The 112665-nt window shown below is 56.9% G+C and carries 115 protein-coding genes (2 of these 115 only partly in view); 64 read left to right on the plus strand and 51 right to left on the minus strand.

Translation table 11 applies throughout. The features are described from left to right. Positions 1 to 293 carry the start of a hypothetical protein gene (locus KO498_RS13140; protein WP_215960331.1) on the minus strand. It extends 298 nt beyond the left edge of the window, so the window shows 293 of its 591 coding nt (coding positions 1–293); its start codon is at positions 291 to 293; the stop codon falls past the left edge of the window. Positions 294 to 452: 159 nt separating this feature from the next. On the opposite strand from KO498_RS13140, the gene KO498_RS13145 reads away from it, so the two are divergent. From KO498_RS13145 to KO498_RS13175, 7 genes are all read left to right on the plus strand, one after another. Then, positions 453 to 746: a DUF1330 domain-containing protein gene (locus KO498_RS13145; protein ID WP_215960332.1), complete on the plus strand. Its 294-nt coding sequence runs from the start codon at positions 453 to 455 to the stop codon at positions 744 to 746. A gap of 1 nt (position 747) precedes the next feature. Next, positions 748 to 1188, plus strand: a complete 441-nt coding sequence (locus KO498_RS13150) for a TerB family tellurite resistance protein (RefSeq protein ID WP_215960333.1) — start codon at positions 748 to 750, stop codon at positions 1186 to 1188. Continuing rightward, a complete protein-coding gene (locus KO498_RS13155) occupies positions 1185 to 1622 on the plus strand; it encodes a TerB family tellurite resistance protein (RefSeq protein WP_215960334.1) in 438 nt (145 codons plus the stop codon). Before KO498_RS13150 ends, KO498_RS13155 begins: the two co-directional genes overlap by 4 nt. Positions 1623 to 1713: 91 nt before the next feature. Continuing rightward, positions 1714 to 3024 (plus strand): glutamine synthetase family protein, encoded by a 1311-nt coding sequence (locus KO498_RS13160; RefSeq protein ID WP_215960335.1) that lies wholly within the window; start codon positions 1714 to 1716, stop codon positions 3022 to 3024. A gap of 62 nt (positions 3025 to 3086) precedes the next feature. Continuing rightward, a complete protein-coding gene (locus KO498_RS13165; protein WP_215960336.1) occupies positions 3087 to 3776 on the plus strand; it encodes a type 1 glutamine amidotransferase in 690 nt (229 codons plus the stop codon). Beyond that, entirely contained in the window at positions 3773 to 5134 is a 1362-nt protein-coding gene (locus KO498_RS13170; RefSeq protein WP_215960337.1) for a glutamine synthetase family protein, read from the plus strand. Before KO498_RS13165 ends, KO498_RS13170 begins: the two co-directional genes overlap by 4 nt. Next, entirely contained in the window at positions 5131 to 6432 is a 1302-nt protein-coding gene (locus tag KO498_RS13175; protein WP_215960338.1) for an NAD(P)/FAD-dependent oxidoreductase, read from the plus strand. The genes KO498_RS13170 and KO498_RS13175 overlap by 4 nt, the downstream gene beginning before the upstream one ends. A 209-nt stretch (positions 6433 to 6641) precedes the next feature. Here KO498_RS13175 and glyA read toward each other — a convergent pair whose 3' ends face one another. Continuing rightward, complete coding sequence (glyA, locus tag KO498_RS13180) at positions 6642 to 7961, minus strand: serine hydroxymethyltransferase (protein ID WP_215960339.1); 1320 nt, start codon at positions 7959 to 7961, stop codon at positions 6642 to 6644. Between the two features lie 103 nt (positions 7962 to 8064). On the opposite strand from glyA, the gene KO498_RS13185 reads away from it, so the two are divergent. Then, positions 8065 to 8925, plus strand: a complete 861-nt coding sequence (locus tag KO498_RS13185) for a LysR family transcriptional regulator (RefSeq protein ID WP_215960340.1) — start codon at positions 8065 to 8067, stop codon at positions 8923 to 8925. Here KO498_RS13185 and KO498_RS13190 read toward each other — a convergent pair. Continuing rightward, the gene (locus tag KO498_RS13190) at positions 8922 to 9386 is read right to left on the minus strand and encodes a DNA polymerase III subunit chi (protein ID WP_215960341.1); all 465 of its coding nucleotides are present in this window, start codon (positions 9384 to 9386) and stop codon (positions 8922 to 8924) included. The two genes, KO498_RS13185 and KO498_RS13190, sit on opposite strands and share 4 nt — an antisense overlap. Positions 9387 to 9390: 4 nt before the next feature. Then, positions 9391 to 10875, minus strand: coding sequence for a leucyl aminopeptidase (locus tag KO498_RS13195; protein WP_215960342.1), 1485 nt, complete (start codon positions 10873 to 10875; stop codon positions 9391 to 9393). A gap of 117 nt (positions 10876 to 10992) precedes the next feature. Here KO498_RS13195 and lptF point away from each other — a divergent pair, with 117 nt between their 5' ends. From lptF to rsmA, 6 genes are read left to right on the plus strand one after another with little or no spacing between them, the layout of a single operon-like run. Next, complete coding sequence (lptF, locus tag KO498_RS13200) at positions 10993 to 12135, plus strand: LPS export ABC transporter permease LptF (protein WP_436835936.1); 1143 nt, start codon at positions 10993 to 10995, stop codon at positions 12133 to 12135. Beyond that, complete coding sequence (gene lptG / locus KO498_RS13205) at positions 12132 to 13250, plus strand: LPS export ABC transporter permease LptG (RefSeq protein WP_215960344.1); 1119 nt, start codon at positions 12132 to 12134, stop codon at positions 13248 to 13250. The genes lptF and lptG overlap by 4 nt, the downstream gene beginning before the upstream one ends. Then, on the plus strand, positions 13247 to 15400 hold the full coding sequence (locus KO498_RS13210) for an LPS-assembly protein LptD (RefSeq protein WP_215960345.1): 2154 nt from the start codon (positions 13247 to 13249) through the stop codon (positions 15398 to 15400). The genes lptG and KO498_RS13210 overlap by 4 nt, the downstream gene beginning before the upstream one ends. A gap of 5 nt (positions 15401 to 15405) precedes the next feature. Continuing rightward, positions 15406 to 16635: a peptidylprolyl isomerase gene (locus KO498_RS13215; RefSeq protein WP_215960346.1), complete on the plus strand. Its 1230-nt coding sequence runs from the start codon at positions 15406 to 15408 to the stop codon at positions 16633 to 16635. A 55-nt stretch (positions 16636 to 16690) separates the two neighbouring features. Continuing rightward, positions 16691 to 17593: a 4-hydroxythreonine-4-phosphate dehydrogenase PdxA gene (gene pdxA / locus KO498_RS13220; RefSeq protein WP_436835940.1), complete on the plus strand. Its 903-nt coding sequence runs from the start codon at positions 16691 to 16693 to the stop codon at positions 17591 to 17593. Further along, positions 17590 to 18429 (plus strand): 16S rRNA (adenine(1518)-N(6)/adenine(1519)-N(6))-dimethyltransferase RsmA, encoded by an 840-nt coding sequence (gene rsmA, locus KO498_RS13225; RefSeq protein ID WP_215960348.1) that lies wholly within the window; start codon positions 17590 to 17592, stop codon positions 18427 to 18429. The genes pdxA and rsmA overlap by 4 nt, the downstream gene beginning before the upstream one ends. A 91-nt stretch (positions 18430 to 18520) precedes the next feature. Here rsmA and KO498_RS13230 read toward each other — a convergent pair whose 3' ends face one another. From KO498_RS13230 to prfA, 3 genes are all read right to left on the minus strand, one after another. After that, complete coding sequence (locus KO498_RS13230; RefSeq protein WP_215960349.1) at positions 18521 to 19084, minus strand: DUF4167 domain-containing protein; 564 nt, start codon at positions 19082 to 19084, stop codon at positions 18521 to 18523. 210 nt (positions 19085 to 19294) lie between these two features. Next, positions 19295 to 20128: a peptide chain release factor N(5)-glutamine methyltransferase gene (prmC, locus tag KO498_RS13235; RefSeq protein ID WP_354667663.1), complete on the minus strand. Its 834-nt coding sequence runs from the start codon at positions 20126 to 20128 to the stop codon at positions 19295 to 19297. Next, positions 20125 to 21177, minus strand: coding sequence for a peptide chain release factor 1 (prfA, locus tag KO498_RS13240; protein WP_215960350.1), 1053 nt, complete (start codon positions 21175 to 21177; stop codon positions 20125 to 20127). Before prfA ends, prmC begins: the two co-directional genes overlap by 4 nt. On the opposite strand from prfA, the gene KO498_RS13245 reads away from it, so the two are divergent. After that, on the plus strand, positions 21142 to 21549 hold the full coding sequence (locus tag KO498_RS13245) for a hypothetical protein (protein ID WP_354667664.1): 408 nt from the start codon (positions 21142 to 21144) through the stop codon (positions 21547 to 21549). The two genes, prfA and KO498_RS13245, sit on opposite strands and share 36 nt — an antisense overlap. On the opposite strand, the gene KO498_RS13250 is transcribed toward KO498_RS13245, so the two are convergent. Genes KO498_RS13250 through KO498_RS13265 form a run of 4 tightly spaced genes read right to left on the minus strand, consistent with a single transcriptional unit; the run spans position 21496 to position 25248 of the window. Continuing rightward, on the minus strand, positions 21496 to 21891 hold the full coding sequence (locus KO498_RS13250; RefSeq protein WP_215960352.1) for a DUF1499 domain-containing protein: 396 nt from the start codon (positions 21889 to 21891) through the stop codon (positions 21496 to 21498). The genes KO498_RS13245 and KO498_RS13250 overlap by 54 nt on opposite strands. Before the next feature lie 36 nt (positions 21892 to 21927). After that, a complete protein-coding gene (gene speB, locus KO498_RS13255; protein WP_215960353.1) occupies positions 21928 to 22896 on the minus strand; it encodes an agmatinase in 969 nt (322 codons plus the stop codon). 18 nt (positions 22897 to 22914) lie between these two features. After that, entirely contained in the window at positions 22915 to 24078 is a 1164-nt protein-coding gene (locus KO498_RS13260) for a M20 aminoacylase family protein (protein WP_215960354.1), read from the minus strand. A gap of 12 nt (positions 24079 to 24090) precedes the next feature. Next, entirely contained in the window at positions 24091 to 25248 is a 1158-nt protein-coding gene (locus KO498_RS13265) for a M20 aminoacylase family protein (RefSeq protein ID WP_215960355.1), read from the minus strand. Between the two features lie 62 nt (positions 25249 to 25310). Here KO498_RS13265 and mazG point away from each other — a divergent pair, with 62 nt between their 5' ends. Both mazG and KO498_RS13275 read left to right on the plus strand, forming a co-directional pair. Further along, positions 25311 to 26126, plus strand: a complete 816-nt coding sequence (gene mazG, locus KO498_RS13270) for a nucleoside triphosphate pyrophosphohydrolase (protein WP_215960356.1) — start codon at positions 25311 to 25313, stop codon at positions 26124 to 26126. An 86-nt stretch (positions 26127 to 26212) separates the two neighbouring features. Next, positions 26213 to 27223, plus strand: coding sequence for a Fe(3+) ABC transporter substrate-binding protein (locus KO498_RS13275; RefSeq protein ID WP_252731408.1), 1011 nt, complete (start codon positions 26213 to 26215; stop codon positions 27221 to 27223). A gap of 48 nt (positions 27224 to 27271) precedes the next feature. Here the strand turns inward: KO498_RS13275 and KO498_RS13280 are convergent, their stop codons facing one another. Then, the gene (locus tag KO498_RS13280) at positions 27272 to 28159 is read right to left on the minus strand and encodes a hypothetical protein (RefSeq protein WP_215960358.1); all 888 of its coding nucleotides are present in this window, start codon (positions 28157 to 28159) and stop codon (positions 27272 to 27274) included. Between the two features lie 131 nt (positions 28160 to 28290). On the opposite strand from KO498_RS13280, the gene KO498_RS13285 reads away from it, so the two are divergent. Both KO498_RS13285 and KO498_RS13290 read left to right on the plus strand, forming a co-directional pair. Next, positions 28291 to 29235, plus strand: a complete 945-nt coding sequence (locus KO498_RS13285; RefSeq protein ID WP_215960359.1) for a nucleoside hydrolase — start codon at positions 28291 to 28293, stop codon at positions 29233 to 29235. Then, positions 29232 to 29678: a GNAT family N-acetyltransferase gene (locus KO498_RS13290; protein ID WP_215960360.1), complete on the plus strand. Its 447-nt coding sequence runs from the start codon at positions 29232 to 29234 to the stop codon at positions 29676 to 29678. Before KO498_RS13285 ends, KO498_RS13290 begins: the two co-directional genes overlap by 4 nt. A 5-nt stretch (positions 29679 to 29683) precedes the next feature. Here the strand turns inward: KO498_RS13290 and KO498_RS13295 are convergent, their stop codons facing one another. Beyond that, entirely contained in the window at positions 29684 to 30559 is an 876-nt protein-coding gene (locus KO498_RS13295) for a DMT family transporter (RefSeq protein WP_215960361.1), read from the minus strand. A 115-nt stretch (positions 30560 to 30674) separates the two neighbouring features. On the opposite strand from KO498_RS13295, the gene KO498_RS13300 reads away from it, so the two are divergent. The 5 genes from KO498_RS13300 (at position 30675) to eno (ending at position 35554) form a co-directional block, all read left to right on the plus strand. Then, positions 30675 to 31922 carry a cation:proton antiporter gene (locus KO498_RS13300; RefSeq protein WP_215960362.1) on the plus strand — a complete coding sequence of 416 codons (1248 nt, stop codon included), beginning with the start codon at positions 30675 to 30677 and terminating at the stop codon, positions 31920 to 31922. Next, positions 31922 to 32764 carry a PhzF family phenazine biosynthesis protein gene (locus KO498_RS13305; protein ID WP_215960363.1) on the plus strand — a complete coding sequence of 281 codons (843 nt, stop codon included), beginning with the start codon at positions 31922 to 31924 and terminating at the stop codon, positions 32762 to 32764. Before KO498_RS13300 ends, KO498_RS13305 begins: the two co-directional genes overlap by 1 nt. 57 nt (positions 32765 to 32821) lie before the next feature. Next, positions 32822 to 33244 (plus strand): Fur family transcriptional regulator, encoded by a 423-nt coding sequence (locus tag KO498_RS13310; protein WP_215960364.1) that lies wholly within the window; start codon positions 32822 to 32824, stop codon positions 33242 to 33244. A gap of 67 nt (positions 33245 to 33311) precedes the next feature. Beyond that, positions 33312 to 34193, plus strand: coding sequence for a DMT family transporter (locus KO498_RS13315; RefSeq protein WP_215960365.1), 882 nt, complete (start codon positions 33312 to 33314; stop codon positions 34191 to 34193). A gap of 86 nt (positions 34194 to 34279) precedes the next feature. Then, positions 34280 to 35554 (plus strand): phosphopyruvate hydratase, encoded by a 1275-nt coding sequence (eno, locus tag KO498_RS13320; protein WP_215960366.1) that lies wholly within the window; start codon positions 34280 to 34282, stop codon positions 35552 to 35554. Between the two features lie 358 nt (positions 35555 to 35912). Here the strand turns inward: eno and KO498_RS13330 are convergent, their stop codons facing one another. Both KO498_RS13330 and dksA read right to left on the minus strand, forming a co-directional pair. Further along, on the minus strand, positions 35913 to 37079 hold the full coding sequence (locus KO498_RS13330) for an FAD-dependent monooxygenase (protein ID WP_215960368.1): 1167 nt from the start codon (positions 37077 to 37079) through the stop codon (positions 35913 to 35915). A gap of 68 nt (positions 37080 to 37147) precedes the next feature. Continuing rightward, on the minus strand, positions 37148 to 37570 hold the full coding sequence (gene dksA, locus KO498_RS13335; RefSeq protein WP_215960369.1) for an RNA polymerase-binding protein DksA: 423 nt from the start codon (positions 37568 to 37570) through the stop codon (positions 37148 to 37150). Positions 37571 to 37761: 191 nt separating this feature from the next. On the opposite strand from dksA, the gene KO498_RS13340 reads away from it, so the two are divergent. Continuing rightward, complete coding sequence (locus KO498_RS13340; RefSeq protein ID WP_215960370.1) at positions 37762 to 38601, plus strand: AAA family ATPase; 840 nt, start codon at positions 37762 to 37764, stop codon at positions 38599 to 38601. A 30-nt stretch (positions 38602 to 38631) separates the two neighbouring features. Here KO498_RS13340 and soxB read toward each other — a convergent pair whose 3' ends face one another. The 7 genes from soxB to KO498_RS13375 form a co-directional block, all read right to left on the minus strand. Then, positions 38632 to 40329, minus strand: a complete 1698-nt coding sequence (gene soxB, locus KO498_RS13345) for a thiosulfohydrolase SoxB (RefSeq protein WP_215960371.1) — start codon at positions 40327 to 40329, stop codon at positions 38632 to 38634. Positions 40330 to 40438: 109 nt separating this feature from the next. Next, the gene (gene soxA, locus KO498_RS13350; RefSeq protein WP_215960372.1) at positions 40439 to 41293 is read right to left on the minus strand and encodes a sulfur oxidation c-type cytochrome SoxA; all 855 of its coding nucleotides are present in this window, start codon (positions 41291 to 41293) and stop codon (positions 40439 to 40441) included. 78 nt (positions 41294 to 41371) lie between these two features. Beyond that, positions 41372 to 41701 (minus strand): thiosulfate oxidation carrier complex protein SoxZ, encoded by a 330-nt coding sequence (soxZ, locus tag KO498_RS13355; protein ID WP_215960373.1) that lies wholly within the window; start codon positions 41699 to 41701, stop codon positions 41372 to 41374. A 16-nt stretch (positions 41702 to 41717) separates the two neighbouring features. Then, positions 41718 to 42134 carry a thiosulfate oxidation carrier protein SoxY gene (gene soxY, locus KO498_RS13360; protein ID WP_215960374.1) on the minus strand — a complete coding sequence of 139 codons (417 nt, stop codon included), beginning with the start codon at positions 42132 to 42134 and terminating at the stop codon, positions 41718 to 41720. 46 nt (positions 42135 to 42180) lie between these two features. Continuing rightward, entirely contained in the window at positions 42181 to 42657 is a 477-nt protein-coding gene (gene soxX, locus KO498_RS13365) for a sulfur oxidation c-type cytochrome SoxX (protein WP_215960375.1), read from the minus strand. 105 nt (positions 42658 to 42762) lie between these two features. Continuing rightward, a complete protein-coding gene (locus KO498_RS13370; protein WP_215960376.1) occupies positions 42763 to 43326 on the minus strand; it encodes a thioredoxin family protein in 564 nt (187 codons plus the stop codon). Between the two features lie 11 nt (positions 43327 to 43337). Further along, positions 43338 to 44075, minus strand: a complete 738-nt coding sequence (locus KO498_RS13375) for a cytochrome c biogenesis CcdA family protein (RefSeq protein ID WP_215960518.1) — start codon at positions 44073 to 44075, stop codon at positions 43338 to 43340. A gap of 76 nt (positions 44076 to 44151) precedes the next feature. Between KO498_RS13375 and KO498_RS13380 the strand changes: the two genes are divergently transcribed. The 3 genes from KO498_RS13380 (at position 44152) to KO498_RS13390 (ending at position 46007) form a co-directional block, all read left to right on the plus strand. After that, positions 44152 to 44520 (plus strand): thioredoxin family protein, encoded by a 369-nt coding sequence (locus tag KO498_RS13380; RefSeq protein WP_215960377.1) that lies wholly within the window; start codon positions 44152 to 44154, stop codon positions 44518 to 44520. A gap of 37 nt (positions 44521 to 44557) precedes the next feature. Next, positions 44558 to 44887, plus strand: coding sequence for an ArsR/SmtB family transcription factor (locus KO498_RS13385; RefSeq protein ID WP_215960378.1), 330 nt, complete (start codon positions 44558 to 44560; stop codon positions 44885 to 44887). A gap of 67 nt (positions 44888 to 44954) precedes the next feature. Then, positions 44955 to 46007: a YeeE/YedE family protein gene (locus KO498_RS13390; RefSeq protein WP_215960379.1), complete on the plus strand. Its 1053-nt coding sequence runs from the start codon at positions 44955 to 44957 to the stop codon at positions 46005 to 46007. Positions 46008 to 46010: 3 nt separating this feature from the next. Here KO498_RS13390 and KO498_RS13395 read toward each other — a convergent pair whose 3' ends face one another. Further along, a complete protein-coding gene (locus KO498_RS13395) occupies positions 46011 to 46715 on the minus strand; it encodes a DUF1223 domain-containing protein (RefSeq protein WP_252731409.1) in 705 nt (234 codons plus the stop codon). A gap of 161 nt (positions 46716 to 46876) precedes the next feature. Further along, positions 46877 to 47305 (minus strand): FKBP-type peptidyl-prolyl cis-trans isomerase, encoded by a 429-nt coding sequence (locus KO498_RS13400; protein WP_215960380.1) that lies wholly within the window; start codon positions 47303 to 47305, stop codon positions 46877 to 46879. A gap of 172 nt (positions 47306 to 47477) precedes the next feature. On the opposite strand from KO498_RS13400, the gene KO498_RS13405 reads away from it, so the two are divergent. From KO498_RS13405 to pcaD, 5 genes are all read left to right on the plus strand, one after another. Beyond that, complete coding sequence (locus tag KO498_RS13405; protein WP_215960381.1) at positions 47478 to 48170, plus strand: haloacid dehalogenase type II; 693 nt, start codon at positions 47478 to 47480, stop codon at positions 48168 to 48170. Next, on the plus strand, positions 48163 to 48981 hold the full coding sequence (locus tag KO498_RS13410) for an alpha/beta fold hydrolase (protein WP_215960382.1): 819 nt from the start codon (positions 48163 to 48165) through the stop codon (positions 48979 to 48981). Before KO498_RS13405 ends, KO498_RS13410 begins: the two co-directional genes overlap by 8 nt. Further along, on the plus strand, positions 48978 to 49946 hold the full coding sequence (locus KO498_RS13415) for a threonine ammonia-lyase (RefSeq protein ID WP_215960383.1): 969 nt from the start codon (positions 48978 to 48980) through the stop codon (positions 49944 to 49946). The genes KO498_RS13410 and KO498_RS13415 overlap by 4 nt, the downstream gene beginning before the upstream one ends. Before the next feature lie 72 nt (positions 49947 to 50018). Further along, positions 50019 to 51242, plus strand: coding sequence for an endonuclease/exonuclease/phosphatase family protein (locus KO498_RS13420; RefSeq protein WP_215960384.1), 1224 nt, complete (start codon positions 50019 to 50021; stop codon positions 51240 to 51242). Positions 51243 to 51257: 15 nt separating this feature from the next. Then, a complete protein-coding gene (pcaD, locus tag KO498_RS13425) occupies positions 51258 to 52046 on the plus strand; it encodes a 3-oxoadipate enol-lactonase (protein WP_215960385.1) in 789 nt (262 codons plus the stop codon). Positions 52047 to 52053: 7 nt separating this feature from the next. On the opposite strand, the gene KO498_RS13430 is transcribed toward pcaD, so the two are convergent. Continuing rightward, positions 52054 to 54204 (minus strand): malate synthase G, encoded by a 2151-nt coding sequence (locus KO498_RS13430; RefSeq protein ID WP_215960386.1) that lies wholly within the window; start codon positions 54202 to 54204, stop codon positions 52054 to 52056. 199 nt (positions 54205 to 54403) lie between these two features. Here KO498_RS13430 and pepN point away from each other — a divergent pair, with 199 nt between their 5' ends. From pepN to KO498_RS13450, 4 genes are all read left to right on the plus strand, one after another. Further along, on the plus strand, positions 54404 to 56947 hold the full coding sequence (pepN, locus tag KO498_RS13435; protein WP_215960387.1) for an aminopeptidase N: 2544 nt from the start codon (positions 54404 to 54406) through the stop codon (positions 56945 to 56947). 6 nt (positions 56948 to 56953) lie between these two features. Beyond that, positions 56954 to 57484 carry a hypothetical protein gene (locus tag KO498_RS13440; protein WP_215960388.1) on the plus strand — a complete coding sequence of 177 codons (531 nt, stop codon included), beginning with the start codon at positions 56954 to 56956 and terminating at the stop codon, positions 57482 to 57484. After that, on the plus strand, positions 57481 to 57930 hold the full coding sequence (locus tag KO498_RS13445; protein WP_215960389.1) for a hypothetical protein: 450 nt from the start codon (positions 57481 to 57483) through the stop codon (positions 57928 to 57930). Before KO498_RS13440 ends, KO498_RS13445 begins: the two co-directional genes overlap by 4 nt. A gap of 203 nt (positions 57931 to 58133) precedes the next feature. After that, entirely contained in the window at positions 58134 to 59765 is a 1632-nt protein-coding gene (locus tag KO498_RS13450) for a tetratricopeptide repeat protein (protein ID WP_215960390.1), read from the plus strand. An 832-nt stretch (positions 59766 to 60597) separates the two neighbouring features. On the opposite strand, the gene KO498_RS13455 is transcribed toward KO498_RS13450, so the two are convergent. Genes KO498_RS13455 through KO498_RS13475 form a run of 5 tightly spaced genes read right to left on the minus strand, consistent with a single transcriptional unit; the run spans position 60598 to position 65000 of the window. After that, positions 60598 to 61407 carry a hypothetical protein gene (locus KO498_RS13455; RefSeq protein ID WP_215960391.1) on the minus strand — a complete coding sequence of 270 codons (810 nt, stop codon included), beginning with the start codon at positions 61405 to 61407 and terminating at the stop codon, positions 60598 to 60600. 10 nt (positions 61408 to 61417) lie between these two features. Further along, complete coding sequence (locus tag KO498_RS13460) at positions 61418 to 62701, minus strand: TRAP transporter large permease (RefSeq protein WP_215960392.1); 1284 nt, start codon at positions 62699 to 62701, stop codon at positions 61418 to 61420. Then, a complete protein-coding gene (locus tag KO498_RS13465; protein ID WP_215960393.1) occupies positions 62694 to 63161 on the minus strand; it encodes a TRAP transporter small permease in 468 nt (155 codons plus the stop codon). The genes KO498_RS13460 and KO498_RS13465 overlap by 8 nt, the downstream gene beginning before the upstream one ends. Continuing rightward, complete coding sequence (locus KO498_RS13470; protein WP_215960394.1) at positions 63161 to 64171, minus strand: TRAP transporter substrate-binding protein; 1011 nt, start codon at positions 64169 to 64171, stop codon at positions 63161 to 63163. Before KO498_RS13470 ends, KO498_RS13465 begins: the two co-directional genes overlap by 1 nt. A 46-nt stretch (positions 64172 to 64217) precedes the next feature. Beyond that, positions 64218 to 65000, minus strand: a complete 783-nt coding sequence (locus KO498_RS13475; protein ID WP_215960395.1) for a cupin domain-containing protein — start codon at positions 64998 to 65000, stop codon at positions 64218 to 64220. Between the two features lie 121 nt (positions 65001 to 65121). Here KO498_RS13475 and KO498_RS13480 point away from each other — a divergent pair, with 121 nt between their 5' ends. Next, complete coding sequence (locus KO498_RS13480; protein ID WP_215960396.1) at positions 65122 to 65592, plus strand: MarR family winged helix-turn-helix transcriptional regulator; 471 nt, start codon at positions 65122 to 65124, stop codon at positions 65590 to 65592. A 56-nt stretch (positions 65593 to 65648) separates the two neighbouring features. Here KO498_RS13480 and KO498_RS13485 read toward each other — a convergent pair whose 3' ends face one another. From KO498_RS13485 to KO498_RS13515, 7 genes are all read right to left on the minus strand, one after another. Beyond that, positions 65649 to 66662, minus strand: coding sequence for a zinc-binding alcohol dehydrogenase family protein (locus KO498_RS13485; RefSeq protein ID WP_215960397.1), 1014 nt, complete (start codon positions 66660 to 66662; stop codon positions 65649 to 65651). 155 nt (positions 66663 to 66817) lie between these two features. Further along, positions 66818 to 67435 carry a putative quinol monooxygenase gene (locus KO498_RS13490; RefSeq protein ID WP_215960398.1) on the minus strand — a complete coding sequence of 206 codons (618 nt, stop codon included), beginning with the start codon at positions 67433 to 67435 and terminating at the stop codon, positions 66818 to 66820. Between the two features lie 34 nt (positions 67436 to 67469). Continuing rightward, a complete protein-coding gene (locus KO498_RS13495) occupies positions 67470 to 68945 on the minus strand; it encodes an aldehyde dehydrogenase family protein (RefSeq protein ID WP_215960399.1) in 1476 nt (491 codons plus the stop codon). A gap of 63 nt (positions 68946 to 69008) precedes the next feature. Further along, positions 69009 to 70022, minus strand: a complete 1014-nt coding sequence (locus KO498_RS13500; RefSeq protein ID WP_215960400.1) for a zinc-binding alcohol dehydrogenase family protein — start codon at positions 70020 to 70022, stop codon at positions 69009 to 69011. A gap of 23 nt (positions 70023 to 70045) precedes the next feature. Further along, the gene (nfsB, locus tag KO498_RS13505) at positions 70046 to 70744 is read right to left on the minus strand and encodes an oxygen-insensitive NAD(P)H nitroreductase (RefSeq protein ID WP_215960401.1); all 699 of its coding nucleotides are present in this window, start codon (positions 70742 to 70744) and stop codon (positions 70046 to 70048) included. A gap of 103 nt (positions 70745 to 70847) precedes the next feature. Further along, positions 70848 to 71765 carry a LysR family transcriptional regulator gene (locus KO498_RS13510; protein ID WP_215960402.1) on the minus strand — a complete coding sequence of 306 codons (918 nt, stop codon included), beginning with the start codon at positions 71763 to 71765 and terminating at the stop codon, positions 70848 to 70850. Beyond that, a complete protein-coding gene (locus KO498_RS13515) occupies positions 71755 to 72123 on the minus strand; it encodes a winged helix-turn-helix transcriptional regulator (protein WP_215960403.1) in 369 nt (122 codons plus the stop codon). The genes KO498_RS13510 and KO498_RS13515 overlap by 11 nt, the downstream gene beginning before the upstream one ends. A gap of 92 nt (positions 72124 to 72215) precedes the next feature. Here KO498_RS13515 and KO498_RS13520 point away from each other — a divergent pair, with 92 nt between their 5' ends. The 9 genes from KO498_RS13520 to KO498_RS13560 all read left to right on the plus strand — a co-directional run bounded on the left by KO498_RS13520 (position 72216) and on the right by KO498_RS13560 (position 80293). Beyond that, positions 72216 to 72986, plus strand: a complete 771-nt coding sequence (locus tag KO498_RS13520; RefSeq protein WP_215960404.1) for a nuclear transport factor 2 family protein — start codon at positions 72216 to 72218, stop codon at positions 72984 to 72986. A gap of 78 nt (positions 72987 to 73064) precedes the next feature. After that, positions 73065 to 73451 (plus strand): nuclear transport factor 2 family protein, encoded by a 387-nt coding sequence (locus tag KO498_RS13525; RefSeq protein WP_215960405.1) that lies wholly within the window; start codon positions 73065 to 73067, stop codon positions 73449 to 73451. A gap of 262 nt (positions 73452 to 73713) precedes the next feature. After that, positions 73714 to 75198, plus strand: coding sequence for an ABC transporter substrate-binding protein (locus tag KO498_RS13530; protein ID WP_215960406.1), 1485 nt, complete (start codon positions 73714 to 73716; stop codon positions 75196 to 75198). A gap of 52 nt (positions 75199 to 75250) precedes the next feature. Continuing rightward, the gene (locus KO498_RS13535) at positions 75251 to 76195 is read left to right on the plus strand and encodes an ABC transporter permease (RefSeq protein WP_215960407.1); all 945 of its coding nucleotides are present in this window, start codon (positions 75251 to 75253) and stop codon (positions 76193 to 76195) included. Continuing rightward, positions 76192 to 77010, plus strand: a complete 819-nt coding sequence (locus tag KO498_RS13540) for an ABC transporter permease (protein WP_215960408.1) — start codon at positions 76192 to 76194, stop codon at positions 77008 to 77010. Before KO498_RS13535 ends, KO498_RS13540 begins: the two co-directional genes overlap by 4 nt. Beyond that, positions 76973 to 77974 carry an ABC transporter ATP-binding protein gene (locus KO498_RS13545; protein ID WP_354667665.1) on the plus strand — a complete coding sequence of 334 codons (1002 nt, stop codon included), beginning with the start codon at positions 76973 to 76975 and terminating at the stop codon, positions 77972 to 77974. Before KO498_RS13540 ends, KO498_RS13545 begins: the two co-directional genes overlap by 38 nt. Beyond that, positions 77971 to 78744, plus strand: a complete 774-nt coding sequence (locus KO498_RS13550; protein WP_215960409.1) for an ATP-binding cassette domain-containing protein — start codon at positions 77971 to 77973, stop codon at positions 78742 to 78744. Before KO498_RS13545 ends, KO498_RS13550 begins: the two co-directional genes overlap by 4 nt. Next, entirely contained in the window at positions 78741 to 79547 is an 807-nt protein-coding gene (locus KO498_RS13555) for a metallophosphoesterase family protein (RefSeq protein ID WP_215960410.1), read from the plus strand. The genes KO498_RS13550 and KO498_RS13555 overlap by 4 nt, the downstream gene beginning before the upstream one ends. Beyond that, positions 79544 to 80293 (plus strand): tyrosine-protein phosphatase, encoded by a 750-nt coding sequence (locus tag KO498_RS13560; RefSeq protein ID WP_215960411.1) that lies wholly within the window; start codon positions 79544 to 79546, stop codon positions 80291 to 80293. The genes KO498_RS13555 and KO498_RS13560 overlap by 4 nt, the downstream gene beginning before the upstream one ends. A gap of 94 nt (positions 80294 to 80387) precedes the next feature. Here the strand turns inward: KO498_RS13560 and KO498_RS13565 are convergent, their stop codons facing one another. Then, the gene (locus tag KO498_RS13565; protein ID WP_252731410.1) at positions 80388 to 81377 is read right to left on the minus strand and encodes a transglycosylase SLT domain-containing protein; all 990 of its coding nucleotides are present in this window, start codon (positions 81375 to 81377) and stop codon (positions 80388 to 80390) included. A gap of 188 nt (positions 81378 to 81565) precedes the next feature. Between KO498_RS13565 and KO498_RS13570 the strand changes: the two genes are divergently transcribed. The 10 genes from KO498_RS13570 to KO498_RS13615 all read left to right on the plus strand — a co-directional run bounded on the left by KO498_RS13570 (position 81566) and on the right by KO498_RS13615 (position 91639). Then, complete coding sequence (locus tag KO498_RS13570; RefSeq protein ID WP_215960412.1) at positions 81566 to 82879, plus strand: hypothetical protein; 1314 nt, start codon at positions 81566 to 81568, stop codon at positions 82877 to 82879. A gap of 77 nt (positions 82880 to 82956) precedes the next feature. Then, positions 82957 to 84471, plus strand: a complete 1515-nt coding sequence (gatB, locus tag KO498_RS13575) for an Asp-tRNA(Asn)/Glu-tRNA(Gln) amidotransferase subunit GatB (protein WP_215960413.1) — start codon at positions 82957 to 82959, stop codon at positions 84469 to 84471. 1 nt (position 84472) lies between these two features. Continuing rightward, positions 84473 to 84886, plus strand: coding sequence for a CopD family protein (locus KO498_RS13580; protein ID WP_215960414.1), 414 nt, complete (start codon positions 84473 to 84475; stop codon positions 84884 to 84886). Positions 84887 to 84894: 8 nt separating this feature from the next. Next, positions 84895 to 85368, plus strand: coding sequence for a thioesterase family protein (locus KO498_RS13585; RefSeq protein WP_215960415.1), 474 nt, complete (start codon positions 84895 to 84897; stop codon positions 85366 to 85368). Positions 85369 to 85644: 276 nt separating this feature from the next. Beyond that, entirely contained in the window at positions 85645 to 86604 is a 960-nt protein-coding gene (locus tag KO498_RS13590; RefSeq protein WP_436835937.1) for a GAF domain-containing protein, read from the plus strand. A 123-nt stretch (positions 86605 to 86727) separates the two neighbouring features. After that, on the plus strand, positions 86728 to 87240 hold the full coding sequence (locus KO498_RS13595) for a CoxG family protein (RefSeq protein ID WP_215960416.1): 513 nt from the start codon (positions 86728 to 86730) through the stop codon (positions 87238 to 87240). A gap of 38 nt (positions 87241 to 87278) precedes the next feature. After that, positions 87279 to 87764: a (2Fe-2S)-binding protein gene (locus KO498_RS13600; protein WP_215960417.1), complete on the plus strand. Its 486-nt coding sequence runs from the start codon at positions 87279 to 87281 to the stop codon at positions 87762 to 87764. Positions 87765 to 87776: 12 nt separating this feature from the next. Continuing rightward, complete coding sequence (locus tag KO498_RS13605; RefSeq protein ID WP_215960418.1) at positions 87777 to 90143, plus strand: xanthine dehydrogenase family protein molybdopterin-binding subunit; 2367 nt, start codon at positions 87777 to 87779, stop codon at positions 90141 to 90143. A 63-nt stretch (positions 90144 to 90206) separates the two neighbouring features. Then, positions 90207 to 90992, plus strand: a complete 786-nt coding sequence (locus KO498_RS13610; protein ID WP_215960419.1) for an FAD binding domain-containing protein — start codon at positions 90207 to 90209, stop codon at positions 90990 to 90992. 260 nt (positions 90993 to 91252) lie between these two features. Beyond that, a complete protein-coding gene (locus tag KO498_RS13615) occupies positions 91253 to 91639 on the plus strand; it encodes a DUF4177 domain-containing protein (RefSeq protein WP_215960420.1) in 387 nt (128 codons plus the stop codon). Here KO498_RS13615 and KO498_RS13620 read toward each other — a convergent pair. Beyond that, a complete protein-coding gene (locus KO498_RS13620) occupies positions 91612 to 91863 on the minus strand; it encodes a BolA family protein (protein ID WP_215960421.1) in 252 nt (83 codons plus the stop codon). The genes KO498_RS13615 and KO498_RS13620 overlap by 28 nt on opposite strands. Before the next feature lie 78 nt (positions 91864 to 91941). Here KO498_RS13620 and KO498_RS13625 point away from each other — a divergent pair, with 78 nt between their 5' ends. Then, positions 91942 to 92565, plus strand: a complete 624-nt coding sequence (locus KO498_RS13625) for a DnaJ domain-containing protein (protein ID WP_215960422.1) — start codon at positions 91942 to 91944, stop codon at positions 92563 to 92565. Here the strand turns inward: KO498_RS13625 and KO498_RS13630 are convergent. The 5 genes from KO498_RS13630 to KO498_RS13650 all read right to left on the minus strand — a co-directional run bounded on the left by KO498_RS13630 (position 92558) and on the right by KO498_RS13650 (position 95586). After that, positions 92558 to 92989 (minus strand): hypothetical protein, encoded by a 432-nt coding sequence (locus KO498_RS13630; protein WP_215960423.1) that lies wholly within the window; start codon positions 92987 to 92989, stop codon positions 92558 to 92560. The two genes, KO498_RS13625 and KO498_RS13630, sit on opposite strands and share 8 nt — an antisense overlap. A gap of 106 nt (positions 92990 to 93095) precedes the next feature. Then, on the minus strand, positions 93096 to 93560 hold the full coding sequence (gene msrB / locus KO498_RS13635) for a peptide-methionine (R)-S-oxide reductase MsrB (protein ID WP_215960424.1): 465 nt from the start codon (positions 93558 to 93560) through the stop codon (positions 93096 to 93098). Between the two features lie 102 nt (positions 93561 to 93662). Continuing rightward, a complete protein-coding gene (locus tag KO498_RS13640) occupies positions 93663 to 94208 on the minus strand; it encodes a fasciclin domain-containing protein (RefSeq protein ID WP_215960425.1) in 546 nt (181 codons plus the stop codon). A gap of 158 nt (positions 94209 to 94366) precedes the next feature. After that, positions 94367 to 95041 carry an anti-sigma factor gene (locus tag KO498_RS13645; protein WP_215960426.1) on the minus strand — a complete coding sequence of 225 codons (675 nt, stop codon included), beginning with the start codon at positions 95039 to 95041 and terminating at the stop codon, positions 94367 to 94369. Continuing rightward, a complete protein-coding gene (locus tag KO498_RS13650) occupies positions 95038 to 95586 on the minus strand; it encodes a sigma-70 family RNA polymerase sigma factor (RefSeq protein ID WP_215960427.1) in 549 nt (182 codons plus the stop codon). The genes KO498_RS13645 and KO498_RS13650 overlap by 4 nt, the downstream gene beginning before the upstream one ends. A gap of 130 nt (positions 95587 to 95716) precedes the next feature. Here KO498_RS13650 and cobS point away from each other — a divergent pair, with 130 nt between their 5' ends. The 4 genes from cobS (at position 95717) to KO498_RS13670 (ending at position 101182) form a co-directional block, all read left to right on the plus strand. After that, a complete protein-coding gene (gene cobS / locus KO498_RS13655) occupies positions 95717 to 96703 on the plus strand; it encodes a cobaltochelatase subunit CobS (protein ID WP_215960428.1) in 987 nt (328 codons plus the stop codon). Between the two features lie 138 nt (positions 96704 to 96841). After that, complete coding sequence (cobT, locus tag KO498_RS13660) at positions 96842 to 98719, plus strand: cobaltochelatase subunit CobT (protein WP_215960429.1); 1878 nt, start codon at positions 96842 to 96844, stop codon at positions 98717 to 98719. Positions 98720 to 98978: 259 nt separating this feature from the next. After that, positions 98979 to 100781: an aminopeptidase P family protein gene (locus KO498_RS13665; RefSeq protein ID WP_215960430.1), complete on the plus strand. Its 1803-nt coding sequence runs from the start codon at positions 98979 to 98981 to the stop codon at positions 100779 to 100781. A gap of 56 nt (positions 100782 to 100837) precedes the next feature. Further along, on the plus strand, positions 100838 to 101182 hold the full coding sequence (locus KO498_RS13670; protein WP_215960431.1) for a DUF427 domain-containing protein: 345 nt from the start codon (positions 100838 to 100840) through the stop codon (positions 101180 to 101182). Here the strand turns inward: KO498_RS13670 and KO498_RS13675 are convergent, their stop codons facing one another. Continuing rightward, on the minus strand, positions 101183 to 102862 hold the full coding sequence (locus KO498_RS13675; protein ID WP_215960432.1) for a chloride channel protein: 1680 nt from the start codon (positions 102860 to 102862) through the stop codon (positions 101183 to 101185). Positions 102863 to 103080: 218 nt separating this feature from the next. Here KO498_RS13675 and KO498_RS13680 point away from each other — a divergent pair, with 218 nt between their 5' ends. Continuing rightward, positions 103081 to 104457, plus strand: a complete 1377-nt coding sequence (locus tag KO498_RS13680; RefSeq protein ID WP_215960433.1) for an FAD-binding oxidoreductase — start codon at positions 103081 to 103083, stop codon at positions 104455 to 104457. 22 nt (positions 104458 to 104479) lie between these two features. On the opposite strand, the gene recN is transcribed toward KO498_RS13680, so the two are convergent. The 4 genes from recN to ftsZ form a co-directional block, all read right to left on the minus strand. Next, on the minus strand, positions 104480 to 106126 hold the full coding sequence (gene recN / locus KO498_RS13685) for a DNA repair protein RecN (RefSeq protein ID WP_215960434.1): 1647 nt from the start codon (positions 106124 to 106126) through the stop codon (positions 104480 to 104482). Positions 106127 to 106167: 41 nt separating this feature from the next. Further along, a complete protein-coding gene (locus tag KO498_RS13690; RefSeq protein WP_215960435.1) occupies positions 106168 to 107016 on the minus strand; it encodes an outer membrane protein assembly factor BamD in 849 nt (282 codons plus the stop codon). Positions 107017 to 107173: 157 nt separating this feature from the next. Then, a complete protein-coding gene (lpxC, locus tag KO498_RS13695) occupies positions 107174 to 108094 on the minus strand; it encodes a UDP-3-O-acyl-N-acetylglucosamine deacetylase (RefSeq protein ID WP_215960436.1) in 921 nt (306 codons plus the stop codon). Between the two features lie 197 nt (positions 108095 to 108291). After that, positions 108292 to 109926, minus strand: coding sequence for a cell division protein FtsZ (gene ftsZ / locus KO498_RS13700; protein WP_215960437.1), 1635 nt, complete (start codon positions 109924 to 109926; stop codon positions 108292 to 108294). Between the two features lie 500 nt (positions 109927 to 110426). Here ftsZ and KO498_RS13705 point away from each other — a divergent pair, with 500 nt between their 5' ends. Next, entirely contained in the window at positions 110427 to 111071 is a 645-nt protein-coding gene (locus tag KO498_RS13705; RefSeq protein WP_215960438.1) for a hypothetical protein, read from the plus strand. 6 nt (positions 111072 to 111077) lie between these two features. Here KO498_RS13705 and ftsA read toward each other — a convergent pair whose 3' ends face one another. Both ftsA and KO498_RS13715 read right to left on the minus strand, forming a co-directional pair. Further along, positions 111078 to 112406 carry a cell division protein FtsA gene (gene ftsA, locus KO498_RS13710; protein WP_215960439.1) on the minus strand — a complete coding sequence of 443 codons (1329 nt, stop codon included), beginning with the start codon at positions 112404 to 112406 and terminating at the stop codon, positions 111078 to 111080. Continuing rightward, a protein-coding gene (locus tag KO498_RS13715; RefSeq protein WP_215960440.1) for a cell division protein FtsQ/DivIB crosses the window boundary here: on the minus strand, positions 112406 to 112665 show its 3' portion. It continues 640 nt past the right edge of the window; only the last 260 of its 900 coding nucleotides appear in the window; its start codon lies beyond the right edge, outside the window; it ends in the stop codon at positions 112406 to 112408. The genes ftsA and KO498_RS13715 overlap by 1 nt, the downstream gene beginning before the upstream one ends.

Consider the following 112665-nt stretch of genomic DNA (forward strand, 5'->3'; position numbering starts at 1 on the left):
ATCCTGAGGCACAGAGCATCAAGGAGACGGCACATCGCCCGAAACTCCTGCGGAACTTCATTTTTGTGCAAGTAGTTAAAGCGCATCGGGTCCGCGTTGATGAAGCTCTGCAAAGCAGCCGTCAAACGCACGCCCTTGCGCGAGGTGGCCCACTCCAGAACCGGCAACGGCACTTGCTGCCAGTCGGCCTCAAATAGCAACTTTTCAAGCGCCAAAGGCGTCGCGCGTTTTATCCGTGCGAGCTTTGAATTGTGACTATAGAGTAGCTTCAGACGATCTTGTTGAGCAGTCATAATGTCTCTTTATAGTTGGCAGCCAGTTTGTCGTTTTGTAGCCCACACCTGCGACATTATTTGGGAGAAAACATGGCCTTCGCGTGGTTTTCACCATGCGTTCGCTTGACGCCGCCGCAGTTTAAGCCGAGCTTAAGGCAGATATTGAGGGAGAGACAAATGCCAAAGGGTTACTGGGTCGCGCATGTTGACGTGAAAGACCCACAAGTTTACCAGAAATATGTCGCCGCCAATGCAGCTCCCTTCGCGGAATTCGGCGCAAGGTTCATCGTGCGTGGCGGGGCCCAAGAAGTGCAGGAAGGGGCCGTCAAAATGCGCACGGTGGTCATCGAATTTCCGACCATTGAAGCAGCCTATGCCTGCTATCGTTCGGAGGGATACCAAGCCGCAAAAAGCATTCGCGACCCTATTTCACAAGGAGATATGGTGATTATTGAAGGATATGAGGGTTAGTATGGATCTGATTGAGCGTTTCACCCAGTTGTTTCACAAACCGTCTTCAGAGCCCCTCCCCGAGCCCGATGCGCAACTTGCTTTGGCAGCTCTTTTGGTGCGCGTTGCGAAGTCCGATCATACTTACAGAGTTGAAGAGATATCACGGATCGACTTGCTGCTGGCTGAGGTGTTTTCGCTCAATCCTGTTGAGGCCGCAAAGATGCGCGCAACCAGTGAGAAACTTGAAGCCGCAGCTCCCGATACCGACCGTTTTGCACAGTTGATCCACGACAATGTCCCCGAGCCCGAGCGCATAAAGACCCTGCAAGCAATGCACGATGTCATGCTGGCAGATGGCGTTGAAAAACCCGAGGAACAAAGCGTTATCGACGCCGCCTGCAATGCACTCGGGCTAGACAAAAAGTTGCTCAAAGGCCTCACGAAGAAAGCAAACAAATGATCAAAGGCCTGTTTGACAGACTTCTGGGAACAACCGAAGACAGCCCTCGTGACGAGGATGCCCGCCTTGCCATGATCGCAGTATTGGTGCGGATTGCACGCGCTGACCATGACTATGCTGAAGTTGAAAAACTCCGTATCGACGCAATAAGCCAAGCCCGATACGGCCTTGATAAGAGTGCCGCAATGGCCTTGCGAGCAGAAGCTGAATTGCTTGAGGCCGAGGCCCCCGACACCGTCCGCTTCACGCGCGTGATCAAGGAAGCCGTGCCATATGACGAACGCCAGGCCGTGCTTCAAACCATGTGGTCGGTCGTGCTTGCCGACAACACCCGCGACACACATGAAGATGTTTTGATGCGCATGGTTGCCAATTTGCTGGGCGTTTCCGACCGCGACAGCGCGCTTGCCCGACAACAGGCCGCCTCACAATAGGCAGTTTTCGCCCTTGATCCAATCAAACCCCTTGGCAGAGGCAATGGCATCTGGCAAGTTGCCACAAAATTTGATCAAATTCCGGTGTCACATGACCTTCGACTACACGTCTCTTCGAATAGCAGCCTGCGATCTCAACGGGCAAATGCGCGGAAAACGCTTGCCAACCGAGTTTGCGAACAAAGTCGAAAAGGGAGCGGTACGCATGCCCGTTTCAGCGCTCAATGTTGACATTTGGGGGGCTGACATTGAAGACAGCCCGCTGGTTTTTGAGAGCGGCGACGCAGATGGGTTTCTCATGCCGACGGGCCGTGGGGCGTTGCCGATGCCTTGGCTGTCGTCTGATGCCGCCTTGGTGCCCGCAACCATGCTCAATGAAGACGAAAGCCCTTTTGAAGGTGATCCGCGCCGCGCCCTTGAGCGGGTTCTTGAGCGCTATGCCGCACGCGGATGGCAAGTGCGTGCCGCCACCGAGATGGAGTTCTATCTGGTGGATGACCAGAAGGGACTTGGCCCTGTAAGTCACCCGCAGACCGGCCGTCCACTTGAAAACACTGAGGTATTGTCGCTCGCTGAACTCGACGCATTCGAAAGCTTCTTTGATCAACTCTATCAGGCTTGCGATGAAATGGGCATACCGGCTCAGTCAGCTATTGCCGAAGCGGGAATCGGGCAATTCGAGATCGACATTGATCACCGTGATGCGCTTGAGGCCGCTGACAATGCATGGCTCTTCAAGGCCTTGGTAAAAGGCCTCGCACGCCAGAATGATATGGCGGCAACATTCATGGCAAAACCCTTTGCAGACGATGCAGGCACAGGTCTTCATGTGCACTTTTCAGTCGTTGATGCTGAGGGAAACAACATCTTTGATGATGGCAGCGAGTTGGGCAATGCCACGCTGTTGAATGCCGTCGCAGGATGCCTCGAAGCGATGGCAGCCTCGACTCTGATCTTCGCACCACATGGCCCAAGCTACGACCGCATGGTGCCCGGTGCTCATGCACCAACGGCAATCTGCTGGGGCTATGAAAACCGCACCGCAGCCCTGCGCATCCCTGCCGGACCGCCGCAAGCGCGCCGCATTGAACACCGCCTCGCTGGAGGTGACATCAACCCGTATCTGCACCTCGCGGCTGTCTTGGGTGCGGCCATTGATGGCATCGAACGAGAAGCTTTGGCCCCCGCGCCGATCGCTGGAAACGCCTATGAGGAAGATCATCCGCAACTAGCGACAAGCTGGGCCGATGCCATCCACCAGTTTGAGAACGATGCCGCTATCAAGCGTATCTTCCATCCGCTTCTGATCGAGAACCTCGTTATGACAAAGCGACAAGAAATGCGCTTACTTGCCCAAATCGAGCCTGAAGATGTCTGGAAAACCTATCTTGAAACGGCTTAAACCTCTACTTGCCAGAGTGGAAAAGGCGCGTTAGCGTAAATTTGATCAAATAGGTGACCCTGATGAAAATTGGCATACTACAAACTGGCCATGCCCCTGACGAAATCCGTGACGAGCAAGGCGACTATGATGATATGTTTCGCAGCCTTTTGGGCGCGCGCGGATACGAGTTCATTACTTTCAACGTCGTAGAAGGCATCTTCCCTAGCGGGCCTCAGGACGCAGACGCCTGGCTCATAACAGGCTCCAAGCACGGCGCCTACGAAGATCATCCTTGGATCCCACCGCTCGAAGCTCTGATCCGTGATATCAAAGCTCTTGGTTTGCCGATGATCGGCGTTTGTTTTGGTCACCAGATCATTGCTCAAGCCCTTGGAGGAAAAGTAGAAAAGTTCAGTGGCGGGTGGGCCATTGGACGGCATGACTACACGATTAACGGTGCCAACATGTCGTTGAACGCTTGGCATCAAGACCAGGTTGTCGATCTGCCAGAGGGCGCGGAAGTGATCGGATCGAACGCGTTTTGCGCCAATGCAGCGTTGCTGATCGACGGCACAATTCTAACGATCCAGCCTCACCCCGAGTTTACCGCTGATGTGATCGACGGGCTGATCAAGTATCGCAGCGGCACCGTCCCTGACGCTCTGGTCAAATCTGCCCGTGAGAACCTTGGATCACCAACCCAAAGCGACAAGTTTGGCGAATTGATGATCGCTCACTTGGAAAAAGCAAACCGCGGAGACCGATCATGACTGACACCTGGATGAAAAAACTGCCCGAAAGTGCAGCGGCCTATCTGGAAGGCCGCCGGCTTGACGAGGTCGAATGCATCGTTTCCGACTTGCCCGGCATCGCCCGCGGTAAAGCTGTTCCGGCTAAAAAATTTAGCCGCCAAGAGTATTTCCACCTGCCTGATTCAATATTTTACCAAACAATAACAGGTGGTTGGGGTGAAGCCGCAGGAGATGGCGGGTTCATTGAGCGAGACATGATTTTGAGGCCCGATATGAGCACAGCCACAGCTGCGCCCTGGACAGGTGACTGGACATTGCAAGTCATCCACGACGCCTATGACCGTATGGGAGACCCGATCGAATTTGCCCCGCGCAACGTGCTCAAACGGGTTGTCGAGCTTTACCGGAAGCAAGGGCTTAAGCCTGTTGTCGCACCAGAAATGGAGTTCTTTCTGGTGGCACGAAACCTTGATCCTGCCAAGAAGATCGAGCCAATGATGGGCCGGTCAGGGCGGCCTGCCGCCGCACGGCAAGCCTATTCCATGACGGCCGTTGACGAGTTTGGCCCCGTCATTGACGACATCTACGACTTTGCCGAAGCGCAGGGTTTCGAAATCGACGGAATTACCCAAGAAGGTGGCGCAGGGCAGCTCGAGATCAACCTTGTGCATGGTGATCCGGTCAAGCTTGCTGACGAGGTTTTCTACTTTAAGCGGCTGATCCGTGAGGCTGCATTAAGGCATGATTGTTACGCCACATTCATGGCCAAGCCAATTGCCGACGAGCCTGGCTCGGCGATGCATATTCACCACTCGGTGCTTGATATCGAAACTGGCCAGAACATCTTTTCCGGCCCCCAAGGCGGCGAAACCGATGCGTTTTTTCAATTTATTGCCGGCCTGCAAAACCATATGCCAGCAGCCATCGCGGTGATGGCTCCTTACGTCAATTCCTACCGGCGATATGTGCGCGATCACGCCGCCCCTATCAACCTTGAGTGGGGGCGTGACAACCGCACAACCGGCATTCGCGTCCCGCTTTCTGGCCCCGAAGCGCGCCGCGTTGAGAACCGGCTCGCTGGCATGGATTGCAACCCCTACCTCGGGATCGCGGCGTCATTGGCCTGCGGGCTGATCGGCATTCAACAGGAAGAGCGCCCCGACAAGCAATTCAAAGGCGACGCCTATGCCGGTGACGAGGATATCCCCCGTGAAATGGGCGCTGCGCTTGATCTGTTTGACGAAAGCAAAGCGCTTCACGACATGCTCGGCCCAGAGTTTGCGCGAGTCTATTCGATCGTCAAACGTGCTGAGTATGAAGAGTTTTTGGGCGTGATCTCCCCTTGGGAACGCGAGCATTTGCTGCTGAACGTATGAACCTTCTTTACAGCAACGACACACAGGGGGCCTTCCCTGACAGCTGGTATGCAGCAACGGCTCACCCGCGTGAACCGCATGCGCAATTGCGCGGTGATGCAGAAGCCGATGTTTGCGTTGTCGGCGGAGGATACACCGGCCTCTCGGCTGCATTGCACCTCGCAGAACGCGGTTACAAAGTCGCCTTGGTTGAGGCTCACCGCGCGGGTTTTGGTGCCTCCGGCCGCAACGGCGGTCAGCTCGGATCAGGCCAGCGTGCCGAGCAGGACACGCTCGAAAAGCTCGTTGGCGACGCTGATGCCATGAAGCTTTGGCACCTTGCCGAAGAGGCAAAAACTCTCGTTAAAGATCTGATTTCAAAACATAAAATTGACTGCGCCTTAAAGCCTGGCATCGCCCATGCCTGTTTTAGCGCGCGCGAGATGCAGCATGAGCACGCCTATGTCGAACACCTCCAAACCCGCTATAACTATGATCAAATCAAGCCTCTCGACGCCAATGAACTACACACAATCTGCCCTTCTCCACGCTACAAAGGCGGATCCCTTGACATGGGCGCCGCCCATTTGCACCCGCTCAACTACGCACTCGGGCTCGCAAAAGCCTGTGAAGCCGCTGGCGTCACGTTTTATGAAAACACCCATGTGCACAATATTGTAGAGGGTGACACCTTAACAATCCGTTGCGATACGGGCCGCATTCGCGCCAGGCATCTGATTCTCGCTTGCAACGGATACTTGGGCGGCCTCAACCGGCGCGTCGCGGGCCGCGTGATGCCGATCAACAATTTCATCGCCGCAACCGAGCCCTTGGGCGACGATGCCGCAAAGGTGCTTTCCAAAGATGTCGCGGTGGCCGATAGCAAATTCGTGGTGAACTATTTTCGCCTCTCCGCCGACAAGCGTCTTCTCTTTGGCGGCGGTGAAAGCTACGGCTACAAATTCCCCGACATCGACAAGACCGTGCGCAAACCTATGGCCGAAATTTTCCCACATCTTCAAGATGTTAAGTTCACCCACACATGGGGTGGAACTCTTGCCATAACGATCAACCGCCTGCCCTATCTAGCACGGTTTGGCCCAAACATACTGTCAGCTTCAGGCTACTCCGGCCATGGCGTCGGAACCGCAACCCACGCTGGAAAACTGATGGCCGATGCCGTCGCAGGCCAAGCCGAGAGCTTTGACATCATGGCCAAGATCCCAACAAGCCCGTTCCCCGGTGGGCCCGCGTTTCGCACGCCGCTCCTAACCCTCGCAATGACATGGTATGCCATGCGCGACAGGCTTGGTATCTAAACCGTTAAGGCTGCGTTCAACAAGGTTAACACCAGAAACCGCCCTGTGACTCGCGTGCATACTGCAGTGCATACCACAGTGCATAATGCGTGCAGACAGTTTCACACCGATCATTTGGTTAACAAACCTGCCCTACTTTTTCTTGGTGCAAATATCCTGGGGGTGCGGGGGCAACGCCCCCGCCTGAGTCGCGCGCGCAGCGCGGGAAACTACCCATGCACAAAGTGAATCTTCTCAAACGTTCCACGCCACGCCGACACTTCCGCGGCCAATGCGTCAGCATCATTGCCCCTCAGCCCGCGGGCAATCAACCCCGCCATTCGCGGCATATCCTCGACAGTCATCCCCCAACGCGCCAGCTCGGGCGTGCCAAGGCGCAGCCCGTTCATGTCCCCGGCAACCTCGTCAATCGGCAGGCCGATGCCGCAGGCCAGAAAACCGGCCTTGCGCAGGGTCTTTGACGCCGCCTGCCCACCGCCAAAGGGTGCGGCTTCAAGCGCGAACTGGTGTGACTGCGTGGCACTGCCGCCGCTCGTAAACACCTTCAGCCCAAGCTCCGCCAGTTCCTCTGCCAGCCGCTGACTCAAGGCGATCATCTGCGCCGCATAGGCCTGCCCGAAGTCGCGCCAATCGAGCATGGTCACTGCAAGTGCCGCCGTCTTGGCCGCATCAAAATTAGCTGTCATGCCAGGAAAGGCGATGGCATCCAGCCGCTCGGCCATCTCGGCGTCATTGCTGACTATCAGCCCGCCTGCAGGCCCGCCGAGGCTTTTGTAAGTGCTCATTGTCATCAAATGGGCACCTTCGCTCAACGGGTTTCGCCAAGCTTTGCCAGCGATGATCCCACATTGGTGGGCCGCGTCAAACAGCAGTTTCGCGCCGACGTCATCGGCAATCTCGCGCACTTCAGCTACGGGGTGTTCAACCAGATTGAGCGAGCCGCCAAGGGTGATCAGTTTGGGCTTTTCGGCCTTTGCCAGCACGCGCAGCGCAGCGACATCGACGGTGTAGCCGTCGGCCAGCACCGGAGCCGGCAGGGAACGCAATCCGTAAAGCCCCGCACACCCTGCGGCGTGGTGGGTGACATGGCCGCCGATGCTCGCGGGTGGCGCGATAATGGTATCGCCCGGTTTGCAAGTCGCCATGAAGGCATAAAGGTTGGCGATCGCGCCAGAGGGCACGCGCACTTCGGCAAACCTGGCATCGAACACTTCTGCCGCGAGTGCCGCTGCGATGACTTCGATCTCCTCGATCGCCTCCAGCCCCATTTCGTATTTGTCACCCGGATAGCCAAGCGAGGGGCGCGAGCCGATGCCCGAACTCAGCAACGCTTCTGCGCGCGGGTTCATCACGTTGGTCGCGGGGTTGAGGTTAAAGCACTCAAGCTCGTGGATACGTTTGTTGTCCTCGGCAAGTTGCTCCAAGCGCGAAAGCAGCCCGCTTGCCGTCTGCGTGGCCGTCTGGTTTGATATCCGTTGCACGAGGGCCTCGCTGTTTGCGGGCACCCAGTCTCGTTTGGCTAGTGTCATTGCTCTGTCCTTTGCTGTGTTGACCAAAGATTGGCCCAGACTTGCGCTTGCCGCAAACCAGAAGGGTGCTAAGTTAGCTTTAGAAAATCTAAGGGTAGAAAAAATGAGCGTATCGCCACCCCGCCCTAAGGGGCCGCCGCTTAACGCCTTGCGCGCTTTTGAGGCGGCAGCGCGGTTGGGCAGTTTCACCGCAGCTGCGAGTGAACTCTCGGTCACTGCTGGCGCAGTTTCCCAACAGATCAAGACGCTAGAGAGCTGGGCGAATGCCCGCCTGTTTGAGCGCCGCGCGCAGGGCGTTGTTCTGACGGTGGAAGGCCGCGCGCTTTCAGTGCCGCTCACCCGCGGGTTTGACGCCTTGGCTGAAGCGGGCAACATGCTTAAGCGGTTCAACCCCAAGCGGGTGCTCAACTTCGCCACTTTGCCCAGCATTGCGCAGCTGTGGTTGCAGCCGCGTCTGCCTGCTCTTAGATCGGCATTGGGAGAGATCAGCCTGTCGGTTTATGCGCTTGAAACACCGCCCGACCTAACCCGCACGGCGTTTGAATGCAGCTTGTTTCTGCGCGAACCAAGTGGACAGGCCGGTGAGGTTGTTGTCGCGGACGACGCTTTGCTGCCGGTTTGTGCGCCCGAAGTGGCCGCGCGGCTCCAAGCCCCCGAAGACTTGCGCAACGAGGTGCTGCTACAGGACGAAAGCTGGCAAGAGGACTGGGACGTTTGGGCGCAAGCCGTGGGTTTTGAGACGCACCAAAACCAACAAAGCGCAGGGTATTCGCTTTATGCAATGGCCCTTGCCGATGCTGTTGCAGGCTATGGCGTCTTGCTTGGGCATCGTGTCTTGGTTGCTGCGGCCCTTGAGGCGGGCACATTGGTTGCGCCCTTTGAGCAGGAGGTTGATCAGGGCCGCGCTTTGGTGCTTGAGGCCTCTGATGCCGCGCCGGAGGGGCTTGCGGCGTTGCTGGCTTAGCTTGCCGCGCTCTCGGCCTTCATTTCCCAGCGGCCGCTTTCTTCTGACCAGTATTCAGCCGCGCAGCCCGCGCTTGTGAGGGCTTTCCACTGGGTGCGGGCCTGGGCGACAGCGTGCTCTTCAAAGCCGTTGAAAAGAACACAGGTGCGCTCATAGGCATTGACTTCATCGGCAGAAACCTCGGCACCGTCGATGGTCATAAGAACCGTGGCCTGGTTGCTCGCCTCGCCTGTTGTCAGGAGCACGGGCTGCTCTGTGTCGTGCGGCCCGCCTGCAATTCCGTGGGGCAGAAAGCTGTCGGGGGCGCCTTGCCAGAGCCGCTCGTCGAGCCAGCTCAGGCGCGCGGGGTCAGGGCCACGGACAGCGACGTTCCAACCACGGCCAAGCGAGGCCGTAAGAAGCTGCGGCAAGGCAGCCTCCAGCGGACGCTGCGTGAGGTGGTAGAACATCGCCTTACCCATGTGCCTAGGCCTCTGCTTCAACGGTCTCGTAGTTGTCGGCGATCATCCGGTTGAGCGCCATGACGCCCCAGCCTGTTGCTCCGACGGGCGCATAAGGCGACTCTGCCTTCAGGCTCGCTGTGCCGGCGATATCAAGGTGGATCCAGGGCGTGCCCTCTTGCACGAAACGGTGCAAAAACGCCGCGGCAGTGCATGAACCTGCGGGCCGTCCGCCAACGTTTTTCACATCCGCGATGCGGCTTTTGAGCTGCTCGTCATAGCCCTTGCCGAGCGGCAGACGCCAAGCGCCCTCCCCCTCGGCTGCTGCGGCTTTCAGGAAGCTGTTGCAGAAGCCGTCGTCATTGGCGAACACACCGGTGTTTTCGTGGCCCAGAGCGATCACAACTGCGCCTGTGAGTGTCGCCAGATCAACCATCGCGGCAGGTTTGTATGTCTCTTGAATATACCACATGATGTCGCAAAGAACGAGGCGGCCTTCAGCGTCGGTGTTGATCACCTCGATGGTGTCACCCTTCATGGATTTGACCACATCCCCGGGGCGTGTGGCGCGCTCGCTTGGCATATTCTCGACAAGACCGACGATGCCGATGACGTTGGCTTTGGCTTTGCGTTCGGCGAGTGACTGCATGGTGCCGGCAACCGTGCCCGCGCCGCCCATGTCCATTGTCATGTCTTCCATGCCGGCGGCTGGTTTAAGGCTGATACCGCCCGTGTCAAACACCACGCCTTTGCCGACAAGCGCCACAGGTGCCGCACCCTTTTCACCGCCAAGCCACTCCATCACCACAACTTTTGAAGGAGAAGCAGAACCGAATCCGACGCTGAGAAGGCTGTGCATGCCGAGTTTGGCGAGTTCGTCTTCTTCCAGCACTTTGACTTTAAGCCCGACTGAAGAGAGCGCTTCCAAACGGTTGGCGAACTCGGTGGTTGTCAGCACATTCGCAGGTTCGTTCACCAAGTCACGGCTGAAATGAACGCCACGGGCGATGGCCAGCGGTGTTGCGCAGGCGGCTTCAAGTTCGGCGGGTTTGGGGCAGATCACCAAGACAGCGCCTTCGTTTGTGGTGTCGGCGGTTTTGTGCGGGGTGAACTCATACATGCGCAGCGCAAGCCCGAGGATGATATCGCTTGAGCGTGGCATATTGCCAAGGCTCAAAGTGAGTGCCGCTTTGCCCTTCACCTTCGCCAGAGCAACGCCAGCTTTGCGGGCCATGTCGGGTTTGGCTGTGCGGGTGAGTTTGACCACGTCAACAGCCTCGGCCTCCATGCCAGCAGGGTAGCCCATGCTGATCACATCGCCCTCGGCGGCTTTTTCAAAGCGCTCGCTCTCGACAAGACGCTTGAGCGCGCCCTTGGTGAGGCGACTGATGCGGCGGCCGTCTTTGCCAAGCCCGCCATCAAGGCCAGCCACAATGGCCACACGGCCCGTGAAGGTTGCGAATGCATCGAGATCAAGCTCGCTAAAGCGATATTCTGCCTGTTTTGACATGAGGTTCTCCTTTGGTTCGGTATAGTGGTAGCGCGACCACAAGATATTGACCAGATAGGAGTTTACCCCATAGGCGGAATTCCTATAAAGTCGAGCAAAGAACACAAATCCGGGGGGATGTTCGTGGCCAGATTCGACCGCTATATGCTCTCGCAGCTGATGGTTCTGTTTGGCTTTTTCTCACTGGTTCTGGTGGCGATTTACTGGATCAACCGAGCCGTGAAGCTTTTTGACCGCTTGATTGGCGACGGGCAAACCGCGATGGTCTTTGCCGAGTTTACCGCCCTCACCCTGCCCTCGGTTATCCGCGTTGTGCTGCCGATCGCAGGCTTTGCGGCAACGCTGTATGTCACCAACCGCTTGAGCACAGAAAGCGAGCTGACGGTGATGCAGTCAACCGGCTTTAGCCCCTGGCGGCTGGCGAGGCCTGTGCTTTACTTTGGCATCATCGTCGCGTTGATGTTGTCGGCGCTCACGCATTTTCTGGTTCCCTCGTCGCTCAAACAACTGAACCTGCGCGAAGGCGAGATTGCCAGCAATGTAACGGCCCGCTTGCTGACGGAAGGCACGTTTTTGCACCCGACTGATGGTGTGACCTTCTACATTCGCGAGATCACACCTGACGGGCGCATGGTTGATGTTTTTCTGTCCAACCGCACCGACCCGAACGAAAGCGTGACTTATACTGCCGAGGCAGCATATTTGGTGCGCGGCGAGACCGGGCCGAACCTTGTGATGGTCAACGGGCTGACGCAGCGGCTGACCCTGGACAGCGGGCGCCTAAACACCACGCATTTTGCCGATGTCTCCTATGATATCAGTGGGTTCCTTAAGCAAGACGAGGCAAAGAAACCCCTGCTCAAGTTTTTCACCACCCCCGAGATGCAGCGGACGCCTGTGCATATTCAGGTGCAAACCGGCGTGACAAACGGGGTGTTCGCTGAAGAGTTCCACACGCGGTTTGCCCAGCCTTTGTTCGCGATTGCGGCGGTGCTGCTTGGCTTTGCGACACTGCTTTCGGGCGGGTTTTCGCGGTTTGGCATCTGGCGTCATATCATGACAGCGCTGTTGCTACTGGTGCTAATCAAGGGGCTTGAAGGCGTGATGGCAGAGCAGGTTTTAAGCAACCCTGCGCGGTGGCCTATGGCCTATGTGCCGTCGCTGCTAGGGTTGGCTCTTGCGGCGGTTTTGCTGGCGCGCTCGGCGGGGCAGCTGCCTTCTCTGAGCGCATGGCGACGCCGGAAAGCGGCGATGTCATGAAGCTGCATCTCTATTTTGTGCGCAAGTTCCTGTTTACCTTCCTCGGCCTCATGGCCGCGTTCTTTGTGTTGCAATCGCTACTGGATCTTGTTGACCAGACCCGCCGTTTTCAGGCGCAAGATGTGAGCTTTGGCGGCTTGATCCAGCTGACGCTTTTGAACGTGCCGCAAGGGCTTTACCAGATACTGCCCCTGGTGATGATCCTTTCAACGATTGCGCTGTTTTTGGGGCTGGCACGCTCGTCGGAGCTTGTTGTTGTGCGCGCGGCGGGGCGTTCGGCGCTCAAGGCTTTAGCTGCGCCCGCAGTTGTGGCCTTTCTCATTGGTGTGTTGGTCGTGGCGATGTTCAACCCCATCGTTGCGGCCACGTCAAAGCGCTACCACGAGCTCAGTCAGAGCCTGCGGGACGGCGGCAGTGATGTGCTGTCGATCTCTGCTGACGGGCTTTGGTTGCGTCAGGGAGGCACCGGCGGTGCCGAGGGGCAAACCGTTATCAGGGCAGCATCAGCCAACCCCGAGGCAACCGTGCTGTATGATGTGAGCTTTCTGGTTTACTCGCCGTCGTCCGAGCTGGCCAGTGGCCCCGTGCGACGGATCGAAGCCCGTGAGGCGCGGCTGGAACCGGGTGCTTGGCTGCTGAGTGATGCCGTGAGTTGGCCTTTGCTGTCAGGTGTGAACCCGGAAGCAAAGGTTGAACGCAGCACCGAGCTCAAGTTCCCCTCTACCCTCACCCAAGAGCGCATATTGGAGAGCTTCGGTGCGCCGAATGCGATTTCGATCTGGGAGTTGCCGAGGTTCATAGCCCAGCTCGACCAAGCAGGGTTTTCGACACGCAGGCACTCGGTCTGGATGCAGATGGAGCTGGCGCAACCGCTGTTTTTGCTGGCGATGGTGCTTGTCGGGGCGGCCTTTACCATGCGACAGGCGCGCGGCGGCGGCACGGGTTTTGCTGTGCTGGCCTCGGTTTTGCTTGGCTTCGGGCTTTACTACATCCGCAATTTCGCGCAGGTGCTTGGGGAGAACGGGCAGATACCGGTGATGCTGGCGGCATGGGCACCGCCTGCCGCATCGATCTTGCTGGCTTGGGGGCTTATCTTGCATAAGGAAGACGGATGAGAGCGCGGCTTTGGACATATGCTTTGGCATTTATCTGTGCTGTTGGCCTGCCTGCGCTTGCTCAGGAAGCGCCCGGCCCTGCGGTTTTGGTTGCCGACACCGTGTTTCTGGATGGCAAGAGCCGCCTTGTGGCCGAGGGCCGTGTTGAGGCCCTATATGGCGAGACGCGCATCATAGCCGAACGCATTGTTTATGATCGCAGCACCGAGCAGCTGAGCATTGAAGGCCCGATCCGCATAGAACAAGGCGACAACACCACCGTGCTCGCTGACAGTGCCGAGATGGACCCGAGCTTTCAGAATGCCTTGCTTAAGGGCGCGCGCGTTGTGCTAGACCAACAGGTGCAACTGGCGGCCTACCAGATGAACCGCGTTAACGGGCGCTACTCGCAGCTTTATAAAGCCGCCGTTACGTCTTGCAGCATATGCAATTCAAATGAGCCGCCGCTCTGGCAGATACGGGCGCGGCGGGTTGTGCATGACCAAGCCGAGAAGCAGCTATATTTTGAAGGCGCGCAACTCAGGGTCAAAGACATTCCGGTGTTTTACTTTCCCTATCTGCGCCTGCCTGATCCGACACTCAAGCGTGCGAGCGGGTTTCTGATCCCGTCGTTCAGCTCCAGTTCGATCCTCGGAACCGGCATTCGGGTGCCTTACTTCATTCGTATGGGCGACCACAAAGACCTGACGCTGACACCCTACCTGAGCAACAAAACCCGCACGCTCGAGTTTGCTTACCGGCAGGCCTTTAGCAAGGGTGATGTCGCCTTTTCGGGCGCCATTTCACGCGATGACGAGTTGCCCGGCGAGACACGTGCCTACCTGTTTGCCGATGGTGCATTTGATTTGGGCAATGACTTCAAGCTGGCATTTGACCTGGAAGTGGTGCGCGACAAGACCTACCTTGTGGATTACAAATATTCCGACAAAGACAGGCTTGATAGCGAGATAGCCCTGACCCGCACCAAGCGTCACAGCTTCACCCGCGCTGCGCTGACGGGCTACTACACCCTGCGTGAAAACGAGGCCAACAGCACCATCCCGTCGCTGATCGGTGACTTCGAGCACGAGCGGCGGTTTTTCCCACGCGGGCTTGGCGGCGAGCTGCGGATGAACGCAGGGCTGCACAGCCATTACCGCTATTCCAGCCTCGATACTGACAGCGCCGATGACGACAGCATTGTTGACGGCCGTGATGTGACCCGCCTGAGTGCCGAAGTCAGCTGGCGGCGGCAGTGGACCTTTGCCCAAGGTCTGCAAGCCAGCGCGATGCTCGGTGTGCGGGCTGACCAGTTTTCAACCGCACAGGACGCGAGCCTGCCAGCATCGACAAGCGAAGTCACCCCGATGGCCGCACTGACCCTGCGCTATCCGTTCCAGAAGCGCAGCAAGACCGGCGCGCGGCATATCCTTGAGCCGGTGGTGCAGTTTGGCTGGGTCGGCGGAGACAACCCCGATGTCGCCAATGACGAAAGCACGCGTGTCGAGTTTGACGAAGGCAACTTGCTCTCGCTCAGCCACTTCCCCGAAGCTGACCGCCAAGAGCGCGGCGCGATGCTGGCCTACGGCATGAGCTGGACACGGCAAGGGCTGAAAGGCTGGGAAAGCAACCTCACTTTCGGGCAGGTGTTGCGCGAAGAAACGCAGGTTGATTTCTCGCAAACCTCGGGCCTTTCAGGGCGGCACTCTGACGTGTTGCTCGCAGGGCAGATCCGCTCGAGCGAGGGGTTGTCCTTTACAGGCCGCGCGCTGTTTGACACCGATCTTGACCTCTCCAAAGCCGAAGCGCGGGCCAGCTACCAGCAACAACGTTATGGCGTTGGGGCGAGCTATGTCTGGCTGGGCGCTGACGCCGCAGAAGACCGCGCAGCAACAGTGGCCGAGCTGTCGCTTGACGGGCTTTACCGCTTTAACCGGCATTGGACGGGCACCGCCAACATGCGCTATGACGTAACCGCCGAGGAGGCCGCCGAGGCGGGCATCGGCCTACAATATCGCAATGAATGTGTGCGGGTTGACCTTTCGCTCTCGCGCCGCTTCACTTCTTCGACTATTCTGTCGCCATCCACCGATATGAGCCTGACTGTCGGCTTGCTCGGGTTTAACGCCGGAACACGGGACGCCTCTTACGCCCGTCAATGCAGGGACTGATTTTGATGACCAAATTCTCACCGTTCAAGTTGTTGGGCTTTGGCCTGTTGGCCTTAACGATGGCGTGCTTCAGTGGCGCCTCGGTGCAAGCGCAGAACCTGTTCAAACCTGCGATCAAAGTGAACGACAAGGTGATCACCGGATTTGAGCTTCAGCAGCGTGCCCGTATGTTGCAAGTGTTCCGCTCGCCCGGCGATCCGACCACGGAAGCCCGCAAGCAACTGATCGAGGAACGCCTCAAGATTGATGCGTCCGAGGCCAACGGAGTGCTGCCATCGCGGGGCGAGATCGAAGCCGGTATGGAAGAGTTTGCGGGCCGTGCGGGCATGACCACCGAGCAGTTTTTAAAGGCCCTTCAGGGCGCAGGCGTCGAGGCGCAATCATTCCATGATTTCGTGTCTGCCGGTGTTGCTTGGCGGGGCCTGGTGCGAGCCAAGTTTGGCAGCCGCGTTGAAGTGAACGACGGCGACATCGACGCCGCGCTGAACGCGACCGGAGGCTCGAATGTGCGGGTGCTGTTGTCGGAGATCATCATTCCGGCGCCGCCCCCCCGTGCTGCGCAGGCACAGGCGCGAGCCGAGCAGATTTCAAAAGGGGCGTCTTTGCAGGCCTTCGCCAGTGCGGCGCGCAAATACTCGGCGTCGCCATCACGCGGGCGCGGCGGCAAGCTTGACTGGATGCCAGTCACCCAACTGCCGGCACAGCTGCGCCCTCTGGTGCTCGGGCTTGCCCCGGGTCAGGTTAGCGAGCCGATCCCTATTCCCGGTGCGATTGCGCTGTTCCAGATGCGTGCCATCGAAGAAGGCAAGACTGTCGCGCCCGAATATTCAGCCGTAGAATACGCCGCCTATTACATTGCTGGCGGGCGCTCACCAGAAGCTTTGGCGACGGCCAAAAAGCTGCGCAGCCGTGTTGACACATGTGATGACCTATACGGTGTTGCCAAGGGCCAGCCTGAGGAAGTTCTGGAGCGCGGTGCCAAGGCTCCGGCAGAAATTCCCACGGATATTGCGATGGAACTGGCGAAGCTGGACAAGCATGAAATCTCGACAACGCTGACACGGGCCAACGGGCAAACACTTGTGTTCCTTATGCTTTGCGGGCGCACTCCGAAAGTTGCCGAAGGCGTAGAGCGAGACGAGATCGGCCTTGGGCTGCGCAACCGTCGCCTGAGCAGCTATGCTGATGGCTACCTTGATCAACTGCGCACAGAGGCGCGGATTGTTGAATACTAGGCCCATTGCGCTCACCGGTGGCGAGCCGGCGGGTATTAGCCCCGAGCTTGCACCTATGGCGTGGGCAGCGCTGAAAAGCGAACTGGCTTTCTGCTATCTTGGCGACCCTACGCACCTGCCTGCGGGCACCATTTTCGAGCTTGTCCAAACCCTTGCTGAAGCCAGCGATGTCATGCCGCGCGCCCTTCCGGTGTTGGCGCATGACTTTGGCACTCCGCGTGTTGCCGGAGTGTCTGACGCGGGCCACGCCGAACATGTGATCGAGGTTATCAAGCAGGCCGTCGGGCTGGCGTTGAGCGGTGAGGCCTCTGCGGTCTGCACCCTGCCCATCAACAAGAAAGCGCTCAAAGACGGGGCGGCTTTTGCCTTTCCCGGTCACACCGAGTTTCTGGCACATCTGTGCGGCGGTGGGGAAAGCGTGATGATGCTGGCCTCGCCCGAGTTGCGGGTTGTGCCCGCGACGATCCACATTGCTTTAGCCGATGTGCCGAGCGTTTTGACGCGTGACAAGCTGCGCCATGTTATCGAAGTCACTGCCGCTGATTTGCGCAGGCGTTTTGACATTGCTGCGCCAGTGCTGGCGATAGCTGGGCTGAACCCGCATGCGGGCGAAGGCGGCGCTATGGGCACTGAGGAGCTGGACTGGATTGCGCCGCTACTTGATGACATGCGTGCCGAAGGATACGCGCTTGCAGGCCCCCTGCCCGCCGATACGATGTTTCACGCCGCCGCGCGCGCGCGTTATGATGCGGCGATTGCGATGTATCATGATCAAGCGCTGATCCCGATTAAGACACTAGATTTTGACCGCGGCGTAAACGTGACGCTTGGCTTGCCAATTGTGCGCAGTTCGCCAGACCACGGCACGGCTTTTGACATCGCCGGAACGGGCAGAGCCAACCCCTCTTCGACCATTGAGGCGCTGAAGCTGGCGTGGACTATGGCGGGCAAATCATGAGCCGGATCGACAACCTGCCTTCTCTGAGCGAGGTGATAAAAGCGCATGAGCTGTCAGCCCGAAAAGCGCTTGGTCAGAACTTTCTACTTGATCTCAACCTGACGGCCAAGATCGCGCGGCAAGTCGGTGATTTGGCTGGCTCTGACGTGCTTGAGATCGGCCCCGGGCCGGGCGGTCTGACACGCGGGTTGCTATCTGAGGGCGCACGCAAGGTTCTGGCCATCGAGAAAGACCCGCGCTGCATACCTGCGCTTGACGAGATTGCCGCCGCTTACGAGGGGCGCTTGCAAGTGATCGAGGGGGACGCTTTGCAGGTTGACCCATTGCAGCACCTGACACAGCCCATCCGCGTGGCCGCGAACCTGCCCTACAACATCGGCACCGAGCTTCTGGTGCGTTGGCTGACGCCGCAAGACTGGCCGCCGTTCTGGGAGAGTCTGACGCTGATGTTCCAGCGCGAAGTTGCCGAGCGTATTGTCGCCAAACCGGGCAGCAAGGCTTACGGGCGTCTGGCGCTTTTGGCGCAGTGGCGCGCCGATGCGCAGATTGTGCTGACTTTGCCGCCTGAGGCGTTTTCCCCTCCACCGAAGGTGCACAGCGCTGTTGTGCATCTCACTGCCTTGAAAGAGCCGCGCTATGAGGCCGATGCCAAGGTGCTTGAACGGGTGGTTGCCAAAGCCTTTAACCAAAGGCGCAAGATGCTGCGTGCCGCGCTCAAGGGCTTGGCACCTGACTTGGAAGACCGTTTGATCGCCTCGGGTATCAAGCCGACAGACCGCGCTGAAGTGGTCGGGCTTGAGCAGTTTTGCGCACTGGCGCGCAACGTCGCCAGCTAACACGACAAAAGAAAAACCCCGCTGCTTGAGCGGGGCCTTGTGAAGCTACGATTGTTGAAGCTACGACTGTGAAGATACGACTGTGTAGTCTTTATTCAGCGGCTTCCGGGCCCGCTTCAGGGCTGGCATCCGGTTGCGCCTGCGGCTGTTCGCCATCGTTTTTCTTGCGGCGTGGCTTGCGCGGGCGCTTGGGCTTTGGTGCCGTTTCTTCCGGCGTTGCAACCAAACCGCTGTCGCCTGCAACATCGGGCTGAGGGGCCGAGGCTGGATCAGTCGGTTGCTGAGCCTGTCCGCTATTTGACTCGCGTTCCTGACGTTCGATGCGCTCGTTGCGCTCGCGGTCACGCTCGGCTTGGCGGTCACGGTTCTGGGCTTCTTGTTGCTCGCGTTTGGCTTCCTGCTCGCGCATGGCCTCGGCCAGCAAGCGCAGGTAGTGCTCGGCGTGCTGCTGGAAGTTCTCGGTTGCAACGCGGTCACCTGCGAGTTGCGCATCACGCGCCAGCTGGTTGTATTTCTCGATGATCTGTTGCGGCGTGCCGCGCACTTTGCCTTCTGGCCCCGAGCTGTCAAACACCCGATTGACGACATTTACGCCCGAGCGATTGTTATTGTTGCGGTTGTTCTTCGACCGCGAACGCGATTTTGATGATCTCATGTTTTCATAGCCTAGGCTTGTTAAGTGGCCTTTGTTTGATTTGCGAACATGCTGAGCACATTTGACACAAATCCAAAGATTTCTGGCTTGGGTGTATGCGGGACCGTCACCAAGGACATCCACCGCTTACCCCTTCAGTAACCATGCCAGCGCATGATTCACAAGGCCCAAATAGGTAAATTGCCTATGTTTAGGGCGATTTACCCCTATTTAGGCGGGTTTATGCGCGCTGACCACGCGATCACGGCTATCGAGGTCGGGTAGAACCTGAACCTGCGCGAGCCCTGCATCTGCCATCATTTGCGCGACTTGTGCACCCTGTGTCGGGCCGATCTCAACTAATATCCGCCCGTTTGGCTTAAGAAACCCCGGCGCTTGGGCGCAGATCCTGCGGTAGGCCGTGAGGCCATCGGCTTCATCCGTGAGCGCCATACGCGGCTCGTAGGTGAGTTCAGGCTCGAGTGTCAGCATTTCCTCAGCGGTAACATATGGCGGGTTAGAGACGATAAGGTCATAACTTCCGCGCACGACAGAAAACCAGTTAGACACCTCGAAGCTACATCTATCAAGCACAGCGTGCTCTTTCGCATTTACATTTGCAATCACCAGCGCAGCCTCGGAAACATCTGTTCCTGCCCCAACGGCTTCAGACCGCTCCGCCAGAAGGGTGACAAGAATACAGCCCGAGCCTGTGCCAAGATCGAGCACCTCTTCAAACGGCTCTGAAAGCGCCGCCTCGATGAGAGTTTCAGTATCGCCGCGCGGGTCAAGCACATCTGGTGTGATTTTGAAATTTCGCCCGTAAAACAGGCGGCTGCCAAGGATATGCGACATCGGCTCGCGTTCTGCGCGGCGCCTTACGTTGGTCCAGAATTGATCAAGCTGCTCTGCAGTTAGCTCGTCACGCAGGTGGAGCGTCATTCTGGAGGGCTCAACAGACAAGGCCTGTGCCATCAGGTTTCTGGCGTCCTTCGGAGCTGAGGTGATCTGGGCCGCCGCCATCACGGCAACCGCATCGGCGATCTCCGCAGAGGCCTGCGTCACCCGTTCATCTCCGCGAGCAACTGCGACTGATGATCGGCTATCAGCGCGTCGATGATCTCGTCCAAGTCGCCCTGCATGATCGCGTCAAGCTTATAAAGGGTGAGGTTGATCCGGTGGTCACTCATCCGCCCTTGGGGGAAGTTGTAGGTGCGGATGCGCTCGGAACGATCACCGGAGCCGACCTGTTCGGCGCGGTTGGCGGAGCGCTCGTCATGCACTTTCTGGCGCTCGGCATCAAACAGGCGGGTCTTGAGCACCTGCATCGCGATCTCGCGGTTGCGGTGCTGTGATTTCTCGGAACTCGTCACAACTATGCCTGACGGGATGTGGGTGATGCGCACAGCAGAGTCCGTGGTGTTCACGTGCTGCCCACCCGAGCCAGAGGCGCGCATGGTGTCGATGCGAATGTCGTTGGGGTGGATTTCAATATCAACATCTTCGGCTTCCGGCAGCACGGCTACAGTCGCCGCCGAGGTGTGAATGCGCCCGCCGGATTCTGTTTCGGGCACCCGCTGCACGCGGTGCACCCCGCTCTCGAACTTGAGGCGCGCAAACACGTCTTGGCCGGACACACGCATGACAGCTTCCTTGATGCCGCCAAGTTCGGTGCTGCTTTCTTCAAGCATCTCGACCTTGAAACCACGCGCTTCGGCGTAGCGGTGATACATGCGCAGCAAGTCTCCGGCAAAAAGCGCCGCCTCGTCACCGCCGGTTCCGGGGCGAATTTCGATCAGGGCGGGCCGCCCGTCAGCGGCATCTTTGGGCAGCAGAGACAGTTGCAGCGCCGCCTCGGCCTCGGGCAAGGCGCGGCGCAGCTCGGGCAGCTCTTCCTCGGCAAGCTCTTTCATTTCGGGGTCAGCGAGCATGGCCTCGGCTTCGGCGATGTCACTCAGCAGCACGCGGTAGGCCTCGATCTGCTCTACAACGGGGCGCATATCGGAGTATTCTTTGGCCACGGCCGCAATATCAATATCGCCCCCTTCGGCCATAGAAGCCTCAAGGAACTGGAAACGTTGGATGATCTGCTCAAGGCGCTCTGTGGGAACCATATGCAGAGATGTGGATTATTGCGCGCGTTTGGTCAAGCTGCGAGTTGGTGCTATACTTGGCGTATGTTTAGGAATCCATCCATCATACTGCTGCTGGCTGGCTTGAATTTGGCAGGCTTGCATTTGGCGGGCCCGGCTTGGGCTGATCAAGAGTTCAACGGCAAGACCGTCGACTGCTATTGCACAGACAAAGCCGGAAGCCGGGTTGAGCTTGGCGAGCAAATTTGTTTGCAGGTTGATGGCAAGATGTTCATGGCGCAATGCCAGATGTCGCTGAATGTGCCGATGTGGCGCAAGCTATCGGATGGCTGCATGAGCTCAGAGCTGGTCGATCCACCGCTCCAGTCGTTTGGCATTAACGCCAAAATCTGAACGCCCGAAGCGCAGGCGCGCGTGCATGATCAGATTTTGACCGTCTTGCTTAACCGTGGTGTAATCCGGAAAGCCCCAGAACGCCGTGCGGCTGATGTAAGTGATCATCCCCTCGTCAACACCGCCAGCAACAACTTTGGTGCGCGGCTCGGCTTGGGCAATCTTATCCAACGCCGCTAAGCTGCCCTCGGCAACCCTGATCGCGCCACCTTCAAAGTCGCGCTCTTCAAGCCCGTCACGCAACACATGAAACCGTGTGGCGCTGCTCGGGGCGAGACGCACATATATGCCAAAAGCCAACACCGCAACGACCAAAAGGCCGATAATCAAGCACAACTTCATGGGCTTTCCTTTGGTAAAATACTCGAAACCTTTGGGTCAGCCTTTGCCAAGTTTCCGCCAGCCGAGCAAGCAGATAATTTCCATTGCCACATGCGCCCCTGCGACAGCCGTTGCACCTGAGGGGTCAAACGGCGGGGAAACCTCAACAATGTCACCTCCGACGATGTTGATACCGGCCAAGTCCCGCAGGATGATCGAGGCCTGCCCCGAGCTTAACCCGCCCCAAACCGGTGTTCCCGTGCCAGGCGCAAAGCCGGGGTCGAGGCCGTCGATATCAAAGCTGAGGTAAGTCGGCTTGTTGCCAACAATCTCGCGCGCTTTCTTAGCCACGGCAACAGGGCCGGTTTCGTGCACCTCGCGCGCGTCGATTATGTTCACACCGAGCGTGTCATCGTTATGGGTTCGAATACCGATCTGCACCGAGGTTTTCGGGTCAACGATGCCGGATTTTACCGCTTTGTAAAACATGGTGCCGTGATCAACGCGGCTCATGTCGTCGTCGGCCCAGGTGTCGGTATGGGCATCAACTTGAATGAGCGAAAGCGGCCCGTATTTCTCCGCATATGCCTTCAGGATCGGGAAGGAAATGTAGTGATCGCCGCCCAAAGCCACGCTGGCAGCACCGGAGGCCAGAATTGTCCGGATGTGGCGCGTGAGCGCATCGGGAAAGGCCGGAATATTGGCATAATCAAACGCCAGATCGCCGTAGTCGATGATCTTGAGATCATCCAGCGGGTTAAACCCCCAGCCGTAGGGCGCATCGGGGCTCTGCAACGCGCTCGCCTCGCGGATTGCCCTTGGCCCGAGCCGTGTGCCAGGCCGGTTTGTGACGGCTTGATCAAAGGGAATGCCTGTGACCGCCACGTCAACACCCGCGAGGTCTTTTGTGTAGCGACGACGCAAGAACGACAGCGCGCCGCCAAAGGTGTTTTCATAGCTCACACCACGGTCATCTTTGCGGGTGAATGCCTCATCGACGAATTTGCTTGAATCTTCCAGTGCCATGTTTTGCTCTCTTCTATCTCAGCCCAAGGGGGCCGCTTTTTCCACCAGCCGCGCCAGAAAGCTGGCACCGATCGGGGCGATTTCGTCGTTAAAGTTATACGCCGGATGGTGCACCATCGGCCCGTCGCCATTGCCGACAAAGGCATAGGTGCCCGGGCGTTGCTCGAGCATGTAAGAGAAGTCTTCGGCAGCCATCATCGGTTTGGTTTCGTCTGTTACCATCGCGTCGCCAACGACTTCGCGCGCCACCTCGGCGGCGAAGGCTGTTTTGGCCGGGTCATTGACAGTCGCGGGATAGCCGCGGTCGTAGTCAAGCACCGCCGTGACGCCAAAGCTTGCCGCCTGCCCCGCAACGATCTCGCCCATGCGCTGTTCGACCATGTCGCGAACGTGTGGATCAAAGGTGCGCACTGTGCCGCAAATGCGCGCAGTGTCGGGGATAATGTTTGTCGCTGTGCCGGTGTTGATCTGGGTGACCGAAACAACCAGCCGCTCTTGCGCGTCATTGTTGCGACTGACGATGGTTTGCAGCGCTTGCACGATGCTGGCGGCCGCGACGACGGGATCAACCGTGGTATGTGGCATCGCGCCGTGCCCACCAACGCCGTTGATGTCGATGTAAAAACTATCGACGGCTGCCATGATCGGCCCTGCGACCATGCCGATCAGTCCTGCTTCAAGGCCGGGGCCGTTGTGGATCGCGTAGACTTCATCCACACCGTATTTGTCCATAAAGCCCTCTTGCACCATGGCCTCGCCGCCGCCGCCGCCCTCCTCGTCGGGCTGAAAGATCAGCACGACTTTGCCTTTGAAGTTGCGGGTCTCGCTCAGGTATTTGGCCGCGCCGAGCAGCATCGCTGTGTGGCCATCATGGCCGCAAGCGTGCATTTTGCCGGGGGTTTTGCTGGCGTAATCAAGCCCTGTAATCTCGTCCATCGGCAGCGCGTCCATATCGGCGCGCAGGCCAATCGTTGGCCCCTCGCCCTGCCCCTCGATCACGGCGACAACACCGCTTGTCGCCCAGCCCGTGCTGATCTCGGTGATGCCAAACTCCTTGAGACGCTCGACAACAAAACCGGCTGTTTCGTGGCACTCGCGGCCCAGTTCCGGGTTCATATGAATGTGACGGCGCCATGTTTTCATTTCGTCGGCAAGGCCGGCTATGCGGTTGATCACGGGCATGTTGAGCTTCCTTTAGCTGTGCAGTGTTTCGATAAGGCGGGCAAAGAATGACGCACCGATGGGAGAAATTTCATCATTGAAATCAAACTCTTGGTGGTGAACGGAGGGGCCTATACCCTGCCCGATGAAGTAAAACGCACCGGGGCGTTTGTTGAGCATGTAGGAGAAATCCTCGGCGCCCATTTCAGGCGGCAGATCGGTGATCACCAGCTCCTCACCGACAACTTCGCGCGCGACGGCGGCTGATTTTTCAACCTGCGGCGCGTGGTTCACTGTCGCCGGGTATGAGCGCTCGTAGGCGACCACAGCCTCCATCTCGAAACTCGTGGCCTGTGCTTGAGCGATCTCGTTGATCCGACGCTCGGCCAAGTCACGGTTGTGCTCGGAAAACGTGCGCGTGGTGCCGCTGAGTTTGATCTCGTCAGCGATGATATTGCTGGCTGTGCCACCGTGGAACTGCGTCACGGAAATCACGATGGGATCAATCGGATTAGAGTTGCGTGCTGCTATCGTTTGCAGCGCAAGGCCGGTGCTCATCGCGGCGATCATCGGGTCTTTGCAAGTGTGCGGATAGGCAGCATGCCCGCCGACGCCCTTGACGGTGATCTCCCACTCATCCACAGCGGCCATGATCGGGCCAGCGGCGGTGCGCAGCTCGCCTGCAACGGCGAAAGGATCAGTGTGCAAGGCATAGACTTCGTCGATGCCAAAGCGCTCCATCATACCCTCTTCAACCATGATACGGCCGCCACCGATCGCCTCTTCAGCGGGCTGAAAGATCAGCGCAACTTGGCCCTTGAAGTTGCGTGTCTCAGAGAGGTATTTGGCCGCGCCAAGCAGCATGGCGGTGTGGCCGTCATGGCCGCAGGCATGCATTTTGCCGTCGATCTTGGAGGCCCACTCGGCACCGGTTTCTTCCTGCATCGGCAGCGCATCCATGTCGGCCCTGAGGCCCGTGCAAGGCCCCTCGCCAGTGCCCTTGATGATTGCCACGACACCTGTGCGTGCGATGCCTTCATGTACTTCGTCGACGCCGAATTCCTTGAGGCGCTTGACCACAAAGGCCGCTGTCTCGTGGCAATCAAGCGCCAACTCCGGGTTCATATGAATGTGCCTGCGCCAGCCGGCCATTTCATCGGCAAAGCCAGCGATGCGATTTATAACGGCCATGTCTTGCGCCCCTCGTGTGCTCGTTTACCCTAGGAGTGAACACCGAAGAGAAAGCAGGCGCAATGGCTGATCATACACTTATCAACGACCCGCAAGGCGGCATCCCGCGGCTGCGCGAGATCATGCGAGCGCTGCGCGACCCTGACAGCGGCTGCCCTTGGGATATCGAGCAAACTTTTGCCAGCATTGCGCCCTACACCATCGAGGAGGCCTATGAGGTTGCTGACGCGATTGAACGGCAAGACTGGACAGAGCTGAAGGGCGAGCTGGGGGATTTGCTGTTCCAGTCGGTTTTTCATGCGCAGATGGCTGAAGAGGCCGGAATGTTCAATCTTGATCAGGTGGCTGACACCATGTCTGACAAGATGGTTGCGCGACACCCGCATGTGTTTGGCAGTGAGAGCCGCGACAAGTCAGCCGAGCAGCAAACCCGCGACTGGGAGGCCATCAAAGCCGAGGAACGCGCCAGCAAAAACGAGGCCGGAGCGCTTGACGGTGTGGCTGTTGGGCTGCCCGCTTTGCTGCGCGCTTACAAGTTGCAAAAACGTGCGGCGCGGGTTGGGTTTGACTGGCCATCGACCGATATGGTCTTGGACAAGATCGTTGAGGAAGCTGGCGAAGTCATTGAGGCGCGCGATCGCCTCGGGCAGGCTGAACTCGAAGAGGAACTTGGAGATTTAATGTTTGTTTTAGCAAACTTGGCTCGACATCTTAAGGTAGAGCCAGAAGCAGCTCTACGCGCGGCCAATGCCAAGTTCACGCGGAGGTTTGGTCGGGTTGAGGCGCTTCTGGCCGCCCAGGGCAAGCGCCCCGAAGATAGCAACCTCACCGAAATGGACAGGCTCTGGGACCAAGCAAAGGCAGAGGAAAAAGCGTGAACTCATTCCTGATTTAATCATTCAGGTATTGACCTGACTAAATTTGTCGGATTAAAGCCTTTGTGAGACATATCTGGAGAATGACGATGTTTGACGCCCCTAAACTCACGCTTGGCCTTTTGGCTTGCTCGCTCGCCGCACCTGTGCTGGCTGACGAGATCAATATTTATTCCTACCGCCAGCCAGAGCTGATCAAGCCGCTGACCGATGCCTTCACGGCCGAAACCGGCGTCGATGTAAACGTGGCCTATCTGCAAAAAGGCATGATCGAACGGTTGCAAGCCGAGGGCGCGCGCTCACCTGCCGATTTGATTTTCACGGTTGATATTTCACGCTTGAACGATGCCGTTGAAGCCGGGTTGACGCAGCCAGTGACCAGCGAAACGCTGATCGCCAACGTGCCAGCGGCCTATCATGACCCTGACGGGCATTGGTGGGGCATGACAACCCGCGCGCGCATTGTTTATGCCAGCAAAGAGCGGGTGAAAGACGGTGAAGTCACCACCTATGACGACCTCGCCGACCCTAAGTGGAAGGGCCGCATTTGCACGCGTTCGGGCACGCATGCTTACAACGTCGCTTTGACCTCGGCTGTGATGCACCACCTCGGGACAGAAGGTGCGACGGCGTGGCTTACTGGGCTGAAAGCCAACCTCGCGCGCAAGCCACAAGGCAATGACCGCGCGCAGGTTAAGGCGATCTGGGCAGGTGAATGTGATATCGCTATCGGCAACACATATTACATGGGCAAGATGCTCGCCGACGACGAGCAAAAGGCCTGGGCTGACAGCGTGAATGTGGTGTTCCCGACGTTTGCGGGCGGCGGCACGCATGTTAACATCTCTGGCGTGGCCATGGTCAAGACTGCACCAAATGCAGATAACGCCTTGAAGATGATGGAATTCCTGAGCTCACCGGAAGCGCAAGAAATCTATGCGCATGCCAACTTTGAATACCCCATCGCCCCCGGCACGAAGGCCGACCCGCTGGTTGAAGGTTGGGGAAGCTTTGAAGCTGATGCCGTCAACCTGATGGACCTCGCAAAGCTGCGTAAGGATGCGATCAAGCTGGTTGAAACGGTTGATTTTGACGGCTGATTCTGACCGCTGAAAACACCGGAGGGGCGCGCCTGAGGGTGCGCCCTTTTACGTTGTTATCAGGGTGATTCCGCCCATTTCGGCAAGTCGGGATTTGTCGGCCTCATAGCGTTCATCAAGGCGGGCCTTTTGCGGATCGGTGAAATGGGTAAACCGCAAATCATCTCGTCGATCGGCATTGTCACGGATCACAGCTTGCCAAGCGGCGCGCTCAAGGGTTTGGCCGCTGCGATAGATCTCCTGCAACTGGTGCATTGCCGCGTCTGTGGCCGATGTGTTGAGGTCGCGCCTGGGCTCTTGGTAGGTTTCAGCCGCCGCCCCTGTTAACCTGCCGAGCAGCTCACGGCTTTTGCCACGAACAGCGTAGTCAACCACTGTCAATTGCTCGGGATCGAGCACATTGCGCAGGGCTTGCACGGTTTCGACCCAACCGCCTGAAAAATTGCTCATAGCCTCCGCGTGCTCGGCAAACGGCTTAACGGCATTGTCTTCGGCATGTTTGCGAAAGCCGGAGATGAACAGGTCATCATAGGGGCGGATCACAAAAACCACATGCGCGACTTTGCCGTCAATTGCCTCAAGCGCATCGCGAAACACTTGCAGGCGGGGTTTGCGGTTTGGATAGAGCTTGCCTTTGAAGAAATGCACGATCACGCCGGGCAGGTTTTCCTCGGACAAGATCAGTTTTGGCTTATCGGTGACTTGCTTTTTGAGGGTGCGCTTTACTTTGCCGACGAAGGCTTGCTGCTCGTCCGGCTTGTGGCGCGGGCGCGGCAGGCGCATGCGCAACTGCCCGTTAGGCGCGCCGTCGCGCCCCGGATAGGCAAGGTCGAACCCCTCACGGGCAAGCTGTTCGCGATTAACGGCCAGACAGTTCTGAAAACTCGAAGTGCCGGTGCGATGCGCGCCTGCGTGAAGGTAGATTTTCCTGCTCATAAGCTCTGTCCTGTGGTTACGCCGACTGTCAGCCAGAATGCGCGCATTTGCAACGGCTCATGGCGGTTCGTGGCGGCTTGCGGTGGACAAGGGGCGCAACTGTTGCCACTGTCTGCAAAAAAGGAGCAGCCATGAGCACGCCACGCAAGATCATCATCGACACCGACCCGGGGCAAGACGACGCCGTGGCCATTCTGCTCGCCCTCGCCTGCCCTGACGAGCTTGAGGTGCTCGGAATCACCTGTGTTGCGGGCAATGTGCCGCTGGCCCTGACGCAAAAGAACGCACGCATTGTATGCGAGTTGGCCGGCAAGCCGGAAGTCCGCGTGTTTGCAGGCTGTGACGCACCGCTGAAACGCAAGCTTGTCACCGCCGAGCATGTGCATGGCAAGACCGGGTTAGACGGGCCAGTGTTACCCGACCCTGTGATGCAACTTGAAAGCCAACATGCCGTTGATTTCATTATTGAAACCCTGCGCGCTGAACCTTCTGGAACCGTAACGCTCTGCCCGCTTGGGCCGCTGACGAATGTCGCAAAAGCCTTTGACCAAGCGCCCGATATTGCTGCGCGCGTGCAAGAGATCGTGCTCATGGGCGGCGGGTATTTTGAGGGTGGTAACATCACCCCCACCGCCGAGTTCAACATTTATGTTGATCCTGATGCCGCCAAGATCGTGTTTGAGGCCGGTGCGCCGATTGTGGTGATGCCGCTTGATGTCACACATAAGGCGCTTGTCACCAAGCCGCGCAATGACGCCTTTCGCGCCCTGGGCACGCCTGTCGGGCTGGCCGTTGCGGAAATGACCGATTTTTTTGAGCGCTTTGACAAAGAGAAATACGGCTCGTCGGGGGCACCTTTGCACGACCCTTGCGTAACGGCGTATTTGCTTAAGCCCGAGCTTTTCACCGGGCGGCATATCAATGTCGAGATCGAAACCGTTTCGGAGCTGACCCTTGGCATGACTGTCGCAGATTGGTGGCGTGTTACGGAACGCAAGCCCAACGCAACATTCATCGGCGACGTCGACGCTGACGGCTTTTTTGCGCTGCTCACAGAAAGGCTGGCACGGCTATGAAACTGCTACACATTGCGCAGGTTGATGACCTTGAGAAGCTCTTGCCACTTGTAGAGGGCTTCCACGCTCACCAAGGTATCGAGATGAGCTATGAAGCGCGGTTAGGCGCGTTGCAACCGCTGCTTGAAGGTATCCCGCAGGGCGTTTGCTACCTGATCGGCCCACGCAAGGCACCAGTTGGCTATATTGTTGTTTCCTTTGGATATTCCGTCGAGATGGGCGGAATTGATGGAATGATTGATGAGTTTTTCATTCGTGAGAAAGTGCGCAAGCGAGGCATGGGCAGTGAAGTCTTGATGACGCTGCTTCCGGCACTGCGCGAGCATGGTGTCAAAGCGTTGCACCTTGAAGTTGACCGCGCCGATGAAGGCGTGCAGCGGCTTTACCGGAAGGCCGGATTTGAACCGCGTGAGCGCTACATGCTGATGACCCGAACGCGCTAGAGCACTTAGCGCCGGTTGATCAACACGAGGCCGACGGCAACAAGAACAAGCCCGCCGATGATTTCGGCGCCGATAGGTTCATTCAAAAACATCCAGCCGAGCGCCACGCCGCAGACCGGAGACAGGAAGCTGAACGAAGCCACGCCGGACGCGGGGTAAATTTTGAGCAGCATGAACCACATCAGATAGCCAAAGCTGGCAACGGCGAGCACTTGAAAGGCGAGGCCCGCATAGTGAATGAGCTGCGGCTCCCGCACCAACGGGCCGAACAGCGGTGCAAGCAGCAAAAGCAACGGCGCCGAGAGAAAGAGCTGCCAGAACAGGCCGACTTCGGGCGGCTCCTGCCCCAAAGAACTGAGGCGCAGAACCAGCGCGATACCGCCCCAAGTGAGCGCAGCACCAAGTGCGAGAAAGTCCCCTTTCAGGCTCGCGTGTTGGCCGGACGGGTCAGCCAGAACCCACACGACACCCGCCATCGCCAGCACAAGCCCCAAGCCGCGCGCGGGGGTGAGCCGCTCACCCGGCAGCGTAAAATGCGCCGTGAGGGTGAGCCATACCGGCATCGAGTAAAAGATGATCGAAGCGCGCGACACGCTGGTGAAATCAAGCGCCAGATAGAGGCAGACAAACTCGGCGGTGAACAGAAGGCCTAAAAGACCTGCTGCGTTGTAGTGTTTGCGATCAATGCGGGGCGAAATGCGCCGATAGCGCATCCACGCCAGCATTACGACAACCGCCAGAACCGAACGCAAGCCAGCCATAAACACCGGTTGAAAGCCCGCATTGGAGACCTTTATCACCACTTGGTTAAAGCCAAGGACGATGGCGAAAGCCGTAAGGGCTATGGCGCCGGCTTTGTCGATTTGATCACGTCTTTGCATGTGCGCATCTGGTCGCGTAGCGCTGGCAAGGTCAAGCCGTAAAGCGCCGTGCTGGAAAAGCGCTTGCGCCCGTGTTAGGCGGGGTCATCACGCGCGCGAACAAACAGGCAGGCACATGGATATTTTACAAATTACGTCGATGCTCATCGTAACGGCGGCCGCTTTCGGGGCGATCAACTATCTCTTCCTCAAACTCCCGGCATCCATCGGCATTCTGGTTGTGGCATTGCTTGCATCTTTCGTCGTGTTGGGCACCGATCTGATTTGGCCGCAGCTGACAATAGCCGAGGAAATGCGCTCGTTTATCCTTGGTATTGATTTCTCGGATGCGCTGCTTGAGGGCATGCTGGGGCTGCTGCTCTTTGCCGGCGCATTGCATGTGAAGCTCTCTGATCTGAAGACAGAGTGGCGCGTTGTTTTCTTGATGGCGACGATGGGTGTGGCGCTTTCGACTGTGATCGTCGGGTTCGGGTTTTCGTGGCTGACTGGTGCGCCGATCATGATCGCGCTGGTGTTTGGCGCGCTGATATCACCGACTGACCCTGTTGCCGTGCTTGGCGTTTTGCGCGAGGCCAACTTGCGCAAGAGCCTTGAAACAAAGATCGCCGGCGAGTCCCTGTTCAACGACGGTGTTGGGTATGTGGTGTTTCTGGTGCTTGTGGGCTTGGCGTTTCCCTCCACACACCATCACGACACCGGCCTTGCGGCTGCGGCGCAATTGTTCTTTCAAGAGGCTGTCGGCGGCGCCGTCCTCGGCATTGTGCTCGGTTGGCTGACGTTTCGCCTCATGCGACGGATCAACGACTACTCGCTTGAGGTTCTGATCACCCTCGCGTTGGCTTTCGGCGGCTACCAGATCTCGCTTTATCTGCACGCCTCCGCGCCGATCATGGCGGTTTGTGCCGGGTTGTTCATTGGTGATATCGGCTCAAAACACGGGATGAGCGAAGAGACACGCAAGTATGTTGAGGCTTTCTGGAAGCTGATCGACGAGATTCTCAACGCCGTGTTGTTCTTGCTCATCGGCTTTGAAGTGTTTGCTGTGGCGTTTGAAACCAGCTTTGTGGTCACGGGAATCGTTTCTATCGGGCTGGCGCTTTTTGCGCGGCTGGCTGCTGTGGCCGTGCCGGTGTTGATGTTGCAACCGTTTCGGTCTTTCTCAAACGGGGTGATCCCGATCATGACATGGGGGGGCCTCAAGGGCGGTATTTCGGTTGCGCTGGCGCTGTCCCTGCCTGACAGCGAGTGGAAGCCGATGGTCCTGGCCGTCACTTACATCATCGTGATTTTCTCGATCGTCGTTCAGGGCCTTACTGTCACCCGTGTTGCCAACCGGTTTGGCCGCGAGCCGGACTTGATGTGATGACGCGGTATTCCGTTTTTGACGTTTTCTCTGATGCGCCTTTTGGCGGCAACCCTTTGGCTGTTATCCATGACGCCCAAGAGCTGCCTGAAGCCACGCTGCAAAAGATCGCGCGGGAGTTCAACTTCTCGGAGACGGTGTTTTTGTACCCGCCCGTTGCCTCTGCGCACACTGCCCGCGTGCGGATTTTTACGCCGACGATGGAGATCCCCTTCGCGGGGCATCCGACGATCGGCACCGCTGTTGCCTTAGCACAGGCGGGGGCTGGGCCTGACATGGTGCTTGAGCTAGGCGTTGGGCCGATTGTTGCCAAGGCCACAGCCGAGCGCGCCGAGTTTCACACGCCGGTTCCGCTGAGCATTATGGCCGAGCCGGACCCTGCCCTTGTGGCGGCAGCATTGGGGTTGAGCGGTGATGACATCAGGGTTGATACGCACACGCCGGTGTTGGCATCTGTTGGCCTGCCTTTCACGATCACAGAGCTGAAGACCCGAGAAGCCTTGGCGCGCTGTGTGACTGACATAACGGCCTTTCGCAAAGGGGCTGCTCTGCATGAAGGCGCGCTTGATTTTGCCCAGTTTGCCTATGTGCGAGAGGGCAACCACGTTGATGCGCGGATGTTCGCTCCGCTTGACAACATGCCCGAAGACCCGGCCACCGGCTCGGCCAGCGCGGCACTCGGAGCTTTGCTGGTGAAGCTGTCAGGCGATCCGGTTGACCTCAGCATTTTGCAGGGCGAAGACATGGGCCGCCCCTCGCAGATCGGCCTTGGGGCTGACACCGAGGGCGTGACGATTTCGGGCGCAGCGTGCCTAGTTATGAGCGGAACACTGCATCTATAGGCTGGAAAAGCAGCACGGATTTCGCTAGATTCGGCGGTGTATGTTAGTGGGGCGAAGATGAACGACACAACAACCATCATCGAGCGTTGCGAAGCCAAGGGCTTGCGCATGACAGGCCAGCGCCGCACCATTGCGGCCGTTCTGCAAGACAGTGAAGATCACCCCGATGTCGAAGAGCTATACGGGCGAGCCTCAACCCTTGATGATGGTATCTCTATTGCCACGGTTTACCGCACGGTGAAGCTCTTTGAGGAGGCCGGAATACTCGACAAGCTGGAGTTCGGCGACGGGCGCGCCCGCTACGAAGACGCCAAACGCGAGCATCATGATCACCTGATTGACATGACCTCCGGCGAAGTCATCGAGTTTGTCGATGCCGAGATCGAAGCCCTGCAAGAGAAGATCGCCCAGAAGCTCGGCTATGAGCTTAAGGGACACCGGCTTGAGCTTTACGGTGTGCCGCTAAAGAAAGACAGCTAACGCGCATTTTGCTTGCACCTTTTTGCCAATAGGCAGACAGACGAATAGCAACACTTTCGGATCTCTCATGAACAATCTTCGCGGCATTCTCCTCATCACTTTGGCTATGGCGGCTTTTGCGATCGAGGATTCGTTTATCAAAGCCCTGTCAGGAACAGTGTCGCGTGGGCAGATACTGCTGATGCTTGGCGCTGGCGGCGCGCTGGTGTTCTTCCTTTTGGCTCTGCGCAAGGGCGAAAACGTGATTGCCAAGAACACATTCTCCAAGGCACTCATCTGGCGCACCCTGTCAGAGTCTGTCGCCGCGCTGTTCTTCATCACATCGCTTTCGTTACTGCCGCTCTCGACTGTTGCTGCCGTTTTTCAAGCTACACCATTGGCAATAACCCTCGGCGCGGCCTTGTTCATGGGCGAGCAAGTTGGTTGGCGGCGCTGGAGCGCGATCATTGTTGGGTTCATCGGTGTTTTGATCATCATCCGCCCGGGGTTTGAAGGCTTTCAACCGGCCTCATTGTTTGTGATCATAACAGTGTTCGCCATTGCGGCACGCGACTTGCTGACACGGCTGATACCTGAAGGCACCTCTTCAACAGTGGTGTCGTTTTACGGCTTCTTGTCGTTGGTTATCGCCAGCCCCGCACTATTGGCTGTCTCTGCAGCGCCGCGGGCTTTGGCCGGCTTCGAGCTTGGCTACATCCTCGCGGCTATCTGCTTTGGCGTGGTTGGATACTACATGATCGTCGCTGCCATGCGCACCGGTGACACGGCGTCGATCATGCCGTTTCGCTACACACGGCTGATCTTCTCGATCATCCTTGGCGCTGTGTTCTTTCGCGAATCCCCTGATGCGCTCACATACCTCGGCTCTGCGATTGTGATCGGCTCTGGCCTCTATACCTTCCTGCGCGAGCGGCAATTGGCCAAAGTTGAGGCGCAGACAGCTCTATAAAAGCTCATGTTAGCGCTACAGAGGTTGCGCCCCCGTGTCAGGGCGCTAAGACCTTGCACGACTTCTCTTTATGCAAGGACATCGCCATGAGCACGATCATCGACATACACGCCCGCGAAATTCTCGACAGCCGAGGCAACCCGACTGTCGAAGTTGATGTGATCTTGGAAGATGGCACGATGGGCCGCGCGGCTGTGCCTTCGGGCGCGTCAACCGGTGCCTATGAAGCCTCCGAAAAACGCGATGGCGACAAGAGCCGCTACTTGGGCAAGGGTGTGCTTGAGGCCTGTGCGTCTGTGAACGGCGAGATCGCCGAAGCCTTGGTTGGTGTTGATGCCACCGAGCAAGTCGCCATTGACGCCGCGATGATCGAGCTTGACGGAACGCCCAACAAATCCCGCCTCGGGGCCAATGCGATTTTGGGTGTCTCGCTCGCTGTGGCCAAAGCCGCTGCCGATTACTGCAGCCAACCGCTGTTTCGCTATGTCGGCGGCACCTCGGCGCGCACCCTGCCCGTTCCAATGATGAACATCATCAACGGCGGCGAGCACGCAGACAACCCTATCGACATCCAGGAATTTATGATCATGCCAGTCAGCGCGACCAACATTCGCGAGGCTGTTCGCATGGGTGCGGAAGTGTTCCACACGTTGAAAAAGGAGCTGACGGCGGCTGGCCTTTCAACCGGTATCGGCGACGAAGGCGGCTTTGCGCCAAACATTGCCAGCACCCGCGAGGCGCTTGATTTTGTTTTGAACGCGATCAAAAAAGCGGGCTACAAACCGGGTGAAGACATCTACCTCGCTTTGGATTGCGCGGCGACAGAATACTTCGAGAACGGCAAGTATGAGTTCAAAGGCGAAGGCAAATCGCTCTCGCCTGCCGAGAATGTCGACTACCTTGCCGCGCTCTGTGATGACTACCCGATTATCTCGATCGAAGACGGTTGCTCGGAAGATGACTGGGAAGGTTGGAAAGCCCTGACAGACAAACTCGGCGGAAAGATCCAGCTGGTGGGCGACGATCTCTTCGTGACAAACCCCGAGCGCCTGCAAATGGGCATCGACCAAGGCTGCGCCAACTCGATGCTGGTGAAGGTCAACCAGATCGGCACGCTGTCTGAAACGCTCAAAGCCGTCGACATGGCGCACCGCGCGGGCATGACCAACGTGATGAGCCACCGCTCGGGCGAGACCGAAGATGCAACGATCGCCGACTTGGCTGTTGCCACAAACTGTGGCCAGATCAAAACCGGCTCACTGGCGCGGTCTGATCGGTTGGCGAAGTATAACCAGTTGATCCGCATCGAGGAAGTCCTCGGTGAAACAGCGCAATACGCAGGCCGCTCGATTTTGAAGTAAGACAATCTCGATTTGGTCCAGCCAACGGGCGTGCAATTGTGCGCCCGTTTTTTTGTTGCCCTACAAATTAGTTAATCTCGAAACCTAGACGTTAACCTCTTGTTAACTATATTGAGAGGATGCGACACTTCTTGATCTTCTGCGCTTTCACAAGCGCCGTAATAAGCCCTGCATCAGCAGCCCCGTGTGACCCCAATTATTCAGGAGCCTGCGTCCCCATCGCCTCGGATGTCGACTGCGCCAGCGGCTCGGGCAACGGGCCAGCATATGTGCGCGGCCCCGTGCGCGTCATCGGGAAAGATATCTATGGGCTTGATCGAGACAACGACGGAATTGGCTGCGAAAACGGCTAGGCTTCTTAGCTCTGCGTCACGTCGTGCCCATAGAGCCAGTCAAACTGCTTGAGCATTAAACTCGGGGCCACGCGCCCTCCAAGCCTTAGCGCCGTATGAGCAGCAAAACGCATTGGTAGGAAGCTTAGGTGATACTTCCAAGCATTGCCTGTCGCGGCTTTAACGACGCGCTTTGTGCGGGTGATGCGCTGTGATTGATAGGCTTGCAGGCCCTGCTCCAAGCTGCCAGCCCCCTCAAGCGACTGCCCAAGCACCCAGGCATCTTCCAGCGCCATAACGGCCCCCTGCGCCAGGAAAGGCAGGGTTGAATGAGCGGCATCTCCCAAAAGCGCAAGGCCTTGATCTTGCCAGCGCGCGGCGACGTCGTGGCGAAACAGCCCCCATTGATGAACGGCTTGCACCTCTGCAAGCATCGCCCTTGCATCTTCACCAAAGTCATCAAAGGCGGCGCGCAGGTTCGCGGGGTCATCTTGCTGTGACCAACTCTCCGAAAGCCATTGATCACGCTCTTGCACAGCCACGAGGTTAAGCTCTTTGCCTCCGCGCAACGGATAGCTGACGAGGTGTCGCTTGGGGCCCATGTGCACTTGCACGTCGTTCAACCGTCCGAAGCTGTTTGGCACCACGGCCCGCCATGCGACATGGCCGGTAAAGAACGGCTCTTGCGGCCCGTTGAGCGCGCCCCGCACGACAGAATGCACGCCGTCGGCCCCGATGATCAGATCAGCTTCATGCGTTGCACCGCCAGCAAGTGTTGCAGTCGGGCGCCCCCCGTTTTGCACCGCTTTCACTTGTTGGGAGAGCAGAACTTCAACGCCGGCCTCGCGCGCGCCGTCAAGCAAGACATTGATCAGGTCAGATCTATGCAGGAAGTAATACTTTTGCTCAGGGGTTTTGGCCAGATCGAGCGGCAGCACGCCAGCGCCTTGGTAGTCTTTCAACCAGATCTTTTCAGCCAGCACCGCCCCGCTGCTCACCAGCGGCTGCTCAAGCCCCATCGCCCGTAACACCGCCAAGCCGTTTGGCGAGACTTGCAGCCCTGCCCCGACTTCGGAAACCTCGGAAGCCTGTTCAAGCACCGTCACCTTCGCGCCACGCGTGGCCAGCACCTGTGCCGCCGCCAGCCCGCCGATACCGGCGCCGATGATGGTGATATTCAGGGTCTCAAGCATACAGGCTCCAACAAAAAAGCGCCGAGGAGTGACCCGGCGCTTTGGTATGTCTGATTGTGATCATGGCCTCAATCGTCGCGGTGAACTTTTTCGCGGCGTTCGTGGCGCTCTTGCGCTTCAAGGCTCATCTGCGCGATTGGCCGTGCATCAAGACGCTTGAGCGAAATAGGCTCGCCCGTGACTTCGCAATAGCCATACTCGCCTTCATCAATGCGGCGCAGCGCGGCGTCGATCTTGGAGACAAGTTTGCGCTGGCGATCGCGGGTGCGCAGCTCTAGAGCGCGGTCGGTTTCCTCTGAGGCGCGATCAGCGACATCCGGAATACTGCGCGTGCCCTCTTGCAGCGCCTCGATGGTGTCGCGGCTGCCTTCAAGGAGCTCTTCTTTCCAGCCGTTCAACTTGCGGCGGAAGTACTCGGTCTGGCGCTCGTTCATGAAGGGTTCATCTTCTGCGGGGCGGTAGTCATCAGGCAGAAAAACCTCTGCTTTCATTGTACTTTCCTTTATTTCCACACGCGCTTTGCTCACATCAATTGCTCAATTCGCGCTCCCTATGGCGCGCTGATACTCCCCTAATAAAGGTTTGTCACTACCCTAAAACTATCGATAACATCGCATTGCGGCGAAAACCTGTCTCAGGTAGGTTTGCCGCTGAAAAAGTGATCAGATGGACCTCGCACAAGATGAAATTTAACGGAACCGACGCCTATATCGCCACAGATGACCTTAAAACAGCGGTCAATGCTGCGGTCACGCTTGAACGCCCGCTTTTGGTAAAAGGCGAGCCAGGAACCGGAAAAACCGAGCTTGCGCGGCAGGTGGCCAGCGCACTTGGTATGAAGATGATCGAATGGAACATCAAATCAACCACCAAGGCGCAGCAAGGGTTGTATGAATATGATGCGGTGAGTCGTTTGCGCGACAGCCAGCTAGGCGAAGAGCGTGTGCATGACGTGGCCAATTACATCAAACCCGGCAAGCTTTGGGAGGCCTTTGCAGCCGACGAGCGGGTCGTGCTGCTGATTGACGAAATCGACAAAGCCGACATCGAGTTCCCCAACGATTTGCTGCAAGAGCTCGACCGGATGGAGTTCCATGTCTACGAAACCGGCGAGACCATTAAGGCCAAGAACCGCCCTGTGATCATCATCACCTCAAACAACGAAAAAGAACTGCCGGACGCGTTCTTGCGCCGCTGTTTCTTTCACTACATCCGCTTTCCGGATGCTGACGTTATGCGCAAAATCGTTGAAGTGCACCATGCCGGCATCAAGGAAGCCCTGCTCACAACGGCACTGACGCAGTTTTACGAGATACGCGAGCAAACAGGGTTGAAAAAGAAGCCCTCGACTTCCGAAGTACTCGATTGGTTGAAGCTCTTGCTGGCCGAAGACCTCTCGCCAGAAGACCTCAAGCGTGACGGGGCCAATGCCCTACCAAAACTGCACGGCGCGTTGCTGAAGAACGAACAAGACGTGCACCTGTTTGAACGGTTGGCCTTTATGGCGCGACAGCAGCGATAAGCGCCCGCAATACCTGCGAGCGCATTTGCTTTATGCACCTGTGACTTGCACCGAGTTGTTCGGTTCAAGCTTGATCGTGCCTTGTTTTTTGATGTGGTCTTCCACCACATCCCATATCTGCGGTCCTTCGGTGCCTTCATTGACACTCGCCCAACCAGCCACAACGTAGGTTTTAGCTGGGTCAATCTTTTCACCGGTCTTAAGCAGGGTCATGTCGGTGATCCGTTCGCCCTGCGGTTTGCTCACGTCGATCTTGTAGCCCATGCCGCCGATACGAACCATGTCGCCGCCCTGCTGGTAGTATGGATCGGGGTTGAACAGGTTATCGCCCACATCTTCCAAGATCGTGTGGATGAATTCCCCAGTCATTTCAGAGCGGTAGGCCTCGCCGTAGCTCATAGACGTCACGTTCCAGATATCCTCACGGGTGATCTCTTGACCGGGCAAAATGCTTGGCCCCCAACGCACGCCGGGTGACATGGCAATATCGGCCTCGCGCTCGCTTATCAGCGCGTCACAGATCAGGTCATCCCATGAGCCGTTAAAGTTACCGCGACGGTAAAGCAGGCTCTCGGTCTTGCCGATCACCTCTTTAAGCTCCGCCTCATAAGGCGCGCGCTGAGCATCGATCAGTTTGGCAACATCCGCGTCGGGCGTGATCACGTCAGAGAAGATCGGGATGAGCTTGTGTTTAATGCCCTTCATCTCGCCATCACGCACATCAAGATCGATCCGGCTGACGAACTTGCCGTTAGAGCCAGAGGCGATGATGTGCGTTTTGCCGATGAGAACAGGCTCGGGCAAAGCGTCATGGGTATGACCCGAGAGGATCACGTCGATACCGTCAACATTTGAAGCCATCTTCTTGTCGACGTCAAAGCCGTTGTGGCTGAGCAGGACAACAAGTTCGGCCCCCTTGCCGCGCACTTCTGCAACCATCTCGCGCATGTTGTCTTCGCGGATGCCGAAGGAATACTCGGGGAACATCCAACGCGGGTTGGCGATCGGCATATAGGGGAAGGCCTGCCCGATCACAGCGACTTTCACACCACCGCGCTCAAACATTTTGTAAGGTTTGAACAGCTCTGCGGGCTCGTCCCACTCGGCGTCGAAAATGTTCTGGCCAAGCGAGGTAAACGGCAGGCTTTCAACCAGCTCGTTGACCCGCTCGGAGCCGAGGGTGAATTCCCAGTGGAAGGTCATCGCGTCAGGCGCAAGTGCGTTCATAACGTTGACCATGTCTTGGCCTTCGGTCTTGTGGCAGGTCATCGAGCCGTGCCATGTGTCACCGCCGTCAAGCAGCAGCGCATCGGGGCGGTCAGCACGGATCGCGTTGATCACTGTTGCCATACGGTCAAGCCCGCCAACGCGGCCATAGCCCTGCGCCAGCGAGGTGAAGTCATCATATGTGAGCGCATAGGCCGAGGGCGAGCCGTCGGATATCCCGTAGGCCTTGCGAAAGTCAGCGCCGGTGATGTGCGGCACCGCACCTTTGTTGTCGCCCATACCGAGGTTAATGCTCGGCTCGCGAAAGTAGATCGGCTTGAGCTGCGCGTGAATGTCGGTGACGTGAATGAGGCTTACGTTGCCGAATGTTTCGAATTCGAGCAGCTGATCTTGCGTCAGGGTTTGTTGGGCGGCAAGCCGGCCCCAATTGCCAAAACCACTTGCGCCGTAGAGCGCCGATGCGGCCATTGAAACCTGCAAAAAATCGCGACGTGAGATCATGGCTGAGGGCCTTTTCGCTGGGCATTATTGGTGCAACACATGCACAAAACCTAATGCGTTAAATGGGAAAAAGGCCCGCGCCAGAGAATGACACGGGCCTTCGCTTGGATTAGTTGCGGACTGAAGGGCCTTCGACTGACAGGCCATTGCCGCGGCTTGTCACGTAAAGCTCAAGTGCCACGAACTCGGGGCTACCCGGGTTGAATGTTGCGGCGCGTGTGTCACGGATGCAGCCTTTGAAGCGGCTGTGTGAGCCGTTCAGCTTGGTGTTCTTCAAGCGGTAAGTCGGAAAACCGTTGACTTGGCCTTGGCTGAGGTGATCAGCGCGGATCATGTTGCCGTAGTTGTCTTCGTGGCAATTTGCACAGCTCAGGTTGAGTTGCCCAAAGCGTGTGTAATAGATGTCTTTGCCTTGCTCCCAAGTAGACTGGGCCGGGCCGTCGATCGCGACGTTCACTGGCATGCCACGCGACACTGACGAAAGTAGCGCTTCCAACGGAAGAGCGCCGCCTTTGTCGTATCCATAGGCTTCTGCGCCCATCTGGTTTACGCGGCAGTCGTTGACTTGCATTTGCAAGGTGCGGACTTCTTCAGCGCCGTCATTCCACTTGGGGTAGGTCGCTTTGACACCGGCCATCTCGGAAGACTCACCATGGCAGCTTGCGCATGATTTGCCTTCAGAGCCTTCAACCGTGTTCCAGATCACTTCGCCATCTTCGACACCGAGCATGCCGGGGTTGTCAAAGTCGTCCATTTCCATGGCTTGCGTTTCGTCCGAGCGGAAGTGCCAACCTGACATAACTTTGTCACCCAAAGCGCCGTCCAAGTGGGCAGGCGCTGCGGCTTTGGTCGTCATTTCGATTTCTTCGTTGATAACCAGCGTGTCATCATCGGCGTCGGCCATACCAAGTGTTGGCAGAGCGAGCGCGACAGCACTGATCAGGGACATTGTCTTGAAGTTCATGCTTTTCCTCCCTTGGAAAGCGCCCTGCCCTTCTTTTCGGGGCAAGGTGCTATGCATTGTTGATCTTGAGATCGGCGATCAACCGATCGCGACCGACTTTGTTTCATCGTAGACCGAACCGTCATCGTCATACCATGTGAACTTGAAGTCACCGGCTTCTGGCACGGTTGCTTCGAATTCGAAGTAAGGGTTTGTCGAGATCGCGGCTTCGAGCGTCACATCAATGACTGACTTACCGTTAAACTCGCAGGTGAAGCGGTTGATGATCGAACGTGGGATCAAGTTGCCGTCACTGCCTTTACGCTGGCCTGATTCCATCTTGTGGCTGATCAGGGTTTTCAGCGTGACAACGTCACCAGCTGCTGCCTTTTTAGGCGCTTTGACGCGGGGTTTTACACCATCTGCCATGTCATATTCTCCTGAGTTAGCCGCCGCAGCCGCCGATTGTTACTTTTACGGTTGAAGCCGCGCGCGCAAAGCTGCCGTCTGCCATTTTGGCAATGGCAACAACGTCTTGCGTGCCAGCAAGGCGCATACGTGTCGATGCGCTCTGCGAACCGGCAAGCTCGCCGAAGTTGAATGTCGCAACCCCTGGTGTCGGGTTGCCAGTTGCCAACAGCAAGATCGACATCGCGCCGCTCGCGTCAACGCTGACAGGCACAGTGTTGCCGTTCTCGGCAATCTCCGGTGCAGTCAGGGTGATGCCGCCTTCGGCAACCTCTGCACCGCCAGTGAACGCAGCGATGGCTTCGTCGGCAGCAGCACTAACCTGAAACGGCATGAATGAAAAAGCAACTGCACCTGCCCCAAGGGCCAATGTGTCACGTCGTGAGAAGGTCATATTTCTCTCCTTAAGTGTCGGTTGAAGTGTGCGGCGCGAAGCCTGCTCACTCTTCTTTGAGGGTCATTAGAAAGGCGACAACATCTTCGATCTCTTGAGCAGCAAGCAGCGGATCAAGTGCGCCCTCTGCGGCTTTGCCAGTATAGGCGTTGCCGGGGCGGATAAAGCCGTCAACCTTGTAGTAAGCCGGCATGATCGTGCCGTCATATGTGAGTTTCGAGTTGGTTAGGATGCCGCGCAATTCTGCTTCATTCCAGCGGTCGCCAACACCATCAAGGGCGGGGCCGACGTTGCCAGGAAACGACACATCGGCATAGGCCTCAGAGGCGTGACAAGCCACGCAGTTGCCGCGCTTCTTGGATGTCATAATGGCCTTGCCCTCTTCGGCATTGCCCGCGACTCCGGTAAGCGACATTTCGACTGCGCCATCTTCGGTGAATGCCACGTCAGCAGGTGCGACGGTTTCGGCAAAAGAAGCGCCAGCGGTCAGCGCTGCTGCGACTGTAAGTGTTGTTAGTTTCATGTTTCCTCCCTTGGCACCTCGCGTTGACGGCAAGGTTCGCTTTGTTCACCGTAGTAGAGCCCCCGTATCGGCGCAACAACAAATTCATAGAAATGAATTTACGGCTCATTCCGCGATCTGTGTTTGCAGCATACGCGCATGATACTTTTGAAACGGCTCGTCTCCCTCATAGCCGTTTTCGTTGACCCAAGTGAGCATATTGAGCGTCGTCCACTTTCCGAATGCTCCGGGAACTTGCGCAACAGCGGCTTGGGTTGCGGTTTTGCCTTCAGGCACCTCTTGCGGGAAATAGAGAATCATCGGGGTGAACAACGCCCCCCATTTTTGAACCATTTCCTTTTCCGGCAGGGTTTGCCCGTCAAAGTCGGTGACTTCGACATCACCGAACATGTTGATCTGCACAAAGAAAAAGTTCTCTTTGATATAGGCCGCAACCTCGGGGTCGGGGAAGACTTCCTCATGCATCTTTTTGCAATAGATACAGCCACGTTGCTCAATGATAATCGCAAGCCGCTTGCCCTCGTCATTGGCTTCGGCAAGGTCTTCGCGAAGGTCCTTGAAAGTGTCGCGCATCCAGGGTGTTTTGTGCAGCCCGTCGTCGCCCATAGTGGCGGCGAACAGCGGCAAAGCGAGGCTGAATGTCAAAAGAAGTGTGAATATGCGTTTCATATCGTGGTCCTTTATCCGAGTTTCTGGAAGCTTGGCATAACTTCGATCATCCAGTTGGCGATGACCGAAACAGAGTTCGTGGCGATCAGTATCGCGAAAAGCACCAGCATCGCACCCATAACTTTTTCGACATGCCCCTGATAGGCACGAAAGCGCACCATTGCTGCGAGGAAGGGTTTTGCGAACACCGCCGCGACCACGAAAGGCAGTGTCATCCCGAGGCCAAAGAATGCCAGCAAGAGCGCGCCGCGCCAGAGCTCGCCCATTCCGGAGGCGACCATCAGGATCGTCGCCAGCACGGGGCCAACACAAGCTGTCCAGCCAAAGCCGAAAGCCAGCCCCATGAGGTAAGCGCCAAAAACTGTCGAGGGGTCGGCTTTGCTTTCCATACGCGCCTCTCTGTAGAGAAAGCCGATGCGGATGATTCCGAGAAAGTGCAGCCCGAACAGGAAGATCACCGCGGCGGCGACATAGCGCAAGACATCGCGCCACTGCGCAAAGGCCTGCCCCAGTGCCGTGGCGCCGAGGCCCATGAGCATAAATATCGTGGTCACACCCAGCGCGAACATGATCGCCGAGACGACAAGCCGTTTTTGCGCGCCCGGGGTGATCTCGCCGTCGCTGCGCAGTTCAGACATCGAGATGCCCGCCATATAACTCAGGTAAAACGGCACCATTGGCAAAATGCAGGGCGTGAAAAACGCCACTAGTCCGGCAAGGGCTGCGCCCCAGTATGTCAGTTCGGCCATCATCAGTCCGGTTCCTTGAACATATTACATATTCAGATTATGTTGAGTGTTACAGAACAGTCAATGGGATACGGCCATGTTGCGCGCCCTTATCATATCGCTCGGGCTTGGCGTTTTTGCCGCCCTCCCCGCTTTTGCGGTCGAGTTAATTATGGTTGAACAAAAGGGCTGTCACTATTGCCGCGAGTGGAACGAGACAATTGCGCCGATCTACCCGAAAACCACCGAGGGGGCCTTTGCACCGTTGCGGCGTGCTGATCTGTTTGAAGGGCCGCCTGAAGGCGTCACTTATGCGCGGCGGGTGAATTTCACGCCAACATTCATACTCATCGAAGATGGTGCAGAGCTTGCCCGCATCGAGGGCTACCCCGGAGAAGATTTCTTTTGGGGGCTGCTTGATATGATGCTAAAGGCTAACACCACTTATACCGACACGCCAGATTGACCGGCTCAGGGCCAGAGCAGATTTAAGAGGACAGGACATGGGACTTCCCCAATTCAGCGAAGAGCTGACAGATGACGAGCGTGACCGTTTCATGGAAAACGCAACGAACGCGTCCAATTTTCTCAAAACTGTCAGCCATGAAGGGCGGTTGATGATCCTCTGTCACTTGGTGACCGGCGAAAAGTCGGTGACCGAGCTTGAAGAGTTGCTGTCAGCCCGTCAGGCGGCGGTGAGCCAGCAGTTGTCGCGTTTGCGGCTTGAAGGTTTGGTGACACCACGACGTGAAGGCAAGGCTATCTACTATCGGCTTGCTGACGATCGGCCCAAGCGCATTCTTGAGCTGGTCTACGATATGTTTTGCAACTAGCCAAAAGGTGCTGACGGCGCAGAGGAGAGCGCCGCTAAAAGGAGACTGAGGGAGGGAGAAGCGCGGCATGTTTGATACGGTATCGGAAAGCACACTCATGATGCTCGCCGGTCTGTTCGGCGGCGTTCTTCTGGGCCTCGCCGCCCGCCTCGGGCGGTTTTGCACTTTGGGCGCAATTGAAGATTTCCTCTATGGGAACAGCGGCTTACGGTTGCGCATGTGGTGGCTGGCGATCGGCGTTGCTGTGCTTGGCACTTATGGGCTCGGTGCTGCGGGCATGGTGAACATCGAGCAAAGCATTTACCTCTCGATCCGCTGGATGCCGCTGGCCTCGGTGCTTGGCGGCTTGATGTTTGGCTACGGGATGGCCCTTGCCGGCAACTGCGGTTTTGGCGCGCTTGCGCGGCTTGGCGGCGGAGATATGCGCGCTTTTGTTTTGGTTCTGGTGATGGGCGTGAGCGCTTATGCCGTGCTCTCCGGGCCGTTGGCAGGCCTGCGTGTCTTGGTGTTCGAACAGGTTGACACCACGACGCCGCAGGGCTTTGCGCAAGCGTTGTCAGGGTTTGCGGGGCTGAGCGCATCTACGCTTGGCATGCTCGTCGGCGGGTTGATAATCCTGCTGACGCTCGCCTCACCGGACTTGCGCTCCAAACCTAGCAGCGCCTTTTGGGGGGGGATTGTCGGTGTCGCAATCGTTTCGGGCTGGGCGGCGAGCGGTTACATTTCCCAGAACGGCTTTGAGGCCATCTCCCCTGTCTCACACAGTTTCTCTGCACCGATCGGTGAAGCTCTGGTCTATACCATGACCGCTTCCGCCCGCGCACCGACATTTGCTGTTGGCTCAGTCTTTGGCGTGTTGCTTGGGGCCTTTATCGGATCACTGATCAAGGGGCATTTCCGCTGGGAGGCCTGCGAAGACCCACGCGAACTCAAGCGCCAGATCGCCGGTGCCGCGCTCATGGGGGCCGGGGCTGTTGTCGCGATGGGGTGCACTGTCGGACAAGGGCTGTCGGGGTTCTCGACGCTCAGCTACTCTGCCCCAGTCACCTTCGCCGCGATTTTTGCCGGTGCCGCTTTTGGCTTGCGGCAACTGATCGTCGGGTTTCAGCCTGCAGAGTGAAGCCTAGTCAACCCGCACACCAGCCAGGATTGGCCCAAAACCCGCGCGCTGAATGATCACAGCGCTTTTCATGTCAGGCGCGCTGCGCACCGACAGCGAGAGCGGCTTGTGCATGTTCCATTTCCCAACAACTTTAAGCTCATGCACGATATTGGCGTAAGCGATGCTCTTGCCGGTGTTCTCTCCGCGTTTGATGCGGGTTGTCTCCGACGGCACATAGCGCACCAAAAGCACGGTCGCCTCTCCGGTTTTCACACCCTCCTGCGCTTGGGCCGTAACAAGCAGCTTGCGCCCGTCTCGTTGGGCGGCGAGCGTCACGGGCGGCTTCGCTGTCTGATAGCGTCTGATCAGCTTGTTCACATCCTGCGCATGGTTGCCGACAACATGCTCATTGCCCTGAATGATCATCTGCGGCGTATAAACAGAACGGCGCCCAGCAACATGAGCATAGGCACGCTGGCGCTCGGCGTAAGCGGGCGCGCCGAACACGTCTTTCCAGCCGATGTAATCCCAGTAGTCGACATGCAGGCCAAGCGCGATCACATCGTCGCGCGCGGCCAGTTCGGTCAGGTATTTGTCAGCCGGAGGGCAACTTGAGCAGCCTTGGGAGGTGTAAAGTTCAACCACAATCGCCTGTGTGCTGCCAGCATTTGCATGTGCTGTCAGTCCGGCGAGGAACATCACGGTCAAGGCTAGGCTGCGCCACATAGGTTGTCTCCGATCAAATGTCTTACACCCTCCTAGCGCGATGGCTCTGCAATAACCAATCAAGGTTTTGCGAGGGATACGTGAGATTTGTTTCAACCGCAGCGACACAAAAAAGCCGGCCTCGCTTGTGAGCCCGGCTTAAGCTTGCGTTGTTTCGCACCTTAGCTGATCGAGACAAGCTCGATATCAAAAGTCAGGTCTTTGCCTGCCAGCGGGTGATTGGCGTCTAGCACCACTGTGTCGTCGTTCACCTCGACAATTGTCAGAGGCATAACTTCACCGCGCTCGTTTTTGGCTTGCAGCTGCACGCCGACCTCCATCGGGATTTCGTCAGGAAGCTCGGAGCGCGGCACAGTCTGGCGGGCTTCTTCATGCACGGGGCCATAGGCCTGCTCACTGTCGATCTCGACTTTCTTTTTGTCGCCGGTCTTCATGCCTGGCAGCGCCACGTCAAGACCGGGGATGATCATCCCTGACCCGACTTCAAACTCAAGCGGATCGCGGCCTTCGCTAGAGTCAAACACCGTGCCGTCGGCCAATGTGCCTGTGTAATGAATACTTACGGTATCGCCCGATTTGACTTCGCTCATAAAAATGTCCTGTTCTGTTGGAAAGTTGCTTTACGAACCTGCACTACCAGCGCAGGTTTTGGATCGCCCAAGACCCTACGCAGGCTCTTTCCAGAATGCAAACCGATCACCGCTGTTGACCTTTGGCGCGCTGCAAGACAAGCTTGCGTCAGTCACTTTTGGGGAAGCGATAATGCCAATCACCACCTGCGTATTTGATGCCTACGGCACACTATTTGACGTTTCAGCAGCCGCGCGAGAAGCTGCCAGCGAACCCGCCTTTCCGGCGCTTGAGGGCAATTGGCAAGCGCTGGCTATGCATTGGCGCGACAGACAGTTGCAATACACTTGGCTGCGCGCCGTCACCGGTGATCACTGTGATTTCTGGCAAGTTACCCAAGACGGGCTTGATTGGGCGCTTGAAGCTTGCGGCCTGGCGGGCGACGCGGCTTTGCGCGAGCGGCTGTTGCAGCTCTACTTCGAGTTGTCGGCCTACCCCGAAGTGCCCACAATGCTGAGCGCCTTGAAAAGCAAGGGGTTAACCACCGCGATTCTCTCTAACGGCTCCCCTGCGATGCTTGAAGGCGCGGTCGGCTCGGCGGGTTTGACAGACTTGCTGGATGCGAACCTGTCTGTTGAAAGCGTCGGCGTGTTCAAGCCCTCCGCCAAAGTCTACAACCTTGTTGAAACCGAGCTGAACGTCAGCAAAAGCGAAGTGCTGTTCGTGTCTTCAAACGGCTGGGACGCAGGCTGTGCTGCGGCTTACGGCTTTCGTACCGCGTGGGTGAACCGGCTCGGCCTGCCGGTTGACCGCCTGCCCGGCACACCGCACCACGAGCTGACGGATTTATCGACCTTGCCAAAGTTGATTGCTGCAAATGCCTGAGTTTGTAACGTCCGACAAGCTGCGCTTGTATTTCACCGACGAAGGCGAAGGCACGCCCATTGTCTGCCTTGCGGGGCTGACGCGCACGCACCGCGACTTTGATTTTGTGGCGCCGCACCTTGAAGGCGTCCGCCTGATCCGGCTTGACTATCGCGGGCGCGGGCGCTCGGATTGGGCCGATCCGGCCAGCTACACGCCGCTCGTTGAGGCAGGTGATGTGCTTGAACTGCTTGATCACCTCGACATTGGGCAGGCGGGCATTCTTGGCACGTCACGCGGCGGGCTGATCGCCATGACGATCGCCGCAATGGCCCCTGCCCGTTTGCTTGGTGTTGCGCTCAATGATATCGGGCCGGTGCTCAACCAGGTCGGCCTTGAGCGGATCGGAACGTTCATCGGCAAAAAGCCCTCCCACAAGAGCTACGCCGCGCTTCTTGAAGTCTGGCCCGACCTCGCGCAAGGCTTTGACAACGTCCCTCTAAGCCGCTTTCGCGAGGAAATTGTCCGCCTCTATCACGAGACAGACGCGGGCCTCGAACTGACATATGACCCGGCTTTGCAACAAGGTGTTCATGCGGCGCTTGAGTCTGATCCGGTTGATCTCTGGCCTTTCTTCAACGCACTCAAAGGGCTGCCGCTTTGCGCCCTACGCGGGGCCAACTCAAACTTGCTAAGCGCTGAAACCTTCGCTGAAATGCAGACCGCAATTCCACAGATGATCGCGGCCGAAGTTGCTGATCGCGGGCATGTGCCTTACTTGGACGAACCCGAGGCGCTCGCAGCCCTCAAGCAATGGATTGACCAGCTATGAACATCGAAATGATCCGCGCTGCGGCCGCTCGCCTTGAAGGCCACGCGCGCCGCACACCTCTGCTCAACTCGCCGTTTCTGGACGAAATCGCCGGCAAGCCGGTGTTCGTGAAGGCCGAGTGTTTGCAACATACCGGCTCGTTCAAGTTCCGCGGCGGTTGGTCGGCTCTGACGGGGCTAGACCCAGCCAAACGCACCGGCGGTGTGATCGCTTTTTCGTCAGGGAACCACGCGCAAGGCGTGGCCTACGCCGCTCAGATGCATGGTGTGCCTGCGGTGATCATCATGCCGTCGGATGCGCCAAAACTAAAGATCGAGAACACACGCGCTCTTGGTGCTGAAGTGGTGCTCTATGATCGTGCCTCCGAGGATCGCGACGCACTGGGTGACAAGATTGCGCGGGAGCGTGGGCTGACCCTGATCAAGCCTTATGACGAGCCTCTCGTTATCGCTGGACAAGGCACTTGCGGGCTTGAGATCGCAGCAGATGCGCAGGCGCAAGGCGTTGAAAACGCTGATGTTTATGTCTGCTGTGGCGGCGGCGGGTTGACCTCGGGAATCGCCCTCGCGCTTGAGGCGGACGCGCCCGGCTTTACCGCCCGCCCCTGTGAACCTGAAGGGTTTGACGATGTTGCAAGATCTCTCAAGTCCGGCAAAATCGAGCACAACGACAAGCTCACCGGCTCGCTTTGTGATGCCATCATCACCCCCGCTCCGGGCGAGCTGACCTTCCCCATAATGCACCGTTTGTGCGGCGCGGGTGTTGTCGTCAGCGAGGCCGAAGCGCTCAAAGCCGCAGCACTGGCTTATCAGCGGCTCAAGATCGTGGTTGAACCCGGCGGCGCTGTTGCCCTGGCGGCGGCGCTGTTTCACCCTAACGCAAGCGACGCGCCGAACCTGATCGCTGTGTGCACCGGCGGCAATGTCGACGCTGACATCTTCGCGCAGGCTCTCTCAACTTTGTGAGCGCGGTGTGAGCGGTTGACACAGCTCACACGGCAGCAGACCATGCCGCAAACCCTCAACCAAAGGCCCGTCATGACCCGTTTTACCATTGCCTCTTTCAACGTCAAAAACCTGATCGGCGCCAACAAGGAATACTACAAATTCCAAGAATACACGCCCGAAGAGCACGCTTGGAAGGAAGACTGGCTCGCAGATCAACTGCTGTCGATGGACGCCGATATTGTCTGCTTTCAAGAGATCTTCGAGGAAGATGCGCTCGCCTCGGTTTTGAGCGAGGTTAACACCCGCTCGGAAGCGCTAAATGCCGCGACAATTCCTGATAAATCAAAACGTTACCATCGCCGCGCCATTTTCCGGAAGCTCGGAGTGAGCGGCTATGCTGACGCGAAACTAGCCTTCGCAGCAAACGCCGCTGACACTGGCGAGCCCGGCGAGCGCCGCCCCGGCATTGCTGTGGTGTCACGCTTCGGCTTTGCCGAGTCACCAGTGATCATTCAAGATCTGCCCGAACCGCTTGTCATCCCCTTTGCACCCCTGCGCGGGCTTGATGCCGGCGAGGCAGGTTTCTTTAGCATCCGGCGCCTGTCACGGCCTATCTTGAAAGTTAAGGTGCCCGTTGGCGAACAGGTTGTCACGGTGTTCAACTGCCACCTCAAGTCAAAACTCGGCGAATACATCGTGCCTGCCGGCGCTGATTTTGCCCCCGAGCAAGACCTGACGCAATATGACGCGGTCTCGCGCGCCCTTGGCAGCATGCGCGCCGCGACACGGCGTATGGCTGAAGCTTGGGTTTTGCGCCGCGAGATCGTCGCCGAGCTTGAAGCTGGCAACCCCGTCATGGTGATGGGCGACTTTAACGATGGCGAACATGCTGTCAGCTCCGAGATCATCGCCGGTGAGGTGCCGTTCAAGAACTACCAATGGATGTTGCGCCACAACGCCAAGCACTATGGTGACCGCTACACAGCCGAGGAAAACCTGCAAATTCGCGGTGATGTCGAACGGATGCGCCTGCACTCGGCCGAGAAGCTGTTTGTGAAACAGTCCCTGCGTGACATGGTTTATACATCGGCCTTCGGCGGGGTTTATGAGTCCATCGACCAGATATTTATGTCGCATCACTTCCTAGCTGACAGTGACGGCCAGATCGGTGAAATGGAGTATTTCTCTGTGTTCAATGATCACATTACCGACGGCTCGCACCCCGAAGCACCTTACAACAAATTGGCCTCTGATCATGGCCAGATCATCGCACATATCCACATGAACGATGGCAACGATAGCTCTGAATATTAAGAGAAAAATAAAGTTATGCACATAGCAAATCTTAACAACGCAATGCTGCACTATCGCGTTGACGGGCCTGACAACGGCGCGCCTCTGGTGTTTGCCAACTCGCTTGGAACCGACCTTCGCATTTGGGACGCGGTCGTGGCGAGTTTACCCGCAGGTTTGCGCATTATCCGCTATGACAAACGCGGGCACGGGCTGTCGGAGGCCCCGCCTTCCCCCTACAAAATGGGCACGCTTGTGGGCGATGCCGAGCAGTTGCTTGATCACCTTGGCGTCAAAGACTGTGTGTTTATCGGCCTGTCGATTGGCGGGTTGATCGCACAAGGGCTTGCTGCCAAGCGGCTTGATCTGATGCGCGCTATGGTGCTGTCAAACACCGCCGCCAAGATCGGCACCCGCGACATGTGGAACGCGCGGATCGCGGCGATAGAGACCGGCGGCATCAAGTCCATTTCTTCCGCAACAATGGAGCGTTGGTTTTCCAAACCCTTCCGCCAGACCAGTGATATGCTTGCTTGGCAGCACATGATGGAACGGCAGCCACAAGACGGATATATCGGCTGTTGTGCGGCTATTGCCGGCACCGACTTTATCACGCCAACTTCAGGCCTGCGCCTGCCGACACTGGCCATTGCCGGCAGTGAAGACGGGGCGACCCCGCCCGATCTGGTGCGCGAAACCGCAGAGCTCATTCCTGGATCGCGCTTTGAGTTGATGCGCAATGCCGGACACCTTCCCTGTATCGAACAGCCGGAGGCCTACGCCCGGATTTTGACGAGCTTCCTACGCGACATCGGGCATTTTTAAGCGCAGCTTAGTGGCCCTTTGCCCGCGCGGCCTTCAACTCGCGCCGACGCGCATGCAAAACGGGCTCGGTGTAGCCCGACGGTTGTGAGCGCCCCTTGAAAACCAGATCACAAGCGGCCTGAAAGGCGAGCCCTGTATAGCTTGGCGACATTGGCTCATAGAGCGGATCATCGGCATTTTGAGCATCAACAACTTCAGCCATTTTGCGCAGAGCGGCCATCACATCTTGGGCATTAACAACGTCGTGATGAAGCCAGTTGGCTACATGTTGCGCAGAAATCCGGCAGGTCGCGCGGTCTTCCATCAAGCCTATGTCATTGATATCAGGAACCTTTGAGCAGCCGACGCCCTGATCAACCCAGCGCACCACATAGCCGAGGATGCCCTGCAAGTTGTTTTGCACTTCGCGGCTGATCTCATCCTTTGACCAAGCAGACTCCGCCAGCGGTATCTCGAGCAATCCGTCAACTCGCGCGCGCCGTCCGCCTGCTTTAAGCTGATCTTGCACCGAAAATACATCAACCGCGTGATAGTGCAGTGCATGCAGTGTCGCCGCTGTTGGCGAAGGAACCCAAGCGCAATTCGCGCCTGCTTTCGGATGTACGATTTTTTGCTCGAGCATCAAAGCCATCTGGTCAGGTATCGCCCACATGCCCTTGCCGATCTGCGCTTTGCCCGAAAGCCCGCATTCAAGGCCGATGTCGACATTAAGCGCCTCATAGGCTTCGATCCAGCCCTTGCCTTTGATCTCGTCTTTGCGCGCAAATGCCCCTGCTTCCATCGAGGTGTGTATCTCGTCACCGGTGCGATCAAGAAAACCGGTGTTGATGAAAGCCACCCGCGCTTTGGCAGCGCGAATGCACTCCTTGAGGTTCACAGACGTGCGGCGCTCTTCATCCATGATGCCAATTTTGACAGTGTTTGCAGGCAAGCCGAGCAAGCCTTCGACGGCTGTAAAGATCTCATTGGTAAAGGCAACTTCTTCAGGCCCGTGCATCTTGGGTTTTACAATGTAAACAGAGCCATGCACCGAATTTCCGCTCTCACGCTTAAGGTCATGCATGGCGATCATCACGGTCATCGCGGCGTCCATAAGGCCCTCAAATATCTCGCTGCCATCGGGCATCAGGATTGCTGGATTGGTCATCAGATGCCCGACATTGCGCACCCACATGAGCGCGCGGCCTTTGAGCACCAGCGCGCTGCCGTCGGGCGCGGTAAAGCTGCGGTCGTCTGCAAGGCGGCGGGTGGTTTCGCGCCCGCCCTTGCTGATCACCTCTTGCAAGTCACCCTTCATCAACCCCAGCCAATTGCTATAGGCCTGCGCCTTGTCTTCACCGTCAACGCAGGCAACGCTGTCTTCACAATCCATGATCGCCGAGAGCGCGCTTTCAAGCCGAACATCGGCCAGATGAGCTTGGTCGTCGCGGCCAATAGCGTGTGAAGCGTCAAACACCAACTCGACATGCAAGCCATTGTTAACAAACAAAATGCTATCAGGCGCGGCTGTGTCGCCACGGTAGCCGGCAAATTGCGCAGGCTGTTCAAGCGGTTGCCCGTTCACAAGCAGCGCGCCGTTTTGCACCTGATATCCGGTCGCCTCGGCATGGCTGCTGCCGTTCACCGGAAATGTTTCATCAAGAAATGCGCGCGCACGCTCCACCACACGTTTGCCGCGCTCTTTATCAAACCCGCCGCTCGGCTGTGGGCCTTCCAAGGCATCAGTGCCATAGAGCACGTCATAGAGGCTCCCCCACCGGGCATTGGCCGCATTCAGCGCATAGCGCGCGTTGGTGATCGGAACCACAAGCTGCGGGCCGGGTGTTGACGCGATCTCGGGGTCGACATTTTCTGTCTCGATCTCGAAGGCCTCTCCCTCGGGCAGCAAGTAACCTATCCCCATCAGGAATGCCTTGTAAGCCTCTGCATCATGGGGCTTTTCGCGGTTGTCCACATGCCAATCGTCAATTTTTTGTTGCAGGTTTTCGCGCTTCGCCAACAGTGCTTTGTTTTTCGGCGTGAGCTTTTCCAGCATTGCTGCAAAGCCGCTCCAGAATACGTCGGCCTCGATACCGGTGCCGGGCAGCACAGCCTCTTCCACCAAGCGCAGAATATGCGTGTCAACTTGCAGGTTGGCTCTTGTTTCGCGGGCTGTCATGACGCTCTCCTTGGCTGTTGTTCGAGTTTTAGGGACAAAGTTTCCTATAGGCAACAAAACCAGACAGGTGAGTTTGACGAAAGATTTTATCAAATAACCTTATAATGCCCTCGCCTTCTTCAAATCTAAGCAAATACCTCCCTTGAAGGCCGTAGCTCAGGCGCATACCGTCAGCTCAAACACCACGCCGGAGAGCCAGATGACCAACCAGACAAAATACCTGAAAGACTACACGCCATTTGGCTACTCCGTTGAGAGTGTCGAGCTCACATTCAAGCTCGCGCCGCTTGCGACACGGGTGATCAGCCGCATTCGCTTTGCGCCCAACCCCGAGGCAACAGACAAGCGTTTTTTCCTGCATGGTGAAGAACTTAAGCTGATTTCCTGCGCAATCAACGGTGAGGCTATCGCACCGCGCCTGGTTGAAGGCGGGCTTGAGGCAGATGTGCCCGAAGGCGCGTTTATGTTTGAAGCCGAGGTGGAAATTTCCCCGCAGACCAACACAGCACTTGAAGGGCTTTACATGTCAAACGGCATGTATTGCACCCAGTGCGAGGCCGAGGGCTTTCGCAAGATCACATTCTACCCCGACCGCCCCGATGTGATGAGCACCTTCAAAGTCCGCGTCGAGGGGCGCGAGCCTGTGCTGCTCTCTAACGGCAACAAAGGCACGCAAGGCGACGGCTTTGCCGAGTGGCATGACCCTTGGCCAAAGCCTGCCTACCTCTTCGCGCTGGTCGCCGGTGATCTGATCAACCACCCTGACAGCTTCACCACCCACACTGGCAAGCACGTTGAGTTGAACATCTGGGTGCGCCCCGGTGATGAAGATAAGTGCGCTTTCGGGATGGAGGCCCTCAAGGCGTCGATGAGTTGGGATGAAGAGGTGTATGGCCGCGAGTATGATCTCGATATCTTCAACATCGTCGCGGTCGATGACTTCAACATGGGCGCGATGGAAAACAAGGGGCTGAATGTCTTCAACTCCTCCTGCGTGCTGGCCTCGCCCGAAACCTCAACCGACGCCAACTTCGAGCGTATCGAAGCCATCATTGCGCATGAATACTTTCACAACTGGACAGGCAATCGCATCACCTGCCGCGACTGGTTCCAGCTTTGCCTGAAAGAAGGGCTCACTGTTTACCGCGATAGCCAGTTCACCTCTGACATGCGCTCGGCTCCCGTGAAGCGCATCAGCGATGTGATTGATCTGCGAGGCCGCCAGTTCCGCGAAGACGGCGGCCCGCTGGCACACCCCGTGCGCCCTGACAGCTTCGTTGAGATCAACAATTTTTACACCGCCACAGTCTATGAAAAAGGCGCCGAAGTGATCGGCATGCTCAAGCGGCTTGTCGGCGATGAAGACTACTACAAAGCGCTTGATCTCTACTTCACCCGCCACGACGGCGACGCGGCCACGATTGAAGACTGGCTGCAAGTCTTTGAAGAGGTGACAGGCCGCAGCCTTAAACGCTTCAAGCGTTGGTATACTTCTGCAGGCACGCCGCGCCTGACGGTGACAGAGAAGTTTAACAACGGACGCTACAAGCTTACGTTTAAACAAGTAACACCGCCAACCCCCGGCCAGCCACAGAAGAAACCGCGGGTTATTCCCATCGCCGTTGGCCTGCTCAACCCCAATGGTGATGAAGTCGTGCCGACCACTGTTCTCGAGATGACAAAACGCCAGCAGAGCTTCACTTTTGAGGGGCTAACTTCCAAACCTGTCCCTTCGATACTGCGGGATTTTTCCGCGCCGGTTATCTTGGAAAAAGAGACAACCAACGCCGAACGCGCCCTCCTCTTGGCCCACGACACCGATCCCTTCAACCAGTGGGAAGCCGGCCAAGCCCTGCGCCGCGCGTCGATGATCGAGATGATCACAACAGGTGCCGCCCCTGACAGCGCCTTCCTTGACGCCGTTTCGAAGGTTGCTCGCGACGACAGCCTCGAGCCAGCCTTTCGTGCGCTGGTGCTGCAACCCATCGCGCAAGACGACCTCGCCCAAAGCCTGCAAGACGCAGGCCACACCCCCGACCCACAGGCAATTTACGAAGCGAGCGAAACCATGGCACAAAGCCTCGCGCAGAGCCTCGCTGACAGCCTTCCGAGGCTCTATGCAGACACGACAGTTGAAGGCCCTTACCGCCCCGACGCTGAGGCGGCTGGCAAACGCGCCCTCAACATGCGCGTGCTCTATATGATGACGCGCACAGACGGTGGCGCACAAGCACGGGCGCAGTATGCCCGCGCGGGCAACATGACCGAGCAAATGGCGGCGCTGAATGCGCTTCTCTCTGATGAAGCTGGCCAACATGAAAACAACGCCTTCTTTGAGCAGTGGCAAGGTGACAGGCTGGTGATGGACAAGTGGTTTGCTTCGCAGGTCGCTTTTGCGAGCCCGCAGAACTGCGCCGATACCGCCGAGCAACTCACCCGACACCCGCTGTTTGACATGAAAAACCCCAACCGCTTTCGCGCGGTCTTCGGGGCGCTGGCGATGAACCATGCAGGCTTTCACCACATCTCTGGCAGGGGTTATACTCTGCTCGCGGATTGGCTGATCAAGCTTGACGCGATCAACCCGCAGACCACGGCGCGCATGTGCACAGCCTTCCAGACATGGAAGCGGTATGACGGCGCCCGCCAAGCACTTGTTAAAGCGCAACTTGAACGCATTTTGGCGACAGAAAGCCTTAGCGGTGATACAACCGAAATGGTCAGCCGTATTTTGGAAGGTTAAGCAGGTATGCCTATCATTCTTGCCGTCATCGCCGCTGTTACAGGTGTGTTGTTTTTTATCATGCGCGCGCGCAACGCAGCGGACGCAGCCAACGAGCTGTTTGATATGGCAAATGACGTGCGCCTCGCGGCGCGGCGCTTTGGCTTTCAAAGGAACACCAACGTGCACCCTGCCGAAAACATCGAAGACCCCAACATCGCCATCACTGGCATTGCGTCAGCTTTTCTGGAGCTTGAAGCCTTGCCGACCTCCGAACAACGGGAAGCGCTTGCTTGGGAGCTGTCAAAAACACTGAACATCAGCAAAGATGACGCCGACGAGCTCTGCATTCTCGGGCGTTGGCTGGTGAGCGAATGTGGCGGAGCAGGAGCAGCCGTAACGCGGCTATCGCGAAAGCTGTTCCGGCTGGACCCACAGAAATTTGCGCCCCTCCTACAAGTCATAAACGGGGTGCTTGCACAGTCCGGCAGTGATGGGCTCAACACTCGGCAAACCGAAGCGCTTGATGATGTGAAGCGCGCCTTCAAAATCAGATGAACGCTCAAAACACCACCGTTCCCCTACACCATCAGCGCCGCGGCCGCTCACTTGCCGCCCTGCTGACATTGGCGGCGGTCTTCGGCGGGCTGTTGCTGCTTGTCGCGGTGATTGACCTCAACCTCTGGATCGCCGGCGTTCTGGCGCTTTTTGCGTTGCCCGCGGCTTGGGAGGCGCTGACCGACCCGCTTTCAACCTTTGAGCTGACCGCCCACAACATGAGCTGGAGCACCCCAACGGTGAACGACGAGCTTGCTACAAACCTCATTTTGCGGGCCCGTTTTGATACGCGACTTGATCTGTCAGTGAAGGTAACGCTGTTTCTGAAAGATGGCCGCAAACTGCGCCTGCCCTACGCCTGCACCCCGCCCCACGAAGCGCTTGAAGCCGCTCTCAAAGACCTTGGCATCGCCACCGAGCGCCATCATTTTTCGCTTATTGGTTAGGTGTCTAGCTGGTTAGCTGTCTGGCTGGTTAGGTATCCGGCCAACACATAACAGCCGCCACGATGCACAAACGGCCCAACCTCTGGCACCTCCGGGGCGAAGATGCAGACTTGCGTCACCGAGCACTTTCGGAGATGTTTTGGACGCAAGCAGCACGCCTGAGGACAGACGCGGCAGAGTAAACCGAGGCAAGGAGAAGCGCGATGGACTACTATGATCTGGGGTCATACTCCCGAATAGTTTCAACCACATCCAAGGATGCTCAGCTCTGGTTCAACCGTGGGTTGGCGTGGACATATGCTTACAACCACGAAGAAGCGATTGCCTGTTTTCAACGCGCTCTGAGCGAAGATCCGGCTTGCGCAATGGCCCATTGGGGCATCGGATATTGCATCGGCCCGAATTATAACAAACCCTGGGAAGCCTTCGAAAGCGACGAAAAGCCAAGCTGCATTGCCTTGGCGCAATCTTCGATCAGTGCAGCAAACAGCTTGTTGGATCAAGTCACACCAGTAGAGCGGGCCCTGATTGAAGCGCTGCAAGCGCGCTATCCGGATGTTTCAACCATTGAAGATTATAACCCCTGGAACGACGCCTTTGCCGATGCAATGCGCAAAGTGCATGCCGAGTTCAGTGATGATCTGGACGTTTGCGCCGTTTTCGCCGAAGCGATCATGAACCGCACCCCTTGGGCCTTGTGGGATCTTCCAAGTGGGCAACCGGCCCAAGGCGCGGACACACTTGAAGCCATTACCTTGCTGGACAATTCGCTTCAGTCCTTGCCCGGTGCGTGGCAACATGCCGGACTTTTGCACATGTATATTCACCTGATGGAAATGTCCCCCCATCCCGAAAAAGCGCTGCGTCATGGCGATGCCCTTAGCACGCTTGTTCCCGATGCGGGGCATTTGCTGCACATGCCAACCCATGTTGACGTGCTGTGTGGTGATTACATGAATGTGGTGTTGCGCAACGAAGCGGCGATTGTCGCGGACGAGAAATACCTCGCACGCGAAGGCGCAGACAACTTCTATTCGGTTTACCGCTGCCACAACTATCACTTCAAAATATACGGCGCGATGTTTCTGGGCCAGCCCTCTGTCGCCATCGAGACAGCTGATGCGCTCATTGCAACGTTGCCAGCCGACACCCTGCGCCCGATGGCCGACTGGTTTGAAGGCTTCGTGCCGATGAAGCAGCATGTGCTTATCCGGTTTGGCCGTTGGCAAGACATCTTGGCCCAAGAGCTGCCCGAAGACGAAGAGCTGTTTTGTGTGACGCTTGCGATGATGCGCTATGCCCGAACGGTTGCTTTGGCAAACTTGCACCGGATGAGCGAAGTGGATGCAGAAAAGGCCGCGTTTTATGCGGCAGTCGCGCGCGTGCCGGAAAGCCGGATGTTGTTTAACAACACCTGCCAAGACATTCTGAAAGTCGCAGAGCAGATGATGCTCGGCGAGCTTGCCTATCACAAGGGCGAACACGAGGCTGCCTTTGATCACCTCCGCCAGTCTGTCATAATTGATGACAGCATGCCCTACGACGAGCCTTGGGGCTGGATGCAGCCAACGCGTCACGCCTTGGGTGCGCTGCTATTGGAACAGGGTCAGGTCGAGGAAGCCGAAGCCGTTTATCGCGCTGACTTGGGCCTTGATGCAACGTTAAGTCGGGCTTGCCAGCATCCGGGCAATGTCTGGAGCCTGCACGGGCTGCATGAGTGCCTCACAAAGCGAGGGGAAACCACCGAAGCAGCACATATCAAGCTGCAACTGGACAAAGCCACAGCCCGCGCCGAGATACCGATCAAAGCGTCGTGCTATTGCCGCCAGCAGTAACGTTGCAACCCCACCACGACCCGACCGGACCACGCCTCTCAAGTCAGGAACGAAAAGCACCTCAGCCCAAAACCGGACGCTCGCGACTAAACCCGCAAAGAAACTTAGGCGGGACAAAGCCGCCCTTTGCTCGTGCCGTCAGCACCCACGAAGCATTACTTCCTCTCTGCAGAAATATTTTGCTGCCGGACACCCGATGTCGATGAAACGGTCATTGGAACTCTACATTAGACGCAGAATCCAATCAGCTCTTTTGCTGAAGTCAGCAAAATAATCGTGCCCAACCATTACGGCCTTCTGATCTTTGTTCCTGATGCACATAAAGCAAACGAAATGCTGTATAATATGAAGTAGAGCCCCATGGCATCGCTGTTAGGTGTGAACTGCATCGTGACAAACACATGCGTTCCTAAAGAAATCAGCACACAAGCACCCATTACGGCAATGAAAACCCGATCAAAACGGTTCGCAACGTGCCATCGGAGCACACAGTGTAAGCCCAATACGAATAGAGGCCCAAAAAAACCTAGGGAGATGCATGCCATAGCAAGATAGCCAAAAATCCCGGCATTGTTGGGGCCGATCTCGGAGAGAGCCGCAAAAAAGAGGATGCAAAATGCAGCAACCCCTATGAGGAATATGCCCAAAAACTGTACCAGAAGTTTTCTCAACGTGGCCTGTCTCCAAGTAAAGGCGTTCACAGATACTACTTCAATTAGGGACATTAAGGATGTTCGAAAATTGACTTTTGTAAGACTATTGAAGCGATCAAATAGCCAGCGAGCTGTAGATTCATCGCCCTAATATTGGCGCGCGCAGAGAGAAAAGGGAATTAAGGCCACTTACCAGATCGATCTGCTTTCATTCCGATGATTTGTTGCAAGGGCAATCCGATTTTGACCCCCAAAGACTCAGCGGTTTTGTTGACACAGGATACGATGCCTTCTTCCCAGACAGACCGGCCATTGCCTATTTTGGCGGCCCAGTGCGACACCCCCGCCGCAGGGATTTGCTGATCGTCCAACCCTGACAGTCGGGATATTCCCCAGTCATCCGCGCCTCCTCCAGCGTCGTTGAAGGCCACAAAACGCCCCGTTGCAGGCAACGCCAAACCGGGTGGTTTTCCCAGCACGCCGCCATGTGACCCCATCACCAAAATCGACCCATCATCGCCCGAGTTGAACAACGATCCGCTGTCAGCAATCACCAGTGACGCGTGCAGGCCTTCAACCCGTAAATTGTAGCGCCCTTCGGCCACTTCGGCGAAGTCACCAATAGGCATTGGAGCTGTGGCCATCAAACGTGCGGCCTCGGTTACATGCTGGCCAGGTTTCACGCCCACGGCAAGCGCAGGGTCGTTCGCAAACGAAATCACACCCCGTTCTGCCATGTCCGCGCCGTCGCCAATGCGACAGGACATGCAGTCAACCGCAGCTGCCGCCATACCGATGTCAGCGAGCGCAACTATGCCGCCAATCCCGGCTTGATCACGCCCAATGCCCGCGTCGTTAAACACCACTGCACGCAATCCCGCTTTGGCGGCCAACATCGAGGGGTAGACCCCTCCATGCGAGGCCGAGATCACAACGGAACCGCGGTGGACATCCGTTACCATTGAAATAGAATCTAGATAATTCCTCATGCCTTCTCTCCTATCCAATGACCCACTGCGCAAAACCGACGCTGAACAAAGGGAATAGCGCGACCAATAGCAGAACAGAAATTAGTACCGCCAACATCGGTGCCATTTCCCGCATAACTGCAACTGGGGAAACTCCCGCTTGCGCAGAAACGAGATACAGGATCACGCCCACGGGCGGTGTCAACAATCCGATCACTGTTGACAGGATCAGAACCACGCCGAAGTGCACCACGTCGATGCCAACCGCTGTAACTGTAGGCAGCAACAAAGGCCCAAGGAGCACAAGGATCGTGATAGGGTCGAGCATCATCCCCAAGATCAGGGTTAGCAGGACAACCAGCAACAACAGCAACTGTGCATTCAAATCCTGCGCCACGATGAAATCGGCAACGGCCTGCCCCAATCCGGCCGTGGCGAGGATCCAGACAAAGCTGCCCGCGCTGGCCACAATTACGAGCAACCCAGCAGAAGCGCGTGCGGCTTCGACCAGGCATTGCCACAGGTCAGAAACCCCGACACTGCGATAAAAGAAAAGCCCAATGATGGACGCATAGAGCACCAAAAGTGCCCCGATCTCTGTCGCTGTAGCCAGCCCGAGACGCAGCCCCGCCACCACGATCACGGGCATCGCCAGCCCCAAAGACGCAGAAACCGCCGCTGTGCGAACGTCACCCCAACTGGCGCGCGGCCCTGTGGGAAACCCACGACGGGATGCTATGAACGCACCCAACACAATCAAGCCGCCCGCCATCAAAAAGGCAGGCACAATGCCCGACATAAACAGCTGGGTCACAGATGCGCCGGTAAACAGCGCGTAAATCAGCATCGGAATAGAGGGTGGCAGGATTGGCCCGATCGTTGCCCCTGCTGCCGTAATCGCACAGGCATAAGGCGCAGGATATCCGGCCTCTCGCATTGCGGGAGTGATAATGCCAGAAATCGCGGCGGCATCTGCGACAGCCGATCCGGACACACCCGCAAAGCTCACATTCGTCAACACATTAACATGGCTTAACCCACCTTGGCGGTGTCCTACCAATGTGCCAGCAAACTTGAATAACCGCGCGCCAATTCCAGCGCGGCTGATGATCTCACCCGCAAGGAAGAAAAAAGGGATTGCGACAAAGATGTAGCTGTTCACACCTTGCACCAAACTCTGGGCAAGGATCATCGATGGCACAGTTCCAGTCACCAAAGCGTATGTTACGGCCGCGCCAGCCATACTGAGAAACACCGGAACACCCATGCACACCAAGAACAGCAGGACACCAAAAAGGAGAAGAAGGCTAAGCATCAGAGATCCTCCGCGCAGACCGCAAACTGCCAGCCAGTGCCAGTAAAATGCCTGCCACGATCAGTGGAGTGTATTTCCACCACGCAGTTGCATCTACGGTGTCCAGCATTATCGATTCATAAACAGCAACCAACGGGCGGCTGATAACCACCAGCGAAACGCCCGCCGCGATCGCCAACCCGTCAAATGTTAACAACAAGGCCAGGCGTGCCTTGGAAGGCAGTACGTCCGGCAGTAAGTTAACGCTGATATGTTCGTCTGACAGCCATGCTCGCGCGGCACCGAATGCCACGAACCACACCATCAAAATGACTGAAACTTCCTCCGCCCACAAAATCGCAGCCGAAAAGGTGTATCGCAAGACGACTTGTGCGAGTGCAATTGCTGTGACTGACAGGATCAAACTTGCGAGACACCAATCAAGGCCCCTCGCAAACCATTTGTTACAATCGCGTATCATCAGATCGCCTGGATCTTGGCGAGCAGCCCTTCTGGCCAGACTTTACCATCCATGTCTTGCGCAGTTTCTTGAACAGCATCTTGAAAGGCCTGCCGTTCGGGCTGAATGATCTCGATTCCTGCGTCTGTCATGGCTTTGCGCGCTTTGGCTTCGTTTGCAGCAAAGTCTGTTGCCATATCCTTCTGAGTCAAGGTTATCGCCTGGGCCATGGCCGCCTGTACATCGCTGCCAACCATGTTGAATTTCGCACCGCTCATCCACAAGCCAATGCCTGAAAACATGCTGTTCAGTTCGGTATAGTATTTGGTCACAGGGATGTATCCCAAGTTTACCGTGTCGATGATCCCGTTGTCCTGCCCTTCAACCATTCCGGTTTCGATAGCGTTGTAAACTTCAGGAGATGACATCGGAATCGGGTTTGCGCCCCAAGCCTTGAAGCTGGCGATAGTAATCGGATTTTCGATGGTACGCAGTCGCAGCCCCTTCATATCTGCGAGTGTTTCAACCCGTGTATGCGCCGAAGAAATTCCGCGTGGTGCGCGGTCGCCCATGTAGCCAATCCACTTGATATTTGTGGCCTTTTCGACTTCATCCATCTGGCTCGCGAACAGGTCGCTCTTGATATAACGCCGCCAGTGATCCAGATCATCAAACAGGTAGGGTTGCGACACCACACGGAACGTCGCGGCCTCTTTCATCACGGCCATTGCTGCAGGGTCGATCAGGTGGAAATCAATGACTCCGACACGCAGTTGCGCCCACAGTTGTTTCAATCCACCCAGCGTGCCGCCAGCGTGAGATTCAATCAAAATCTCCCCATTTGTCAGTGTCTTAAGGTGCCCCGTAAAGTAATCGACAGACTGCTGGTACGCAGATTGTGTCGGGGCAACATGTGCCAGCCGCAGCTTTGTTGCCGCTGATGCGGATGTGCCTGTGGCCATAACAGCTGCCGCTGCTGCACCACCTGCAAGGACTGCCCGTCGGTTAAGTTTTTGGTGAAAAGGTTTCATTCGCTGTACTCCCATATCGCGATTAAGCTGTCTAATGCCGTTCGAGTTAAAACCCGAACGGGTCTTTGTAGTCTGCGTTCACCCATGTGATTGGGGCTTCGGACCAAACCATAATCATTGCGCCAAACTCGGTTTTGATGCTGGTTGTAGCACCGGGATCAACGACAAAAAACGCACCCGCTTCTTGCCATTCGCCGCCCACGCAAAGCGCGCCACCAACCACAAAAATGTCTAGTGGCTCATGTGTGGTGAACTCCGGGATCTCGCTATAGGGCAGAAGTTGCATATGCGCGCAACGACGGTTTTCACCTGATCCGATGTAGTCAAACAAGACACGGCGCGACACGCGCTCGATCTCGGTGCGTGCCAAGCGCACACCGTCAACCTGTATGTTAATGTCTGGGCTGACTTCGGGATGCTCGTTGACGATTTCGCCCGCATACGAGCCCGTATGTAGAGAGTTGTTTCCCGCCATATCTTCGGAGGGGTAGATCACTGGCGCTTCCAGCCGTGACACCATCAAGGTATCTACATAGGCCATCGCCGAATGCGTCGCCCCAGCCAAGTTTACACCTAACATGCCCCGTCCTGCATAGCCGTCGTAATCCGCAAACCCGCCTTCCAGAAAGTAGCTTGTTGCTGGGCCAAGGTGTTGGTGAATACCGGTTTCTGTCATCGAGTCTGCGCGCAGATATCCGAGATACTTACCTTCCTCGCGGCTTGCGCGAACCGATGCCAGCGCCATGCCTTTCTTGTCAGCTTTGCGCCATGTCAGGTCTTTGGCGGCATATCCGTAAACACCTGGCTGGGTCCGTTTTTCCATAAGCATGAGTTGATGTCTCCCTTTGTAACATCTGTTACTTTAAGTAACTTTTGTTACAAGTCAATATGGTTTATACTCGACCAAGACATCTGCACCGCGGAAAACTTACGATAGGGCAAGTAACATCATGGATTTAGAGAGTTTTCAGAAAAACAAAGAAATAGAAAAGGGGCGCAACGACACCCAGATTATAGACACGCTGTCGTTCAAAATGCTTTTGGCGGCGAACCGCATGGTGCGTGCGTTCAACGATGGCCCCGGAAAAACGTTTGATATCCCCCTAACGGATTGGCGCTGCGCGATGGTTTTGGCGAGCAGCCCCGATTCTTCGGGTGAGCAAGTCTCGCGATTTTTAGAGATGGACAAAATGGCCATAAGCCGTGGTTTGCGAGGTTTACAAAAAGCCGGTCTCGCTACGGTCAAAGCCGACCCAACCAACCGCCGTCGCCAATTGTGGTCCCTGACCGCAAAAGGTTGGACACTTTATGATACTATTGTTCCCATGGTTATGGCGCGGGATGAAACGATCTTTGGAACGATGTCAGACGAAGACAAATCAGCCCTCGCCGCAGCATTCGAGCGTGTTTCACCGAGGTAGCTTTAACGTTCTGTTTCGTGGTGGCGATGTGGGATAATACACACCGCCGCCCTTGCTTAAAAGCCTTCGAGAACGAGTTTGCCTTTGGCTTTGTTGCTTTCAATAATTGCATGTGCGCGTTTCACCGTCGCCGCATCAATCTTGCCCAGCGTTTCTGTTGCTGTGGAGCGTATTTTGCCCGCATCGAGCAGATCAGCGATCTCGTTTAGGATATCATGCTGCCGCGAGATATCAGCGGTCTGGAACAGAGATCGCGTGAACATCAACTCCCAATGGATCGAAACAGCTTTTGGCTTGAATGGCATAACGTTCAGCGGATCGGGCTCGTCGATCAGGCCAAAGCGCCCTTGCGGCGAGATAAGCTCGGCGGCTTGCTCGATATACTGATGCGTGTGCGTGGTTGAGAAGACATAGCCAGGTTGGCCGAGCCCCAGCGCCTCAACCTGTTGGGGCAATGGTTTTGTGTGGTCAATCACGTGATGCGCCCCCAGATGTTGCGCCCATTCCTGCGTTTCAGGCCGCGATGCGGTCGCAATCACAGTCAGATCGGTTTTGGCCCGCAACAGCTGGATCGCAATGGAACCAACTCCGCCGGAACCGCCAATGATAACGACGGCAGGCGCTGCTCCGGGAACCGGATCGGCAATGCGCAAACGGTCAAACAACATTTCATAAGCAGTGAGTGCCGTCAAAGGAAGCGACGCTGCCTCGGCATATGTTGCCGACTTAGGTGCGTGTCCCACAATCCGTTCATCAACAAGATGGTATTCCGCGTTCGTCCCCGAGCGGTCTATTGCGCCCGCATACCAAACGATATCGCCGGTTTTGAACATGGAGACGTTTTCACCGACTTCAACAACTTCTCCAACTGCATCCCACCCTAAAATCGCCGGAGCATCACCCTCGGGGGGACGGTTGCGACGGATTTTGGTGTCAACAGGGTTGACCGAAACGGCATGCACCCGAACCAACAGATCACGTCCCGAAGCCTTAGGTTTCTCAAGCGTTATGTCGATCAGGGCATCATCACGATCCAACGCGCCTGCAGTCATGTATCCAACAGCTTTCACGATATTTTCCTTTAGCTAAGCAAGTTTTCTTTGAGTGCATTTTTAAGGGAATTTCATGCACCGACTATCGGTGCAATTCGGCAATAACTATGCCGTTGCGCGGGGTAATGAACCCAAACACCTCTGTTAATGTCCGCGTTCTGTTGTAGGCAACTTCAAACGACTTCGGTGACAAAGTTCATATATTGCTTCATGTCACCAACCACGGCTTGCTCCATGAGTGCGCCAGTTTCTTCGGCGTATGGCTGATGAAAGTGGATATCCCAGACATCAGATTCTTTGCGCCAGTGTTCATAAACGACCAGCTCGTCATCGGCCCCATCGACTGTGTAAAGATCAAACAGGATATTACCCGGTTCATTCTTGGTATGTGTGATGTGCGTCTCGAACTGGGCCAGCAACTGTTCACGATACTCAGGCTTCAATTTGAAGATGAAGAAGATAACAAAAACCTCGTCATCGGCATTTGGCGACTTTGAATGATCCGGGGCAGGTTTGGTGTCGGACACATTTCTGATTGTAACAGCCGTCTGCGACTTTTCTACAAACGCCATTAGGTTCTTGGTGTAAGGTTGGGCTTTGTGAAACTCCTGAGCATCCTCTTGAAGGCGCTCATAGGCAAAGAACCTGTTGGGGTTTCCATTGTCGACAAACAGCCGCGCTTCTTCAAACCCTGCTTCGTTTTCGGTGCCTGCTTTGGCCTCAAGAAAAGCCGCGCGGAAGCCCTCGGTGTGTTCTGGTTTTACGTCGAATGTGAGAATGCGGGTGAGCATGGTTTGCTCCTTTCAGTTTTCGATTATGGTTGGATTAGAATGGATACTGGCGCGGTGTTCGCTGCACGGTGATCCAGTGATCTGTCGTGAACTCTTCAATGGCCCACTCGCCGTTGAACCGGCCCAGACCAGAGTTTTGCTCGCCTCCAAACGGTGCATTTGCATCATCCGCGATTGAGCTGTCATTTACATGCGTCATGCCAGTCACGATGCGCTTGGCAAACGCGACGCCGCGCTCCAAATCACCGGAAAAAACGGCACCCGAAAGGCCGAACGTGCTCGCGTTGGCAAGTTCCAAGGCGTGTTCTTCATCACGGGCTTTTTGAATGCCAACAAGCGGGCCAAAAATTTCTTCCTGTGCGATCTCCATGTCAGGCGTCACATCTGCAAAGACATGTGGCGGCATGACATTCCCTTCGGGGGCGCCTTCCAGCAGGACGCGCACGCCCTCCTCCTTGGCGAGAGCAATCTTTCCCTTCAGTCCCTCCAACTGTTTGGCGTTGATGATCGGGCCAATTGCGGTGTCTTCGCCCGAAGGGTCGCCAAACTTAAGTGTCTTCGCGTGGGCGACAAACTTCTCGACGAACTCATCATAGATCGGCGCCTCAATAATGATGCGGTTGATTGCCATGCATATCTGCCCTTGGTGCAAAAACTTGCCCATGATGGCGGCCTTGACGGCATCGTCCACATTTGCGTCAGCCAGCGCCACGAATGCGTTGTTGCCACCTAGCTCCAGCGCAACACGCTTGAGATGCTCGCCACCGCCCGCAATGCGGCCAATGCCGCGGCCCACAGGTGTTGAGCCAGTAAAGGAAATCATCGACGGGATCGCATGCTCGACAAAAGCGTCACCCATGTCAGAGCCTGCGCCAATAACCACGCTCAACACACCGGCTGGCAGGCCGGCTTCCTCAAAGATTTTGGCGATCAGCAAACCGCCGGTAACTGGCGTATCGCTGGCGGGTTTCAGCACAACCGCATTGCCAAGCGCCAGTGCGGGCGCGACGGAGCGCTGCGACAAGTGGAGCGGAAAGTTCCAAGGGCTGATCACGCCGACCACACCCAATGGCTTGCGATAAACGCGGCTTTCCATGCCGGGCAAGTTAGAGGCCAGAATGCGCCCCTGCACGCGGTTGGGAAATGTTGCGGCTTCTTCTGTAATATCACGGGCCGAGCCCAACTCGATCTCGGCTTTGATACGGGTGCTGCCAGACTCGCGGATCAGCCAGTCGATGATTTCATCATGACGCGCGTCAAAAATTTCAACGGCGCGGCGCATGACAGCGGCGCGCTCGGAGGGTATTGCCGCCGCCCAGGCAACTTGCGCTTCTTTAGCTTTTGCATAGGCGGCATCGAGATCGGCTTTGTCAGCCATCTTGATGGTTGCAAGGCTCTTTCCTGAGTACGGATCCGTGCTGTCGACACTGCGATTTGCGGAACCCGCCCGCCATTCACCGCCTATATATTGCAGGTGCAGATTGTCGTAGTGGTTTGCTACGTCTTTCATAGTAATTCTCCTGCCCGACACTTGTCGGGCTCTAAAATTGGGAGGTGGTCTGAGCGCCTGACCTCAAAACCCTTCAAGAACGATTTTACCGCGTGTCTTGCCGCTTTCGATCTGCTTATGCGCAAGGCGCAAGGTTGCGGCATCGATTTTGCCGAGCACGTCAGTTACTGTTGATTTGATCTTCCCAGCATCGACCAGCTTTGCGACTTGGTTCAGGATTTCGCCCTGAACCTGCATGTCCGGTGTGCGAAACAATGGGCGCGTGAACATGGTGAAGTTGTGGATCGACACGGACTTCATACCGAAGGGTTGCAAGTCCACTTTGCCAGAAGCATCGACAGGGACCATCCGACCTTGCGGGGCGATCAACTCTGCAATCTCGGGCATGTGCGCGGCGCTGCCATTTGTCGACAGGACAAACCCCGGTGCGCCAAGGCCAAGTGCAGCAACTTGCGCCGCAATAGGCTCACGGTGGTTGATAACGTGATGCGCGCCAAGTTCCTTGACCCAAGCCGTTGTTTCTGGCGTCGAGGCCGTCGAGATGACCGTCAGATCAGTTGTCGCTCGCAACACCTGCAACGCAATCGTGCCGACGCCGCCAGACCCGCCGATCACCAAAATGGTATTGCTGCCCTCAGGAACAGGGCGCGTCACTTCAAGGCGATCAAACAAGGCTTCCCAAGCGGCCAGCGTGGTGAGCGGCAGCGCGGCGGCCTCTGCGTGGGTAAGGGTGCTCGGCTTGTGGCCTACGATGCGCTCATCAACCAGATGGAACTCTGCGTTCGTGCCGGGACGATCCATCGTTCCGGAATAGTAAACCTCGTCGCCGACATTGAACAACTCGGCGCCCTCGCCCACGGCTTCCACCACGCCCGAGGCATCATAGCCAAGAACCGTGTAGCCGCCTGCAGGGTCTGCCATCATCTTGCGCGCAGCAGCGTCGGCCGGATTGAGAGAAACTGCGTGGATCTTGACCAGCAGGTCGCGGCCTGTTGCGGTCGGTTTGTCGAGGGCGATATCAACTAGCGCATCATCTCGGTCAATCTCACCGGGGGTGATAAAGCCAACAGCTTTCATTGTCATATTCCTTCGATGTGATGTTAAACTTCGGTCAAAATGTCTGCGTAGGTCAGACGTGATTTTGGCAAAGTCGCGTTGTAATCTGTTGCTGCATCGCTGTAGCCGATCGGAACGATAACGAGGCTTGTCAGCCCTTGCTCGGCAAACCCGAACTCCGCGTCAAGCGCCGCCGGATCAAAGCCCTCCATAGGAGTTGCATCGATCCCGAGTGCTGCCACGCCTAAAAGGAACTGACCTACGTTCAGGTAGACTTGTTTCTCGTTCCACTGCTGCACGTCTTGCAAGACATCTTTGTGCAGATTGTGGAACATGGTGCGGCCAGCGGCCATTTGCGCCTTTTGCGTTTCCGGATCGCCAACGTAGCGGCCATCGGCCTCTTCCTGATCCAACACTTTTTGCTGGTAGGCATCGGGAACAGCGACCCGCGCTGCAAATACGACCACATGCGAGGCCGCCCGGATGGACGGGCTGTTGAACGGAAATTTTTCGTCAGTGCCCTTGGCGACCCGCGCTTTGCCCGCGTCGGTAGAGGCCAAAACGAAGTGCCAAGGCTGGTTGTTGGTGCTCGACGGGCTGAACCGCAACAGCTCCTTCACCTTCGCGATATCGACATCCGATATCCTTTTGGCAGCGTCATAGCCTTTGGTTGTGTGTCTTGCTTTGACAACATCAGTGATGTCAAAACCTGATTGGGCGGTAATCTTGGTGAGCGCGTTCATATCAAACCTCATGTGTTGCTGTTGAGGTCAAAATACGGGAATGCAGCTCAGCGACTATCGCAGCATTTCGGCAATGATTGTGTCGCCACGTGGAAGAATGAAACTAGGGCAGCAACCCGCCATATCGTGCTTTGTTGGTTGCCACGATCTTGTCTTGCATGAACGACAAAAATGCCCGAACCCGCGCAGGCATCAGCCGCCCCGGAGGGCGCACGGCCCAGATGTTGCTTTGGGGCACAACGTCATAATCCGGCAAAACACGCACCAAGCGCCCTGCCAAAAGATCAGGCCCCGCGTGCCATAATGCGGGCCGCCCGATCCCCATACCCGCGACCACCCATTCTCCGACAGCATCTCCGAAGTTTACGGATACAGGCCCGCTGACGGGGACATCATGCTCAACCCCGTCTGCACCGACGAGACGCCAGTTTTGTGTCTTCCCCAGCGGCATGCAGGCATGATGCGACAGGTCTTGCGGCGTCTGTGGATGCCCGGCTTTTTCAATGTATTCCGGTGATGCCACCAGCCAAACAGGGTTAGCGTCGATCTTTTGCGCCAACAGGCTAGATGGCGCTAAGGGGCCGATCCGAAATGCCAGATCAAAGCCCTTCTCAACAATATCGACGACCGTGTCCGACAGATCCAGTTCAAGCGAGACATTCGGATATAGCGCCACAAACTCCGGTATGAACGGGATGATATGCGCGCGCCCGAACGAAGCAGACGCCGTAACACGCAACGCGCCCGACACTGCATCCTTTGATTGTGTCAGCACAGTTCGCACGTCTTCCAGCTCGTCCAGAATGCGCTTTGCGTTCTCGAGCAAGACCTCTCCATCGGGCGTAAGCGACACCGAACGCGTGGTTCGGTTCATCAGCTTTACACCAAGCTCTGCTTCGAGCGCTTTTATGCGTTGCGATGCGTTGGTTGGCGAAAAATCAAACTCCGCCCCCGCACGGCCGATAGCCCCAAGCGTGGCCGCTCGCACGAACAGCTCCAGTGTCTTGAGATCAAATGACATCGTAAGCCTCCCGGGACTTTGCTATGTCGCTGTGCTTTTCGCCGGCCCATATCACCAGCGGTTTGAGCAATGCGAGCAGCTGAAACCCAAGCGGTGTCAAAGCATAAGACACAGCAACAGGCGGCCCCGCATAAACAGTGCGCGTGACATAGCCGTCACGCTCCAAGCTGCGTAGGTTCTCGGTCAGCACGCGTTGGGTGATGTCGCCAAGCGTCCGCTTTAGCGCGCCAAACCGCAGCGCGCCATCCTCAAGAGCAAGGACAAGCAACACCTGCCATTTGCCAGTCACTTTTGAGAGCACTTGCCGCACAGGGCACAGCTCGGCGTCTTGTTTTGAAAGGGCAGTTACCTGCAGCATACCTGGTTCCTAAATAGTGCGTAATTGATACCTAGTTCGAATTTGATACTTACTTATTTCATGAAAATCAACTGAGTCGAAAGAGACAAACCATGACCCCAACTGAAATCGTGTTGAACACGTTCGCGGCAATATTCATCAACTTTGATCCGCAAGCCGCAGAGACATCGCTTGCGCCAGATTACATTCAACACAGCCCCGCAGTGCCAAACGGTGCGGCACCAATTCTGGGGTTCATTCCCGCCCTTAAGGAGTCGGGTATTAGCGTCACCACACATCGCACCATCAGTGAGGACAATCTTGTTGTTCTGCACAATACTTATGACAACGCCGCCCTATTGGGTGCTGACACGCTCGTGGCGTTTGATGTCTTTCGTGTCGACGGCGGTAAAGTCGTTGAGCACTGGGACAACCTCACACCTGTCACCGCGCCTAACCCGTCGGGGCGCAGCCAAACAGACGGCGTTGCAGAAATTACCGATCTGGCCGAGACTGCCGCAAACAAGGCGCTTGTGACGGGTTTTGTCGAGACAATCTTGATGAATGGTCAGGTTGACCAGATCACAGATTTCATCTCGACAGAGACCTATATCCAGCACAATAGCAACATCGCAGACGGCCTTGACGGCCTTGGTGCTGCGCTTGGCGCAATGGCGGAGCAAGGAATCTCGATGGTCTATACAGACCTGAATATCGTCGTCGCCGAGGGCAATTTTGTGTTCACGGCATCTGCCGGTAAACTTGGTGATACGCCAACAGCCTTCTTTGATCTGTTCCGCGTCGAGAACAACCGCATCGTTGAGCACTGGGACGTCGTGTCAGACATTCCCGCAGAGATGGCGCACGACAACGGCAAATTCTGAACGCCGCAAAAGACAGGCAGCGACGAAAACTAGCGTCGTTGCTACACTAGATTCGAAACATTTGTGATGAGGTGCTTCATGCCCGACAACCTGCAAGCCAACAAGCGCAACGCAATTGCGTTTTATGAAATGATGTTCAACACCTGCCAACCACGCGCTGCAATCGAGCAGTTCGCAGGCGATGATTACATCCAGCACAACCCGCATGTGGCGGACGGCAAGGAGGCCTTTATCGAATATTTCGAACGGATGGCCGTCGAATATCCAGGCAAAGTGACGCATGTGAAACGCGCGATTGCAGAAGGGGACCTTGTTGTTTTGCATTGCCATCAGCTTTGGCCCGGTAGCGATGACTACGCCGGAATGGACATTTTTCGTTTTGATGACAATGGCAAGATTGTCGAACATTGGGATGTATTGCAGGTGATCTCGGATACCTCGGCGAATGACAATGGTTTGTTCTGAAAGCACCAGAGAACGACGAAAGTAGCATTGGCATAACCCAAAGCCATCTAGGGGGTGCACTCAACACATGTTTTTTAAGCTTCGTTGGCGTTTGCACTGCCGCGGGGCAACGCCTGTCCGGAAAGCCCCGCGAAAGCCATATCAAGACAAGTCGGCATTGTTCGATATCTGTTGACGTTCATAGGACTTAGTTCCTAGGCTGCTTCCACAGGGCTTAGATACGCTGCCTTTGACACACCTAGTAATCGTGGGGACTTACCAAATGATGCATGTTCAGAAATCACTTAAATTTGCGGCCTTTGCACTGGCGCTCGGGCTAAGCGCAACTGCGGCTTCCTCGGCAGACCTTGTGATTGGTATGCAGCAAGAGCCGACGTCTCTTGATCCGACAGCTGATGCCACAGCCTCAATTGACGCCATGATGACAATGAACGTTTACGAGGCGCTCACCATTATCGCCGAAAACGGCGAGGTTCAGCCAAACCTGGCCACCGCATGGAAGGTGTCGGATGACGGGTTAACCTATACCTTCACTCTGGCGGAGGGCGTTAAGTTCCATGATGGCACCACGCTTGACGCACAAGACGTGATTTTCTCGTTCGAGCGCGCGATGGCCGAAGACAGCGTCAACCCGTCCAAGGACATCTTCAAACCAATCGAAAGTGTCACAGCATTGGATGCCGGCACGATCGAAATCAAACTCAAGAACAAAGACGCATTTTTCCTGTTCAACATGGGCCAAGGTGACAGCGCTATTGTCGGAGCTGAATCGGTTGCGACCAACAATGCCAAACCCGTTGGCACCGGCCCGTTCAAATTCGACAGCTGGACGCGTGGCGACCGTCTGACGCTGGTCAAAAACCCCGACTACCGTGATGCCGACGCCGTGGCGCTCGACAAGGTGACATTCCGGTTCATTTCCGACCCAGCAGCCGCCACCGCAGCAATGATGGCCGAAGAGCTTGACGCCTTCCCCGGCTTCCCTGCCCCCGAACTGCTGGAGCAATTCGAGGCCGATCCGCGCTTCCGCGTCAATCAAGGCAACACTGAAGGCGAAGTCATTCTTGCAATGAACAACGCCAAGCCACCGTTTGATAACGTCGAAGTGCGCCGTGCCGTTTCTATGGCAATCAACCGCGACGAGATCATTGATGGTGCGATGTATGGCAAGGCCACGCCCATCGGCAGTTTCTACCCGCCGCACGGCAAGGCCTATGTTGATCTGACGGGCGTTTACCCCCCTGATACCGCCAAGGCCAAGGCAATGTTTGAAGCCGAAGGTGTGGCAGGCCAGACCATGACCCTGCGTGTGCCGCCCTTCCCCTATGCGATGCGCTCGGCCGAAATCATTCAGGCGCAGCTTGCCGACGCCGGAATTGATGCCAAAGTCGAAAATGTTGAATGGGGCTTCTGGATCGACGAGATCTACAAGAAGCACAACTACGACATGACAATCATCGCCCATACCAGCCCCAACGACATGGGCAATTTTGCGCGCGGGCCGAAGTATTTCTACGGCTATGATGACCCCAAGATGACCGCCCTGTGGGAGAGCATTTCAACCGAGGCCGACCCTGAAAAGCGCAACGCCCTGTTGAAAGAAGGCCAAGAGCTTCTGACAGAGCAAGCGGTGCACGGGTTCTTGTTCCAACTGCCGTTGCTGGGTGTTTTCCGCAACGAAGTGCAAGGCTATTGGACATCGGCTCCTGTGCTTTATACCCCGCTTAAAGGTGTCTCCAACGGTTGAACGTGTTTGGGGATAGGGAGGGGTTCGCCCCTCCCGAAACAACATATCGCACATGATGTATTTTCTGATCCGCCGCACAGTCGGCTTTATCGCAACGCTGATTGCTGTGTCGATCGTGGTGTTTGCGGTGATGAATATTCTGCCGGGCGATCCGGCGCTGACCATCCTCGGGATGGACGCAACAGATGACGCCCTCGCCGCGCTGCGCGAAGATCTGGGGCTGAACGAGCCTCTGCTAGCACGCTACTTTGGCTGGGTTGCAGGCGCACTGACCGGCGACTTTGGCCTAAGTCATTCCTTTCGTGTCCCGGTATCCGAGCTGATATCCGAGCGGCTGGCAATGACGATCTCACTCGCCGTTGCCGGCATGTTGCTGACATTGCTAATTGCGCTCAGTGTTGGCATCTATGCCGCCTCCCGACACGGCAAGGCAGGTGACTGGGTAACAATGTTCATCAGCCAGCTTGGCATCGCGGTGCCTGCGTTCTGGCTCTCGATCCTGCTGGTGCTGCTGTTTGCGGTGAACCTGCGCTGGTTGCCGCCCGGCGGCTTTCCCGGCTGGTCTGAACCGGTTGCAGCCATGCGCTCGCTGATCTTGCCAACCGTCGCACTGGCGCTTGTGCAATCAGCGGTTTTGGCCCGCGTCACCCGCTCCTCGGCGCTCGAAGTCATGCGCCAGGATTTCACCAGAACAGCCCGCGCCTCCGGCCTTTCGCAACGGCGTATTTTGTGGCGGCATGTGCTGCCCAATGCACTGGTGCCGATTGTCACAATCGTGGGCATGCAGTTTGCCGCGCTGGTGACCGGAACAATCGTGATCGAAAACGTGTTCTACCTGCCCGGACTGGGACGGCTGATCTTTCAATCTATCGCCAATCGCGACTTGCCGACAGTGCAAGCGCTGGTCATGCTGTTTGCTATAATCGTTGTGACAGCCAACTTTGTGGTTGATCTGCTCTATGTCTTGATCGACCCGCGCTTGAAAGCCCGAGCATGAAGTCGTTGCCCGCAAATTTCGTCATTGGAGCGGTGTTGGTCGCCCTGGTTGTCGGCGTGGCTGGCCTGTCGCTGATCTGGACGCCGCATGATCCGACAGCCCTAAACATTCGCGGCAAATTCGGGGATCCCTCCGCAGTGAACTGGCTGGGCACTGACCAGCTTGGCCGCGACATTGTCAGCCAGTTGATGGCCGCAGCGCGCAATTCGATGACAGTCGCTTTGGTCGCGGTGTTGCTTGGCGGCTCTATCGGTGTTGCGCTTGGCCTGCTGGCCTCCGCCATCGGCGGCTGGATCGAAGACGGTGTTATGCGCCTTGCCGATCTCGGCTTTGCCTTTCCCGCACTGTTGTTTGCGATTATGCTGGCAGCGGTGTTCGGCCCCTCACTGACCAACGCAGTGCTCGCGATTGCCTTCATTAATATCCCGATCTTTGCACGCGTTGCGCGCGCCTCTGCCAACCAGATATGGACGCGTGAATATGTTTTGGCAGCACGTGCAGCGGGCATGAACAAGTTTACCATCACCCGTGATCATATCCTGCCCAATATCGCCGCGGCCGTGATCGTGCAGGCGACAATCGAGTTTGCCGTCGCGATACTGGCCGAAGCTGCTCTGTCATATCTCGGCCTTGGCGCACAACCGCCCGCGTCAAGCTGGGGCCGGATGCTGTCAGAGGCGCAAACTCTGATGTATCTTGCGCCCGAACTCGCCTTCTATCCGGGCTTTTGCATCGTTATCGCGGTGCTTGGATTTGGCCTGCTTGGCGACGGCTTGCGTGACATCACCGACCCCCGACTTGCGAGGGCGCGCTGATATGTTCGAGATGGTCGATGTAACGGTTCGCTTCAATGCCGGAGAAGCCCTGCGAGGGGCTTCATTGCGGATCGCTCCGGGTGACCGTATCGGCATCGTGGGGGAAAGCGGATCGGGGAAATCCATGTTGGCGGCCTGTCTGATGGGCATGGTCCCCGACGCGGCAAAGCTGAGCGGGTCACTGTCAATTGACGGCACCGACATGACCGGCGCTGCCGAGGCCACATGGCAAGCCATTCGCGCACGTCGCACTGCGATGATTTTTCAGGAACCGATGTCTGCCCTGAACCCGCTGCGCCGCGTTGGCGACACTGTCGCCGAGCCGATGCGTGTGCATCTTGGCCTTAGCAAATCAGATGCCCGCAATCGCGTGATCGCGTTGTTTGAAGAGGTTGGCATCCCCGATCCCGTTTCAAGACTTCGGATGTTCCCGCACGAGTTGTCAGGGGGGCAACGCCAGCGCGTGCTCATCGCCCTGGCGCTGGCCTGTGATCCCGAGTTGCTGATTGCCGATGAGCCGACAACCGCGCTGGATGCCAATGTCGCGCTCAAGATCACTGATCTTTTGGTGCATCTCAGCCAGTCACGTAATATGGCGCTGGTGTTCATCAGCCACGATCTCGCTGCCGTTGCCCGCGCCACAACAGATATCGCCGTGATGTATGGCGGCGATATTGTCGAGCGGGGGCTGACAGCTGAAGTGCTTGCTGACCCCGTTCACCCCTACACCCAAGGTTTGCTCGCCGCGCGGCCCGATCCGCAAGCGATCCCGCGTGATGCCAACGGCAGCCGCCGCCGGTTGCCGACAATCCCGGGCACCGTGCCGCCGCTCTACGCGATGGCCCAAGGCTGCCGGTTTTCAGGGCGCTGTTCGGTGGAGCGTGAGGAATGCGCCTCCGTCAAACCGATGCCCGTTGGCCCGCGCCATGCAACGTGCCACGCCGTGAAGCGAGGTGAAGCATGACTTTGCTTACGGCGCACAACCTCACCCGCAGGTACCCCTTGCCCAGAACAAAGCTGCTGGGCAAAGCGCCGTTTCTGACGGCTGTGAGCAACGTAAGTTTTGAGATCAACCCCGGAGAGACCTTTGGCGTGGTCGGCGAAAGCGGCTCTGGCAAGTCAACGCTCGCCCGTATGGCTATGGCGTTTGAAGCACCGGATGACGGGACTATCCTGTTTGAAGGGCAAGACATCCACGCGTTGAATGCCCCGGATTTGCGCCGCCTGCGTCCGGACTTCCAAATGATCTTTCAAGATCCGTTCAGCTCACTTGATCCGCGCCGCAAGGTAGGCTGGTCGATCGCCGAGCCGCTGCGCGCAATGGGCATAACCGCACCCGACCGCGTGGCTGAGTCCTTTGAACAAGTCGGCCTGCACGCGGCCGACGGCGACAAATACCCTCACGAGTTCTCCGGCGGGCAGCGTCAGCGCATCGCGATTGCCCGCGCCATTATCACCCGCCCCAAACTGCTGATCGCCGACGAGGCCGTCTCGGCGCTTGATGTCTCCGTGCAGGCGCAAATCCTCAATTTGCTGATGGATTTACAAGACTCGCTTGGGCTTGGCATCCTGTTCATCAGCCACGACCTCGCCGTTGTTGCCTCGATCTGCGACACGCTTTTGGTGATGCAACACGGCAAACCTCTCGAGTATGGCCCCGCGGTTGATATCCTGCAAAACCCCAGCCATACCTATACGCGATCCCTTTTGACTGCCGCCGGAGACAAACCGTGACACGTTTCATCCACCTCACTGACCTTCATGTTTCACATCCCGATGCAAATGACCCCAAAGACATGGGCACCAGCCGTGCGGCCCTGAAACGCGTGGTCGGTGCCATCAACGCGATGGACCCTCAGCCCGAGTTCGTGGTCGCAAGCGGTGACCTGACCAACATGGGCGATGTTGCGAGCTACGGCCTCGTGCGCGATTTGCTCGCGCCGCTCAAAGCGCCTGTCGTTTTATCCATAGGAAACCACGACCTGCGCGCCGGGTTTCGTGAGGTGTTCAGTGGCGATAAAGGCGACGCGCCCTATTTTCATGACGTGGTGCATGGCAACCTGCACGTCATCACCCTCGACACGAAGGTGCCCGAGAAAGTCGCAGGATCAATCTGCGACGCGCAATTTGCCTTTCTCTCGGAGGCGCTGGAGCGGCATGCAAACCTGCCTAAACTGATCGTCATGCACCACCCACCAAGGGTGGATGACACCGGCCTGCCCTGGGGGACGATTGATCTGGCCGCAACCGAGCGGCTTGCGACAGCGCTCAAAGGACAGAATATAGCGGGCATCCTGTCCGGCCACATCCACATCAACCAAGTTCACTACTGGAACGGCATACCGATCTGTATCAACAGCGGCTTGAACTACACCGTTGACTTGTTGGAACGACAGGATCTGCGCTTACTTGAAGGAACAACAATGACGATTTGCGAACACCGCGCCTCAGGACTGTCGGTTAGCTTTGTGCCACTCAGCCCCGCTCAAGCCGATCTTGGCACAATTGACCGCGCCAGATTGTTGGCCTTCACATGAACACGCCTTCACGCCACATCGCCGTCGCAGGCACCCACAACATTCGTGATCTCGGCGGATACCTTACCGCGCGCGGAACGATGGTTCCGCAACGCCGGTTCTTGCGTGCAGACTGCCTGCACAGGCTGGCTCCCGGTGGCACCAAGCGGTTGATCAACGAGGGCCTCAGCTCTGTGGTTGATCTGCGGACAGCCCAGGAAACCGCCTCTGCACCAAGCTTTTTTGAAGGCCTGCCAGAGGTCGACTATGTCAACATTCCGCTGTTTGATGATCTGTCGCCTGCCGCACTTGCCAACGTCCAAGCCCCGGGGCTGCATCCGTTGGTGCCGTTCTACCTTACCGCGCTGGACACCCGCGGTGCGGCCCTGCGTGATATCCTGACTCATATTGCCCGCGTAGAAAGCGGCGCAGTTCTGTTCAATTGCACGGCGGGTAAAGACCGCACCGGCATCATTGCTGCGCTCCTCTTGGGCTTGGCCGGGGTATCAGACGAAGACATCATCGCCGACTACGTTCTGACAGAAAAAATGATTCCCGATCTGGTCGCGGAATTCCTGTCAATCTCGCGGGACAACGGCGGAGATGTTGAAAGCTACGCAACCCTGCTTGAAAGCCCGGCCGATACGATGGCGAAAATGCTGGCTCACATAAAGTCGCAACATGGAACGATACAAGACTATGTAATGGGTCTTGGAATTCAGCCGGCTGACCTAACGCGCCTGACAGATCGACTAAGTATCGAGTGACATGGAGCCTGCGAGCCTGCCGGTTTTCTACGAATGGTAGACCAACCGGGTCTGGCCGTCGTCTAGAACATGCAAGGCAGGATCGCCTGACATTTCACAGCTCGTTCTCGTCAGTGGCAAGGGCCTCGTCCGGTGCACTTGCCGGCACGTCTGTATCTCCGAGCCCTACAGGCCGCAATTTGGGGCGCAATGATGTGTGCGACACACAGTATGACTGCTTGCGCGTCCATGCCGACATCTCGTCGCGTTTTGATCTTGAGTGCATTGGCCCCCAGTCTTGTGTAACACCACGGTAGCGGTGTTTTTTACCGGGGTAGAAGCCGTGGATGATCTTGTCACGCGCCACAGTCTTGGTCATGATGCGTGTCGCACAAGACAGGTTGTCAGCGCCGTTCTTGAGCGCCTGCCCTGTGCGCGCCTTGCAACGATAGAGCCGCGCCGTTGAGGGCAAAATCTGCAACAGCCCATACCAAAGCCCGCCACCGCCCACAGCGTCTTGGCGATACGTGCTTTCGTGTTTGGCCAGTGCCGACATAAAGCCAACCCAGAACATCGCGCGGCGGTATTCGTCGTTTTCGCGGTAGGCCGGGCACCATGTTCGGTAATCCGCAGGCACGGTTTGCACCAGCGGTTTGCCATGCGAGAGCACAGCCATCATCGCCGCGCGTGTCCAGGCCTTGTTGCCGGGGCGGTGCTCCCAGCGGGTTTTGGGCAGAATATAGGGCCGCGCACGCGGGCGGATCTTGCCCAGGTAGGCAGCCTCGACCGAAGCATACTCGTTTGTGCGGGCATGCGGGCGGATTTTGGCGAACTCGGGCCCGGGCGGGCTGACGTCTTCGTCTAGCGCCAAAGGCATTACAACAGGCGCAACGACAGCCTCGGCGGCAGCTTCTGGCGTCTCCGTCTTGTCTGTCTTGGTGTCCGGCGTGTCGGCAGGTGCAACCTGAGGTTTGAGCACAGTAAGCGCTTGCGCGGCGATCTCTTCAGCCGTTGCAGCAACGCTTTGCGCCTCGCCAGAAGACGGGACAGACAACACAACGAGAAGGCCGGCAGCGGCCAGTAAGTTTTTAAGCAGATTCAACATAACCCGCGGAATGAACCTTATTTGGCGAAGAAAAGCAATATTAACCCGCAGCGTGGACGCATTGTTTCGCAAGCACGAACAGTGCCGTATTTTCGGCAAGCAATACCTGATTATCAGCCGAGAAGCGCCGTTTTTTGGCCCAATTAGGCTGTGATACGGAGGGCCACACATAACTAACGGATGTAAACATGGCGCTGTTGTCGAACTTCACCCAACGTAAGACAAAGGCGCGCAAAGCGCGCGCTCAGGCGGCCAAACATGCCGAAGACGAACACAAACCTGACGCCAAACTGGCCAATCAGCCGAAACCGGTTTCACACCACCCCGCGCGCCACTTTGCTCTGGCGCTCGAAACACAACTTGTGTTGCCCCTGTCTGAAGACCCACCCGAAGAAAGCTGTCGCATCCGTGTGCAAGACCGTGGGCAGTTTCTGTCGCGGCAAGAACGCTGGGAAGAACTAAGCCGCGAAATCCGTAGCACCGACAACCGTAAAGTCGCCACACATTGCGGCATGCCACATGCCGATTTGTTAAGCCTAGGCGCGCGCACCGATGTCGTGCTGGCCGCCGAACAGGCGATCATTGACGGGCAAAGCCCCAGCCTTGATGGCATTGAAGCACTGGAAGAGGTGCTGGCCGAGTTCTCAAATGACTATGCGATAGCTTCGATCGTTGCGCAGGCACATATGGATATCGGCTGGGCGTGGCGCGGCTCCGACTGGAACCACGAGATCGCGAAACGCAACCAGCAGCTTTTTGAAGCGCATTTTGCCCGCGCCCGCGAGATCCTCACAAGCTTTGAAGCGACGACCAGGGTTTCTCCGCTGCTGGCCAGTTCAAGTTGTTCGCTGGTTGTCGCTCACGAGCAACCCGCCCTACAAATCGGCAATGCATATGAACGCCTGATAGACCTGAACCCGCAAAACACCGCACCGATGCGCACCTTGGGCAACCTGCTGTTGCCGCGCTGGTTCGGGGATTATGAAGCGCTCGAACTCGAAGCCCGTCGCACCGCCGGACGTGGACGGGACACATGGGGCAACGGCGGTTATGCTTGGGTTTATCTTGACGCATTGCGCGTTGATCAAGGGGCCGCTCGCGCGCTCGATGTCGACTTCTTTCTCGACGGGCTACGCGACATTCTTTATCTGCAGCCTGATCAGCACATCGCCAACCTTCTGGCGGCTTACACGGGCATCACAATGGCCCCCTCACGCACGCCGATCGAAGCGCCAGATGTTGTGCGCGACGTGCGCCAAGCCATTCACTCAATGTTTGATGTGATCCTGCGTGACAACCTCAAAGAACTGCACCCCCTGCTCTGGGCAGAAGCCGATCTCGGCCCTGATCCGGGCACTTTCCTGCCCCCGCGCTCTGCTCTTTTGCGCAAAGGCCACGACACCGCGCGCAACGCGATTGCCCACCATTTCATCAGCGAAATCCGCTCTGGCTTCACACTTAAGTTCGGCAATTCCGGCCTTAGCCTCGTGCCGTCAAGCTAACAAGCTCTTGCTCCGCCCTGCCCGCTGTTTTAGAACGCCTCTGATCTGATTGTGATCTGATTAAAGGATGATGGGCCATGCTCGATCTTAGCTATGAAACGCCAACCCCGAAAGTGATTGCAGGAGCAAAGCACGATTGGGAGCTTGTGATCGGCATGGAGGTGCACGCGCAGGTAAGCTCGAACTCAAAGCTTTTCTCCGGAGCCTCGACCAAATTCGGCGCCGAGCCGAACGCCAATGTCGCCTTTGTTGACGCCGCCATGCCCGGCATGTTGCCCGTAATCAACGAGTTCTGCGTTGAGCAAGCCGTGCGCACGGGCCTTGGCCTCAAGGCCGAGATCAACCTGAAATCTGCCTTTGATCGCAAAAACTATTTTTACCCGGACCTGCCGCAAGGCTACCAGATTTCACAGCTCTACGAGCCGATTGTGGGCGAAGGCGAGATACTCGTCGACATGGGCCCCGGTATGGCGCGCAACGTGCGCATCGAGCGCATTCACCTTGAGCAAGACGCGGGCAAATCCATCCACGATATGGACCCCAACATGAGCTTTGTTGACCTCAACCGCACGGGCGTTGCTCTCATGGAGATCGTCAGCAAGCCCGACATTCGCGGGCCAGAAGAAGCCGCCGCATACGTTGTGAAACTGCGCCAGATCCTGCGCTATCTCGGCACCTGCAATGGCGACATGCAAAGCGGCAGCCTGCGGGCTGACGTGAATGTCTCGGTTTGCCGCCCGGGGCAGCACGAGAAGTATATGGAAACGCAGGACTTCTCGCACCTCGGCACCCGATGTGAGATCAAAAACATGAACTCGATGCGCTTTATCCAAGCCGCCATCGACTATGAAGCGCGTCGCCAGATCAAAATCCTGGAAGACGGCGGCGAGATCGACCAGGAAACGCGCCTCTATGATGCCGACAAAGGCGAAACCCGCTCGATGCGCTCAAAAGAAGAAGCGCATGACTACCGCTACTTCCCCGACCCCGACTTGCTCCCGCTGGAGATCGAGCAATCATGGGTCGACGAGATCGCAGCGACCCTCCCCGAGCTTCCCGATGGCAAAAAAGCGCGCTTCATGGGCGACTATGGCCTCACAGAATATGACGCTTCGGTGCTGACAGCCGAAGTCGACAACGCAGGCTACTTTGAAGATGTCGCCAAGGGCCGTGACGGCAAAATTGCCGCCAACTGGGTGATCAACGAGCTCTTTGGCCGCCTCAAAAAAGACGACGACAAAGCGATCACTGAAAGCCCTGTCAGCCCTGCGCAACTCGGAGGCATCATCGACCTTATCGCAGCCGACACCATCTCTGGTAAGATCGCCAAAGACCTGTTCGAGATCGTCTATACCGAGGGCGGCGACCCTGCCGAGATCGTGGAAACACGCGGCATGAAACAAGTCACCGACACCGGCGCTATCGAGGCCGCGCTTGACGAAATCATCAAAGCCAACCCCGACCAAGTTGCCAAAGCTCAGGAAAACCCCAAGCTCGCAGGCTGGTTTGTTGGCCAGGTGATGAAAGCTACAGGCGGCAAAGCCAACCCGAAAGCCGTCAACCAACTGGTGCAGGACAAACTCGGCAGCTAGGTTGGACTACGTTAAAATCATACACTTGCTCTGCGTTATGGGCTGGATGACTTCGGTTTTCGCCGTCCCGCGCGCGCTGATCTTTTGGAAGCGCGAGTATACGCAGCTTGGTGCCTTTGGCCCGACAGGCGACCTCACCGTAAGGCTCTACCGCTTCTCGGCGGGCCTTGGCGTAATCGGCGTGCTCACCGGCCTCTGGCTCGGCTGGCAGGTCTGGTCTTTCGCACCTTGGGTCTGGCTAAAACTCGGCCTCGTCGCCCTCTTGGCCGCGCATTACATCTGGACAGGCGTGCTGGTGGTGCGCGCTCGAAAAGGCGAATTCGGCGAGAGCGACACATATCTGCGCATCTTCAACGAAGTCTCGGTGCTGGTGGTGATCGCCATCCTCGCAACCGTTGTTTTCAAACCCTTCTGAGGTCACACATGAGCAAACCCTTTATCTCTTCTATCATGCCCGTTCGCCCCGAGTGGATCGACTATAACGGTCACCTCAATATGGCTTACTACCATGTGTTGCTCGACAATGGCGTCGACGAGTTATGGCGTGATTTCGGTTTTGGCCCCGACTATATCAAAGCCTCCGGCTGCACGACCTATTCAGCCGAGTTTCACATCTACTACCGCCGCGAAGTGCATGAAGGCGACCGCCTGCGCGCCAGCTTCCAGATAATCGACCACAACGACAAAAGCATCCACTTTGCCCAACAACTCACCCATGAAGACGGCTGGGTCTCTGCTGAAGGCGAAGGCATCGTGCTGCACATCGACCAATCCGGCCCCCGCGTCGCCCCCTTCCCGAGCGACAAACTGGCCCAGATCGCAGCACTCTATGAGCAGCACAAATCCCTGCCTCGCCCGGAGTTTGTTGGCAAAACTATGGGCATAAAACGCAAGTAGGCAGGCGAGAAGTCAACCGCGCCGACCACAGAGAATCCGCAGAGAAACCACAGCGGACCCACAGGGAATCCACAGGGAACCCCCAGAAAACCCTGTTCGCGACGCACTTGTAGGCGGTTGAAGAAACACCCAACGAACCTGCCGCGTTTGAACAAAATCCGGCAGTAAACTTGGTAGTTAATCCGGCAGTAAACCCGGCAGTAAACTCACGCTCAGCAAATAGCAGATTTGACTATTTTGAAAAATTGCTAATGATGAAGCTGGGAGAACCTCGTTTTGAACACGTCACCGTCGAGACATGCCGATGCTGTTTTTGCATCGGTACATTCTAATACGGCCGCCGCACGATCACGGCTGGCTGCGTCTTGGCACCGTTCTATGTTGTCTCATGGCCTTGACCCCGCACTTGACGCCTCGCAGCCCCATCTTACCGGCCAGGAGTTGGCTCAACGACAAGACGCATTGGGGCGCGTGCTCGCGATCGCGGCACCGGAGTTGGATTGTTTGTTCGAATTGGTCGGCAGCTCCGGCTGTGGCGTTGTTTTGACAGACGGCGAAGGGGTGATCGTAGATCATCGCTTTTCTGATGCTGACAAAAGCGTCTTTGAGGGCTGGGGCTTAGGCGTCGGTGCTGTCTGGAGCGAGGCGACCGTCGGCACCAACGGTATTGGCACCTGCATCACAGAAGAGCGCGCAGTCACCATCCATCGCGATGAACACTTTTTGGCTCGCAACACTGGGATGAGCTGCATTGACGCCCCGATTTTTGGAGCAGATGGGCAACTGGTTGCAGCACTTGATGTGTCTTCGGCCCGTGCCGACCAAACTAAAGCCATCAATGGGCTGATCGCTGAAATGGTGGCCCGCGTCGCGCGCACGGTTGAGGTCAACAATTTCCGTGCAAGCTATCCGAAGGCACGTATTATTATCGCGGATCAAGATGACACGTCTAACTCAACGCTGTTGGCTGTCGATCAGGATGACGTCGTAATTGGTGCAACGCGTCGAGCCCGAAAGGCTTATGGTTTCGCAATTCAAGGAGCATTCACTCCAATCGCCGCCAGCGATCTGTTCGGGCGCGGAGACGGACCCGTGGGGTTAGAAAAGGCGGAACGTGCTGCCGTGGTTCGCGCATTGGTGCGGGCCAACAACAATGTCAGCGATGCGGCTCGAGACCTAAATGTATCGCGGGCAACCCTATACAGGCGGATGAAACGACTTGGTTTATCCGAATAAGCCGGCGCCTTGTCTCAAATGTGAGACACTTTCGGAATAGCTCCTCGATCTGCTGCTTCACATACAGGTCTCGAATTGCTTGGCTGTCAGCATAAGGGATCATTGATGCATGGGAGGGCAGCAGTGAAATTAGCTGACCAAATAGAAATAGCGGCCGATCGTCAGGTCGTCTGGAACGCCATTCTGGATGCAGAGGTTCTCAAGGCCTGCATTCCTGGGTGTGAAGAGCTGACCGGGTCTGTTGAAGACGGGTTTGAAGCTGTCGTCGTTCAAAAAGTTGGCCCCGTAAAGGCCAAGTTCAAAGGCGACGTTGAAATTTCCGATATTGTCAAAGGCGAAAGCCTGAAATTGTCCGGCAGCGGCAAAGGTGGGCCCGCAGGTTTTGCGTCGGGCTCGGCGGATGTTCGACTAAGTGACACAGACACGGGCACCTTGCTTGAGTATGACGTCGACGCAAAAGTTGGCGGCAAGCTGGCGCAACTTGGTAGCCGGATCATTGATGGCTTCGCAAAGAAACTTGCAGGCCAGTTTTTCGAGCGGTTTCAGGAGGGGCTGGAGCCCGAGATGGACGAAACCGAAGCTACAGAAGAAACAGAGACGAAAAAAGGGTGGATCAAGCGCGTGTTTTCAACATAGCGCCCCCAATTCTTAATCATTTTCTAGGGAGGAAAAAGATGCCGAAGATTACCATGAACATCAACGGGCGGGACATGTCTGCAGAGGTGGAAAACCGCACTCTGCTGGCAACAATGCTGCGTGAAAAGCTGCACCTGAAGGGCACGCATGTTGGCTGCGATACCAGCCAATGCGGTGCTTGTGTTGTGCATGTGAACGGCAAGGCTGTGAAGTCCTGCACGATTTTTGCCTCCGAGCTGGATGGTGCGACCGTCGACACGATCGAAGGGCAAGCCAACACGGATGGATCGCTGAACGTGATTCAACAAGCGTTTCAGGATCATCACGGATTGCAGTGCGGCTTTTGCACGCCCGGCATGGTGATGAGCGCGGCCGCCCTTCTGAAGGACAACCCCAAGCCCAGTGAAGCCGAGGTTCGTGAATACCTTGAGGGGAACATCTGCCGATGCACCGGTTATCAGGGCATCGTAAACGCAATTATGGCTGCGAGCGGACAAGACGTCCCCTCTGTGGCAGCAGAATAGGGAGGATACCAAATGCCAGATGGAGGAATTGGTGCGCCAACCAAGCGCAGAGAAGATACGCGATTTTTAACAGGTCGCGGAAAATACACAGATGATATTACGCCTCAAAATACATCCTACTGCGCCTTTGCCCGCAGCCAGGTTGCGAATGGCAAGATCAACAGTATCGACACAAGCCAGGCGACTAAAATGCCGGGCGTTCTGGCTGCGTTTACCGGCGAAGATTTCGTCGAGGTTGGCTCAAACCCCGCCGGCTGGCTGATCAACAGCCGTGACGGCGAGCCGATGAAGGAACCCAAACGCCCGGTGCTTGCCCACGGCAAAGTGCGTCATGTGGGTGACGCCTATGCCGCCGTTGTGGCCGAAACGCTCGAACAGGCGATGGACGCTGTTGAAGCCATTGAAGCCGACATTGACGAACTTGATGCCGTCGTTGACATGGCCTCGGCGGTGGCAGACCCCGGAACGCTCGTTCACGATGAAATCGAAACGAATATCTGCTTTGATTGGGGGTGGATCGAAGACAACCGCGCCGCAACTGACGAAGCGATCAAGAACGCACCTCATGTTACGACGTTGGAACTGGTCAATAACCGGCTTGTGCCCAACGCTTTGGAGCCGCGAGCCTCGATAGGTGAATATGACCCCGGAACCGGCGATTATAAGCTGACGACCACATCCCAAAACCCGCATTTGTCGCGTCTACTTGTGTCGGCATTTGTGCTTGGCATTCCCGAAAACAAGTTGACGGTGCTCGCACCCGATGTGGGCGGCGGATTTGGCTCCAAGATTTATCACTATGGTGAAGAAGCTTTGGTTCTGGCCGCGGCCAAAAAACTGGGCCGCCCTGTAAAGTGGACAGCCACGCGCACGGAATCTTTCCTCTCCGATGCACATGGACGCGACCACGTCACAAAGATCGAACTTGCTTGCGAAAAAGACGGGTCTTTCATTGCGTTCCGCACAGAAACACTGGCCAATGTCGGGGCCTACCTGTCAAACTTCTCGACAGCGACGCCAACCTTTTTGCACGGCACATTGATGGCAGGGAACTATACTGTGCCGAATGTATATGTGAACGTCAAAGCGGTGTTCACCAATACGGCACCAGTTGATGCCTATCGCGGGGCCGGTCGCCCGGAAGCAACATTCTCGCTTGAACGCGTGATCGACAAATGTGCCCGCGAGCTGGGCATCGACCCTGTTGAGATCCGGCGCAAGAACTTCATCAAAAAGGACCAGTATCCTTTCGCCACAGCTGCCGGTCTTGAATACGATAGCGGCGACTATGATGCCTTGATGGATGGCTTGGAAAAAGTCGCCGATTTCGCCGGATTTGAGGCGCGCCGTGCAGCCAGCGCAAAAGAAGGCAAATTGCGCGGGCTTGGGATCAACTCCTATGTCGAGGCATGTGGCATTGCGCCATCAAACCTCGTTGGCATCCTTGGTGCACGTGTCGGTCTCTATGATGCGGCGACTGTGCGGGTGAACCCGACAGGCAATATCTCGGTCATGGTTGGGGCACACAGCCACGGCCAAGGACATGAGACAGCCTTTCCACAGATCGTAGCAGATATGTTGGGGGTTGATGCTCAAACCGTTGACATTGTGCACGGCGACACCTCGAAAATCCCCTTTGGAATGGGCACTTACGGGTCTCGTAGCCTTGCAGTCTGCGGATCGGCTGTGTTCCGCGCGACGGAAAAAGTGATCCGCAAAGCCACGCTCATTGCAGCACATATGCTTGAGGACTCACCCGAAAACATCGAGTTCTCCGATGGTGTATTTGCGATCAAAGGAACCAATAAAACAGTCGGGTTTGGTGATGTCGCTTTGAAAGCATACATCCCGCATGACTACCCGATCGACGCGATAGAACCCGGCTTGGAAGAAACGGCGTTCTATGATCCGGCAAACTTCACCTATCCTTCGGGGGCCTATGCCAGCGAAGTGGAAGTTGACCCGGAAACAGGCAAGGTTACGGTCTGCTCGATGGTGGCGCTGGATGACTTTGGCGTGGTCGTAAACCCGATGATCGTCACCGGCCAGGTCGAAGGCGGTCTGGCGCAAGGCATTGGTCAGGCGCTCTTGGAAAATGGTGTCTATGATGAAAACGGCCAGCTCTTGTCAGGGTCGTTCATGGACTACGCCATGCCGCGGGCCGATGACTTGCCGAGTTTTGTTGTCGATCATAGCAACGAAACGCGCTGCACACACAACCCGATAGGCTCCAAGGGCTGCGGTGAAGCGGGGGCAATCGGATCACCTCCGACCATTGTGAATGCTGTCGTAGATGCGCTGGCACGGGGTGGGCATGATGTCGATCATATCGACATGCCCGTTTCGCCTTCGCGTGTTTGGGCGGCGATGAACCCATAAAATTCTATTGGCCAAGGACAGGGCTTCGCCCCTGACTTGTGCCGCAGAACAAGGACATGAAACATGTATGATTTTGATTTGGTACTTCCGGCCTCAGTTGCCGAAGCAGCAGCCGCAATGAAAGCTGACGGTGCCCAGGCCTTGGGTGGCGGGCAAACACTTTTGCCAACAATGAAGCAGCGGTTGGCATCACCCGAGGTGTTGGTGAATCTGTCAGGACTAAGTGAGTTGGTTGGCGTCAGTTCAGCCTCGGGCACTCTCAGCGTTGGCGGGGCAACCACCCACGCGCAAGTTGCAAGCGAGGCTTCGGATTTTCCCGGGTTGGCCGATTTGGCAAACCATATCGGTGATCCGGCTGTGCGAAACCGCGGCACAATTGGCGGCTCACTCGCGAACAACGACCCCGCCGCCTGTTACCCCGCTGGTGCGTTAGGGGCAGGTGCGACGATCGTGACGGACAAACGCGAGATATCTGCCGATGATTTCTTCGTTGATCTGTTTGAAACCGCGCTCGAAGAAGGCGAAATTGTCACCGGCGTAAACTTCCCGATCCCAGATGTGTCGAACTACCAGAAATTCGTCCAACCGGCGTCGCGGTTTGCTTTGGTCGGTGTCTTTGTGGCCAGGTTTGGAAGCACCGTTCGCGTGGCCGTCACCGGTGCCTCAAACGGCGGCGTGTTCCGATGGTCTGACGCAGAAGCCGCCCTAAGCAAGGATTTCTCTGCTGATGCCGTAAACGGGTTAGCCATCGCCGCAGATGATCTGATCGCTGACCTCCATGGCTCGGCAGAGTACCGTGCGCACCTGATCGGCGTCTTGACGCGCCGCGCTGTGCAAGCTGCGTCTTAAGCACCCCAAAATTGGGGCGAACGCCAAAGCACTGGTGTTCGCCCCAGCCAACACCAACGTCCGCTCGGTTAACGACGCGCCGCTTTGCGATTTGGCCAGAAATCGTCTGCACGCATTATGCATGTGTTTATGCACTGTGGTATGCACGCCGTAGGCAGCGCCTTGCTCCCTGCGGATTTCCGCCGTTAACTTCTCTGGATACCGCGCCGCAAGACTGATAGTGTCGCCAAGCTAAATTGCATTAAAGCGAGGGCAGAGCAGTGTTTGAGTATAAAGTGGTTCCAGCGCCAAAGCGCGGCATCAAGGCCAAGGGCGTCAAGACACATGAAGCGCGTTTTTCGCATGCACTTCAGCAACTTATGAATGAAGAAGCCGCTGCAGGCTGGGAGTTTTCGCGCGCCGAAACCCTCCCCTCCGAGGAGAAATCCGGCTTTAGGTCAGCCACAGTTGTCTACCGTTCGGTGCTCATTTTTCGCAAACCGATTCTGGTTGAACAAGAGACTTACCATGAGCCGGTTGCTGCTGTGCCCGTCCCTGCACCCGTTCCGGAAGTGATGCTTGAGCCAGAATACGAAGAGCCCAGAATCACCGCCGAAGCGAGCGACTTTGAAGAGCCTGATCAGGAAAGCTCTAACGCCAAAGCGTGAATTTCGGTGTTGAGTGATCCAAGAGCTTTTTGAACTGCCCGATGCCGTGCAACGCGTGTCATTGCTGCAAACTCTTCTGCTTTCAAACGCACACGAAAATGGCTCTCGCCTGTTCCGTCGTCACCCGAGTGCCCCGCGTGTTGTGAAGATTCGTTAATGACTTCAAGGTATTGAACCGCAAACGCCGAGTTCAGTTTTGCGCGAATTTCTGCTTCTTTACTCATAGAATTTTTCCTTTTTGCCCTTTCACCTTCTGCTAAATGCAGTAAACTCACCAGCCATATTCGACACAGGAGTTCCCCATGACCAAGTCTGATCCATTCGGTTTTGATATGTCCGTGTCATCGGCCAAAAAGAAGAATCCGCGAGGCCGCCGCGGCATGTCAGGTGAATCAGAAACATCGACCCGCCAGTGCCACCAGGAAGGTTGCACAGAAGCCGGCAAATACCGCGCCCCCCGCGCCCCTGATGTGCTTGATGAGTTTGTCTGGTTCTGCAAGGAACACATCCGCGAGTATAACCTCAAGTGGAACTTCTTTGACGGCACGACCGAAGCCGAGATGAACGCGCAACAGTCAAAAGACAAAGTCTGGGAGCGCGAAACCAAACCGATGGGCGACCCTGAAGCCCGTGCTTGGGCGCGCCTTGGCATTGAAGATCCGCATCAGGTTTTGGGGGCCAATGCAACGCAGAACCCAGGTAAAGGCGGCGGCGGCGCGCGACGTTTGCCCTCCAAAGAACGCCGCGCCATCGAGATTTTGGAAGCCAAAGATCACTGGTCAAAAATCGAGATACGCAAGGCCTACAAAAAGCTCATCAAAGTGCTGCACCCTGACATGAACGGCGGTGATCGCAGCCAGGAAGAACAGCTTCAAGAGGTTGTTTGGGCTTGGGATCAGATCAAATCGAGCCGCAGCTTCAAGTAAGTTTGCGGCGAATTACCGTTCCCATCCAATGCGTTGCGCCCCAAAGGCCGAGCCAGAGAACGGCGAGTGGCGTGAAGAAGTTGAACATCAGCCAAAGGCCAACCAAGTCGTAGTGCTGTGCGCCAAGGCCCAGCAGTCCTGCGATCCATGCGCCGACGATTGTCGCTCCGAAAAAGCAGACCAGCGAGACAATCGCACCTTTCCAGCCCCCCTGCCCAAGCCACGGCGACACTGCAAGCCCCGCACAAAACGCGCCGAGCGTGGCGAGTAAGACGAACACTTCGCCGCTCATGTGATGACTGATCGTTCTGCCAAAACCCATCAGTGTCCAAACCGCCGCGACGCTGCCGGCAAAGCCGACAACTGCGGCGAGTGCGGCGTATAGTTTCATTTCTTGTGGCGTTGGCTTTTGTGGTTTTTGCATGTTTCTGCCCCTCTCGGCTTGGTGTTTGATGAGGTCAGAATAGAAATACGCCCCGCAGATGTTGCGAGGCGTTTGTGCAGATTTTGCACAGTTTCGAGTGGTTCGGTCAGGCGGCTTTGAAAACCAGGCTCGCGCCGTTCAGGCAGTGCCGCTTGCCGGTTGGCTTTGGGCCATCGTTAAAGATGTGGCCAAAGTGACTCCCGCAGCGGCGGCAATGCACTTCTGTGCGCGGATAAACAAGCTTGTAATCGTTCTCGGTTTTTACCGCGTTGGAAAGCGATTGATAAAAACTCGGCCAGCCGGTGCCACTGTCAAACTTGTGCTTGGATGAGTAGACAGCCAAGTCGCAGCCTCGGCAGTGAAATGTGCCTGCGTTGTAGATCTTGTCGAGCGGTGAAGACCCTGCCTTCTCGGTTCCGGCTTTGCGCATGACCTTATATTGCAGCGGTGTCAGCATCGCCTTCCACTCCGCGTCAGAGCGCGTAACTTCATATGCTGCATAGGCGGTTCGGGTAAACGTCAGGCTTGCGCCTGCACCCAAGGCAGCGGCAATAAAATATCGGCGGTTCATGGCAAGTCCTTTCGGTTGGTGTCGGGTAAAACATAAGCGGTTTACGGGCTGCTTAACAGTAAACAGCCCGCAAGTTCTTGTGATGATCGTTACAATCCGCTGTTACTCGGCTGGCAAGATCACTGTGTCGACAACGTGGATCACACCGTTTGACTGCGCCACATCAGCGATCGTCACGTTGATAGTGCGGCCTCGCTCGTCTTCGAGCATGATCTTGTCACCATCATATGTGGCGTTCAGTTTACAGCCACCAACTGTGGGCACGATGTGCGCGCCGCCATCGTCGTCGATCATCCCTTTAATTGCCATCGACATCGCATCGGCACTGACAACGTGACATGTCAGAACTTTGGTCAGCATGTCTTTGTTCTCTGGCTTGAGCAGTGTCTCGACTGTGCCGGCTTTGAGCGCTGCAAATGCGTCATTGGTTGGGGCGAACACAGTGAATGGCCCGTCACCTTGCAGAGTTTCGACAAGACCAGCGGCCTGAACAGCCGCAACCAGAGTTGTGTGGTCCTTGGAGTTCACGGCATTCTCGACGATGTTTTTGGTCTCATACATTGCGGCTCCACCAACCATCGGGTTGTCGGCCATAGCAGCTGTAGCGATCGTGAGAGCGGCGGCGCCTGTCATAAGTGTCTTAAGCATAGTGTTTCTCCTCTGTAGGTTTCGAGCTTTCCGACTTGAGTGTCGGTGCTGATGAAGACACGCAGAGGCGCGCAGAGAAGTTTCAAAAAAGATGACAAAAAGATGGTAAAAACTTCTAACGCTTTGCATTTAAAGCATTTTAATTTCACTGAACTGGCTTAAGCGTCTGTGACAGAGCCGATTGCCAAGACAGGACCAGTTGCCGAACCTGTCGGTGATCCGCCCTCGGGTTCGTCCGAAATCGCCAGGACTGCACCTTTGAAGCGACTGCGCAGGGCTTCGTCGATGATCATCACACTGCGCTCGGCTTCGGGCATAACCCCGAGCGAGATAGGCGCATTGTCACCTTCGATAAGCCAAAGTTCAAACGAGCGTCCGGCTTTGGCGGCGCCCGCTTTGCGTTCGATCTCAAGCTGGCCACTGTCTTCAAAGTATTGAGCAGTCATAAGTACCGACGCGTCTTCGGCGGCGATCTCGGCGGTGTAGTTCGGTTTATCGCCCCCGACAAAGAACACTGCGGCCAAGACCAAAGCGGCCGAGACTGTAAGAGCGGCAAACAGCCCGCGAAGACCGCCTAAGCCGCGTTCAGGTTCGGTCTTTGGACCAAACAAGCGCGCATCCAGTGCGGCTTTTACCGCCGCGGGCGGCTGGGCGGGATCAACCTCATCCGCGATATGGACCAAGCTTTCGGACCACTGAGCAACGTAACCCGCCAAAGCAGGCTCGGCTTTCAGGCGCGCTTCAAACGCGGCGCGCTCCTGCTCATTGAGCAAGCCAAGCAGATACTCGCCAGCGGTGGCGCGATCTTCAGTATGCTCGGGCGTCTCGCTCATCTGCTTAGGCACTCCCTTAGGCTTATCAGGCTGCGGCGCAGCCATGTTCTCATGGTGTTGAGCGGCACGTCAAAATGGTCGGCCAACTCGGCGTAGGTTTCCCCCTGAAGATACACGCGGCGCACAGCTTCAGAGCGGTTTTGCTCCAGCTCACCCAAACAGGCGAGCAATTGTTCACGCCCCGAGGCCCGCACAGCAAGCGCTTCAGGGCCTGGCGCGGGATCAGCCAATATCTCGGTCAGCTCACCCGTCGCCTGCGCATCGCTGCTTTGCCGCTTTCTCAACCGATCAATAGCCGCATTGCGGGCGATCGTGATCAACCAAGTCATCGGGCTTAGACCGTTGGCCTGATAGCGTCCGGCGTTGTGCCATATTTTGACGAACACCTCCTGCAAAACGTCTTCTGATTCTGCGCGATCGTTTAAGACACGAAGGATCACCCCAAAAAGTTTCGCCGAACTTGCAGAATAAAGCGAATCAAACGCGTTACGGCTACCCAAAGGTAGCTTTGATATCCAGTTTTCAAGCTCCTCACGGGTCGGCATGTTCACTCCTATGGGCTCAGCCTATCGGATTCTCTATTCTGTAGCACCAAACTTCTGGCACGGGCTTGCCCTTCCCTTGAAATTGCGTCACGACTTTCCCAACATTTTCGAGTTTAGAAGGAATGCTGTAATGGCCGACGGAATGATCGACATCGATGCGAAACCAACCAAGGAAGTGTCCGTTCGTGACGTGTTTGGTGTCGACAGCGACATGAAAGTTCCGGCCTTCGCCGACAACTCGGACCGCGTTCCCGAGCTTGACAGCACCTATAAGTTTGATCCCGACACGACATTGGCTATTTTGGCGGGTTTCTCGCACAACCGCCGCGTGATGATCCAGGGCTATCACGGCACGGGTAAATCAACCCACATCGAGCAAGTTGCCTCACGGCTCAATTGGCCCTGCGTGCGGGTGAACCTCGACAGTCACATCAGCCGGATTGACCTGATCGGTAAAGACGCGATTAAGCTGCGCGACGGCAAGCAAGTCACCGAGTTCCACGAAGGCATCCTGCCTTGGGCCCTGCGCAACCCGACGGCGATTGTGTTTGATGAATACGATGCCGGCCGTGCTGATGTTATGTTCGTCATTCAACGCGTGCTGGAAGTTGACGGTAAGCTGACGCTGCTAGACCAGAACGAAGTGATCACGCCAAACCCCTACTTCCGTTTGTTTGCCACGGCTAACACCGTAGGCTTGGGTGACACGACCGGCTTGTATCACGGCACGCAGCAGATCAACCAGGGTCAAATGGACCGTTGGTCACTTGTGGCGACATTGAACTACCTGTCAGTTGACGCCGAGACTGCGATCGTTTTGGCCAAGAACCCGCATTACAACACCGACGCTGGCCGCAAGACCGTTAAGCAGATGGTTAATGTGGCCGACCTCACGCGCACCGCATTTATGAACGGTGATTTGAGCACGGTGATGTCACCTCGCACGGTGATCGCCTGGGCACAAAACGCCGAAATCTTCCGCGATGTCGGCTATGCATTCCGCCTGACTTTCCTTAACAAATGCGACGAGCTTGAGCGCCAGACAGTTGCCGAGTTCTACCAGCGTCTGTTTGATGAAGAACTGCCGGAAAGTGCCGCAAGCGTGAGCATGGGATGAGAAGGGTTTCGGATCAGCTTCGCCGATCCGACCACGGTGCGCTAATGCGCGCCGATGAAAGAAAAAAGGGGGCTAGCCCCCTCGGCTTCGCCTCACCCCCAGGATACTTAAACCAAGAAAAAGCTCCAGGTGTTTGTAATGTCTAAGCCGAGTGACAACCCAGCAGATCCGTTCAAGAAAGCGCTTGCCGAAGCCACCAAGGTTATGGCCGATGATACTGAGTTAACTGTGTCTTATTCGGTTGATCCAGCGGGGGTGTCGGGCGACACGATGCGCTTGCCGCAAGTCTCGCGGCGGATGACACGGGATGAAGTCTTGCTGGCGCGTGGTACAGCGGATGCTTTGGCGCTCAAGCACAAGTATCACGACACGGGAACGCATGCGAAATACGCACCGTCTGGAGACTTGGCTCGCGACATTTATGAAGCCATGGAAACTGCCCGGTGCGAAGCAATGGGCGCGCGAGACATGCCTGGAACGGCTGGCAACATTGATGCCAAGATCGCTGATGACGCTGCACGCGCAGGCTATGAGCAGATTAGTGATCGCGCAGAGGCATCATTGGCCACCGCTGCAGGCTATCTTGTGCGACATCTGGCGACGGGGCGCGCGTTGCCCGCTGGTGCGGCCAATATCATGGAGCTTTGGCAGGGGTTCATGGAAGAGCAAGCCGGCGAGGCGCTCGAAGACGTTGGCGAGCGGCTTGATGACCAACAGGATTTTGCGCGGTTTGCGCGGCGGGTGATCTCTGATCTTGGCTATGCTGACCAACTAGGCGATGATCCAGATGCGCCTGACGACGAAGGTGAAGACAGCGACGAAACCGCCGAGCAAGACGAGGATCAGCCTGACAGCACTGGCCAAGACGACACTGACGACGAGCAGGCCGACGCCAGCCCCGAGCAGAGCCAGGAAGAGACACAAGATGCCGCCGAGGCGCAAGTGTCGATGGATGAAATGGCCGATCAGGAACTTGGCGACGAGGCCGAGATGCCCGATGGCGAGGCCCCGCTTGAGCCGCCGCCCCCTGCCCCTGTATCGGATGCCGACCCTGACTATCTGGTGTTTGATGAGAGCAACGATGAGGAAATTCTAGCGGAAGACCTCGCCGAACCAGCCGAACTTGAGCGTTTGCGGGCCTATCTTGACCAGCAGCTTGAGCCGCTTAAAGGAGCGGTGAGCCGGCTTGCCAACAAGTTGCAACGCCGCCTTCAGGCGCAACAAAACCGCTCTTGGTCGTTTGACCAGGAGGAGGGCATTTTGGACGCTGGCCGCCTCGCGCGGGTGATCGCCAATCCGACGACGCCTTTGAGTTTCAAGGTTGAGCAAGACACCGAGTTTCGGGACACTGTGGTGACGCTACTGATTGATAACTCCGGCTCGATGCGTGGTCGCCCGATCTCTATCGCTGCGATCTGTGCTGACGTGTTGGCGCGCACGCTTGAGCGTTGCTCTGTGAAAGTCGAGATCTTGGGCTTTACGACCCGCGCTTGGAAGGGGGGCCTTGCGCGCGAAAAGTGGCTTGGTGAGGGGCGTCCGCAACAGCCCGGTCGCCTGAATGACTTGCGCCATATTATCTACAAAGGTGCTGACAGCCCTTGGCGTCGCAGCCGCGACAACCTTGGCTTAATGATGAAAGAAGGCCTGCTCAAAGAGAACATTGACGGTGAGGCGCTTGAGTGGGCGCACCGGCGTATGAGCAAACGGCCCGAGGCGCGCAAAATATTGATGGTGATCTCGGACGGGGCGCCAGTGGATGATTCAACACTGTCGGTTAACCCAGCCAATTACCTTGAGAAACACCTGCGCGATGTGATCGCTATGGTCGAGAAAAAGCGCGCGGTCGAACTCTTGGCAATTGGCATTGGCCACGACGTGACGCGCTACTATGACCGCGCTGTGACCATCACCGATGTCGAGCAACTCGCCGGTGCCATGACCGAACAACTCGCATCCCTGTTTGACAGTGACCCGCGCGCGCGCGCCAAGTTTATGGGCATACGCCGTGCCAGCTAAGTGAGGTGTATGTGAACGCTCGCAAACTCGTCGACAACAACCCGGGAGGCAGTGCCGAGCGCTCTATTCCCGGTGTGCCCAACTAGCGCAGGCTCAGGTCTAGAGCCGCATGAGGGCTCGCTATAAGCGATGGGCTATCTCCAAACCGGTGCCAGCTGTTCCTTGCAAGCCGCCCAGGAAGCCATGCGAACGGCTTGAGTTTCCACTTTCGCTCACTGGAAATCCCCCCTACCATTTTCGAAATACTGCAGGGGGATCCATGTTTCAGTCATTTGAAAACCGCGCCGATGCGTCTCAAGGGGCAGCACGCCTGACGCGCCTGCGTGAGCAGCTTCAAAAAGAAGGCCTCGCTGGCTTTCTCATCCCCCGCGCTGACGTGCATCAAGGCGAGTATTGTGCCCCGCATGACGAGCGTTTGTCTTGGCTCACAGGGTTTACCGGCTCGGCTGGTTTTTGTGCAGCGCTCACTCATGGGGCTGGTGTTTTCATCGACGGGCGCTACCGCACGCAAGTCAAGGAGCAGGTTGATACAGCAGCATTCACGCCTGTGCCTTGGCCTGAAGTGCAACTCAAGGACTGGCTCAAGCAAGAACTTCCCGAAGGTGGCGTAATCGGGTTTGATGCCTGGCTGCACGTTGCGCAAGAAATAGAAACACTTGAAGCCGAGTTGGGCAGCATGGGGTTTGTCTTCCGCCCAACGGCTAATCTGGTTGACCAAATATGGCAGGATCAACCCGCGCCTCCAGCTGGTATGATCGAGCCCTACCCCGAGGCCCTTGCGGGTGAGAGCCATGCATCAAAGCGCACGCGCCTTAGCACCGAGCTACGCGCCAAAGGGCAATCAGCCGCGGTGATCACTCTGCCCGACAGCATAGCGTGGTTGCTCAACATTCGTGGCTCCGACATTCCGCGCAATCCGGTTCCTCACGCTTTCGCGATCTTGTTTGATACCGGCCAAGTGTCGTTGTTTGTCGACAGTGCAAAAATCAGTGATGAGCTGCGTCTGCATCTGGGTAGCGACATCAACATTCGCCCGCCCTCAGCCCTTTTGCCGACGCTGCATTCCCTACGAGGTGCCGTGCGGGTTGATCGCTCCTCTGCTCCTCTTCGCATTGCCCTTGAGCTTAACGAAGCACAGGCAACAATTACTTGGGAGGAAGACCCCTGCATTCTTCCAAAAGCGCGCAAAACCAAGGCCGAGATCGCTGGAACTCAGCAAGCACATCTGCGTGACGGTGCTGCCATGGTCGAGTTTCTCACTTGGCTCGATGCGCAAGCCCCTGACACAATTACAGAAATTGACGTTGTCACCGCACTTGAGGCATTCCGGAGTGCAGGCAGCGACTTGCTCGACATCAGCTTTGAAACCATCGCCGGAACCGGGCCGCATGGGGCGATCATGCACTACCGTGTCACGGAAGAAAGCAACGCCACGCTCAAAAACGGTGAGATCATCGTGATCGACAGCGGCGGTCAGTATATCGACGGCACGACCGACATCACCCGCACAGTGCCCATTGGCCAGGTTGGCGATGCACAGAAAGCGGCTTTCACGCGTGTGCTGCAAGGTATGATCGCGATATCGCGGTTGCGCTTTCCCAAGGGGCTCGCGGGCCGAGACCTTGACGCCATCGCACGCTATCCGCTCTGGCTCGCCGGGCTTGATTTCAACCACGGCACAGGCCACGGCGTCGGGGTTTATCTCTGTGTCCACGAAGGGCCACAGCGGCTGTCGCGTGTCAGCCACACCCCACTTGAAGCCGGTATGATTTTGTCAAATGAGCCTGGATACTATCGTGAAGGGGCCTTTGGCATCCGCATCGAAAACCTGATAGTCGTGCAAGAGGCTTCGCAGCTTGACGGGGCCGATGCGCGTGACATGAACGAATTTTTGACGCTCACTTATGTTCCGATTGATCGCCGGCTGATTGACGTTGAACTGCTCAGCAAAGGCGAGCGTGAATGGCTCGACAGCTATCACGCCACCTGCCGCCTTAAACTTGATTCTCGCCTATCAGAAGCGGCGCGCTTATGGCATCATGCCGCGACAGAACCGCTCTGACATATCCTTGTAACAATCTATGCTATGATTACGCAAAGCGAGGCGAAGGGAACGACATGACTGAAAACATTACAATCACCGAGGCAACAGGAACTTGGGTTGTCCGCGCTGGCGGCGCCGTTTTGGGCGAAAGCAAAGCCGCGCTTGAGTTGACCGAAGGCCGCTATCCAGCGGTCGTTTACTTCCCGCGCGCTGACATCGCTATGGCCTTTCTCGACGAGAGTGACCACAGCAGCCACTGCCCCCACAAAGGCGATGCGCGTTACTTTTCTATTGTCACAAAGTCAAAGACGATCGAGAACGCGGCATGGAGCTACGAAGCCCCTTTTCCGGCTGTGGACATGATCAAAGATCACTTGGCATTTTATGCCTCTGACGACGTCACTGTCGAGCGCGTTTAGCTAGCTGTGTTCTTCTGCTGCCGTGTCTGCCAAGGCGCGGTTGTAGGCTTTCAGTGCATCAACATGCAGCAACGCTCCCCAAAGTTCGGGCGGCGCGTCTTCACCTGACAGGCTGACAACCGGCAAAAAGCTCGCCCCCGAGCGCTCGAACAGTGGCATCGCAACTTCTAGCGTGCTGTTGCCATCAACATAGGCGCCGTCTTCTACCATCTGCCACAGCCTGTCTTCATCCGGACAGCCAGCCTCGCCCTTTTGGCGCATCAGGCTGGCGACACCGAACATTGCCAGCAAGTAGGCCTGTGGGCCAGCCGCAAGGTGCACATTGCGGCGCTCAAGCTGGGTAAGAAAGAACGAGCGATCAACAAGTTTCGAGCCAAGCGCCGTCGACATGCTGACAGCGACCATCACAGCGATCGCGGTTTGCCAGTCACCTGTCAGTTCAAAAACGATCAGCGTTGTCGAGATCGGCGCACCAAGCACTGCCGCCGCGACCGCCCCCATGCCTGCGAGCGCATAAAGCGTGTGTTCACCCGAAACTTCGGGGAAGATGCTTGTCGCGATCAATCCGAAGGCCAACCCTGTGAGCGCGCCGACCATCAACGAGGGCGAGAACACCCCGCCGCCCATGCGCCCCGCCATGGTAATGCTGACTGCAATCACCTTGAGTACCGCAAAAACGACGGCCTCCCAGAGGAGCAACTCACCAGTCAAAGCCGCCGACGTCGTCTCATATCCAACGCCGATGATATGCGGAAAGAACACAGCAATGCCGCCAAGTAAAAGCCCTGTCAAAGCGGGCCTCAGCCAGCGTGGAATACTGAACTTGGCTTGGATATGGCTGGCAATATCCTCTCCGATAAATATTGCCCGCATGAGTGCAGCCGCGACAACGCCACAGAGCAGCCCGAGGATCAGATAGGCCGGAAGCTCGATGTAAAACGCCAGTTCTGACGCCACAGGCAGGCTGAACTCGGTGACATTGCCAAACTCGAGGCGGCTAATAATCGTTCCCGACACCGAGGCGATGACAATTGGCGCAAAGGCGTGCACAGCAAAGTGACGCAGCACAACTTCAAGCGCAAACAAAGCTCCGGCAATCGGCGCGTTGAACGACGCTGAAACAGCCGCTGCGACGGCACAGCCGAGCAAGTCACGCCCGGTGATACCGTCAGCGTGCATTTTGTCGTTCACCCAGCTTGAGATAACCCCCGCCAAATGAACGACAGGACCTTCACGCCCCGAAGAGCCACCCGTGCCCAGAGTGATCAGAGAGGCCAGAGCCGAGGCAATGCCCGCCCGCTTCTCCACGCGGCCATTTGACAGCGCCGCTCCCTCTATCACATCCGCAACAGTGCGCACCCGCCCGTCAGGCGTAAAACGGTGCAATATCAGCCCGACAGCAAGCCCGCCAATCGCCGGAATAAGCACGATCCAGAACCACGGCAGCGTGCTGGCAAAACTGTGCAGCGTGCTCACATCGTCGGTGCCGTAAAGATAGCCCTGCAGCAAGTTTACACCCTTGCGAAACAGTAATGCAGCAAAGCCCGCCGCGATGCCAATGACCAGCGCGATAAACCAGAACTGAATCTGGCTTGGTCCACGCTCTCGCAACACCTTGAATGCCTTGACCACCTCAGCGAGGCCTTCGCGGACCTTGTTCTTAAGAAAAACCGATGCCATCGCGTTCTATCACCCTGATATTTGGCATTTTAATCAAATTCTATCGAGCTCACCTTTCCCAAATGACTCAATTTGCCTAACCTTAAGCAGTTGTCAGCTTTTGTCACGCACGGGCATTGGCTTTCAACCCATGCTGCGCCTGAACTGGCGCGAATTCTGGCGCCACCGCGAAGGCGGCTTGGGGCCAGAACCAGATTGGAAATGTAAGGTGGAACTTAATGAGTATCGAACACGCTGTCGAAAAGCTACAGGTGCTGCTCGGTGCGCGCTTGAGCCTGAATAACTCTGATCTTGAGCTCCATGGCCGCTCCGAAACCTACCATGCCCCCGCCAACCCCGATGCAGTCGCCTTTCCACGCAACACCGAGGAAGTTTCAGCCTTGGTCAAGATCTGCGCCGACGAGCATTGCCCTGTCATAGGCTTCGGTGTTGGCACCTCTCTTGAGGGGCAAACCCAAGCGCCGCTTGGCGGTATCAGCGTCGACTTTCGTGAGATGAAAGCAATCCGGACACTGCGTCAGGAAGATATGGATGCAACCGTCGAGCCGGGCCTGACGCGCGAAGAGCTGAACGATGAGTTGCGCGCCACCGGGCTTTTCTTCCCCGTTGATCCGGGCGCCAACGCGACATTGGGAGGCATGGCCGCGACCCGTGCATCAGGCACAACCGCCGTGCGCTACGGCACCATGCGCGACAACGTTCTCGGGCTGGAAGTGGTGCTGGCCGACGGGCGTATCATCCGCACCGGCACTCGGGCGCGCAAGTCTGCGGCGGGTTATGATCTCACAGCACTTATGATAGGGTCCGAAGGCACGCTGGGGCTGATCACCGCGCTCGACCTGAAGCTGCAAGGCCAGCCCGAAGCTGTCACGGCCGCGATCTGTGCTTTCGAGAGTATAGATGCCGCCGTCAGTTGCGTGATCGAGACCATACAGCTTGGCCTCTCAATGGCGCGGATCGAGTTTGTCGACACCGCCTCGGTTGCCGCGTTCAACAAGCAATCAAAGGCCGGAATGCCCGAAATGCCGCATCTTCTGCTTGAGTTCCACGGCACCGAGACAGGGGTTTCCGAGATGGCAGCGGTCTTTGGTGATATCGCCGCCGATCATGGTGGTCTGGGCTTTGAGTGGGCCACAAAGCGCGAAGACCGCGATGCGCTCTGGCACATGCGTCACAACGCGTTTTATGCCATCAAACAATCGCGCCCGGGCTGCCTGTCGATCGTCACGGACATCTGCGTGCCTATCTCGCGGCTGGCTGACGCAGTGAACGAAACCATCGCCGATCTCGCAGCCTCCGGCCTTAGTGGGCCCATCCTCGGTCATGTTGGCGACGGGAACTTTCATGCCATCCTTCTGGTTGATCCTGACAGCCCGCAAGAGCTGAACTCCGCGAAGCTTGCCAGCGAACGCATGGTCAAACGCGCTCTCGCGATGGGCGGCACCGCCACAGGCGAGCACGGCATCGGAATAGGCAAACTGCCCTTTATGACGGCAGAGCATGGCGATGGCTGGGAGGTGATGGGCGACATCAAAAAAGCGCTTGATCCGCTCAACATCATGAACCCGGGCAAGCTGGTTCCGCCTTCAAACTAGGCTGCCAAAGCAGGCTGCCAAACTATAGCAAAGCCTTGGCCGCGGCGCGCGCCTCATCGGTGATAGTGTCGCCCGAAATCATCCGCGCGACTTCATCGACTCGTTCATCGGCATTCAGTGCCGCTACCGTCGACAGCGTTACACCTTTGGTAACGGCCTTCGAAACCCGCCAGTGGTGAGCGCCCAAAGCTGCAACCTGCGGTGAGTGGGTCACGACAAGCACCTGCCCATCTGCACCGAGCGCCTTGAGGCGGCGACCCACGGCATCAGCCGTAGCGCCCCCAACGCCGCGGTCGATCTCGTCAAAGATCATCGTCACGTTGGACGCCTCATTGGTTAGGCACACTTTCAGCGCCAGCAGAAAGCGGCTCAACTCGCCCCCGGAAGCGATTTTTGCCAAGGGGCCAGAAGGCGCACCGGGGTTGGTGGCGACAGTGAAGCTGACAGCATCGGCCCCCTCCGGCCCCGCATCGGCCTCGGTGATCTCGGTGGTAAAGATGGCCCGTTCCATCTTCAATGGCGCGAGTTCTTTCATCACGGCCTGGTCAAGTTTCGCTGCCGCTTTGCGCCGCGCGGCGCTCAACTTTTCAGCTGCGGTTTGGTAACTCGTGTCAGCCAATTGAGCCGCTTTCTCCAAATCGGCCAGTTCGGCATCCGAGCCATCAATCAGTGTCAGTCGCCGCGAGAGTTCGCGCGTGAACTCGCTCAGCTCATCTGGCAGGACATCATGCTTGCGGGCCATAGCACGGATAGCAAAAAGCCTTTCTTCACAAGCCTCTAGATCAGACGAGCTAAAAGACAGAACACTCAAAGCTTGTTCGATAGCATCAGCCGCCAGCGCCAACTCGTGACTGGCGCGCTCAAGTGCTGCGATCGGTTGCACCATGAGCTCGGCAGGTTCGCCGCCAATGCTCTCAAGCCAACGGAGCGCCTCATGCGCGGTGCCTTCAGCGCCTTTTTCCGAGCGCAGAGACTGTTGTGCACGAGCAATATCGGCACCAACCTTTTCAGCCGCCTGCATGCGGCGACGGTCTTTGTCGAGCGCTTCATCCTCGCCGGTTTGAGGGTTCAACTCTTCGAGCTCGGCAACCGCGTGGCGCAGAAACTCTTCCTCCTCACGCGCGGCGGCAATGCGCACTTCTGCTGCGCGCTTCGCTTCAAAGGCTGCACTGCGGGCCCGCCAAAGCTTGCGCAGTTCAGTCAGCTTTGGCGCCAAGCCAGCGTAATCATCAAGCAAATCGCGGTGCCCTCGGGGGTTCAACAAGCCACGATCGTCGTGCTGGCCATGTAATTCGACCAAGTGCTCCGACAACTGCCGCAACAGCTCTCCCGAGGCGCGCCTGCTGTTCACAAACGCTGTTTTGCGGCCTTCTTTGGTGTTGATACGGCGCAGGATCAGCTCATCATCGTCCGGCAATCCGGCTTCAAGCAGCAAAGCACGCACCGCATGCCCTTGCGGCACGTCAAACACCGCTGTTACCTCGCCCTGTTCGGCACCGCTGCGCACAAGCTCCGCCCGCCCGCGCCAGCCAAGAACAAACCCGAGTGAATCAAGCAAGATCGACTTGCCAGCACCGGTTTCGCCAGTGAGCACGTTCAAGCCCGCTTCAAACTCAAGTTCGAGATGGTCAATCAACAGGATGTCGCGGATATCAAGGTGGCGCAGCATGTGTTACTCCCCCACTCGCAAACGCGGCGGCAAAGTGCTCATCAGAGCCACTTGCCCTTGATGGTCTGACGATAGGCTGCGGCCAGCCAGTTGCCTTTAAAGAGCTTCGGCTCAAGGCCGCGTCCTGTCAGCAAACTATAGCTTTCTTCGTACCATTCAGAGCCGCGGAAGTTGTGGCCCAATACTGCAGCCGCGGTCTGCGCCTCTTTGTTCAGACCAAGCGACAAGTACGCTTCGACAAGCCGGTGCAAAGCCTCGGCGGTGTGCGTGGTCGTTTGAAAGTCTTCCACAACAACGCGAAAACGGTTGATCGACGCGGCGAAATGATCGCGCTTAAGGTAATACCGCCCGATCTCCATTTCCTTGCCTGCGAGATGGTCAAAAGCAAGGTCGAACTTGAGCACAGAAGAGCGTGCGTATTCGCTGTCAGGGTAGCTTTCGATCACTTGTCGCAGGCTTTGCAATGCCTGAAATGTCAGGCCTTGGTCGCGGCCCACATCGTCAATCTGGTCATAATAGCTGAGCGCCAGCAAATACTGTGCATAGGCGGCGTCTTCATCAGTTGGGTAAAAGTCGATGTAGCGCTGCGCCGAGGCGCGTGAATTCTCGTAGTCTTTGTCTTTATGGTGAGCAAAGGCCTGCATAATAAGCGCGCGCTTGGCCCAGCTTGAATAAGGGTATAGCCGCTCGACTTCACCGAAATAGCGCGCACCCTCTTCATAACGACGCTTGTCCATTTCAAACTCGGCGCGCTCAAAGATTTGCTCGGCCGAAAATTCCTCAAGCGGGATATCGCCACGACGAACCTTGTCAGCGTTGCTGCAAGCAGACACAAAGATGGCGATCAAAAGAAAGCCGAAAACTCTCGTAAGAGATACTCCGCTTTTCATGCTCTCAATCCCACCCTGTTCAATAAGTCATTCATGGCTTTACAGAGCAACTCCTAGCATAGAAATTTGCAAGGCAAAACGCCTGAATCGCTCGTTTGTATCTGATTTGATAACGCCCCTGCGCGGTGCATGCAATTGCTTGTGCTCAAACCGTTGTTCAGGCGACTTCGGGCAGCTCGCCAAGGTGCACGCCAGCGCCCGGAAGGCGTGCGGCAATCCCGGGAGTGCAGCGCACAAAACAATAAGCGCCTTCGGTGTCAAACAGCTCGCGCAGCAAGGCGTTTGTCATGGCGTGGCCAGCGCGTGAGCCAGTGTAGATGCCCAGAATTGGGGCACCCGCGAGGGCAAGATCACCCAGAGCATCAAGCATCTTGTGACGCACGGCTTCGTCTTCATGGCGCAAGCCGCCCGGGCTGAGCACTTTGTCGCCCTCAACCACAACCGCGTTCTCAAGTGTGCCACCTAGGGCAAGCCCCTGCTCGCGCATTGCATCAACATCGGACTGACGGCAAAAAGTGCGGCTGTCGCAAAGCTCGCGCACGAAAGAGCCATTGGCCATGTTCAGCGTTTTGTGCTGGCGGCCGATCGCCTCGTCGGTAAAATCAATGCTGAAGTCGATCTTCATCTCGTCAGCAGGGCTCAGGCGCGCCCATGCATCGCCGCGCTTCACGCTGACTTCGCGCAAAATCTTCAAAGCCCAGATAGGCTCTTCAAGTTTGCGCAGGCCGGTTTCAAGAATTTTACGCACAAACGGCTCGGCGCTGCCATCAAGAATTGGCACTTCAGGGCCGTCGATCTCGACCAAAGCATTATGAATGCCACAGCCGGCAAGCGCCGCCATGATGTGCTCGATGGTCGAAACAGATACGCCGCTGGCGTTGAGAATTTTTGTGCAAAGCTGGGTCTGCTCGACAGCATCCCAACGTGCGGGCACAACGGCATCGCCCAAAGCGATATCAACCCGCAGGAATTTAACCCCGTGCCCAGCAGGTGCCGGCTTGATCACAAGCGTCGCCGGCTTGCCTGAATGCAGGCCAGTGCCGGTAAAGCTAATTGAGGTTTTGATCGTATTTTGCAAGGTGCTCTGTCCGAGTTGTCTCGTGTTGTAGCCTATGTAGGTGATGAGCGTCTCGGTCTCAATTCACTCTTTGTAACCAGATGAAACATGAGTGTAACATCTCGGCAGAACCTCGCCCCCCAAATCTCAACCCATTGGTTTAAAACAATAAAGCCGCCTCACGAGGAGACGGCTTTACGCTGGTAATGTGATCAGGCTTAGTTGGCTTGACGCCGCAGGAAGGCCGGAATTTCGATCCGTTCCTGATCAGCATCGCCTTGTTGGGCCGGTGCTGCACTGCCCGCTTGGGGCTGTGTGCGTTGCGCCGGAGCCGCAGCACGTGGTGCCGGAGCGGGTTGTGCGGCTTGCTCTTCAGGCTCATGGCCCGTCATGCGGTTGATCAGTGAATTGATACCAAAACGTGGCTTGTCTTCAGCGGCTTGCGCTTCAGGTTCGCCGTTTTTAGGCTGGTTGCCATGCACGGCAGCTTTCAAACGGGCCATCGCTTCAGGTGAAGGTGTGCCTGGAGCTGGCGCGCGGGGCGCAATAAAGGCGTCCGGCGTTGCGTCAAGCGTCTCTTCACGGCGCGCTTGTGGCTGGTAAGCCGGAGGCGGAAGATCGTCGCTTGCCGCTGTCGCAGGGGCGCGCGAAGCCGCTTGAGTTGGCGCCGGAGTCGGTGCTGGCGCTTGTTCTTGTGCAAAGGTTTCTTTTGCTGGCTCCGGCTCGGCTTTGCTTTCAGGCTCGTCACGGAACAATGAAGGTTCCGCCTGCGCTGCTGCGGGCTGTGGCGCAGGAATTTCCTGTTCAGCCGGTGCTGCAGCTACAGTGGCAGGGCGCAGTGGCTCGGCCAATGAGCGGCGCGGAACCGGAATGTCGTTCCCTACATCGCTGGCGTCAATACCTGTCGCAACAACGCTCACGCGCATGCCGCCTTCCATATCGGTGTCAAGCGTCGAGCCGACAATGATGTTGGCTTCCGGATCAACTTCCTCGCGAATGCGGTTCGCCGCTTCGTCGAGTTCAAACAACGTAAGGTCGTGACCACCAGTGATGTTGATAAGAACTCCTTTCGCACCGCGCAGACTGATCTCGTCGAGCAGCGGGTTGGCGATGGCTTTTTCGGAGGCCTGGGTTGCGCGGTCTTCGCCGGTCGCTTCGCCTGTGCCCATCATCGCTTTGCCCATTTCGTCCATAACGGCGCGAACATCGGCAAAGTCGAGGTTGATAAGGCCCGGGCGAACCATCAGGTCAGTCACGCCCTTCACGCCTTGGTAAAGAACGTCGTCAGCAAGCGAGAACGCTTCTGTGAATGTGGTTTTCTCATTCGCCAGACGGAACAGGTTCTGGTTCGGAATGATGATCAGCGTATCGACAACCTTCTGCAGCGACTCAACACCGTCTTCGGCCTGCTTCATGCGCTTGCCGCCTTCAAACTGGAACGGCTTGGTGACAACCCCAACGGTCAGAACGCCAAGTTCGCGTGCGGCTTGCGCAATGATCGGAGCAGCGCCGGTGCCGGTGCCGCCGCCCATGCCCGCAGTGATAAAGCACATATGTGCACCCGCAAGGTGATCAACGATTTGCTCAATGCTCTCTTCTGCTGCCGCTGCGCCGATCGTGGCTTTGGCGCCTGCGCCGAGGCCTTCAGTGACTTTCACACCGAGCTGGATCTTGCTGCTTGACCTGCTTTGCTGAAGCGCCTGCGCATCGGTATTTGCAACCACAAACTCAACACCGTCGAGCTCTTTGTCGATCATGTTGTTGACTGCGTTACCGCCTGCGCCGCCGACACCGAAAACGGTGATGCGTGGCTTTAGGTCTTCTTGTCCGGGCATTGTGAGATTGAGTGTCATGTTTTCCGTTCCGCCTGATGTCTTTTCCGAAGTTTCGGATGTTTTTTTAGCCTGTTCCGCCCCTTTTCTACCTTGCAACAAGGCTCTCGTCACGCAAAAAACGGCGCAAAACCACAAAATATGGCAATAATATGACGAAGACTCGCGGTATTTCGCTTATTGGCCGAGATATAGCGGAAATGCCTCAGGGAGACACAAGGCACAAAACGACCTGCCGCTGGCGTGCGGAAAATTTGAAAACTGAAATTGGGCCCTGCTCGGCCTGATCGTATTTGTCACGCTTCTTTGTTGAGCGTTAGCTTTTTGCTTAACACATTTATACACACCCTGCCAACCGTTCGCGCAAGAATACTTGCGACCAGCAACTCCCCCCAAAATGCCTAGCAATAACCCGCGCCCGCTCCAGCTCTGCGAGCACCACTTTCATCGCGTCATACTGTCGTCAGAATTTGATGCAACTGATCGTGCGAGCTTTAGAAAACCGCAAAGCGGGGCCGGGTATGGAAGATAACAAAAGTCTCGAAATGCATCTGGAACGTGCTGGCGCGCGCTCAATGCAAAATGTGCTTTCCACTTGGCTAAAGGTCAAGCTTTTGGGGGTGGCCCTTGTTTTGGTCTTCACCGCCGGCGCCTCCCTATACTATTTTCTTTGCGAACGCTCCCACGGGTCTGCGATCGCGCTTTTTGCGGGTGTCGCAATTTTGCTCGCCTTACTGGCAAACACCTTCCGAACGCAACTAACGCTATTGCTGTCGCGACGCGTTGAAAAGCTCTACCGAAAGCGAGAAGACTCAGGCAAATCCAACCGCCCGTTCAAAATTGCATTCACCACCATCGGAGTGATTGTGGTTGCCGTGATGACAAAATCCATCTGGCAACCACTATGGGACACCGGCCTTGTCGAGGCCTACAACAGAGGCTGGTTGCCGTCATTCTTGGTGCTTTTGGCGGGAATAGCTTGTGCGGTCTACACAGCAATGACGATGTCAAAAAGCGATAAACACAGCGCCACACGCAGGTTTGACAATGAAGCACAAGAAACAGCAATCACCAAGAAGCTGATGTGGCTCTATGGGCTGGCAGCAGTCGCGCCGGTTCTTTGCATGCTCTTTTTAGGCTTATCAAGCTGGTTTATGACACGCTGACGGCCTCTACCAGTTGTCGCGGAACCAGCGCACCACGCGCTTGAGAGAACGCGCGGGGTATGTGTCAACCGGCAGTTCAAAGTCCCACCATTCGTCCTGTGGATGCGCTGCGAAAAGCGAGAGGCCAACGGCGCTGGCAAAGCCCGGCCCTGTTGCGGCTTGCGGCAGTCCTTGCACCCGCAGCGGCCGCCCGAGGCGCACTTGCTGGCCTAGAATGCGGCTCGCAAGCCCATCCAGCCCCGGTATCTGGCTCGCCGCGCCTGTCAGCACAATCTGCTGGCTTGGCAGGTGGTCAAATCCGGCGGCATCAAGCTTGGCGCGCACCTCTTCAAAAATTTCTTCGACACGCGGGCGCATAATCCCGATCAGCTCGGTGCGGCTCACTGAGCGGCGGTCATGTTCCCAATCACCCGTGTCACCGCCGATGTCGATCATCTCGCGGTCGTCCATTCCGGTTGCGACAACACCGCCGTAGAAAGTCTTGATCCGCTCCGCGACCCCCATCGGCACTTGCAGGCCCATCGAAATGTCGCTGGTGACATGGTCACCACCAAGGCGCACGGCGTCGGCGTAGATCATGTGTTTCTTGATAAAGATAGACAGCCCTGTCGAGCCGCCGCCCATATCAATACAAGCCGCGCCCAGCTCTTGCTCGTCTTCGACAAGCGCCGCGTAGCCCGCAGCATAAGCCGACGAATAGATGCCTGCCAGCTCCAGATCGCAGCGGCGCACACAATGCGACAAGTTCTGAACGGCACTCGCGTCAACTGTCAGCAGGTGCATGTCTGTGGCCAGCGTCTGGCCCATTTGGCCGCGCGGATCAGCAAGACCGGAGCGATGATCCAGAGCAAAGTTTACCGGCTGCGCGTGCAGCACTTCGCGGTCTTGCCCGAAGTCAGGCACATCGCAAGCACTGAGCACGCGACTTACGTCTTGCTCGGTGACAACGTGGCCCTCAAGCCCTGTCTCACCGACAAGCCCGTATGAGCGCGGATCAGCGCCAGAGAAGCAAGCGATCACATGATCAACCCGAATGTTGGCCATCTTTTGTGCAGCCTGAACAGCGGTGCGAATGGCGCGCTCGGTCTCGGCCATCATCTCGATCTCGCCGAAGCGCACCCCGCGAGAGCGTGTCGTTGCCGCGCCAATCACGCGAAAGCCCGCTTGCCCTGCCATCGGCATCGCCGTTTCGTCGGCCAGATCAGAGCCATCAAACCGCAGCACGAGGCAGGCGATCTTTGAGCTTCCGACATCGAGAATGGCGACAACGCCCCGTTGCATTGCAGCCTTGCGCATCGCGCGCATCGCGCGTTGGGATTCATAGAGCTCTAGCATTATTCTTGTATCTCCGCCTCAGTCGCGCGGGCTTTCCACCGTTGCTTAACTGCATCTTCATTCAGTCTGATCGTCACGCGCTTGGCCAGCCGCATATCAACTGCAGCCACATCACGTTTTAGTAAATCTCGTGCGCTGTTCAGCGCCATAACCCGTTGCAACGCCTGCACGGGGTTTTTCTCGGGCAGCATGATGCGCTGACCGCGATCAAGCACAATGTCCCATCGGCGCTCGCCCATACGAGCCAACCCGCGCATAC

The organism is Lentibacter algarum (assembly GCF_018860975.1).
Taxonomy (GTDB): domain Bacteria; phylum Pseudomonadota; class Alphaproteobacteria; order Rhodobacterales; family Rhodobacteraceae; genus Lentibacter; species Lentibacter algarum_A.

Excerpts from the sequence above, each read along its gene's own strand:
- KO498_RS13145 (WP_215960332.1), top strand. The coding sequence starts at position 453 with ATGCCAAAGGGTTACTGGGTCGCGCATGTTGACGTGAAAGACCCACAA.
- KO498_RS13150 (WP_215960333.1), top strand. The coding sequence starts at position 748 with ATGGATCTGATTGAGCGTTTCACCCAGTTGTTTCACAAACCGTCTTCA.
- KO498_RS13155 (WP_215960334.1), top strand. The coding sequence starts at position 1,185 with ATGATCAAAGGCCTGTTTGACAGACTTCTGGGAACAACCGAAGACAGC.
- KO498_RS13160 (WP_215960335.1), top strand. The coding sequence starts at position 1,714 with ATGACCTTCGACTACACGTCTCTTCGAATAGCAGCCTGCGATCTCAAC.
- KO498_RS13165 (WP_215960336.1), top strand. The coding sequence starts at position 3,087 with ATGAAAATTGGCATACTACAAACTGGCCATGCCCCTGACGAAATCCGT.
- KO498_RS13170 (WP_215960337.1), top strand. The coding sequence starts at position 3,773 with ATGACTGACACCTGGATGAAAAAACTGCCCGAAAGTGCAGCGGCCTAT.
- KO498_RS13175 (WP_215960338.1), top strand. The coding sequence starts at position 5,131 with ATGAACCTTCTTTACAGCAACGACACACAGGGGGCCTTCCCTGACAGC.
- glyA (WP_215960339.1), bottom strand. The coding sequence starts at position 7,961 with ATGACACTAGCCAAACGAGACTGGGTGCCCGCAAACAGCGAGGCCCTC.
- KO498_RS13185 (WP_215960340.1), top strand. The coding sequence starts at position 8,065 with ATGAGCGTATCGCCACCCCGCCCTAAGGGGCCGCCGCTTAACGCCTTG.
- KO498_RS13190 (WP_215960341.1), bottom strand. The coding sequence starts at position 9,386 with ATGGGTAAGGCGATGTTCTACCACCTCACGCAGCGTCCGCTGGAGGCT.
- KO498_RS13195 (WP_215960342.1), bottom strand. The coding sequence starts at position 10,875 with ATGTCAAAACAGGCAGAATATCGCTTTAGCGAGCTTGATCTCGATGCA.
- lptF (WP_436835936.1), top strand. The coding sequence starts at position 10,993 with ATGTTCGTGGCCAGATTCGACCGCTATATGCTCTCGCAGCTGATGGTT.
- lptG (WP_215960344.1), top strand. The coding sequence starts at position 12,132 with ATGAAGCTGCATCTCTATTTTGTGCGCAAGTTCCTGTTTACCTTCCTC.
- KO498_RS13210 (WP_215960345.1), top strand. The coding sequence starts at position 13,247 with ATGAGAGCGCGGCTTTGGACATATGCTTTGGCATTTATCTGTGCTGTT.
- KO498_RS13215 (WP_215960346.1), top strand. The coding sequence starts at position 15,406 with ATGACCAAATTCTCACCGTTCAAGTTGTTGGGCTTTGGCCTGTTGGCC.
- pdxA (WP_436835940.1), top strand. The coding sequence starts at position 16,691 with ATGGCGTGGGCAGCGCTGAAAAGCGAACTGGCTTTCTGCTATCTTGGC.
- rsmA (WP_215960348.1), top strand. The coding sequence starts at position 17,590 with ATGAGCCGGATCGACAACCTGCCTTCTCTGAGCGAGGTGATAAAAGCG.
- KO498_RS13230 (WP_215960349.1), bottom strand. The coding sequence starts at position 19,084 with ATGAGATCATCAAAATCGCGTTCGCGGTCGAAGAACAACCGCAACAAT.
- prfA (WP_215960350.1), bottom strand. The coding sequence starts at position 21,177 with ATGGTTCCCACAGAGCGCCTTGAGCAGATCATCCAACGTTTCCAGTTC.
- KO498_RS13250 (WP_215960352.1), bottom strand. The coding sequence starts at position 21,891 with ATGAAGTTGTGCTTGATTATCGGCCTTTTGGTCGTTGCGGTGTTGGCT.
- speB (WP_215960353.1), bottom strand. The coding sequence starts at position 22,896 with ATGGCACTGGAAGATTCAAGCAAATTCGTCGATGAGGCATTCACCCGC.
- KO498_RS13260 (WP_215960354.1), bottom strand. The coding sequence starts at position 24,078 with ATGCCCGTGATCAACCGCATAGCCGGCCTTGCCGACGAAATGAAAACA.
- KO498_RS13265 (WP_215960355.1), bottom strand. The coding sequence starts at position 25,248 with ATGGCCGTTATAAATCGCATCGCTGGCTTTGCCGATGAAATGGCCGGC.
- mazG (WP_215960356.1), top strand. The coding sequence starts at position 25,311 with ATGGCTGATCATACACTTATCAACGACCCGCAAGGCGGCATCCCGCGG.
- KO498_RS13275 (WP_252731408.1), top strand. The coding sequence starts at position 26,213 with ATGTTTGACGCCCCTAAACTCACGCTTGGCCTTTTGGCTTGCTCGCTC.
- KO498_RS13280 (WP_215960358.1), bottom strand. The coding sequence starts at position 28,159 with ATGAGCAGGAAAATCTACCTTCACGCAGGCGCGCATCGCACCGGCACT.
- KO498_RS13285 (WP_215960359.1), top strand. The coding sequence starts at position 28,291 with ATGAGCACGCCACGCAAGATCATCATCGACACCGACCCGGGGCAAGAC.
- KO498_RS13290 (WP_215960360.1), top strand. The coding sequence starts at position 29,232 with ATGAAACTGCTACACATTGCGCAGGTTGATGACCTTGAGAAGCTCTTG.
- KO498_RS13295 (WP_215960361.1), bottom strand. The coding sequence starts at position 30,559 with ATGCAAAGACGTGATCAAATCGACAAAGCCGGCGCCATAGCCCTTACG.
- KO498_RS13300 (WP_215960362.1), top strand. The coding sequence starts at position 30,675 with ATGGATATTTTACAAATTACGTCGATGCTCATCGTAACGGCGGCCGCT.
- KO498_RS13305 (WP_215960363.1), top strand. The coding sequence starts at position 31,922 with ATGACGCGGTATTCCGTTTTTGACGTTTTCTCTGATGCGCCTTTTGGC.
- KO498_RS13310 (WP_215960364.1), top strand. The coding sequence starts at position 32,822 with ATGAACGACACAACAACCATCATCGAGCGTTGCGAAGCCAAGGGCTTG.
- KO498_RS13315 (WP_215960365.1), top strand. The coding sequence starts at position 33,312 with ATGAACAATCTTCGCGGCATTCTCCTCATCACTTTGGCTATGGCGGCT.
- eno (WP_215960366.1), top strand. The coding sequence starts at position 34,280 with ATGAGCACGATCATCGACATACACGCCCGCGAAATTCTCGACAGCCGA.
- KO498_RS13330 (WP_215960368.1), bottom strand. The coding sequence starts at position 37,079 with ATGCTTGAGACCCTGAATATCACCATCATCGGCGCCGGTATCGGCGGG.
- dksA (WP_215960369.1), bottom strand. The coding sequence starts at position 37,570 with ATGAAAGCAGAGGTTTTTCTGCCTGATGACTACCGCCCCGCAGAAGAT.
- KO498_RS13340 (WP_215960370.1), top strand. The coding sequence starts at position 37,762 with ATGAAATTTAACGGAACCGACGCCTATATCGCCACAGATGACCTTAAA.
- soxB (WP_215960371.1), bottom strand. The coding sequence starts at position 40,329 with ATGATCTCACGTCGCGATTTTTTGCAGGTTTCAATGGCCGCATCGGCG.
- soxA (WP_215960372.1), bottom strand. The coding sequence starts at position 41,293 with ATGAACTTCAAGACAATGTCCCTGATCAGTGCTGTCGCGCTCGCTCTG.
- soxZ (WP_215960373.1), bottom strand. The coding sequence starts at position 41,701 with ATGGCAGATGGTGTAAAACCCCGCGTCAAAGCGCCTAAAAAGGCAGCA.
- soxY (WP_215960374.1), bottom strand. The coding sequence starts at position 42,134 with ATGACCTTCTCACGACGTGACACATTGGCCCTTGGGGCAGGTGCAGTT.
- soxX (WP_215960375.1), bottom strand. The coding sequence starts at position 42,657 with ATGAAACTAACAACACTTACAGTCGCAGCAGCGCTGACCGCTGGCGCT.
- KO498_RS13370 (WP_215960376.1), bottom strand. The coding sequence starts at position 43,326 with ATGAAACGCATATTCACACTTCTTTTGACATTCAGCCTCGCTTTGCCG.
- KO498_RS13375 (WP_215960518.1), bottom strand. The coding sequence starts at position 44,075 with ATGGCCGAACTGACATACTGGGGCGCAGCCCTTGCCGGACTAGTGGCG.
- KO498_RS13380 (WP_215960377.1), top strand. The coding sequence starts at position 44,152 with ATGTTGCGCGCCCTTATCATATCGCTCGGGCTTGGCGTTTTTGCCGCC.
- KO498_RS13385 (WP_215960378.1), top strand. The coding sequence starts at position 44,558 with ATGGGACTTCCCCAATTCAGCGAAGAGCTGACAGATGACGAGCGTGAC.
- KO498_RS13390 (WP_215960379.1), top strand. The coding sequence starts at position 44,955 with ATGTTTGATACGGTATCGGAAAGCACACTCATGATGCTCGCCGGTCTG.
- KO498_RS13395 (WP_252731409.1), bottom strand. The coding sequence starts at position 46,715 with ATGTGGCGCAGCCTAGCCTTGACCGTGATGTTCCTCGCCGGACTGACA.
- KO498_RS13400 (WP_215960380.1), bottom strand. The coding sequence starts at position 47,305 with ATGAGCGAAGTCAAATCGGGCGATACCGTAAGTATTCATTACACAGGC.
- KO498_RS13405 (WP_215960381.1), top strand. The coding sequence starts at position 47,478 with ATGCCAATCACCACCTGCGTATTTGATGCCTACGGCACACTATTTGAC.
- KO498_RS13410 (WP_215960382.1), top strand. The coding sequence starts at position 48,163 with ATGCCTGAGTTTGTAACGTCCGACAAGCTGCGCTTGTATTTCACCGAC.
- KO498_RS13415 (WP_215960383.1), top strand. The coding sequence starts at position 48,978 with ATGAACATCGAAATGATCCGCGCTGCGGCCGCTCGCCTTGAAGGCCAC.
- KO498_RS13420 (WP_215960384.1), top strand. The coding sequence starts at position 50,019 with ATGACCCGTTTTACCATTGCCTCTTTCAACGTCAAAAACCTGATCGGC.
- pcaD (WP_215960385.1), top strand. The coding sequence starts at position 51,258 with ATGCACATAGCAAATCTTAACAACGCAATGCTGCACTATCGCGTTGAC.
- KO498_RS13430 (WP_215960386.1), bottom strand. The coding sequence starts at position 54,204 with ATGACAGCCCGCGAAACAAGAGCCAACCTGCAAGTTGACACGCATATT.
- pepN (WP_215960387.1), top strand. The coding sequence starts at position 54,404 with ATGACCAACCAGACAAAATACCTGAAAGACTACACGCCATTTGGCTAC.
- KO498_RS13440 (WP_215960388.1), top strand. The coding sequence starts at position 56,954 with ATGCCTATCATTCTTGCCGTCATCGCCGCTGTTACAGGTGTGTTGTTT.
- KO498_RS13445 (WP_215960389.1), top strand. The coding sequence starts at position 57,481 with ATGAACGCTCAAAACACCACCGTTCCCCTACACCATCAGCGCCGCGGC.
- KO498_RS13450 (WP_215960390.1), top strand. The coding sequence starts at position 58,134 with ATGGACTACTATGATCTGGGGTCATACTCCCGAATAGTTTCAACCACA.
- KO498_RS13455 (WP_215960391.1), bottom strand. The coding sequence starts at position 61,407 with ATGAGGAATTATCTAGATTCTATTTCAATGGTAACGGATGTCCACCGC.
- KO498_RS13460 (WP_215960392.1), bottom strand. The coding sequence starts at position 62,701 with ATGCTTAGCCTTCTTCTCCTTTTTGGTGTCCTGCTGTTCTTGGTGTGC.
- KO498_RS13465 (WP_215960393.1), bottom strand. The coding sequence starts at position 63,161 with ATGATACGCGATTGTAACAAATGGTTTGCGAGGGGCCTTGATTGGTGT.
- KO498_RS13470 (WP_215960394.1), bottom strand. The coding sequence starts at position 64,171 with ATGAAACCTTTTCACCAAAAACTTAACCGACGGGCAGTCCTTGCAGGT.
- KO498_RS13475 (WP_215960395.1), bottom strand. The coding sequence starts at position 65,000 with ATGCTTATGGAAAAACGGACCCAGCCAGGTGTTTACGGATATGCCGCC.
- KO498_RS13480 (WP_215960396.1), top strand. The coding sequence starts at position 65,122 with ATGGATTTAGAGAGTTTTCAGAAAAACAAAGAAATAGAAAAGGGGCGC.
- KO498_RS13490 (WP_215960398.1), bottom strand. The coding sequence starts at position 67,435 with ATGCTCACCCGCATTCTCACATTCGACGTAAAACCAGAACACACCGAG.
- KO498_RS13495 (WP_215960399.1), bottom strand. The coding sequence starts at position 68,945 with ATGAAAGACGTAGCAAACCACTACGACAATCTGCACCTGCAATATATA.
- KO498_RS13500 (WP_215960400.1), bottom strand. The coding sequence starts at position 70,022 with ATGAAAGCTGTTGGCTTTATCACCCCCGGTGAGATTGACCGAGATGAT.
- nfsB (WP_215960401.1), bottom strand. The coding sequence starts at position 70,744 with ATGAACGCGCTCACCAAGATTACCGCCCAATCAGGTTTTGACATCACT.
- KO498_RS13510 (WP_215960402.1), bottom strand. The coding sequence starts at position 71,765 with ATGTCATTTGATCTCAAGACACTGGAGCTGTTCGTGCGAGCGGCCACG.
- KO498_RS13515 (WP_215960403.1), bottom strand. The coding sequence starts at position 72,123 with ATGCTGCAGGTAACTGCCCTTTCAAAACAAGACGCCGAGCTGTGCCCT.
- KO498_RS13520 (WP_215960404.1), top strand. The coding sequence starts at position 72,216 with ATGACCCCAACTGAAATCGTGTTGAACACGTTCGCGGCAATATTCATC.
- KO498_RS13525 (WP_215960405.1), top strand. The coding sequence starts at position 73,065 with ATGCCCGACAACCTGCAAGCCAACAAGCGCAACGCAATTGCGTTTTAT.
- KO498_RS13530 (WP_215960406.1), top strand. The coding sequence starts at position 73,714 with ATGATGCATGTTCAGAAATCACTTAAATTTGCGGCCTTTGCACTGGCG.
- KO498_RS13535 (WP_215960407.1), top strand. The coding sequence starts at position 75,251 with ATGATGTATTTTCTGATCCGCCGCACAGTCGGCTTTATCGCAACGCTG.
- KO498_RS13540 (WP_215960408.1), top strand. The coding sequence starts at position 76,192 with ATGAAGTCGTTGCCCGCAAATTTCGTCATTGGAGCGGTGTTGGTCGCC.
- KO498_RS13550 (WP_215960409.1), top strand. The coding sequence starts at position 77,971 with ATGACTTTGCTTACGGCGCACAACCTCACCCGCAGGTACCCCTTGCCC.
- KO498_RS13560 (WP_215960411.1), top strand. The coding sequence starts at position 79,544 with ATGAACACGCCTTCACGCCACATCGCCGTCGCAGGCACCCACAACATT.
- KO498_RS13565 (WP_252731410.1), bottom strand. The coding sequence starts at position 81,377 with ATGTTGAATCTGCTTAAAAACTTACTGGCCGCTGCCGGCCTTCTCGTT.
- KO498_RS13570 (WP_215960412.1), top strand. The coding sequence starts at position 81,566 with ATGGCGCTGTTGTCGAACTTCACCCAACGTAAGACAAAGGCGCGCAAA.
- gatB (WP_215960413.1), top strand. The coding sequence starts at position 82,957 with ATGCTCGATCTTAGCTATGAAACGCCAACCCCGAAAGTGATTGCAGGA.
- KO498_RS13585 (WP_215960415.1), top strand. The coding sequence starts at position 84,895 with ATGAGCAAACCCTTTATCTCTTCTATCATGCCCGTTCGCCCCGAGTGG.
- KO498_RS13600 (WP_215960417.1), top strand. The coding sequence starts at position 87,279 with ATGCCGAAGATTACCATGAACATCAACGGGCGGGACATGTCTGCAGAG.
- KO498_RS13605 (WP_215960418.1), top strand. The coding sequence starts at position 87,777 with ATGCCAGATGGAGGAATTGGTGCGCCAACCAAGCGCAGAGAAGATACG.
- KO498_RS13610 (WP_215960419.1), top strand. The coding sequence starts at position 90,207 with ATGTATGATTTTGATTTGGTACTTCCGGCCTCAGTTGCCGAAGCAGCA.
- KO498_RS13620 (WP_215960421.1), bottom strand. The coding sequence starts at position 91,863 with ATGAGTAAAGAAGCAGAAATTCGCGCAAAACTGAACTCGGCGTTTGCG.
- KO498_RS13625 (WP_215960422.1), top strand. The coding sequence starts at position 91,942 with ATGACCAAGTCTGATCCATTCGGTTTTGATATGTCCGTGTCATCGGCC.
- KO498_RS13630 (WP_215960423.1), bottom strand. The coding sequence starts at position 92,989 with ATGCAAAAACCACAAAAGCCAACGCCACAAGAAATGAAACTATACGCC.
- msrB (WP_215960424.1), bottom strand. The coding sequence starts at position 93,560 with ATGAACCGCCGATATTTTATTGCCGCTGCCTTGGGTGCAGGCGCAAGC.
- KO498_RS13640 (WP_215960425.1), bottom strand. The coding sequence starts at position 94,208 with ATGCTTAAGACACTTATGACAGGCGCCGCCGCTCTCACGATCGCTACA.
- KO498_RS13645 (WP_215960426.1), bottom strand. The coding sequence starts at position 95,041 with ATGAGCGAGACGCCCGAGCATACTGAAGATCGCGCCACCGCTGGCGAG.
- KO498_RS13650 (WP_215960427.1), bottom strand. The coding sequence starts at position 95,586 with ATGCCGACCCGTGAGGAGCTTGAAAACTGGATATCAAAGCTACCTTTG.
- cobS (WP_215960428.1), top strand. The coding sequence starts at position 95,717 with ATGGCCGACGGAATGATCGACATCGATGCGAAACCAACCAAGGAAGTG.
- cobT (WP_215960429.1), top strand. The coding sequence starts at position 96,842 with ATGTCTAAGCCGAGTGACAACCCAGCAGATCCGTTCAAGAAAGCGCTT.
- KO498_RS13665 (WP_215960430.1), top strand. The coding sequence starts at position 98,979 with ATGTTTCAGTCATTTGAAAACCGCGCCGATGCGTCTCAAGGGGCAGCA.
- KO498_RS13670 (WP_215960431.1), top strand. The coding sequence starts at position 100,838 with ATGACTGAAAACATTACAATCACCGAGGCAACAGGAACTTGGGTTGTC.
- KO498_RS13675 (WP_215960432.1), bottom strand. The coding sequence starts at position 102,862 with ATGGCATCGGTTTTTCTTAAGAACAAGGTCCGCGAAGGCCTCGCTGAG.
- KO498_RS13680 (WP_215960433.1), top strand. The coding sequence starts at position 103,081 with ATGAGTATCGAACACGCTGTCGAAAAGCTACAGGTGCTGCTCGGTGCG.
- recN (WP_215960434.1), bottom strand. The coding sequence starts at position 106,126 with ATGCTGCGCCACCTTGATATCCGCGACATCCTGTTGATTGACCATCTC.
- KO498_RS13690 (WP_215960435.1), bottom strand. The coding sequence starts at position 107,016 with ATGAAAAGCGGAGTATCTCTTACGAGAGTTTTCGGCTTTCTTTTGATC.
- ftsZ (WP_215960437.1), bottom strand. The coding sequence starts at position 109,926 with ATGACACTCAATCTCACAATGCCCGGACAAGAAGACCTAAAGCCACGC.
- KO498_RS13705 (WP_215960438.1), top strand. The coding sequence starts at position 110,427 with ATGGAAGATAACAAAAGTCTCGAAATGCATCTGGAACGTGCTGGCGCG.
- ftsA (WP_215960439.1), bottom strand. The coding sequence starts at position 112,406 with ATGCTAGAGCTCTATGAATCCCAACGCGCGATGCGCGCGATGCGCAAG.